Below are 113,832 nucleotides of genomic sequence, written 5' to 3' on the forward strand. Positions count from 1 at the left end.
CGCAAGGCGACCCGCATCGTGCTCGGCCACTCGCGGCAGACGCCGCGGCAGGACTGGTGGCGCGGCTCGATCGCGGACCGGCTGCTGGACCTCACGCGCAACATCGACCTGCTGTTCGTCGCCGACCGCTCCGACCGTGCGGGCGAGCGCATCCTGCCCGCCCGCAGCCCGGAGCCCGAGCCGCGCAGCCGTTACCGGCGGCTGACCGACCAAGAGCTCAAGGCCGAGATCGGCCAGCTGCGGCGCGGCAGCTTCAAGCTGTACATCGGGGCGGCGCCAGGCGTCGGCAAGACGTACGCGATGCTGCGGGAGGGCGCCGAGCTGCGGGAGAAGGGGGTCGATGTCGTCATCGGCCTGCTCGAGACGCATGGCCGGGCGGACACGCAGGCGCAGGTCGGAGCATTGGAGATCGTGCCGCGCCGTCAAGTCCGGTACCGTGGAACGCTGCTGGAGGAGATGGACGTGGACGCCATCCTGGAGCGGCGGCCGGAGGTCGCGCTCGTCGACGAGCTGGCCCACACGAACATCCCGGGCAGCGAGCGGCGCAAGCGCTTCGAGGACGTGCGGAGGCTGCTGGACGCCGGCATCTCGGTCATCTCCACGATGAACGTGCAGCATCTCGAGAGCCTCGGCGACGCGGTAGAGCAGATCGCCGGCGTCGTCGTGAGGGAGACGGTGCCCGACCGCATCCTGCGGCTCGCCGACGAGGTGCAGCTCGTCGACGTCGCGCCCAAGGCGCTGCAGGAGAGGATGCGGGCGGGCAAGATCTACGCGCGGGAAAAGGTCGAGGCGGCGCTCGGACAGTTTTTCAAGCTCGGCAATCTGATCGCGTTGCGCGAGCTCGCGCTGCGCGAGCTGGCCGACGACGTCGACGAGCGGCTGGAGTCGTGGGACCGCCGGGAATCGCTGCGCGGGCCATGGCGGCGGGAGGAGGTCATCTTCGTCGCCGTCACGGCCAGCCCGAGCGCGGAGCGGCTCATCCGCCGCGGCTTCCGGATCGCCTACCGGCTCAAGGCGGATTGGCATGTCGTCTTCGTGCATGGCCGCAGCCCGCTCGCGCCGGAGCTCGAAGGCCGGCTGGACGGACTGCGCCAGCTCGCGGAGCGGCTCGGAGGCAGCTTCCGGCTGCTGCGCCGGGAGGCTCGCCAGCCGGCGGCCGCGGCGCTGCTCGGGTGGGCGGCGGAGAAGAAAGCGACGCAGATCATCGTCGGCCAGCCGGCGAGAAGCGGCTTGCGGCCCTTTTTCGCCAATCGCTTCGTCCGCAGCGTGCTGCGGGAAGCGCGGCAGCTCGACGTGCTCGTCGTCGCCGACTACGAGGCGGATTCGGGGAAGCTGGCGAGGTCGTTCCGCGAAGAAGAGCCGTCCTGAGCTATCGGCCGGGCATCAGGCTGTGATACGATCGGAGGTGGACTTGCCGCGTGGAGCGGCAGAGAGATAGGAGTGGAGCCTCATGAACAAGCCCGCATGGAGCGAGGCGGAGATCGAACGCAGCTGCGGCAAGCTGTCGAGCCGCAAGGGCCGGCAGCTCGCCGAGCGGGGGCTGGTCGCGATTCGGAGCGGAAGCGCGGGCTCCGGCAGCGTTCAGGCGGAGGTCATGGGCCGGCCACCGGCGCAGGTCGTGCTGCGCTGGCGCAAAGGGAGCCTGCCGGAAGCGTCCTGCAGCTTTTGCCTGGACATCGGTTCCTACGGGCAGAGCTGCAAGCATGTCGCGGCCGTGCTCTATGCGCTGCGGAGCGGCGAGAAGGCCGCACCGGCCGAGAAGACGCCTGCGGCGGACGACGGCGCTTCCCGCCTGGGGCGGTCGGAGACCGACCGGGCGCTGGACAGCTTGAAGCAGGCGTTCCAGCGGCAGCCTCGTCCCGGCAGCGGGCTGTCCCGCCCGGCGCTGTTCGACGCCCGCTTGCCGCTTCCGCTGCGCTTCGACTTCGAGCCGCGAGCGAGGAAAGGCGAGGCGCTGCTGTGCGTCGGCCTGTCCGTGCGCCTGTCGGAGAGCTGGAGGCCGATCTACCGTCTGCGCAGCTTCCTGTCCCGAATCATGGAAGGTCGGCGGGCGACGATTACGCCTGCGGAGGCGTACGATCCGGAGCGGCACCGGTTCGAGGCGTCTTCGGCGGCGCTGCTGCGCGCCTTGGCGCGGATCGCCTCGACGGAAACGCTGTTCCGGGCAAGCGGCTCCGGCGCGCCCGGCGAGCGGGAGGATCGGCTCGATCTGCCCCCCGGCGACTGGGAGGAGATCGTCCGGCTCGCGGAGGCCTGTCCGGAAGCCCGGCTGCATGGCGGCGATCGTCCCGCGCCGTTCCGGCTCGACCGGAGCGAGTCGACGGGGCTGCGGTTCGAGCTGGAGACGGCCCCTCATGGCGGAGGCGTGCTGACGGCCAGCGGCCTCGACGCGCTGCTGGCCCTGCCTGCTTATGGCGCGGCGCTGGGCCATGGCCGGCTCTTCGCGCTCGGGCACGAGGGCTGTGCCCGGCTGGCCGCGCTGCAAGAGCTGTTCCGGCCGCTGCCGGACGGCCGCTTGGCGCTGACCCGGCCTCAGCTGGAGCAGCTGGCGAGGCATGTGCTGCCGGGACTTGGCCGGATGGCGGAGGTGAGCGTCAGTCCCCGGATGGCGCAGCGGATTGAGCGGCCGCCGCTGAAGGCCCGGCTGTACCTGGATCGGGTGAAGGACCGGCTCGTCGCGGATTTGGAATTCCGCTACGGGGACGTCGTGCTCCAGCCGCTGCAGGAGGGGGAGGAGCCTGCCCGGGGCCGCATCCTCGTGCGGGACCGGGAAAAGGAAGCGGACATCCTGGAGCTATTGAAGGAAGGCCGCATGACAATGGCCGAGCAAGGCTGCTTCCTGGCGGGCGAGGAGGAGGAATTCGCTTTCCTGTACGAGATTCTGCCCCGGCTCGAACCGCTCGTTCAGGTGTATGCGACGACGGCGGTCAAGACGCGGCTGCATCCCGATCCGCCGCCGCAGATCCGGGCGCAGCCGGACGAACGCACGGACTGGCTGGAGTTCCGCTTCGAGATGAACGGCATCCCGGAGTCGGAGATTCGCGCCGTGCTCCAGTCCCTGGAGGAAAAGCGTCCGTACCACCGCTTGCGCAGCGGCGCGCTGCTGCCGCTCCGGTCGGAGGCGTACCGACAGATGATCCGCTACATCAACGAGACCGGCTTCGCCTACGCCGAGCGGACCGCCTACGGCTACCGCGCTCCGGCAGCCGCAGGCATCTCGCTGCTCGAGGAGCTCTCCGGCAGCCCGCTCGTCGAGACGAGCGCCGAGGCGGGGCGGCTGCTGCAAGAGCTGCGTCAGCCCGATCGCAGCGGCGACCCGCTGCCGCAAGGACTGCAAGGCGAGCTGCGCGACTACCAGAAATCCGGCTATCGCTGGCTGAAGGCGCTGGCGCGCTACCGGTTCGGAGGCATCTTGGCCGACGAGATGGGTCTGGGCAAGACGGTGCAGGCGATCGCGTTCATGCTGTCGATCCGGGAGGAGATCCGGCGCACCGGCAGGCCGTCGCTCGTCGTCTGTCCTTCGTCGCTCGTCTACAACTGGGCGGCCGAGCTGGAGCGCTTCGCCCCGGAGCTCCGGCTGGCCGTGGCGGATGGGGCCAAGAAAGAGCGGCTTCGCAAGCTGGCGGGGGCGGGAGCGGGCGAGGCGGATGTGGTGATCGCCTCCTATCCGCTGCTGCGGCTGGACGCCGCGAGCTATGAGGCGCAGCCGTTCACGGCGCTGCTGCTCGACGAGGCCCAGACGATCAAGAACGAGTCGACGCAGACGGCGCGCGCCGTCTCGGCGCTGACGGCAGAGTACCGCTTCGCTCTCACGGGCACGCCGGTCGAGAACCATGCCGCGGACCTGTGGTCGATCTTCCATGCCGTTTTCCCCCGGCTGCTCGGCTCCAAGCGGCAGTTCGAGGAGATGCCCCGGGAGGAGCTGGCGGCCCGGACGAGGCCGTTCCTGCTGCGGCGGCTCAAGCGCGACGTCATCCGCGAGCTGCCGGACAAGATCGAGACGCTGCACAGCGCCGAGCTGCTGCCGGAGCAGAAGAAGCTGTACGCCGCCTATCTGGTGCAGCTGCAGCAGGAGACGCTGCGGCATATCGACAAGGACGAGCTGGAGCAGAACCGCATCCGCATCCTGGCGGGCATTACGAGGCTGAGGCAGATCTGCGACCATCCGGCGCTGTTCGTCGAAGGCTACGAGGGCGGGTCCGCTAAGCTGGAGCAGCTGGCGTCGCTCGTCCGCGACGCGCTCGAAGCCGGCCGGCGGCCGCTGATCTTCTCGCAGTTCACGTCCATGCTCGCCCTGATCCGGCGCCGGCTGGAACAGGAGGGGATGGACGTCTTCCAGCTTGACGGCTCGACGCCGAGCCGGGAGCGCGTGGAGCTGTGCCGGCGCTTCAATGAAGGCGAGCGGGACGTCTTCCTCCTGTCGTTGAAGGCCGGCGGCACCGGACTGAACCTGACCGGCGCGGATACGGTCATCCTGTACGACCTGTGGTGGAATCCGGCGGTCGAGCAGCAGGCGATGGACCGCGCGCACCGCATCGGGCAGCAGCGGGTCGTGCAGGTCATCCGGCTCGCGGCGAGGGGCACGATCGAGCAGAAGATGCATGAGCTGCAGAGCCGCAAGCTGAGGATGATGGAGGAGCTTGTCCGGCCTGCGGATGCCGAGGCCGATTCGCTGTCGGACCGGGAGCTGCTGGAGCTCATCAGCGTCGTGCCGCGTGCGGGAGGACGGGTGTGAACGTTTGGCCGTTCCTAAGGCGTCGAGCTTGCCGCTGGAGCGGCCTGGCTCGGTTACGGGCCGCGGCATGTCCGCGGCGGCAGGAAAAGCAGGGACGAAGCGGGCGCTGCGCCGGCTTCGTCCCTGCTTTTTTGGGGTCAGGTCATCTGATGGATCGCCCAGGTGGAGATGTTGGTGCCGGATCCGCCCAGATTGAGGTTGATCGTAAGGCCGTTGGCGACATAAAAGATGCCGATGACATCTCCCGCAGTCAACTGGTACTCGCCGGTCATCGTAACCGTCGCGGCCCCGAGGATAGCCCTCAGCGTGAGCAGCAGGGCGACGTTGACGTCCAGAATCGGAAAGAGCCCGGTTACGAGATCGGTCGTCGTCGGCGACGTGCGCCGGATGACGAAGGCAGGGTTGACTCCGGAGCCGAGCGAGACGCTGAGCGCCGCCGTCGTCGTATAGCTGATCGTCGCCTCGATGGAGTAGCGCCCGGTCGTGGGAACGGTATACGAGCCGGCGGCCGCATTAAAGCCCGTGCCCGTGTAAAAAGGCGAAGCGGTGCTCCATCCGGTGAGCTGCGTGCTGGTGGAAGTCGAGCTGGGCGTCCGCGTGGCGGAGAAGCCATTCGCCAGAATGTTGGGACCTGTAGCGCCAGTCGAACCGGTCGCTCCAGTTGCGCCCGTGACGCCGGTCGCGCCGGTCGTTCCGGTCACGCCTGTAATTCCCGTGGCCCCTGTAGCCCCGGTAGGTCCGGTGGGACCGGTCACGCCCGTGGGGCCTGTAACTCCGGTTGCGCCCGTGACGCCAGTCGTGCCGGTCGCTCCTGTAAAGCCTGTGGCACCTGTAGCTCCGGTGGGACTGGTCACGCCCGTGGAACCTGTAACTCCGGTCGTGCCCGTGGCCCCCGTAAACCCTGTCGGACCCGTCGTGCCGGTCGTTCCAGTTACGCCGGTGGCCCCTGTCGCTCCAGTCGCGCCGGTCACGCCCGTGGCGCCGGTAGGACCGGTCGCGCCAGTGGTCCCTGTAACTCCGGTTGCGCCTGTGATACCCGTCGTGCCGGTCGTTCCAGTTACGCCGGTGGCCCCTGTAGCGCCGGTCACGCCCGTGGCGCCGGTAGGTCCGGTGGGACCGGTCGCTCCAGTGGTCCCTGTAACTCCGGTTGCGCCTGTGAGGCCTGTGGCGCCGGTCGTTCCTGTAACGCCCGTCGTTCCAGTTGCGCCTGAAACACCTGTTGCGCCGGTCACGCCCGTGGCGCCGGTAGGTCCGGTAGAACCGGTCGCGCCAGTGGTCCCTGTAACGCCGGTTGCGCCTGTGAGGCCCGTAGCGCCGGTCGTTCCTGTAACGCCGGTCGTTCCTGTAACGCCCGTCGTTCCAGTTGCGCCTGAAACACCTGTTACGCCGGTCACGCCCGTGGCGCCGGTAGAACCAGTCTCACCGGTCGTTCCCGTCCCACCTGTAATGCCCGTTGCCCCGGTAGGTCCGGTGGGACCGGTCGCTCCTGTAACGCCCGTCGTTCCGGTTACACCGGTGATCCCTGTAGCGCCTGTAGCTCCGGTTGTGCCTGTAAGGCCCGTCACGCCCGTAAATCCTGTCGCTCCAGTCACGCCCGTGGAACCAGTCTCCCCGGTCGTTCCCGTGACGCCGGTAGCACCTGTAGCTCCGGTAGCGCCAGTGACACCCGTCGTTCCTGAAACGCCGGTGGCCCCTGTAGCACCAGTCACGCCCGTGGCACCGGTAGGACCAGTATCCCCGGTCGTTCCCGTGACGCCCGTAGTACCTGTAGCTCCGGTAGCCCCCGTGATACCCGTCGAGCCGGTCGTACCTGTGAGGCCCGTCGTTCCGGTTACGCCGGTGGCCCCTGTAGCGCCGGTCGTTCCCGTCAGGCCCGTAGCTCCGGTAGCACCAGTATCCCCAGTCGTTCCCGTCAGGCCCGTAGCTCCGGTAGTGCCAGTGACACCCGTCGTTCCTGTCACGCCCGTCGAACCTGTTGGACCCGTCACGCCCGTCGTTCCGGTTAAGCCGGTGACCCCTGTAGCGCCGGTAGCCCCTGTAGCTCCGGTTGTGCCTGTAAGGCCCGTCACGCCCGTAAATCCAGTCGCTCCAGTCACGCCCGTGGAACCAGTTTCGCCGGTCGTTCCCGTGACGCCCGTAGCACCTGTAGTTCCGGTAGCCCCCGTGATACCCGTCGTGCCTGTCGTTCCTGTGAGGCCTGTCGTTCCAGTTACGCCGGTGGCCCCTGTAGCGCCGGTCACGCCCGTGGCGCCGGTAGCACCAGTCTCGCCGGTCGCTCCTGTCAGTCCCGTAGTACCCGTAGCTCCGGTAGCGCCAGTGACACCCGTCGTTCCTGTCACGCCCGTCACGCCCGTCGTTCCGGTTACGCCGGTGACCCCTGTAGCGCCCGTAGCACCTGTAGCTCCGGTAGCACCAGTGACACCAGTCGTTCCTGAAACGCCGGTGGCCCCTGTAACACCAGTCACGCCCGTGGCACCGGTAGGACCAGTATCCCCGGTCGTTCCCGTGACGCCCGTAGCTCCGGTAGCGCCAGTGACACCAGTCGTTCCTGTCACGCCGGTCGCGCCTGTAGCTCCAGTAGCACCAGTTGTGCCTGTAAAGCCCGTCGAGCCGGTCGTTCCTGTAACGCCCGTCACGCCCGTGGAACCGGTAGCACCAGTCTCACCGGTCGTTCCCGTGATGCCCGTAGTTCCTGTAGCTCCGGTAGCCCCCGTGATACCCGTCGTGCCGGTCGTACCTGTTAGGCCCGTCGTTCCAGTTACGCCGCTAGCCCCTGTAGCGCCGGTCACGCCCGTCGTTCCGGTTACACCGGTGACCCCTGTAGCCCCCGTAGCTCCGGTTGTGCCTGTAAGGCCCGTGACGCCCGTAGCACCTGTAGCTCCGGTAGCCCCCGTGATACCCGTCGTGCCGGTCGTACCGGTGAGGCCCGTCGTTCCAGTTGCGCCAGTGGCCCCTGTAGCGCCGGTTACGCCCGTGGCGCCGGTAGCACCAGTTTCCCCGGTCGTTCCTGTCAGTCCCGTAGTACCCGTAGCTCCGGTTACGCCAGTGACACCAGTCGTTCCTGTAACGCCCGTCGTGCCGGTCGCTCCTGTAACGCCCGTCGTGCCGGTAACGCCGGTGACCCCTGTAGCGCCTGTAGCGCCAGTCTCACCGGTCGTTCCTGTCAGTCCCGTAGTCCCCGTAGCTCCGGTAGCGCCAGTGACACCCGTCGTTCCAGTAACGCCCGTCGCGCCCGTTGGACCTGTCACACCCGTCGTTCCAGTAACGCCAGTGACCCCTGTAGCGCCGGTCACGCCTGTGGCGCCAGTAGCGCCAGTATCCCCGGTGGTTCCCGTCACGCCCGTAGTACCCGTAGCTCCGGTAGCGCCAGTGACACCCGTCGTTCCTGTAACGCCCGTCGGGCCTGTGGGACCCGTCACGCCCGTCGTTCCGGTTACACCGGTGACCCCTGTAGCGCCTGTAGCCCCCGTAGCTCCGGTTGTGCCTGTAAGGCCTGTGACGCCCGTAGCACCTGTAACTCCGGTAGCCCCCGTGATACCCGTCGTGCCGGTCGTACCGGTGAGGCCCGTCGTTCCAGTTACGCCAGTGGCCCCTGTAGCGCCGGTTACGCCCGTGGCGCCGGTAGCACCAGTTTCCCCGGTCGTTCCTGTCAGTCCCGTAGTACCCGGAGCTCCGGTAGCGCCAGTGACACCAGTCGTTCCTGTAACGCCCGTCGTGCCGGTCGCTCCTGTAACGCCCGTCGTGCCGGTAACGCCGGTGACCCCTGTATCGCCCGTAGCGCCAGTCTCACCGGTCGTTCCTGTCAGTCCCGTAGTCCCCGCAGCTCCGGTAGCGCCAGTGACACCCGTCGTTCCAGTAACGCCCGTCGCGCCCGTTGGACCTGTCACACCCGTCGTTCCAGTAACGCCAGTGGCCCCTGTAGCGCCGGTCACGCCTGTGGCGCCAGTAGCGCCAGTATCCCCGGTGGTTCCCGTCACGCCCGTAGTACCCGTAGCTCCGATAGCGCCAGTGACACCCGTCGTTCCAGTAACGCCCGTCGCGCCCGTTGGACCTGTCACACCCGTCGTTCCAGTAACGCCAGTGGCCCCTGTAGCGCCGGTCACGCCTGTGGCGCCAGTAGCGCCAGTATCCCCGGTGGTTCCCGTCAGTCCCGTAGTACCCGTAGCTCCGGTAGCGCCAGTGACACCCGTCGTTCCTGTAACGCCCGTCGCGCCCGTTGGACCTGTCACGCCCGTGGCACCGGTAGGACCAGTATCCCCGGTCGTTCCCGTGACGCCCGTAGTACCTGTAACGCCAGTAGCGCCAGTGACACCAGTCGTGCCGGTCGCTCCTGTAACGCCCGTCGTTCCGGTTACGCCGGTGACCCCTGTAGCGCCGGTAGCGCCAGTAGCGCCAGTATCCCCGGTGGTTCCCGTCACACCCGTAGTACCTGTAATGCCAGTAGCGCCAGTGACACCAGTCGTGCCGGTCGTTCCTGTAAAGCCCGTTACGCCAGTAGAACCGGTCGTTCCCGTCACGCCAGTAGTACCTGTAATGCCGGTAGCACCTGTGATACCCGTCGCGCCGGTCGCTCCTGTAACGCCCGTTGATCCGGTTACGCCGGTGGCCCCTATAGCTCCAGTTACGCCTGTGATGCCCGTGGCCCCGGTAAGTCCGGTGGGACCCGTCGCGCCTGTGGCCCCGGTAGCACCAGTCTCCCCGGTTGTTCCCGTGACGCCCGTGGCCCCCGTAGCTCCGGTAGCGCCTGTGCTGCCAGTCGCGCCGGTCGTTCCCGTCCCGCCTGTAATACCTGTGGCTCCGGTAGGTCCGGTGGGCCCGGTCGCTCCAGTGTCACCTGTAACTCCGGTAGCGCCTGTGCTGCCCGTTGTGCCGGTCGTTCCTGTAACGCCCGTCACGCCCGTGGAACCGGTAGCACCAGTCTCCCCGGTCGTTCCTGTAACGCCGGTGGCCCCTGTGGAGCCGGTTGCTCCAGTCTCCCCGGTCGTTCCTGTAACGCCGGTGGCCCCTGTGGAGCCGGTTGCTCCAGTCTCCCCGGTCGTTCCCGTCCCGCCAGTGACTCCCGTAGGTCCAGTTGAGCCCGTATTGCCCGTCGTTCCGCTTACGCCTGTGGTACCTGTGGCTCCCGTCGCCCCTGTAGCCCCAGTAACTCCAGTTAAACCTGTGATGCCAGTGGACCCGGTAGGTCCGGTAGCACCAGTCTCCCCGGTCGTTCCCGTCAAGCCCGTAGTACCTGTAGCGCCGGTTGCGCCAGTGACACCAGTCGCGCCGGTTGTTCCTGTAACACCAGTCGCACCCGTAGATCCTGTCGTCCCCGTCACGCCTGTCGTTCCGGTTACGCCTGTAGCCCCTGTAGATCCTGTCGCGCCTGTATCCCCAGTAGCGCCCGTTGCGCCTGTAATGCCAGTTGCCCCGGTAAGTCCGTTGGGACCGGTCGCTCCAGTAGCCCCGGTAGCCCCCGAAGCACCGGTGGGACCTGTTGCGCCTGTTGCGCCGGTGAATCCAGCAGCTCCGGTCACTCCTGTGAATCCGGTGGCACCAGTCTCGCCGGTAATTCCTGTCACACCAGCGGCACCCGTAGCTCCCGTGACACCCGTGGCGCCCGTGAATCCTGTAGCTCCGGTTACTCCAGTGACGCCGGTAGCACCAGTCTCCCCGGTCGCTCCCGTCACGCCCGTGGCACCAGATGCGCCGGTCGGACCCGTAGAGCCTGTCGGTCCGGTTGCGCCCGTAGCTCCGGTGAACCCTGTTGCTCCGGTCACGCCCGGGGCACCTGCAGCTCCAGTATCGCCTGTCGCGCCGGTCACGCCGGTAGTACCTGTATCTCCGGTAGCACCCGTGACACCAGTTGTGCCGGTCGTTCCTGCAAGGCCCGTTGCGCCTGTAGCGCCTGTGAGACCCGTGACGCCCGTCGTTCCGGTAACGCCGGATGCACCTGTTGCTCCGGTCACGCCCGTGGAACCGGTAGCTCCAGTCTCACCGGTCGTTCCCGGGACGCCTGTAGTACCTGTAGCGCCGGTAGCCCCAGTGGCACCCGTCGAGCCGGTCGTTCCTGTAACGCCCGTACTGCCCGTGTCCCCGGTAGCCCCCGAAGCTCCGGCGGGACCTGTCGCGCCTGTGTCACCCGTAACTCCGGTTGCGCCCATGGCGCCAATCGAGCCGGTCGCACCCGTAAAGCCCGTTGCGCCCGTTGACCCTGTAGCTCCGGTCACACCTGTGACACCAATCTCACCGGTAATTCCTGTCACACCCGAGGCACCCGTAGCCCCGATTGCGCCCGTAATGCCAGTCGGACCCGTAGAGCCCGTTAGACCAGTTACGCCCGTGGCTCCAGTAGCACCTGTGGTACCGGCCATTCCCGTTACTCCCGTGTCCCCCGTAGAGCCCGTCGGTCCAGTTACGCCGGTGGCCCCTGTAGCTCCGGTCGTTCCCGTCGTTCCGGTTAAGCCTGTGGCACCCGTGAATCCTGTCGTCCCGGTTACGCCCGTGGTACCGGTAACTCCAGTCACTCCAGTTTCACCAGCTCCCGTAGCGCCCGTAGCGCCCGTCACGCCCGTAACACCTGTCAATCCCGTAGCGCCCGTAGCGCCTGTAGCGCCCGTCACGCCCGTAGCACCCGTCACGCCCGTATCGCCCGTAGCGCCCGTAGCTCCCGTCACGCCCGTAGCACCCGTCAATCCCGTAGCTCCCGTAGCGCCCGTCACGCCAGTAGCACCCGTCGCGCCCGTAGCGCCCGTAGCGCCCGTAGCACCCGTCAATCCCGTAGCGCCCGTAGCTCCCGTCACGCCCGTCGCGCCCGTCACGCCCGTAACTCCCGTCGCTCCAGTAGCGCCCGTAGCACCCGTCGCGCCCGTCGCACCCGTAGCACCCGTAGCACCCGTCACGCCCGAAGCGCCGGTTGGACCTGTAGCGCCCGTGGCGCCCGTAGCTCCTGTCGCGCCTGTGCTGCCCGGAGGAAATAACGGAACGATCAGCCCGAGCTCGTTGTGAATGAAGGCGCGCACCGCCCCGGGGTCAAAGGGCTTGGGGGAGACGTGGGGCTTCCGCCGACGCTTGGATTTGCCGCATCGGCTCGATCCGTTCGGCAGCGAAGCTTTCCGCCGCTTCGGCTTGGCGCATTTCTTCCGGCCCTCCGCTTCGATCAGCCGCTCCAGCTTTCGCGCCAGCGCTTTTCCCGACCAGCGCGGATGGGCCAGCGCGGCCGCGAACCGAAGCAGCCTGCGCACGGATCTTCTCGTATTCGGATGTTTTTTGTCTCGTCTTGAAGAAGCCATGCCCAGCCGCTCCTTTCCGCTGCCGAGCCAAAAGCTCAGTGGATGGGAATCGTTGTTGCCGGTATATGCAAAAAAGCGCGCAGAGGTGACAGGGCCAGGCATGGAGAGCGGCGATGGCGAATACGGTGGAGACAGGAGGGATGAGCTTGGTTACGATCAGCCTGTGCATGATTGTCAAGAACGAGGAGGCCGTCCTCGGACGGGCGCTGTCTTCGGTCCGGGAAGTCGTCGATGAGATCGTCGTTGCGGATACGGGCTCCTCCGACCGCACGAGAGAGATCGCGTCTTCGTTCGGAGCGAAAGTGGAGCCGTTCGAGTGGATCGACGATTTTGCCGCCGCGCGGAATTTTTCCTTTTCGCTCGCGACGATGGACTATATTCTGTGGCTGGACGCCGACGACTACGTCGAGCCGCAGGATGCGGAGCGGCTGCTGGAGCTGAAGCGGACGCTGAACCCTGATGTATGCCGAGTGACGATGCCCTATGTGCTGAGCCGAGGAGTGGACGGCGAGCCGCTGTCGAGCCTGCGTCGCAACCGGCTCGTGCGCAGGGACTGCGGCTTCCGCTGGATCGGGGCGGTGCATGAGTATCTCGAAGCATTCGGACCGCATCTCGACTCCGAGGCGGCCGTGCAGCATGACAAGGACAAGGCCTATACCGACCGCAACCTGCGGATTTACCGGCAGCGGCGGGAGCGGGGGGAGGCGTTCTCCGTGCGGGACCTGTATTACTTCGCGAACGAGCTCAAGGACCACGGCTTCCACGACGAGGCGGCCCTCCATTACGAAACGATGCTGCGGACCGGAGAAGGCTGGGTCGAGGACAATCTGCAGGCATGCGCGAAGCTGGCGGCATGCTACGAGGCGCTCGGACAGCCGGAGCTGCGTCTCCAGGCCGCCCTGCGCGCGCTCGCTTACGACAAGCCGCGTCCCGAAGGCTGCTGCTCGATCGGCAACGCCTTGTTGGACAGCGGCAGCTACGCCACCGCGGCTTATTGGTACGAACAGGCGCTGAAGGCGGAGTGGCCGGCGACGATGGGCTTGTCCGACCGGTCGGCCGGGACCTGGTACCCGCATCTGCAGCTATGCCTGTGCTACGACCGCCTCGGACTGTTCGCCAAGGCCCACGAGCACAACGAAGCCGCGTTGCGCCTGTATCCGGAGCACCCGAGCATGCTGCACAATCGGGCCTATTTTCAACAGGCGCATGGCTTGACGAGCGAGGATGGCGCAGGAGCGGAAGGAGAGGAAAGAGAGGAAACATAAGGTTAGAGGTTTCTCATTTATTTCTAACAAAGGGCGGCCGAGCCAAGCTGTCCTTGGTTTTCGTCTCTTCGTGGAAAAAATTAGGCCGATTCAATTCTGGTATGCTCTGGGTACAACTTTCACCCAAGGAGGAAGCATCCAGAATGAACAACAGTTGGGTAAGCCGAAACAAAATCAAGGTCGTGCTGAGCGCGGCAATCGCATTTGGAGCCGTCGGGGGAGCTTGGATTCCCGCTTCGCAAACCGCATCGGCAGCGGTGTCGTATTCTACGCAGATTACATACGGCGTCAACATGAGGGCGCAAGCCAGCGCGGACTCGGACAAGATCCGCATGCTGAAAAAGGGCGAGAAGGTGCACGTCGTCGGCCAGGCGAACGCCTACTGGCTGCATGTGCTGACCCCGAGAGGCGAGAGCGGCTACATCTCCTCCTCCGACCGCTATTCGACCTACTCCGCTCCAGGCGGAGCTACGGGCGGAACGGCGTCGCCGGGCGTCTCCTCCAAGCGCGACCAGGTCGTCTCGATCGCTCAGAGCTATAAGGGACGAGTCAGCTATAGCTACGGCACCCGCAACGAAGCCCGCCTCCTTTTCGACTGCTCGTCGTTCACGCAGTTCGTCTACGGCAAGGCCGGCGTCAGCCTGAAGTGGGGCACGAGCGTGCAGAAAAGCCAAGGCAAGGCCGTCAGCCGCGCCAACCTGCAGAAGGGCGATCTGATCTTCTTCGATACGATCGGCTCCAACAACGGCGCGATCAACCATGTCGGCATCTACATGGGGAACGGGCAGTTCATCCACAACACGCCTTCGGCGAAAGGGGTCGCGATCAACAGCCTGACGAGCGGCTGGTGGAAAGACCGCTACGTCTCCTCGCGCAGCGTGATCTAGGATCCGAACGAATCGGCGCATGCAAAAAGCAGCTCCTCGAACAGCCGGACGGCGGCAGTTCGGGGGAGCTGCTTTTTTTTCGCTGCTTGGTTGTTCCGAGGCTACGAGTCCGTCCATTTCCGGAACGACTTGTAGTGATCCTCCGTCACATAATAGAGCCCGTCGCTCGAGTAGACGACCCGCTTCGCATTGCGGCAGCCCGACGCATAGTCGGCATCCGCTTCCCTCCATACCCGGCCGGACTTGGCCGGCAGCAGGCCTTCGCGGTTCTGGAAGCGATCGCCGCCGATGCTCGCTCCGGGCAGCACGTCGGCGAGATTGCAGGACTTCGCGTCCCACCCTCGCTTGCGGGCTTCCGCCTTGGTCAGGAAATGCTCCGGCAGCTCGCCGTGCTCCTGCAGATGGCCGATGATGGCCGCGAAGCTGTTGGCCGAGCCGCCGGTGTCCGACCCGGCGCGGGAGCCGGAGCCGTCCTCTGTCTGGAGGGCGCAGCCCGCGGCGAACAGGAGCGTCAGCAGCAGCAGCAGGCAGGCGGAGCGGAACCAGCCGCGCCTCATTCTACGACCACCGTGAAGCCGTCCAGCTCCGTCTCGGCATCGCGCAGCAGCTGCAGGAGCGACTGCGCGCCATCCGGTCCAAGGCGGGCCTGGCTCTCCTCGAAGCCTCGCCACCGCAAGCGGAGCGGAGGCGCCGCATAGTCGCCGAGGCAGTCCCACAGGGCATCCAGGTTTCGTCCATAATAGTCGGGAAAGCCGAGCTGCTCGGCGAACCAATCGTGAATGTCGTCCCAATCGTGCAGCTTGCTTCCGTCCAGCAGCAGCTCTCTCATCCACATAGACCCCCTTGCAATCGCAAGGGACTTGCCGCTTCCGGCAAGCCCCTCTCTTTGTTTCAGTCTACCACTTCAGCTCCACTTTTTGAAGGTGACGTAATGGTCGCTTGTCGTGTAGTACAGGCCGTCGCTCGAATAGAGGACGCGGGAAGCGTTCCGGCATCCGGAGGTGTAATACGCGTCGGCTTCCTTCCACGTGCGGCCGCTCGCGGCGGGCAGCTTGCCCTCGCGGTTCTGGAACGTGTCGCCGCCGATGCTGTAGCCGGGAGCGACGGTCGCCAGATTGCACTGGCTCGATACCCAGCCGCGGCTCGTCGCCTGGCTTTTCGTCAGGAAGTTCGGGGGCAGCTTGCCGTTCGCCTTCAAATAAGAGATGATGCCGGCGAAGTCTGTCGGTCCGGATGCCGCGGCCGCGGCGGACGGGACGGATGTCAGCCCGAGGGGCTGTACGCTGCCGAGGACGAGCGCGAGGACGAGGGAGATGCTGGCGATGAGACGGACGACGCTTTTCATGACATTAGGCCTCCTGCCATCATTTGGATTGGATTTCGCTTCGATTATAGCAGCATGGCGGCTGGGACGGGCTATACCTTTTGTAAAGGACGAGGCGGGCGTTTTGTCGGAAGGGGCGGCGATTTTTATCTTTTTTTTATGGACGGCGGCCAAGCCGGGGGGAATCCTATGCGGTATAATGGGACGAATGGTTGAAAAGGAGGATGAAGCATGGCAGACGCAGCCGCGAAGCCGCGCTGGCTTCCCTACGCGGCGGTCGTCGCCGGCACCGCCGCGCTGACGGCCGTGCTGCGCTTGCCCGAGCTGCGGATGGATCCGGTCAACGCGGCGCTGATGTATTTGTTTCCCGTGCTGATCGCCGCGGTCTATGGAGGACGGGGGCCGGCCGTTGCGGCTGCGGGAGCCGGCATCCTGGCGTTCGACTTCTTCTTCGTGCCGCCGGTGCTGAGCTTTACGGTGGCGGATCTGCGCTACCTGATCTCGTTCGCCGTCTACGTCGCCGTGGCTTTGCTCACGTCCGAGCTGGCCGGCCGGCTTCAGCGGCAGGTGCGGCAAGCTGTCATGCAGCAGAAGCAGACGGCGATCCTGTACGACATCAGCCGGAGCATGAGCGACGTATCGGATCTCGAGTCGCTCGTCCGGTCGTTCCGCGCCGGCATCGGCAGCCTCACCGGCGAGGAGGCGGTGTTTTATTTGCCGGAATCAGACGGTCGTCTCGCCCGCTTCGGCGCGGAGCCGGCCGCCCCGGACGAGCAGGAGGCGGAGCTGCGGCGCATCGTCGACATCGCCGCCCGGCAGACGGCCGGAGAGGGCGCCAGCATCCGCATCCTCGACGGGAGGACGCTGCTGCTGCCGCTCACGGCGCAGGAGGAGCGCCTCGGCGTGCTCGTGCTGCGCGGCGATCCGCGGGAGCCTGGAGCATGGCCGGCGGACCGCGCCCGCTGCGAGGCGGTGGCCGGACTTGCGGCCGGCGCTCTGGCGCGCATCCGCAGGGGCGAAGAAGCGCGTCTGGCGCAAGTGACGGCCGAATCGGAGCGGCTGCGCGCCGCTCTGCTCGATTCGGTGTCGCATGAGCTGAGGACGCCGCTTGCGGAGATGATCGGCTCGAGCAGCGCTTTGCTGGAATCCGGACCGCTGTTCGGGGAGGCCGAGCGCCGCGAGCTGCTCGTCTCGATCCGCGGAGGGGCTTTGCGCATGGATCGGCTCGTCGCCAACCTGCTCGGCATGGTGCGGCTGGAGAGCGGGATGCTGCGGCTGCGTCAGGATTGGGTCGGCACGGACGAGCTGGTCGGCGCCGCGCTCCGCCAGCTCAAGGAGGCTCGGGGAAGCCGCTTGATCGAGCTGTGCCTCGGCGACCCGGCCCCCTTGCTGCGGGGAGATCCGGTGCTGCTGGAGCAGATGCTCGTCAATCTGATCGGCAACGCGATCAAGTATTCGCCGGACGGCAGCCGCGTGCAGATCGCCGCCGGAGAGAAGGACGGGGCGGTATGGATGTCCGTCCGCGACGAAGGCATCGGCATTCCTGCCGAGGACAGGGACCGCATTTTTCAGAAATTCTACCGCAGCTCCAATGCCGCCTCGGTGACCGGAACAGGGCTCGGCCTGTCGATCGCCAAGGCGGTCGCCGAGCTGCATGGCGGCTCGATCGCCGCCGGCGCGGCGGATGGCGGCGCGGGAGCCGTCATGACCGTCGAGCTGCCGCTCGGCATGGCGGACCGGGATAGGGGAGGAAGCGAATGACGAACCAATCAGGCGGAGCCCGCATCCTGCTGATCGAGGACGAGCCGCAGCTCCGCAAGCTGCTGCGGATGACGCTGCAAGCGCATGGCTACGACGTGCTGGAGAGCGCGGCGGGCGAGGACGGGCTGGCCCAGGCGGCGGCGCGGCATCCCGATCTCGTGCTGCTTGACCTTGGACTGCCGGACGTGGCGGGGCTGGACGTGCTGCAGCGGCTGCGGGAATGGTCGCATGTGCCGGTCGTCGTCTTGACGGCCAAGGACGGCGAGGAGGACAAGATCGAAGCGCTCGACGGCGGGGCGGACGACTACGTGACCAAGCCGTTCGGCATGGGCGAGCTGGTGGCGCGCATCCGCGTCGCGCTGCGGCATGCGGCGGGAGGCGCGGCTGCGGAGCCGGTGCTGCGGTTCGGGCGGCTGACGATCGATCTGGCGCAGCGGATGGTGGAGCTGTCGGGAGAGCGGGTCAAGCTGACTCCGACCGAATACGACCTGCTCAAGACGCTGGCCCGCCACGCGGGCAAGGTGATGACGCAGAAGCAGCTGCTCCGTCAAGTATGGGGGCCGGGCCATGTCGAGTCGGAAGGCCATTACTTGCGCGTCTATGTCGGGCATCTGCGCAAGAAGCTCGAGGACAATGCGGCCGACCCGCTCTACATCGCGACGGAGCCGGGCATCGGCTACCGCTTCTTGGCGGGCGAGCGGGAAGGCGAGTCTCCAGAATGAACGAAGGCGCATCGCGAAGCAGCATCCGGCTGCGGGCGATGCGCCTTTTCGGCTTCGCCGCACGAGTTTTCGGAAACTTTGACCATCTTCATCCTGAGTGGGACATCCAACGAGCTCGCAAAAAAAACGGGCCGGCCGCGCGGAAGAACGCGGTCCGACCCGATTCGAAACCTATATCGCCGCTGTAGCGGTCAGGACCAGCTCGGCGGGCGGATCAAGCTCCTCGTCCTGGCGCACGATGCGGGCGGCCGGCGACTCCGAAGGCGCGAAGGCCAGGCGGTAACGGCCGGGTCCTTCGCTATCCTCGCCCGGCATGAACGCTTCGAACTGCAGCGCGTACGATCCTGCGGGCAGTTCGGCCGTCAGCGTGGCGGACAGGATGCTGCCGACAGCGACGCCGCTGCCGTCCGCATGGAACGGCACGACGATGACGCGGACCGCGTCCGCCGCCGGCTCGGGCAGCCTTTCGCCGAGCTCCAGCTCCACGAGGCTGCGGACGTCGCCGAGCGCGCCGAACGAGACGCTTCCTTCTCGCCAGGCGAAGCCTTGCCCGACGTGATCGTCCGTCCAATCGGAGTAAGGCTGGCTCAGGCTGCGGTTGGACACGGCGAGCTGAGAGTACGATACGAGCAGTTCGGCAGAGCCTAATCGGGCTATGCGGCATCCCTCCTATGCGACCGGCTGAATGCCGGAAGCGGATAGCTCCAGTATAGCTGATCCTCCGGACGTGGAGAAGGCTCGTCAGCCGAGCACCGGAGAAACAGAGGCTCGTCCCAGCGAAGCGCCAAGATTCGAAACCGAAACGGTTCCGCCGCCGCTTATCCGTGCCGGGACAAAGGCGCCGAAGCGTCAGCTGGCGTACGACATGACGAACTTGATCCGCTTGCCGTTCGCGTACGGAGAAAGCTGGTTGCCGACCCAAGCCCCGGCTCCGCGGTTGTCGGAGGACGGCACGTAGCGCACGTCCGCGCCGGCGCCGCCTTCGGCGCACATCGCCATCGGCCACTCGTCGCGGTCATAGCCGCTCTTGGTCGGGATGCCCTTGAGCGACTCCTTGCGGTTCGCGTCCGCGCCGGCGCGGTCGATCGTGCAGATCGCCGAGTGCCCGGCCGCGATCGCGTCGCGGATATGGTCGCCGGTCAGCGGGTAGCGGTTGTACGGAAAATAGATGACGGCGTCATACCCGGCAGCGGCCTCGGTCCGGACGGAAGCCCCCGGAAACAGCACGGCCAGGAAGGCGAGCATCGCGACAAGCCCCCAGCCGATCTTGCGTTTCCACATCAAAAATCCCTCCTCGTCGAATTCGAATCGTCGCAGGCGGCTGGGGACTGAACATCGGCTTGACTGCGCATGAACGTTCGTCCAAGAGTATAGAGGGCGATAGACGGAATGTATATTTAACATTGTGTAAAAAAAGCAAGTGCGGAAGGAAGCTCCGCACGCGGCTATGACTTTCGGCCCATCCCTCGGAACGTGCGCTGCCGTATAATCGGAGCACAAGGAAATAGGACTTTTTTTCCAGCACAGGGGGATGAAGCTTGACGATCCTGTATCTGTTCATGTTTTTATCGTTGTGGACGCTCGGATTGACCTTTCTTGCCTTCAACTTCCGCCGCAATTTCTGGATCGCGCTGACGATGCTGTGCGGCGGGATGTCCAGCTGCGCCTTCTCCATCCATTTGACGATCCTGCCGCGCATCCAGCCGCTCGGCTGGCTGACGCCGGAGGCGGAGGCGTTCCTCTACCAGACAAGCGTTTTCATGATGACGGTCTATCTATACCTCTTCCCGGCGATCACCTCGCTCGGCGCGCTCTGGATGGGCGGCGTCGAGTCCCGTCGCTTGCGGCTGCTGATCGCGTCCGCGCTGCTGCTGCCCGCCGTCCTGAACCTGCTGCGCCATCTCGAGCAGGACCCGTGGAACGTCTTTGTCTTCGAGGAGCAGCGGCTGCTTGTCGGCTTCCACCTGGCCGTGGCCGTATTCTTCTTCTTTTTCGCCTATTGGCGGGACGGGAGCATGTACAGCCTGAACAACAAGAAGCGTGTCGCCTGGCTGTTCTCCATCGCGGTCGTCTGGGCCTACGTAACCGATTTCCTCGGCATGAAGCGGCTGGAGCTCCGCATGTGGGAGTTCCGGCTGGAGAGCAACAACCTGTGGCAGCTGAACGTCATCATGATCTTCAGCCTCGTCGGGGCGATACTGTACCAGCTCATCCGCAACGGCTTCCTCGGCATCAAGCTGCGCATCGAGCGCGATCGCCGCAGCTACTCCATGCGTACGATCACGATGGGGGTCTCGATCCTCAACCACTCCATTAAGAACGAGATCCAGAAGATCGACTACTTGATCGAGAAGGCCTCCGGCATGCTGAAGGAAGGGGACAAGGAGAGTTCGCTCCACTCGCTTCGGCAGATCGGCGGCGTCACGTCGCATCTGCTCTCGATGGTGGAGAGCATCCGGGAAAAGTCCGACGACATCGTCCTGCGCGAATCCGCCGTCGAAGTGAGGGAGATTCTCGAAAATGCTCTCGGTCCGATGCGGTCGCAGCTGGCGGCGCGCGGAACGCGGCTCGAGGCGAGCATCGAGGACGGAAAGCTGACGGGCGACCGCATGCATCTGCAGGAGACGGTGTCGAATCTGCTGCATAACGCTGCCGAAGCCGTCGCGGGCAAGGAGGGAATCATATCCGTGCGCGCGTTCTCGACGCGCAAGCGGTTCATCATCGAAGTGAGGGACAACGGAGCGGGCATCGACCCCGAACATGCGGCGCGCATCCTGGAACCGTTCTATTCGACCAAGAAAAACGCCTCCAACCACGGCCTGGGCCTGTCCTACTGCGCTCAGGTCGTCCAGAAGCACGGAGGGTCGATCGTATTCCCGCCCGTCGAGCCTGGCAGCGGCGCGATCGTCCAGCTGCAGCTGGCGGCGTCCCGATTCAAGGCGCATCCGCCGCCAAGTCCAGCCGTGGAGCCGCTCCGTCAGCCTTCGTCGTCGTCCGCCTCGCGCGAAGGCGGATGAAGCCGGAAAGGCAGCAGCTTGCTGCGGATGCTCTTGATCTGGGACTTGATCGTATGGGCGGACTTGTGCATCCGCTCGGAGATCTGCTGTCGGCTCAGCCCTTCCCGGCGCAGCTCGAACACCTCGCGTTCGGTCGCCGTCAGCTCCATCAGCTGCAGCTCGGTACGCATCGCGCCTGCCGCGTCGGCATGGATCTGGGCAGCGTTCCGGTGCGCCTCGCGGATCGCCCGGACGATATCCTTATAGCTCTGCTTGGTGATGTAGTTCACGGCGCCGAGCTGGAGCGATCGGAGGATGAGCCCGCTTTCCTTGAGCGACGTCAGCATGATGACCTTGACGTCGCGCTTGCCGACGATCGGCCACAGCTCCTGCACCGCCTCCAGTCCGTCCAGCTTGTTGCCCGACAGATTGATATCCATGAGCACGACATCCAAAGCCCTGTCAAGCGTTGCCGCTTGCAGGGCTTCTTCCTTGCTTCCGCACACGGCGGCGACCTCGATATCCGTTTCGGTGGCCAGATCGGCGCTGATGTTCTCCTGCCAGAACGGGTCGTCCTCCACCAGCATGACGCGTATGCGGCGCATGCGAACCGCCTCCTTGCGAGCATTTTCCATGCAGTATATCAAGTCCGTCCTACACTGAACAGGAGGAAATTCCATCATCCCTCGGCGCACATCCGTTCCGAGGCGGGGTGAAAAAAGTTCATCCTCCCCACCCGTGGCCCGGCGGTCCTATAATCCGAGCTGTGCCCGAAAGGAGGAGAGAGCGATCACGATCACAGCGGATATCGAGGCCATCTGCGCTTGGATCAGAGGAATCGAGCCGGACGCGGCGATCTGCCGGCACGAGCCTCCGCCCGAGCCGCAGGCCGGCGACTGGTCGGTGGCGTTGCTGGCGGAGGAGAGGCGCCTCGACATGGCGCATGCCTTCGCGGCGGAACGCAGCTATGCCGTCTCCTGCTGGCGCACGAGCGCCGGGGAGGCGGTGTTGGCGGTCGAGGCGCTGCTCGCCTCGCCGAAGCCGGCGGGCGGCGACGAAGCGACCGTCGTGCGCGGCCTGGCCTTGGCCAAGCTCGGGCCGGCGGAGAAGCTCGACAGCGGCCTGCATCGCTGCGGCTGCCAGCTGCAGGGCACCGTGCGCGAGCGGCTGGAGCTGCCTGCCGCTCCGAAAATGAGGAAGCTTCATCTGAAGGACAGCCGGCAAGGCTGAGCAGCACCGATCAAGCCAATTTAAGGAGAGGTGGAGACGAACATGGGCGGTACATGGGATACGGCGAGCCTGCCGGCGCGTCCGGGACTGTATATCAATTTCGTGAATGCGGCTGCGGCCGTCATCAAAGGAGGAGCCCGCGGCACGGTCGCGCTGCCGCTGCTGAAATACGGCATGGCCGCGAAGGAGAAGTTCTACACGATCGAAAAGCCGGCCGAGGCGGTCGAGCTGTTCGGCGAGGCGGATGCGGCGCCGGTGCTGCTCGTCCTGCAGGGAGGAGCCCGCGAAGTCCTCGTCTACACGATGACGCCTCCGACGGGAGAGGGCGACGCGCTCAAGGCTTCCCGGGCCAAAAGCTTCCTCTCGATGCGCGACCAGCTGGAGGCGAGGCCGTTCAACGTCTTCGTCTACCCGTCGGAGGTGGAGGCGTCGGAGGTCGATCTGACGCTGGCATGGATCCGCAGCAGCCGCAAGGACGGCAAGCACTTCCTCGCCGTATTCGGAGGCACGAGGGACGAGGACAAAGACCCGGCGCTCGGCAATGCCCGCAGCGTCAAGCTGAAGGACGACTATGCGGTCAATCTCATCACCGGCGCGGAAGCGGGCGGCAAGTCCTACTCCTCCGGCGAATACGCGCCGTATGTCGCCGGCCTGATCGCCGGCACCGGCATCAACAAGTCGATCACGTACGCCCAGGTGTCCGCGACCGACGCGCTGCGGCGGCTGAAGAACAGCGAGATCGGGGCGGCGCTCGAAAAAGGCTCGCTCGCGCTCGTCCATGACGGGGAGAAGGTCAAGATCGAGCAGGGGCTCGTCACGAGCGGAGCCAAGATCCGCACGATCCGGTCGCGCCAGGCGGTCGCGACAGACATTCCGAAGACGGCGGCGGACAGCTACATCGGCAAGCTCGACAACAACGCCGACGGCCAGGCGGCGCTCATTTCCGCCGTGAAGGCGTACCTCGAGCGGCTGGAGCTGGCCAGCGTGCTGACGAACATCGAGGCCGGACTCGATCCGGAGCGCAAGTCCGAGGGCGACAACGTCTACCTGCGCATCTCCTACACGGAGATCGACAGCATGGAGCGCATTTTCCTGACCATCGAGGTCTGAGGCAACCGAACCCAAGAGGAGGCATGATATCGAATGCTGGATCCGACACGCATCATCAACGGCGCCTACGGCTACGTGTACCACGACGGCAAGTGGCTGACGAACATCAAGTCCGCGGAAGCGAACGTGGAGATATCCAAGGAAGAAGTGAAGCGCGCCGGAACGCGCTGGACCGCGCACAAGGTGACCGGCCTTAGCGGCACCGGCACGATCAGCGGCTACAAGGTGACCTCCGAGTTCGCAGAGCGCATCGGCACGATCGCGGACGACAAGAAGGGCAGCTTCATCACCGAGCTGATCCTCAAGCTGGAGGACCCCGAGTCGTACGGCGCTTACCGCGTCCGCCTGAAGGGCGTGACGTTCGACAAGATTCCGCTGCTGAATTACGAGGTCGGCTCGCTCGTCGAGGAGGAGCTGCCGTTCAGCTTCACCGGCTATGAGCTCCTCGACAAGCTGACGCCGGATGAGGACTAAAAACCGCTGGAAACCGGCGACAACGGAGGGAGAGCACGAATGAGCGACAACCGCCAGACGGCCGTCCTGCATGCGCTGCTAAGCGCGGATACGAGGCCGCAGAAGGACATTCCGATGAAGAGGCTGGACGTGGACTTCACGATCCAGGCGCTCGACGGCAAGACGATCAGCCGTATCCAGGAGCAGTGCACGCACTTCGCGGGCAAAGGCGGCAAAAGGGAGAAGATCCTCGACGAGGAGCAGTTCGGCGCTCTCGTCATCCAGAAGTCATGCGTCGTGCCGGACTGGACCGCGCGCGAGCTGACGGACAAATACGGCACGCCGGCGGACGCGATCATGTCGCTGCTGCTGGCGGGCGAGATCGCGCGGCTCTCCTCCGAAATTCTGGAGATCAGCGGCTTCGGCAGCGATGAGGAAGAAGTAAAAAACTGATCCGGGCGGGCGGCGAGCCGTTCCTGCTCCATCTGATCTTCCAGCGGCACGGCATCCCGCCCGACGAGGTGTACAACAAGGAGGAGCGCTTCAAGCGTTTCATGTACGCCTCCATGATGCTGCAGCTGGAGGAAGAGGAGAAGGCGCGGAAGGCGAGCGAGAGGGCGGCCGCCCGCAGGTAGGATTTTGACGATCGAAAGGAGGGAGCGGGCGGAAATGAGCACAGGAGGCGCTGCGCCCGGACCGTCCCAACATGCCGCTCTGGAGAAGTTCTCGCAGCTGATGGAGAAGATCCGCCGGCAGATGGAGCAGCTGTCCAAGCTGGATCCGATGGGAGCGGCCGGGCGGAGCTTCGCGGAGAAGCAGAAGCAGGCCAAGGAATTCCTGGAACAGATGGGAAAAGTGCGGAAGGAGACATCCGATCAGCTCCGCGCGATCGCAAGGCAAGCCGCTTCAAGCTCGGCTAAAGCCGCTAACGCGGCAGGAAGCGCCGTGCGGGCGGCGGGAAGCGCAGCGGCGAAGGCCGCGGGCCATGCCGCCAGGACGGCTGGCGATGCCTCGCTGAAGGCAGCGAAGAGCGCCGCCAAGGGGAGCATCCGCTTCGCCTTCAGGGAAAGGTCGCTCGCGCCGCTGGCCGGCATGATGAGGTCCGGGTGGGGAGGCGCGAAGGCGCTGGGTGGCAAGGCCAAGAGCTGGGCCGGCCCAAAATGGATGGACTCGACGAAGCCGGTCCGGGAAGGATGGGGCAAGGCGAAGGAGGCTGTGTCGCAAGCGACGGCTCCGGCGAGAGCGTATCTGGCGGAGCATAGCCGTCCGATGCGCGAGCGCTGGGCAGGCTACAAAAATCGCGGCGTGACGGCGGTCAAGTCGTATGCGCAAGGGCTCCGCGAGAAGGGAAAAGGGGCCTACGGCAAGCTGGCCGAGCACGGTCCGGCGGCAGCGGCGATGGCCGGGAACGCGATCCTCGCAGCCGGAACGAGGTCGATCGAGGCGGCGGAGACGTTCGGCAAGGCGTCTGCGATCCTGCGGGCTTCTGCCGGCGTGCCGGGCGACCGGATGGGAGAGATGCTGGAGTCCTTCCGCAAGGTAGGGTCGCAGGTGCCTCAGAACCTGGATGAAGTGGCCAAGGCGATGGGCACGCTGCGAAGCAGGCTGCCGCTTGCGGGAGCCGGGCTGGAAAAGACGGCCAAGACGCTGCTGGACGCTTCCCGGCTGACCGGCGGCGACAGCGCCGGGATGGCCGAGTCGCTGGCCGCCGTCATGGAAGGCTGGGACATCAAGCTCGGCGACAGCTCCGGAACGCTCGACAAGTTTTTCGCTGCGAGCCGGACCGGCAACACCGACATGTCCGCCTTGATGAAGGGCGTAAGCGACTCGGCCGGCTCGTTCAAGGAAATGGAGCTCGGGCTCGAGGCTTCGACGGCGCTGATGGCCAAGTGGCAGAAGGCGGGCATCAGTCCGATCCAGGACGTCCTGAAGAAGGTCAAGGACGGCAAGATGCAGCTGCCCGAGGGCGGATTCGAGATCATCGCCTCGCAGATCCGGCAAGCGGAGTCCATCGCCGAGGCAGCGCAGCTGGCGATCGGCGTGTTCGGCCAGGAGGCAGGCATCGACCTGGCGCTGGCGCTGCGCGGCAGCACGGACGGCTTCAAGGGTATGCTCGGCTCCATGAGCGAGGCGAGCGGCAGCATCTCGGCGCAATCGCAGCAGCTGCAAAGCTTCGGCGACGGCTGGGGCGCGCTGCAGAACCGGATTACGATCGCGCTGGCGCCGCTTGGCGAGGCGCTGCTGCCGCTCGGCGAAGGAATCGTGACCGTCATGGAAGCATTCGCGCGCAACGCCGACATCGTCGGCATCACGGCGGCTACCATGGCCGGCATCCTGATTGCCGTCTTCGCCCCGTCGCTGCTCGCTTCCGCCGCGGCCGCCTGGGCGCTTGCGGCGCCGATCCTGGCGATCCTCGCTCCCGTGCTGCTCGTCGGGGCGGCGGTGGCGGGGCTGGCCTATCTGTTCAAGTACCACTTCGATGACATCAAGAAGTACTTCGACGACGTTGTCGGCGGAATCCTGGAGAAATGGCGCAAGGTCAAGAGCTTCCTCGGCCTCGGGGAGGACGCGACCGTGACCGTAGCGGCCGCGGGGCCAGGCGGCGCGGCCGCCCTGCCCGGCCATTACCACGGCCTCGGCTACGTGCCGTACGACGGCATGGTCGCGCGCCTGCACAAAGGCGAGCGCGTGCTGACCGCGCAGGAGAACCGCGAGCTGTCCGGAGGAGGCACTGCCGGACTGGCGGTAACGGTGACCGGCAATACGTTCCACGTCCGGCAGGAAAGCGACATCGACGGCATCGCCCGCGCGCTCGCGCGCGAAATCCGCGCTGCGGGAGGGCTGATGGGATGAGCGGCATGCAGTTCTGGCTGACGCCGGACGGCGGAGGCAAACGGCTGCGGCTGCCGGTCAACCCGGCGGTGCTGTCGGTGAAAATGGCGCAAGGCTATCAGGACATCTCGGTCGTCGCGCTCGGCGAGCGGACCGTGTTCGGCGAGGCGGGTCTCAGCGAGTTTGCGATCGCCTCGTTTTTCCCCCGCGACTATCATCCCGGCTACTGCGAGCACATGGAGCTCGAGCCGCCCTGGAGATGCGTCCAGCTCGTGGAGGGCTGGATGAGGACCCGCAAGCCGGTGACGCTCGACATCACCGGCACGGCGGTCGAGGGCGTGCCGGCGACGATCCGCTCGTTTTCCTACGAGGAGCGTGCCGGCAGTCCAGGAGACCTCTACTATGAGCTCGCGCTCAAGCAGTTCCGCCCGGTGCAGGCGGAGCCCGCCGCAGAGCAGCAGGAGCGCAGGAACGGAGCCCGCACGCCGCCGGCGACATATGTGGTCGCCCCCGGCGACAGCCTGTGGAAGATCGCCCAGCGGATCTGGGGCAATGGCGACCGCTGGCGGGAGCTGCATGCGGCCAACCAGGCCGCCATCGGCAAGGACCCGAACCGGCTGCAGGTCGGCCTCCAGCTGAAGGTGCCGACATGAGCTGGACGCTGACGCATGTGCGGCGAGAGGGGGGCGAAGTCGATCTGAGCGCGATGTGCGCGTCGATCCGCTGGTCGGGCGATGTCCAGCAGGCGGCGCGCAAGCTCGTCGTCGAGCTGGTCAATACCGCCGACGGCCGCGGCCGGCTGGCCCAGATCGACAAGGGCGGAGAGCTGCGGCTGGCAGGGGAGTCGGGCGGGGAGCTTTTTCGCGGCGTCGTGTTCGCGGACTCGATCGACTCCGGCGGCCGCATGTCGGTGACGGCGTACGACGAGAACATCTACCTCGCCAAAAACAAGGATTCCCGCCTGTTCCGCAGCATGACCGCGGACGGCATCATCCGCCAGCTATGCAGCGAGTTCGGCGTGTCCGTCGGCAAGCTTGCCTCGACCGGCTTCGTCATCCCGAAGCTCATCCAGCGCGACAAGACGCTGTACGAGATGATGGCGAAAGCGTTGGAGATGACGGAGGAGCAGAACGGACGCCGGTTCTCGATCGGCTCTCGGGAAGGCCGGCTCGAGCTGCGGGAGCGGGCGCACGAGTCCGTGTCCTGTCGCATCGAAGCGGGGCGGAACCTGCTGTCGGCGTCCTACTCGCAGTCGATGGAGGAGATGAAGACGCAGGTGAAGGTCATGGGCCTTGATCCACAGCGCAAGGAGCAGTCCGTCATCGTCCGCAGCGCCGAGCTCTCGGATCAGTTCGGCGTCATGCAGCATTTCGTCAAGCCGAACGCGGCGATGAGCCGCTCGATGATGCAGCAGCAGGCCGACGAGCTGCTGCGGCAGAAGGCGACGTTCGCCGACGAGGCGAGGATCGAGGCGCTCGGCATCGAGGAAGCGGTCTCGGGCGCGGTCGTCGAGGTCGAAGAGCGATTGAGCGGCATCGTCGGCCGTTATGCGATCACCGCCGACGAGCATTCGTACGAAAGCGGCGCGCACCGCATGTCCCTGTCGCTTTCGGCGATGGAGGAAGCGGACTGAGGCGCGCCGCAGAATGGACAGGAGGGATGCGGCATGGACAGAGGAGAAGGATCGGGAGCGAGCCAGCTTGTCCAGCTCATGCGGAACATAGGCTGGAACGCCGATACGACGATCGAGCTCGGAACCGTCGTCTCGGCGCCTCCCGAGCTGAAGATTCGGATCGACCATATGGAGCTGGTGCTGGAGAAGGATGATCTCGTCGTCGCCGAGCGGCTGACGAAGCATACGCGCAAGGTGGATATGAGTGCCTCCGAAAAGGCGAAGATGTCGGCGGCTGCAGGTGATGTCACGATGACCATCCTACCGCCGCCTCCTGCCGGGACGACGATCCAGACGACGATCCAAGGGCTGAGCCTTGACAACGGCAGCTGGAGCGTCGAATGCGCCGATTTGACTTATTGCAACGAGCTCAAGGCCGGCGAGCGCGTCATCGTCGCCGGCGTGCAGCAGGGCCAGCTGTACCTCGTCCTCGATCGGGCGGTGACGTACTGATGGCGCTGTCGCCGCTCAAGCCGAGAAGCTCGGCCGCGTCCGCCGCGCCTCCGGCGCCGCGCCCGTCCCGGACGTATGCGCTCGACTTCACGTCCGGCCAGCTGGAGAACCGGCTGATCGACGGGGAGGAGGCGCTGCGCCAGGCGATCGAGAAGGCGCTGCGCACGGCGCGCTTCCGCTACCTCGCCTGCGACTGGAGCTACGGCTCCGAGCTCGACCGCCTCATCGGCGAGGATCTGACGCCGGAGCTGATGAGAAGCGAGGTGCCGCGAGTCATCCGGGAAGCGCTGCTCGCGGACGACCGGTTGCTGGACGTGCGGGATTTTGTGCTGGACAGCCAGGGAGACCGGCTGAGCGCGCGTTTCGCGGTCGTCCACAAGGACGGACTATTGCAGCAGGAGGTGACGCTGCTTGTTTGAACAGCAGACGAAACAAGCGATTCTGGAGCGGATGCTGGCGGCCGTGCCGACGGAGCTCGACCGCCGGCCGGGGTCGGTCGTCCATGACATGCTGTCGCCGGCCGCGATCGAGCTGGCCCAGCTCTACGTCCGGCTGGATCAGGTGCTGGACTGGGGCTTCGCCGGGCCGGAGCAGCCGGGAGCCTATCTGGATCTGCGCGCGGGCGAGATGGGGCTCGCGCGCAAGCCCGGCACGAGAAGCGACGGCGAGCTGCTGTTCGCCGGAGCGGCGGGCACCCGCCTCCGCCAAGGGACGATCGCCTCGCTGCCGGACGGATCCGCTTCGTTCGCGACCCGCGAGGAGGCGGTCATCGGAGAGGGAAGGCAGGTTCTCGTCCGCGCGTCCGCCGCGTATCCGGGCGCGGCGGGCAATGCGCAGCCCGGCGCGGTCAGCCGCGTGCTGGGCGATCTGGCCGGCATCGTCGCTGTGACCAACCCGAAGGCGTTCGCCGGCGGCGCGGACGAGGAGAGCGACGCTTCGCTGCTCCAGCGGTATCATGACCGCGTCCGCACGCCGGCTACGAGCGGCAATGCCGGGCATTACCGCCAGTGGGCGCTGGAAGTGGAAGGCATCGGCGACGTCAAGGTGTTCGAGGTGTGGCAAGGAGGCGGCACGGTCAAGCTGTCCCTGCTCGGGCCGGACGGCACTCCGGCCAAGGCGGACAAGGTCGAGCTGGCGCGCGCGGCGATCGAAGCGCGGCGGCCGATCGGGGCCAAGGTGACGGTCGCTCCGGCGAGAGGAATCGAGATCAACGTCTCGGCGCGGCTGCGCTTCGTGCCAGGCGTGGAGCTCGAGCCGATCGTCGCCGAGTTCCGTCGGCGGCTGGCCGCCTATCTGGCCGGCCTCGCCTTCAAGAGGGATCGAGTGCCTTTCAACCGCATCGCCGGCATCCTGATCGGCATCGACGAGGTCGACGATTACGTCACCCTGGCCATGAACGGCGGCAGCGCCGACATCGGGCTGGAGGCGGACATGGTGCCGGTGGCGGGAAAGGTCGAGATCGAGTATGGCGCATAGGCTGGCGGAGCAGATGATGGGCATGCTGCCCAAGTATTACGAGGACGCGCTTGCCGCGATCGCGATCATCGAGCGCGAGGCGGCGGAGCTTGAGCTTGCCTCCGGGCAGCTGGACGAGGCGTTCCGCCAGTTTTTCCTCGAGACGGCGACATGGGGGCTGTCCCGCTGGGAAGAGGCATGCGGCGTCCCCGCGAGCGGCGGCAAGCCGTTCGACCAGCGTCGCTCGCTGATTAAGTCGCGGCTGCGGGGAGCCGGCACGGTGACGCTCGCCGTCATCCGCAGCGTCGTCGATTCGTTCGAGAACGGCGAGATTTCGGTCGAGGAAAAATTCAGCGACTGGAAGGTCGTCGTCACGTTCATCGGCAAGCGCGGCGTGCCGCCGAATCTGGCGGACGTGAAGACGGCGGTGCGCGAGATTCTGCCGGCTCATCTACAGCTGGAGTTCCAGTTCACCTACCTGCGATGGGAAGAGCTGGACGCCGCCATGCTGTCCTGGGACGCGCTGGAGAAGCTCGGCCTCGGCTGGGACGCGCTTGAACGTTGGAATCCTGCAGAAGGGAAGTGATCCGTCGTGGCGCAGCTGCCTAGCGGACTCAAGACATTCGAGGCCTCGGACACCGTCCGGAGATCGGCCCAGAATGAGAATATCGAAGTGCTGGACCGGTTCGTCGTCAAGACGAGCTCGTCCAACGTCGCCAAAAACAAGCGCGCCGCCGCGACGGCAGGCGTGCTGAACGGGTTGCCGACGGCCCCGTGGTCGTCCGCGGCGGCCGGAGACGGAGGCCGGTGGGCGCTGCCCGCGGGAGTCGTTTATCCGCAGTCGCTTACGGTCGATCTTGGCCTGCCCTACGCCAGGCTCGAAGGACTCAGCTTCGGCGGGTGGCCGGTCCAGAACGCCGCCTCGCTGCCGAAGGACTTCATCGTCGAGTCGAGCCCGAACGGGACCGATTGGGTCAAGGCGTACGACCATGCCGGCAAGCCGGCTTATGCGCCGCTGTCGTACCTGCCGCTGTCCGCGAGCACGGATTGCAGGTACGTCAGGCTGACGGTCAAGGCATCGGCGTCGGCCGACGGCTCGGCGTCCGTGTCGTGCCTGAGCGTGTTCAGCGCGAGCCACGGCAACCGGGATCTCGATCCGCTCGACGACGAGCGCTCCTGGGGCCTCAACGCGCGGCTGCAAGGACTCGTCGTCATGGGGGAGGGCGCCATTCAGGACGACGGGGCGGGCAAGGTGTCGCTCGACGGCACGCTGATCGTCATGAACCCCGCCTCGGGCAGCTATGTACGGGTGTCGCGGGGCTCGTTCACGCTCGGACCGTGGGACTATCTCTACGTCGATCTTCCTTATGGGACCGCAGGCGAAGTGCCGCCGCAGAAGGGAACGTACCTGGAGAATGGGCGTCCGTACGACCACAAGAACCGATTCGTGCTGGCGCAGCGCAACGGGGTCGGGCTCGTGCACTTCAATCTCGCGCCGTCCTCGCGGCTGGTCGGGACGAATACGCTCGTCCAGCGCTCGCAGACGAGCGCGAACGCGGACTATGCCGCCAGCGCCGCTTATGCGGCCAACGCGGACAAAGTGGATGGCATCCATTTTTCCGCTGCGGGAGGCAGGCTGCAATTCAACGACGGAACGGGGTGGAAGGGCGTGGGAATCAAGCAGGTGCTGCGGGGAGAGACGTCGATCGCAAATCCGAACGACTCGGTCAACGTGCCGATTCCGTGGATCGACCGCTCGAAAAGCTTTCTTCAGGTGACGTCATCCCTTTATCAAGGCAAGAACGATGCCGCGACATCCTCGGGCGTCTATGCCGTGCTGTTCAACGACCGCATCTATCTGTTCGCGGCAGGGCTGCCGGCCGCGCGGACGATCTTCATTTCCTGGGAGGTGATCGAGTTTGCCTAACTTTTACGCGCAAGTCGCTTCGGACGGCCGAGTCATCGGCCGCTGCGAGTATCCGCAGCCGGTCGAACACAGCGCGCTCGTGCCGGTGTCGGAGGAGCAGTACGGCCAGCCCGGCCTGCTGTTCGCCCGCTATAAGGGCGGCCAGCTGTCCGGCACGGCCTCGCTGCTGACGGCCGACAAAGGAGAGCTGTCCGCGGATGGCGTCGATGCCGTCCGCGTGCGTCTGCTCGTCGGGGACTGGATGTCGCGGCTGGACGAAAGCTTCAGCGGCCCGGTCCAGGTGACGGTGCAGGGCCAGTCGCAGGCGATCCAGGCTGTCAAGGGAGCCGCGACGTTCGCGGTGACGAGCCGCGAGCCCGGCCTGCTGCGGATCGCGACGCTGGGTTTGGACCGCAACGCGGAGCTTTATGTGAAGGCGGTGAAGCCCGGTGAGCGATGAAGCGAAGCGCAAGCTCGGAATAGCATCGGGAACGGAAGCCGGCGAGACGCCGGGCATCAACGGCCGGGAGGGAAGCGGCGCTTCTGGAGGGGGAGAAGTCGGCGGCGGACTGATGGAGATCCGCAGCTCGGGCGCGGAAAGCTGGGACTTGCAGCGCCTGCCGGCGGCGGACTCGCTGCCGGTCGGAGCGAGCTTCGCGGTCGCGCCCCGCCCCGAGCGGCTGAGGAGCGAGGAATGGACGGCGAGGGCGCTCGAGCGGGCAAACAAGCCGCCGTCGGAGGCTACCCTGCAGCTCGTCTTCGAGCTGCTGCAGGACGTGCTGCTCGGCCAGCAGCTGCTGGCCGAGCGGCTCGAGCGGCTGGCCGGTTCCGCCGAGGCCGCCCAGGCTGTCGGATCGATGTCCATTCCGTATTTCGGCCAGGGCTCGGTCCGGCTGCCGTCCACGGGCGGCGGACCGCCTGCAGGCGGCGGGAGCGCTTCGTCATGAGCGGCGGTACGGAAGGCTTGCCGCCGGCATTCCGCGAGCCGCTGTCGGCGGAGAGCGGTTCCGCATCGAGCGCGGCGGTGCGGCTCGTGCAGGAGAGGCTCGCCGCGCTCGGCTATGCGGGCATGAACGGGGCGCCGCTGAAGGCGGACGGCTGCTTCGGCCCGAACACGCTGCATGCGGTGAACCGGTTCAAGGAACGAAGCCGTCTCGGCAATACAGGCAGCGCTGCCGGCATCGTCGGGCGGCAGACGTGGGAGGCTCTGTTCTCGTCGTCGGCCGCGCGGGAGGAGCACAAGGCCCGTAGGCGGATCTACTACAGCCAGGAGGATCCGCGCTGGCGCCATGTGCCGTACACAGTCGGGGGCAAGGATACGATCGGCACCTCCGGCTGTGGTCCGACCTGCATGGCGATGGCGGTCGGGAGCCTGACGGACGCTCGTCCGCTGCCGACGGAGCTGGCGGCCTTTTCGATCCAGCGAGGGTACCGGACACGGGCTTCCGGCACGTCCTGGAGCTTTTTCCCGGCGGCGAGCCGCGAGTACGGCCTTACCTGCAAGGCGACGTCTTCCTTCGAAGAGGTGCGTGCGTCCATGCAGCGAGGCGGATTGGCCATCGCCTCCATGAAGCCCGGCCGATTCACGTCGGCAGGGCATTTCATCCTGTTGGTCGAGCCGGCGCGGACGGCGGCGGGAGAGCCGGGCTTTCTCGTCTTCGATCCCAATCCGGACAACCGGCTGTACCGCGGCGCGGTCGACGAGGGCGTGCGGGACGACGGCCGGGTGACGGCGCCGGATGCGCTGCTCCGGCTGGAAGCGAAGCAGGTTTGGATTTTGGCGTCGGATTCGGCCTTGTGACGCATTCTTCTTGACTATTTTGTTGAAAGGCGTGCGAGAGCAGGCGGATGTGGTTAATATAGGAGGTGGATTCAAACCGACAGACCGGGAGTGGACATCGAATCATGGATAACTTCGCAGCGCAGCGGAGCGGAGCGGAGGAGGAACGGACGCCGCGCCAGCCGGGCCGAGCCATGCTGGCCTCAGTCATCAGCCGCAGTCCCAACCCTCTCCTTCTCTTCGATTCCGGCTTCAGGATCATTATGGTCAACCCTGCTTTCCTCCGAGCGTTCGACTGTACGGCCGAGGAGCTCGCAGGCTTCGGAGCCGATGCGTTCGCGCGGCGCTGCTTTCCTGCGGACAGCGTCTGCAAGGCGGAGCTGGCCCGCATCCGGGATCGCGAGCCGATCGATTGCGAGGAGGAGCTGACGGTCGCCGGCGGCGAGCGCCGCACCTTCCGCGTCATCGGCTACGAGCTCGAAGGGGAAGCCGGCTCGGGCGGAGGGTATCTGCTCAGCCTCGAGGACGTCTCCGAGCGCAAGCGGTTCGAGCTTCAGCTGCAGGAATCGGTCGAGCGCTACACCTCGCTCAAGAAATACAATCATGACGCGGTCATATCGCTCGATCTGCAAGGGCGGGTCATCAACTTCAACCAGGAAGCCGCCAGGCTGCTGGGCAAGCCGGCGGAGGAGCTCGCCGGCAAGGATTTTTCGCCGTATCTGCTCGTCGAGGAATCCGGCGGCACTGCCGAGATCGGACCGATCCTCCGGCAGGCCAGCGAGGATACGGCGGCCGAGCGGAAATTTACCGGCATGAGGCACAGCGGCGGACGCATCACGGAAATTCTCGCCTCGATTGCTCCGATCATCATCAACGGGACGACCAAAGGCTATTATCTGATCGCCAAGGATATGAGCGTGCAGAAAAAGCTGCTTATCGACAAGGAAGCGGCCGAAGCGACGAATCGGGCCAAAAACGAGTTTTTATCGATGATGAGCCACGAGATCCGCAATCCGATGAACGGCATTCTCGGCCTGACGCGCATGATGCTCGACACGCCGCTGGAGGGAGAGGCTCGCCAGTATATCGAGCTGATCCGCAAGAGCAGCCATGCGCTGCTCCATATCGTCAACGACACGCTGGACTATACCCGATTGGAGTCGGAAGGGACCGAGCGCGCCGTGGAGCGGCCGTTTCGGCTCGACGAGCTGCTGGATGAGATCATCGCCATCCATATGCCGATCATCGTTCAAAAGGAACTTCGCCTCGAGACCTCGATCGCCAAGGACATGCCGGCGGAGCTGCTCGGAGATCGGGGCAAGCTCGGGCAGGTGCTGCTCAACCTGATCGGCAATGCCGTCAAGTTCACCGATCGCGGGGACATACGAGTCGCCTTCACCTTAAAGGAAGGGGCGGGGGCGTCCTTGCTCGTCGAGGGCGAGGTATCCGACACGGGCGTCGGAATTACGGAGTTCGAGCAGCAGCAGCTGTTCCACCCTTTCCGCCGCATCGGCGCCTACATGACCCGGACGGAGGAAGGCAGCGGCCTAGGCCTCGCCATATCCCGGCGGCTCGTCGAGCTTATGGGAGGAGCGATCGAGGTCGAGTCGACTCCGGGCCAGGGCTCGCGCTTCCGCTTCCGCTTCGCGGCGAAGGCCGTGGAGGCTCGGCCGTCGTCGGGACAAGCCGAGCCTTCGCCCGAATCGGACGGTCCGCTGCGCGTGCTCGTCGGCGAGGACAATGAGATCAACCAGCTCGTCATCCGCAAGATGCTCGAAAAGTCCGGGCATGCCGTCCGAGTCGTCTCCAACGGCGCCGAAGTGCTGGAGGCGCTGCAGGAGGAAGGACCGTACGATCTGCTGCTGCTCGACATCTTGATGCCGGTGCTCGGCGGCTTCGAGACGATGGCCGCGATGCAGAAGATGAAGCTGGAGCAGCCGCCGTATGTCGTGGCCGTGACGGCCAACGCGCTGCGCGGCGACCGGGAAGCCTGCCTGGAGGCGGGCATGGACGATTACCTCAGCAAGCCGATCCGGCGAGACAAGCTGGAGGAGGCGCTTGCGGCCTTCCGGATCTCGGCGAAGGCTCGGCCGTCGCGAAGCTGAGCGGCCGGTCGAGATCGCCGGGAAGCCGGCGCCTGCGGAGAGCTTGTCTCTGGGGCCGCTGCATGAAGTCCCGCATGACAAGAAAAACCCGGAAAGAACGGAGCCCGCTCCGTTCTTTCCGGGTTTTTAGGCATGCGGCCATGCAGCAATCGGCCTGCAGGCGTGAGATTCGCTGTCCTGCTGAGGGCACCGCGCGAATGCGGTGCCGGGGGCGTCTCGGGCCATGCGGCTGCGCAGCGAACGCCGCGCCGCCGCAGCTTTTGTCTGTCCACCCCGCCTGATGCCTGCTACACCCAGCCTTTCCTTAGAACGCCCAGTTGCCGGCGCGGAAGATCGGCTCCGCGCTGCCGTCCTCGGCGATGCCGTCGATGTTCATGTCGGCGGAGCCGATCATGAAGTCGACATGCGTGAGGCTCGTATTCAGGCCCCGCGCCGCGAGCTCTTCCTGGGAGAGCCCTTTGCCGCCCTCGATGTTGAAGGCGTACGCGCTGCCGAGCGCCAGATGGTTCGAGGCATTCTCGTCGAACAGCGTATTGTAGTAGAGGATGTTCGAGCGGGAGATCGGCGAGTCGTGCGGCACGAGCGCCACTTCGCCGATGCGGCGGGCGCCGGCATCCATTTCGAGCAGTCCCTCCAGCGTCTCCAGGCCGCGCTCGGCTTCCGCCTTGACGACGCTGCCGTTCTCGAACGTCAGCTTGAAGTTGTCGATGATGTTGCCGCCGTAGCTGAGCGGCTTGGTGCTCGAGACGTAGCCGTTCACGCCGTCCGCCTTGGCGGCGGTGAACACTTCCTCGGTCGGCAGGTTCGCGACGAACGGGATGCCGGCCTCGTTGATGCTGTCCGCCGCCACCCACAGATGGCCGTCGGGCAGCTCGATCGTCAGGTCGGTTCCCGGCGCGGTATAGTGCAGCTTCTTGTACTTGCGGGCGTTCAGATGCTGGGAGCGCGCGTTCAGGCTCGCGATATGCTCTTCCCACGCCGCCACCGGATCGTCGAGATCGCAGCGGACGGCTTTGAGGATCGAGGTCCACAGGCTTATGTACTGCTCTTCCTCAGTCGAGCCGGGGAACACTTTGGCTGCCCATGCCTTGGACGGGGCGGCGACGACGCACCAGCTGAACTTGTCGGACTGCGTCATCTGGCGGTAGGCCGCCATCGCTTTGCCGTACGTTTTCTGATGGTTGACGATCCGCTGCTTGTCGATGCCCTTCAGCAGGTCGGGATCGGAGGAGACGACGCTGATGGCGGCTCCGCCTTGCTCGCCGAGCTCCGTCATTTCGCCGGCGTACCATTTCGGCTCCTCGAGGAACGCCTCGTCGGGAGCGAGCTCGTAGCGGGTGCGGGCGATCGTATCGTCAGACCAGTTCACCTTGACGGAAAAGGCTCCTGCCTCGTAGGCTTTGCGGACAAGTGCGCGCACCAGGTCGGCCGAGTCGAGCGTCGCGTTGATGGCGAGCTTCTGTCCGGGCTGGATGCGAACTCCGACCCGGATGACGAGATCGGCGTAACGTTCGATTTGCTGCTGCAATTTGCTCAAGTGGTTCAGCCTCCATTCGCGTATGCGTCATGCAGTCCTATTGTACACGATCCCGTTCGAAAAAAGACAATCGCGTGCTATAGTGGAGAAAACGAGACCGTTGCGGAAAGGGGCGGAAGCGATGTTTCACCGCCGGCTGGAGGGCGGCTGCGAGCTGCGGGTGCTCGCGCCCGGCGACGCCAAGGCGCTGTACCGGACGCTGGAAAAAGACCGGCGCGAGCTGGAGTCGTGGCTGCCCTGGGTCGGGCAGATTCGCGGCTCCTCGGACATGAAGGATTACGTCCGCTTCGAATGCAAGCGCTACAAGGAAGGCAAGGCGATGTCCGCCGTGCTCCTGGACGGCGCTTCTGCGGCAGGCATGATCAGCTTTCAGGAGCTGGACTTCCGCCATCGCAAGGCGTCGCTCGGCTACTGGCTGGGCAGCGCCTGGCAAGGACGCGGCCTGATGATGCAGGCGGCAGCGGAAATGCTCGCCTTCGCATACGGGACGCTGGACCTCAACCGCGTCGAGATCCGCGCGCGCACGGACAACCGGCGCAGCCGAGCGGTCGCGGTGCGGCTCGGCTTCGCGCTCGAAGGCGTGCTGCGGGACGAAGAGCATGCGGACGGCATGTTCCGCGATCATGCCGTCTACGGCCTGCTGGCGCGAGACTGGGCGGACGGGAGAGCGAGCCTCGAGGCTCCAAGCGGCCCGCCTGTTTGATCCTGCGGTCCGTCAGGCCGCTGCGGCCCGCCGGCTTCCTGAAGCTGCCTGCCTCTCGCAGCGGCTCGACGCGGCAGGCCGTTGATCGGCAAGCCTCCAGCTCTTCCTCCCGGGTCTGCTATACTGGTAGAATCGAAGAGTCAACGAGAGGATCTGGAGGCGAGCAGACGTGTCGATGGAGTGGAGGCCGCTTGAAAAAGCGGAACAGCGGATTCCGGGTCCAGCGCCGCGGCGCAAGCGGCTGAAGCCGGTGGAGGCGCCCGGTCAGCGGGACGGCGCGTTCTGGCGCCGATCGATGGCCGGCGTCTGGACGGGCGGAGCGCTGCTGTGCGCGGCCTCCGCGCAGGGGCTGCCGCTCGGCTTCGGTCCCGCCTATGACTGGCTGGCGATGACGCTCGCCGGCACGGCCGCGCTCGGCATCTGCGCCTGGGCGCTCTCCTGGCTGATGAACTGGCTGCGGCTGCCGGTCCCCCGCCGGTTCGCGGGCGGCGTCCTGACGCTCGCGGCCGGCACGGCCGGCGCGCTGCTCGTCTCGGAGCTGCGCTGGACGGCGGCGCTGCCGCTCGCGGCCGCGTACGCGCTCGCGGCCGCCGCGGGCGGAGCCGCTTTTGCCGCCGCGCTGCCGAGGCTTCGTCTCCGCCGCCCTAGGCCGCTTGCCGCCACGCTCTCGTTCGCCGGCGCGCTGCTGCTCCTGCCGCTCCTGCTGTCGCTGCCCGCTCCGGGCTTCGGCGGCTCGGCGGACGATGCGGACGTGGCGGGGAGCGGGGGCGCGTTGGACATGCCGGGGCGATCCGGCGCCTACACCGTCTTGACTTATGGCAGCGGCACCGGCCGGCAGGCGGAGTTCGCGGAGGAGGCGGACATCCGCGCGTCCGCCGCAGACGCTTCGGCGCTGCTGCCTGACTGGGGCCGGCTCGAGGCATGGTATTGGGGCTTCGAGCCGGAGCGAATGCCGCTGAACGGCACGCTGTGGCTCCCGGACGGGGACGGGCCTTTCCCGCTCGCGCTCATCGTGCACGGCAACCATATCGCCCAGCAGCGCTCGGACGCAGGCTATGCCTATCTCGGAGAGATGCTGGCATCCAAAGGCTACGCCGCCGTCTCGGTCGACGAGAATTTTCTCAACTTTTCTCCCTGGACCGGCATTCCGGACGACGACATGAAGCTTCGGGCATGGCTGCTGCTGCGTCACCTCGAGGAGCTGCGGCGGTTGTCCGGCCAGCCGGAAGGTCCGCTCTCCGGCAAGCTCGACGCTTCCCGGACGCTGCTGATCGGGCATTCCCGCGGCGGACAAGCCGCGGCGATGGCGGCCGATGCAGGCAAGTGGTTCCCCGGCGACGCCGCTCTCGCGCGTTCGGTGGCCGGGGTCGCCGCGCTCGCTCCGACGGATACGGAGGAGGACGGGCGGCGCGCGGAGCTGGAGCACGCCAGCTATTTGACGCTGCATGGCTCGCGGGATGCGGATCTGACTGTCTTTTACGGGGAAAGGCAATATGGCCGCGTGCGGCTCGAGCCCGGCTCGGACCGCTTCAAGGCGGCCGTGTATGTCGAGGATGCGAACCACAGCCGCTTCAACGCGGACTGGGGCACGATGGACCATTCGCTGCCGGGAGGCCTGCTTCTGAGCCAGCGGGACATGCTGGCCGGAGAGCGCCAGCGCCAGCTCGCCGCGGCCTATGTCGGGGCGTTCGCGGACGCCGTGCTCGGCGGAGACCGCGCGGCGCGCGCTTGGCTGATGCCGGAGGCGCAAGCGGTCGGAGGAAGCGCCTCCGATTCGTTCGCCGGCATTCGGACGTTCCACCAATTTGCCGAAGCGGATGAGCGGCTCATGGCCGACTTCGAGCGGGAGGCTGCCCGGCAGGCGGGCTTCGGCGTGACCGCCGAGGCGGCGGCCGGCTCCGCCTTGAGCGCCGAGCCGCTGCTCGACCGCAATGGCGATCCGAAGGGAAGCCGGGGGGCCGTCGTCGCGTGGGGATCGCAGACGGATGGTGCCGGGCGGCTCGATGAGGACGGGAGGTCTGCGAGCGAAGCCGGCAGCTCTGAGTCCGCCATAGACGAGTCTGGCATCGCAAAAGAGCCCGGGGACGCCGCCGGCCCCGGAGTCGAAGATGCCCGGAGCGCCGCCGATCCGAACGGCAGCTGGCTGAGGCTCATCGGACTGCCGCGGCCGCCGGACTCCGCCGGGGGAGGACTGAGCTTTGCCGCGGCCAACCTCGGGGGCGGGCCTTGCTCCGAGCGGGCCGCCTGCCGGCCTGAGCCGCTGCAGCTGCAAGCGGTGCTGCGCGACCGGGCTGGCGTCGAAGCCGAAGTGGCGGTCGCGGATGGGATCGCAGCGGTGGAGCAGGAGCCGTTCCTGCGGCCGGCGTGGCTCGACGCATTCGTCAGCGATGGCAAATACGACCGTCCGGCCGAGCCGGCGCGGGTGACGATCCGCCTGCCGCTCGCCGCTTTTCGGCAGGCGGAGCCTAGGCTCGACACGGACTCGCTCGCGAGCCTGGAGCTGCGCTTCCGCTCGTCCGGCGGCGGGCCGGGGCGGATCCTGCTGGACGACTTCAGCTGGTATCCCGCTTCGTCGTCCGATTAGGGAGCCGACAGCACGGACCCGCCGAGCCGGCGCGATCATCGAATTCTCCCCCAGAATTCGTCATTTCGACGCTTGACGCTGTTCTCGCGTGCTAGCTATACTTTGGTAAGTGCCTGGATGGCCAGGCTGCTGGATTACGAGCCCCATGACCGAAAGGAAGGACGCCTCTTGAGCCAATCGAAAAGCAGCAAAAAGAAAAAGAACGTCTATGTGCCTCCGGCCAAGCAGAAGAAGGGCAACGGAGCTCTCATCTGGCTGACGATCGCCATCGCGTTCATCGCCGTCGTCATCATTCTCGGCATCAACAATTCGTCCAAGCCCCATGCCTTTGATTACAAAGAGCTTCCGCGCCTCGGCGCCGAGGACGCCAAGGTCAAGCTCGTCGAGTTCGGCGACTACAAATGTCCGAGCTGCAAGGTGTTTTCCGAGCAGATCAAGCCGCTGCTCGTCAAGGATTACATCGAGACCGGCAAGGCCGCGCTTTACTTCGCCAACTATGCCTTTCTCGGTCCGGATTCGGTGACGGCGGCCGTCGCGGCCCACTCCGTCTACCTGCAGGATCCCGAGCAGTTCTGGGCCTACAATGATGCGATCTATGCGAACCAGGGGGATGAAAACACCGTCTGGGCGACGCCCGAGCGGCTCGTGCAGATCGCCAAGGACGCCAAGCTCGACATCGATTTCGACAAGCTGCTGAGCGACATCAATGCCGGTGTCGGCTCCGACAAGGTCGCCGAGGAGAGCCGGCTCGCCGAGACGACGCTCAAGGTCGGCGGCACGCCTTCGCTCTTCGTGGATGGCGAGCAGCTCAAGTTCAACAATTATGACGACATCAAGAAGGCGATCGACGAAAAGCTCGGTTCGGATAAGTAAGCTTCAACCGGCTTGCTTCAGGACAGCGTGTCGGCAAGGGGAGAATAGTCTTTTGACGCTTGCCGATAGGTTGCCGGGGACAGCAATCCAATGGACAGCTCTCGAACGAGCAGGCTAAGGCCGCTTGACATGATGTTGTTGAGGACCAGATTGGGATTGCGGGATCGGGTCCGATGGACGAGAGGCGTCAGCGCTAGGAGAGCTGTTTCGGAATTATGGATGGGAGGGTGGCGGCTCATGGCCGAACCGAACGACGAGGCGAAGTTCGACAAGCAAGACGAGGAAGATGCCTACGGCTATGCCGAGGACGAGCCTGAAGGACTGTGGGAGCGCTACCGGTTCTATTGCGCCTGGGTCGTCGCGCTCGTCGCGACGCTCGGGAGCCTTTATCTGAGCGAGATCGCCGGATACATGCCATGCGACTTGTGCTGGTATCAGCGCATCTTCATGTATCCGCTGGCGGTGCTGCTCGGCATCGCGGCCTATCGGGGCGACAGGCAGATCGGCGTTTATGCGCTGCCGCTCGCTTGGATCGGCATCGGGATCTCCTTTTACCACAACCTGCTTCAATGGTTCCCGTCGCTGTCGGGCATCGTGCCGTGCAAGTCCGGCGTGCCGTGCAATCAGGATTACTTGAACTGGTTCGGCTTCATCACGATTCCGCTGATGGCGCTGACCGCCTTCGCCCTCATCCTGATCCTGCTCCATGTGAAGGGACGCCGCCGGTAGGCAGCAGCTTGCCGGATGCGAGTCGCTGAATGGCTAGAGGCAGGCATTTGAATCTCTTGCTTCAGCCTGATGCGTCGCCGCAGCTGCCCCGGCAGGCAGGGCGCCTCTATGTGCCGCTTGAGCTTCCTTGACTAGTGGTGCGATTTATGTTCCCAGCCTAATCAAGACCGCGGTCGTGAAGCACACGCCGCTTCAAGTCCATCCCGATCCGGGAGGGCTTGGAGCGGCTTTTTTTGATCTCTCTATCTAGTTAAAGGAGCAACTGAAACCATGCCAAACTTTCAAACCGTCTATGACGAATGGCTGCAAGCCGAGATTCGGAACGAGTCCGGACCGCGCCGCCGGGAGCTGCTGGAAAAAGGCCTCGGACACGGCACGGTCGCTTTCCTGCGGCAGATCTGGTTCCCCGCCATGCGCAGCTTGACTCATCTTCATCCGGAATGGGAAGTCCGGGACGCGTCGAATGGATACCGTTACATTGACCTGGCTTACCTGCCGGGCGGCGGCGCGAAAGGGGGCATCGAAATCCAGGGCTTCGGCCCTCATGCCCGCGACCTCGACGTGCGGCGCTTCAAAGACCTCAGCTGGAGGCACTCCATGCTGGCGATCGACGATTGGCTGTTCATTCCCGTCGCTTATCTGTCCATCGTGGAGGAGCCGAAGCGCTGCCAGCAGCTGGTGCTTTCCTTCGTGGGCAAGTTCGTCGCTGGGGAAGGCGCCGGCTCGCTTACGGCGATGGAGGCGGAGACGGTCCGCTACGCCAGGCGGATGTTTCGGCCTTTCACGCCATCCGAGCTGATGGTTCATCTGAACGTGAGCGCCACCTACGCCAGGCGGATCCTGCATCGCTTGGTCGAACTCGGGCGCCTGAAGCCGGTCGGAGGAAACAAGCGGTATCGATCCTATGCTCTTCCGGACTGGAATCCGCTGCCGTAACGAGTCCTTGAGTCCTCGAAATGGCCGGCGAATGGCGGCATGCTTGGAATTTGCCGAGCGAAATCCATCTGGCTTTCGTTGCTCCGTTCCGGTCATCGTTCCGTGCGGATAGAGCGGCAAGATCGGCTTGTCGTTGTCCGCGCGCAGCTTGCAGAGAAAGCCATGAGAATGGAAGCAGGGGGGAGTTCCAGGAGCACCGATTGTTTCAGCACATTCAGTACCCTCGTTTGCTCCGGCGCCACTGGTCGCTCAAACGCCATCGTTTGCAGTAGAGCCATCGTTTGCAGTAGAGCCATCGTTTGCAGTAGAGCCATCGTTTGCAGTAAGCCATCGTTTGCAGTAAGCCATCGTTTGCAGTAAGCCATCGTTTGCAGGAAGCCATCGTTTGCAGGAAGCCATCGTTTGCAGTAAGCCATCGTTTGCAGTAAGCCATCGTTTGCAGTAGGGACAGGATCCATCCTCTGAGTCGTGGAATCCTTTCTTCGCGGGCATCCTAGTTTAACGAAACTAGCATGCCTTATTTCGCCTTTTGAGGTCCATTTTGATTTCTAACGAAACAGAGAAGCGCTATTGCCCTGTTTCAGTGGGATTTCAAGGCCGTTCAAAGCGAATAAGCTCTGCTAGTTTCGTTAGATTTTTTTCGAGACTCTTTTTCCTCGGATAGCGTCTGTCCGTTTCGTTAGCGGTGTAGTAGGTTTGCGCGGTGCACTTGGAGGAACGCCCGATCCTAGTTCCGAGCAGTGAGACAGAGCGATCGAGCAGCCGGCATGTGGAGCGCATACCCAATAGCCTCGCTTAGCACGGTTAGCCTTCGTGCGCCGCGCCGCCAGCCGCCAGTCAAGCCCCGTCTCACGAGCTGCCGACGCGCCGTCTGCCGCCATGCCGAGCGCCGCCACACGAGCTGCCGCCGCGCCGCCAGCCGCCCGCCAAGCGCCGCCGCAAGAGCTGCCGCCGCGCCGCTCGCCGCCCGCCAAGCGCCGCCACACGAGCTGCGGACGCGCCGCCCGCCGTCATTCCAAGCGTCGCCGCACAAGCTGCCGCCGCCCGCCGCCCCTCCTCGCGGTCCATCCGAGATGTCCGAGTCCGACCGCCGCCCGAATCATGCGACAATTCGCCACCTCTGATTGACCCGCCAATGCGCCGGGTATATTCTTAGGGCAAGTGCTTCGTAAAAGCGTTTACATTCATCGCGATCCTACATATACGTTCATGCAGATTTTGAGGGCGTCCGGCCGTATCGTCCGCCTCCGGGACGAAGCGACGGCTTCGCCTGCGTCAACTAATCTATCATGGCGACGCGCAGGTTTGCTATAATGGAACTACTTTCAACCGAATGCCCCTGCCTTAGCGAGAATGATCCGGAGGTGTCCCCCATGCCTACACTCAAGCCCAAGCAGACCGTCCATGCCGATCCAGCTGTCCTAGACGATTCGTCCGCCGACAGGGATCAGCCCGCCATCATCGATCCGCCCGCCGAATCCAAGCCATCCGCCAAGCCGAAAAAATCCTCCAAGCCGAAGGCATCCGCCAAGGCCAAGCAAGACAAATCGCTCCTCAAGGACGTGTACTTGTTCAATCGCGGAGAGAACGACTTCGCCTACCGCACGTTCGGCGCGCACAGCAAGCTCGAGGACCGACGTCGAGGCGTGCGCTTCACCGTCTGGGCGCCGAACGCCCGCGAGGTCGGCGTGGCCGGCGACTTCAACGGCTGGAACGGCGAGCATCACCGCATGGAGCCGATCGATTCCACCGGCGTCTGGTCGCTGTTCATTCCCGGGCTCAAGGCCGGCGATCTGTACAAGTACGAGATCGTCGCCGCGGACGGCCGCAAGCTGCTCAAGGCCGATCCGTTCGCCTTCGCAAGCGAGCTGCGGCCGAATACCGCTTCGATCGTCGCCGATCTGTCCGGCTACAAGTGGAAGGACGACGAATGGCAGCAGCGGAAGCAGACGACGGCTCCGTACGATCAGCCGATGCTCGTTTACGAGATGCATCTGGGCACGTGGAAGATCAAGGCGCCGGAGGTGTTCCACAGCTACGACGAGATCGGCGGGGAGATCCTGGACTATGTCGTCCGCATGGGCTATACGCATATCGAGCTGATGCCGCTCGCCGAGCATCCGCTCGACAAGTCCTGGGGCTACCAGATCACCGGCTACTTCGCTCCGACGGCGCGCTACGGCTCAGCCAAAAGCCTCATGAAGTTCATCGACCGCTGCCACCGCAAGGGGATCGGCGTCATCCTCGACTGGGTGCCGGCCCATTTCGTCAAGGACGAGCAGGGGCTCCGCCAGTTCGACGGCACGCCGATCTACGAGAGCGCCGACCCGAGCCTCGCGGAGAAGCCGCTCTGGGGCACGAACGCCTTCGACTACGGGCGCACCGAGGTGCAGAGCTTCCTCGTCTCCAATGCCTTGTACTGGATGGACCTGTTCCATGTGGACGGCCTGCGCGTCGACGCGGTCGCGAGCATGCGCGACCTGACGATGGACAAGCCGCCGGAGCTGCAGGCGCGCAACAAATACGGGGGCACGCGCCATCTCGAGGCGGACGCTTTCCTCCAGAAGCTCAACAAGGCGGTGTTCCGCTACTTCCCGAATACGCTCATGATCGCCGAAGACAGCTCGCCCGAGCCGGGCGTCACGACCCCGGTCCACGACGGCGGGCTCGGGTTCAACTTCAAGTGGAGCATGGGCTGGATGAACGACATGCTCCGCTACATGCAGCTCGACCCGTCGCAGCGGCATCAGCGCCATGACTGGCTCACCTTCGCGATGATGTACCACTACACGGAGAACTTCATCCTCCCGCTGTCCCACGACGAGGTCGTGCACGGCAAGAAGTCGCTCCTGAACAAGATGCCGGGCAGCTACGAGGAGAAGTTCGCGAACCTGCGCCTGTTCTACGGATTCTGGATGGCGCATCCCGGCAAGAAGCTGCTGTTCATGGGAGGAGAATTCGGCCAGTTCGACGAATGGAAGGATAGCGAGTCGCTGGACTGGATGGTGCTGGAGCATGACTCCCATCGGTCGATGCAGCAGTATGTGCGCAAGCTGAACGGCCTGTACCGCAAGCTGCCGCAGCTGTGGGAGCAGGACTACGATCCGGCCGGCTTCGAATGGATCGACGTCAACAACGCCGAGCAGAGCATCGTCTCGTTCATCCGCAGGAGCAAGGACGGCAGCTACGCCGTCGCGGTCGCGAACTTCTCCAGCCGCCGCTACGAAGAGTACCGGGTCGGCGTGCCGGACAAGGGCAGGTTCAAGCTGCTCCTGCACAGCGACGACGCCCGGCTCGGCGGAGCCTCCGCAGAGCTTCCGACCTTCCTCTCCAGCCAGCCCGCTCCGATGCATGGCCGCGAGTACAGCCTCACCCTGCACTTGCCCCCGCTGTCCTTCCAGCTGCTTGAGCACCAGCCGAGGGGAACACACTGACACGAGGAGTTGGGACCATGGGCCAAAAAGAAATGATCGCCATGCTGCTAGCCGGGGGAGAAGGAAAGCGCCTCGGCGTCCTCACGAAGGATTTGGCCAAGCCGGCCGTCCATTTCGGAGGCAAATACCGGATCATCGACTTTACCCTGAGCAACTGCATGCACTCGGGCATCGACACCGTCGGCGTCCTGACCCAGTACCAGCCTCTCGTCCTGAACCGGTATTTGGGCATCGGCAGCCCTTGGGGCCTCGACCGCAGCGACGGCGGCATGGCCGTGCTCCCGCCCTATGTCAAGTCCAAAGGCGGCGACTGGTATAAAGGAACCGCCAACGCCATCTATCAGAACATGGGCTTCATCGACCGCTATGAACCGGAATACGTGCTCATCATCTCCGGCGACCACATCTACAAGATGGATTATGAAAAGATGCTGGAGCATCATAAATCGACCGGCGCGGACGTGACCGTCGCCGGCTTGAAAGTCGACATCAAGGAAGCGAGCCGCTTCGGCACGATGATTCTTGGCGAAGGCACCCGCATCGCCGACTTCGAAGAGAAGCCGAAGCATCCGGTGAGCGATGTCGTTTCGATGGGGGTCTACATCTTCAACTGGAAAGTGCTGCAGAAATATCTGATCCGCGACGAAGCCGACCGCAAGTCGTCGCATGACTTCGGCAAGGACATCATCCCGGCGATGCTCGAGGACGACATCAGCTTGCACATGTACCCGTTCAAGGGGTATTGGAAGGACGTCGGCACGATCGAGAGCCTGTGGGAAGCCCACATGGACCTGCTCGGCTGCGAGCCGCAGCTCGACCTCGGCGACGACGACTGGCGCATCTATTCGACCCGCCACAATCGTCCGGCCCATTATGTGTCTCCGGCCGCCTCGATTCGCGAGTCGATGATTACGGAAGGCTGCGTCGTCGAAGGCGAGGTATCCCGCTCGGTGCTGTTCAGCGGCGTCGAGATCGGCGAGGGGTGCCATATCTCCGAGTCCGTCGTCATGCCCGGCGCGATCATCGGCGCGGGCTGCAAGGTGTACCGCACGATCGTAGGCGAGAACGCCGTGCTCGAGGCGGGCGTCGTGCTCGGCTCGCCGGAAGGAACGGAGATCGGCGTCGTCGGCAGCGACGAGAAGATCGCCCGCAACCATTCGCTCCAGGAGGTGCAGCAGCCATGATCAACAAAGCGATGGGCGTCGTCAACCTGATCCACGAGACCGACGAGCTGGAAAGCCTGACCGCCACCCGCTGCCCGGCGACCGTGCCGTTCGGCGCTCGCTACCGGCTGATCGATTTCATCCTCTCCAGCATGGTGAATTCCGGCATCTCCAAGGTGGCGGTATTCGCTCATACGAAGTATCGCTCGCTCATGGACCATCTCGGCTCCGGCCGTCCATGGGACCTGCATACGCGCCAGAGCGGATTGTTCGTGCTGCCGCCGTCGTCCGATCAGATCCATGAGCTGAGCCGAGGCGACCTGTACCATTTTTACCAGCATCGGGACTACTTCCAGCGCTGCAAGCTCGAATACGTCGTCGTGACCCGGAGCCATATGGTGTGCAACGTCGACCTGGATGCCGTCATCGACTATCACGAGAGCCAGCAAGCCGACATTACGGTCATCTGCAAGCGGCAGGCCGACCTGCTCGGCGGCAAGACGCGCAAGGTGGAGCTCGGCGAAGGCGGACGGGTCAAGGGCATGCAGGACCACTTCGGCAACATGGATTCCGACGTGCATTCCATGGAAATCTACATCATGAAAAAGGACCTGCTCATGGATCTGGTGCAGACGTCGCTGGCCCAGGGGCAGGATCATCTCGTCCGGCATGCGATCCTGTCGCGGATCGACCGGCTGCGCATCTTCGGCTATTTGTACGAGGGCTATCTCGGCGTCGTCAATACGGTCGAGGCCTACTACCGGACCAGCATGGACCTGCTGCGTCCGGAGGCATGGCGCGAGCTGTTCTTCCAGCCGGGCCCGATCTTCACCAAGACCAAGGACGAGCCGCCGACCCGCTACCTCGAAGGGGCGAAGACCGGCAACTCGCTCATCGCCAACGGCTGCAAGATCGAGGGCACGGTCATCAACAGCGTCCTGTTCCGCGGCGTGCAGGTCGGCAAGGGCGCGGTCATCCGCAACAGCATCGTCATGCAGAACGGCGTCATCGGCGACGGCACGCAGCTCGACCGCGTCATTCTCGACAAGGAAAGCCACGTCGAGGCGCATCGCGATATCCGCGGCACGGAGGGGCTGCCCTTCCTGGCGGGCAAGAGAAAGACCATCTGATGGTCTTTTTCTCTGTTTGCTCCGATGAAGCCAACATCCGGCCGCGTTTCGGCCGATAACAACCGATAGATGAGCCTGATCGAAATTCCGGCGAGCCGCCGCGCACACAGACAGAGCGGACCGGCGGAGCCAATCTGGAGGGAACCTTACGCATGAATGTCCTATTCGCGACATCGGAAGCGGTGCCGCTCGCCAAGTCCGGCGGCCTCGCCGACGTCGCCGGAGCGCTGCCCAAGGCGCTGCGGCAGGCGGGCACGGAGGCGCGCGTCATCCTGCCCAAGTACGACACGATCCCTTGGACGCTGCTTCAGCGCTTCCGCAAGATCGACGAGTTCTCGGTGCAGCTCGGCTGGAGGACGCAGTACGTCGGCTTGCTGGAAGGCGAGGTGGACGGCGTCGTCTACTATCTGATCGACAACGAGTTCTATTTCCACCGCGGAGGCTTGTACGGCTACGGCGACGATCCCGAACGGTTCATCTTCTTCAGCATCGCCGTGCTGGAGGCGGTCCGGCGCATGGATATCGCCTGGGATGTCCTCCATTGCCATGACTGGCAGACCGCGCTCATTCCGTTCCTGCTCAAGCGCCGGTATTTCGCCGATGAGCGGCTCTCGTCCATCCGGACGATGTTCACCATCCACAACCTGCGGTATCAAGGCGTCTTCGGCAAGCAAGAGATGATGGACCTGATCGGCATGGGACCGGAAATCTTCGCTTGGGACGGTCTGGAGCATGACGGGGCGGCCAACTGCATGAAAGGCGGCTTGCTGTACGCCGACAAGCTGACGACCGTCAGCCCCACTTACGCCGAGGAGATCAAGACCGAGTACTACGGAGAAGGGCTGGACGGCATCCTGCGCGTGCGGGCCGGCGACCTGGCCGGCATCGTCAACGGCATCGATACGGAGCTGTTCGATCCGATGAACGACGAGGCGATCGCCGTCCCGTATCTGGACTCGCTGGCGCGCAAGCGCCAGAACAAGCTCGCGCTTCAAAAGGAGCTCGGCCTGCCCCAGCGAGAGGACGTGCCGGTCATCGGCATCGTCTCGCGCTTCGTCGAGCAGAAGGGCTTCGACCTGATCGACGGCGTGTTCGGCGAGCTGCTGGAGGAGGACGTGCAGCTGGCCGTGCTCGGCTCCGGCGAATGGGCCTATGAACAGATGTTCCGCTCGGCTTCCCATACGCGGTACGACAAGATCAGCCTCTGGGCCGGCTTCAACGACGGGCTCGCCCGCCGCATCTACGCCGGTTCGGACATGTATCTGATGCCGTCTCAGTTCGAGCCGTGCGGACTCAGCCAGCTGCTCGCGCTCCGCTACCGGAGCGTGCCGATCGTCCGCGAGACCGGCGGGCTCAAGGACACCGTCCAGCCTTACAACGAATATACTGGCGAAGGAAACGGATTCAGCTTCGCCAGCTACAACGCGCATGACATGCTGTTCACGATCCGCCGAGCGCTCCATTTCTACCGCGAGCCTGCCGCCTGGGAGGCGATCGTGCGCAATGGAGCCGGGGCCGACTATAGCTGGAACCGTTCCGCCCGATCCTACATCAGCCTGTACGAACAACTCGCGCCTGAGCGGAAGGAGAAGGATTCATGGCCCGTCACCTCGTAATCGGAAACGGCAAGATGCTGCTCAACCTGGATCAGAACTGCTACATCCGCGACATCTACTATCCGTACGTCGGCCAGCTCAACCACGTCGGCGGCCAGTATTGCCGCCTCGGCCTCTGGACCGAAGGCCAGTTCAGCTGGCTGGAGGACCCGGCGTGGTCGAAGGAGCTCGGCTATATCGAGGATTCCCTCGTCACCGACGTCACGGCGCGGCATGGCGGACTCGGCGTCGAGCTGCAGATGAACGACGGCATCCATCAGCGCGAATGCATCTACCTGAAGCGCGTCGTCATCCGCAACCACGCCGACCGGGAACGGGAATTCCGCCTGTTCTTCCATCAGGACCTCATGATCGACGGCACGGAAGTGGGCGATACCGCCGCCTACTATCCCGACAACCATACGCTGTTCCATTACAAGCGCTCGTCCTACTTCATGTTCAACGGCTTCTCCGACGAGGGCGGCATGTCCCAGTACTCTACGGGCATCAAGCGGTTCCACTCCGCCGAAGGCACTTGGCGCGACGCCGAAGACGGCGAGCTGATGGGCAACGCGATCGCCCAGGGCTCGGTCGACAGCACGATCGGCTTCCGAGCCGTCGTGCCGGCCGGCGGAGAGAAGACGGTCTACTACTGGATGTCGATCGGCAAGAGCCTCGAGGAGGTCAAGAAGCTCAACGACTACGTCCAGGACCAGCATCCGGAGAAGCTGCTGAGCCGCATCGTCGTCTACTGGAACCACTGGCTGGGCCGCGCGGAAAAGGATCTGGGCGACCTGCCTCCGGAAGTCGCCCGCATGTTCCGGCACAGCCTGCTGCTCGTGCGCACGCAGACGGACGAGCGCGGCGCGATCATCGCGGCCAACGACACGGACATCCTGCAGTACAACCGCGACCACTACAGCTACATGTGGCCGCGCGACGGAGCGCTCGTCGCCGACGCGATGTCGCTCGCAGGCTATCAGAGCGTCATCGCGCCGTTTTTCCACTTCTGCTCGGAGGCGCTGACGCCGGACGGCTACCTGAACCACAAGTTCAATCCGGACGGCACGGTCGGATCGAGCTGGCATCCGTATACGGTGCAGGGAACGAAGCGGCTGCCGATCCAGGAGGACGAGACGGCGCTCGTGCTGTTCGCGCTGTGGAGGGACTTCCAGCGGCATCAGGTGATCGAGCTTCCCCAGTCGCTGTACAGCAATCTGATCCGCAAGTCGGCCGCGTTCCTCAGCAGCTACATGGAGCATTCGCTCTCGCTGCCCAAGCCGAGCTACGACCTGTGGGAGGAGCGCTACGGCATCTGGACGTATACGGCGGCGTCGGTGTACGGCGGCCTGATGGCCGCGTCGTTCTTCACCGACTTGTTCGGCGACTACGAGCGCAGCGACCACTACAAGCGGACGGCCGAGGAGGTCAAGCAGGGCATCCTGACGCAGCTGTGGGACGAGGCGAGCGGCCGGTTCGCGCGCGGTCTCGTGCAAAAGGACGGCGGCTGGGTCAAGGACATGACGCTCGAGAGCAGCCTGTTCGCGGTGCTCGAGTTCGGCGTGCTGCCGGCGGACGACGAGCGCGTCGTGCGCACGATGACGGCCATCCGCGACGGCCTGGCCGTGCGCACCGACGTCGGCGGCATCGCCCGCTATACGAACGACTACTACTTCCAGCAGTCCGGCGAAATCGACCGCGTGCCGGGCAACCCGTGGATCATCTGCACGCTGTGGGTGGCGAACTTCGAGATCGACTCGGCGCGCTCGCTCGCCGATCTGGAGGCGCCGAAGCGGACGCTCGAGTGGGTCGTGCGGACGGCGCTCGAGAGCGGTGTCCTGCCGGAGCAGCTCAATCCGCATGACGGTACGCCGCTCTCCGTCGCTCCGCTCACCTGGTCGCATGCGACGTTCGTGCAGAGCGTCAGCAAATATGCGGCCAAATACAAGGAACTGCTTTGATGCAAACAGCCTTCGGCGCGCGCCGAAGGCTGTTTTTGGCTCGTTATTTGAAGTTAGATGAAAAAGGCGCGGGTGATGATGACCAGCAGGATGAAAAGGACGAGGATGACGCCCGTTGTCGTGCCGAGACCGCCGCAACCGTAAGCTCCGTAACCTGCTCCAACGCCTTCAACCGCATAACCCATCGCGATTCCTCCCATGGTTGATGAAATGACGCGAAGTCCGCGAACGGCCTGCCATGCGGGTTGCCGGACTTCACACCATCACTTTATGCGGCGGGCGGGCAGAGCGACCCCGGCAGATGTCCCGATGCGGAGGGAGCTTGAGACGGGATGGACGCCTTCAGGCGCCGGACGTCTCGGTCGATTGGATAAGCGCGGCCGCCTCGGGCGTAGGCTCCGTGCTGGCCGTGAGAGCGTAGGCGAACTGCCGGAAATGCTTGAGCCTCGACTCGAGATTGACCTCGACGGCGTTGCCCCCGAGCAGAACGGAGGCGGAGCTGTAGGCGATCACGTTCACGCAGCCGACCTGGATGGCCGGGCAAGGGTTGGAGCGGATCGTACGGACGTCCGCCGCCTCGGCGGATTCCTCCTCGACGAGGTTGAACGGCTTGACGAACAAGGAATAGCCGGCGAAGTCCACCTCGCCGCCGGCCCGATGGTCGAGCTGCCGCTGGACCGCCAGTCCGGTGACGCGGGCGTTGACGCTGCCGGTGTCGCCGAACTGGATGACCGAGGCGAGGCCGATGCTGATGAGCTCGGCGGAGCCGATGTACGACGTGCGGATCGAAGCGTCGGAATCGATCATCCGCCGACCACGTTGACCGGACCGGTCGGATTCAGAAAGCTGTTCTCGCCGAACGGAATCGGCCCTCCAGGCGTGACTTCGGGCTGGACCGCTTCGCCGGTGCCGGCGATCGGCACGACCGCCTGGCCGCCTTCGCTTTGGATGACTCCGGCTTCGGGTGCGGCGGCTTGCGGCTCCGGCAGCGGGGCGAACGGGCCGATGATGACGGCCTCCGGCGGCGTGTCGAAGATGGAATACAGCGTGATGGAATCCGTATCGCCGATCTGCAGCATGGAGGCGGCGGCGACCCCGGTCAATTCAAGCGAGCCGACCGACAGCACATGGTTCGTGATGCTCACGTTCATCGCCAAGTCGAATCAATCCTTTCTGCGCTGCGGCGCCATGCGCGCCAGCTGGATGACATACTGCTCGAGTGCGGTCTGGGCATCGCGGACCGTGCGCTGGACCGTGCGCTGGAGCTGCTCCTTCCGCAGCGGCTCGCCGCTCGCGGCCTGCATGGCGCTGCGCGAGGCAAGCTCCTCGTTCAGATACAGGCGGATGCGGTCGGGGAGCTGCCGCCGCACGTCCTCGATGACCATCTGCCGATGGGAGGGATCGAGCTCCAGCCGGTGGAGGCGGGCCGCCTCCTCCAGCATGCCGTGCGCCGTCTCGCTCAGCCAGTGGTGGACGGCGCCCCGGACATCGGTGAAGCCGGGCAAGGCGGCGGACGGCGGGACCTGGCCGGCGCCGGCCGGCGGGACGGCCGCGCTGCCGGTCGGCGGCTGCCCGGCAAAGTTGTTGAGCGCGGGCGCGGTGAAGGCGCCCGGCCCCGGCTGGAGGCCGCCTGGCGCGCCGGGCGCGCCGGGCGCGCCGAATCCCGGGGAACCGGGGATGACGCCAGGCGGAACCGCGGCTCCAGGAGGCGCCACGCCCGTCGTTCCCGACGCTCCGGCGTTCGGGGCTGCGGGAGGACCCGAGAAGCCGGGCGGCGCGGCCGCGCCCGGCGCCAGCGTCTGGCCGGGCGCCGGAGGCGGCGCGGCGCCGGGCGCCTGGCTGCCGACCAGATTCGGAGCGAGTCCGGTGCCGGGTGCGTTGCCGAAGCTCGGCGGCGCGGGCGACTGCTGCGATCCGGCAGCTCCCGCGCCGCCAGGCACGGACGCGGCGGAGCTGCCGGCCGGCGTCGTCGCGATTCCGGTCCCGGCGCCGGCTTTGGCCGCATTGGCGGCCAGCTGCTGGGCGATGCCGGGAGCGGCGGACTGCGGGATCGGCAGCGGGTACACCTTCGCCCCTCCGTTCACCTGCGGAGGCAGCGACATTTGGCCGAACTCCTGCATTTGCGACTCGGACGGCGCGGTCATGCCGATGTTGAGCGTGCCGTCGAGCTGCTCCACCTTCAGCTGGTCGAAGTTGTACTCCAGCTTTTCGATCGTATAAGAGGGCTTCGACTCGAGCTCCTGCAGCCTTCCGGCCAGCTGCTGGATCGAAGCGGCCAGCTGCCCGTTCAGCTGCTGCTGGACGGACCACCCGGCGGCCAGCGCCTGCAGGCAGCGCTGCAAGCAGGCCGGATCGAGCAGGTTGCCGGCGCAAGGGAAGTCGGCTGCAGCGGCCTCGGCGGCGCTATCCGGTGTCTGGTCGGGCACGAACGGAAAGGGCGGCGCCGTAAAAGGCCAGCCCTCGTAATGCTGCCACTTTTGCACCCAGTACGGATCGACGGCCGCGATCGCCTTGGGGATCGACTCTTCGTTGAAGCCGCCGAGCGCGCTCGGATCAAGCCCGGGAATGCCGGAGCCGGCCGGCCAAGCTCCTGGCGGCTGGCCGGCAGGGGAACCGGCGCCGAGCGGAAAAGGACCGGCGGGCGGCGGCTGTCCCGGCCCAGCGATACCTCCCGCAGCGAGAGCCGGCGGGACGAAGCCGCCGGCTCCTCCGGCTGGCGGCGCTCCCATGGGCCACTCGCCCGGCATGGCCGTCGTGCCGCCCGGTCCGGAAAAGACGACCGCTCCGGGAATATTGAACGTATTGCTCCCCGAGATGGCGGGCGAGGCAGGCGTAGCCGCAGTGATGTCCGGGCCGATGACCAGTCCCGGAGCAGCAGATTGGGACAGCGGCGGAAAAACAGGCGCAGCGGCGCTGCCCGGCACGAAACCGGGCGGAGCGGCCGCTGGCGGGGGAAAGCCGGGAGCGCCGAACGGGCCGGCTCCCGGAGACGGCGAGAACGGGGGCGCCGCAGGCCATCCGGCGAATGCGCTCTGGCCTGGCCCGGCCCCCGGCTGAAGGCCCCATGCCGGGCCGGGGGCGGCCGCTCCCGGATAGGCCGGCCAGGGGCCGGAGGCATGCGAGCCGATCCCGTAGGGGGGCCAGGCGGCGCCGGGAGCGCCGGCTCCCATCATGCCGGGAAAGGCGCCGCCCAGCCCAGGCCATGCCATGCTTTTGCCGAGCAGCTTGGGCATGATTCCACCTCCGAGGCCGTTCATGCCGCCCGTTCCGGTCAGCATGCCGAGCAGAGGAGAGTTCAGGAAGGAGCGATTCGGAGGAGCGTCGGGCGCTTCGCTGCGGGGAGACCCGCCGGAGGCGGAAGTGTCCTTTGGTTCTATCCGGGCCTGCACCTCCTTGAGGAATCAGCTTGGATTGGGGAGAGGAACGAAGTTGAGCGCGTTGGCGCCTTCTTCCGCGGCGGTGAGCGCTTCGGCCGGCTTGTCGAAGCCGCCCGAGTTGTACAGCTGCGAGACCGGACGGATCGAGCCTGCGCTGCCGATCTGCAGCACCGAGCTGTTGGCGACGCTGTCGACCCGCAGCTGATGGATCGTGATCGATTGATGCACGGTCAGGTTCATATGATGTTCGCTCCGGACGCGACTTCATTTTGCGAGTTGTCCTGCAGGTCCGGATCGAGCGTGTTCGTCGCGCTCAAGCCGTTGTTGGCATTGGTGAGGCCGCCGGTAAGGAACGAGCCGGAGCCGGCGTAGGTCTTGGACGTGCTCGAAGGAGAAATCTGCACGGTATCCCCGAATTGCACGACGCCGCTGGAGCCGATGCTGACGATGTTGACGAAGCCTACCGCTGCTGGCATGGGATTCACCTCGAATCGGAAAGATAGGCGAGCCGCAGCCTCGCCCGGGCTGCCGCCTATACCCCCACTATATGCGGCATTCGCCCAAATGTTCCAAAACCCGGGCCGTCCCATCGAAAGCTGTCACGGCACGGCGTCCTGCCGCATAGCGTAGGCAGGAAGGAGGCGGATGCCCGTGGGCGAGAAATTCGAGCGGCTGCAGGACTGGCTGTCCAGGCAGCAGCTCCCGAGAGGATTTGAGATGATGAAGGATCCGGAATGGGTGGCCCGATTCGTCAAGGGCATGATGGAAAGCGCGATGAGCGGCAACCCGAGCGCAGGGTTGTCGGGCCTTCAGGATTCGGCGGCGGCGGATCCGGAAGGGCGGGAGAAGGAGTTCCAGGCGGCGATTTCCTCCATTGAAGCCCAGTGGAGCGAAAGCCGCGATTACCTCGTGCTCAAGCTGCCGATGAACGGCGATCCGGATTGGGATACGCTGCGCGTGATGGCCAAGGAGGAGCGTCTCAAGCTCGAAGGGCTGCCCGGCCGCAAGCCGCAGGTGCTGAAGCTCCCGTCGCCGATCCTGCCGCGTTCGACGCGGGCGGTGCTCAAGGGAGGCATGCTGCGCATCCGGATGAAAAAGAAGCCGGCGAGCCGCTACATCGACATTTCGGTCGAAGAGGGGCAGGAGTGAGCTCGCGCTCCTGCCCGCTCCGAGGAAAGCGATCCGCTTCGCGGAAAGGCTCGCAAAGCGGGTTGCGTTCGGCAAACGCTTCCTTTATGATGCTAGAAGGAGATTTTTTTACATAAGGGAGTGTCGTAGGTGACAGCCGTAGATGTCAGCAACGTTCCGGCGGGATTGTTCGTGCTCGGAGCCGTTTTCATTCTGCTTATTTTTTCCCTGCTCAGCCTCGGCGTGCTCAAGATGTTCCAGCAGCAACGCCGCAACGGTGGGCTGTACTTCGCTGGCAGCGTCGTCAGCGCCGTCGTCTTTTATGTGCTGCTTGATCTATGGTACGTCTAGCCTTTCGCTGATGGAGCCTCCCGCGCGCCGGGCAGGCTCCTCCTTTTATTTCAATCGAATCGAGGTCATGGACTGATGTGGCAAGTTCTTTGGTTCTTTTTTAATCTGGCGTTCGTCGCCCTGCTGATCTGGACGATGTTCATGCATCGCGCCTATGCCGACGCGCTCCGTCGCGGGGACGCTCCGGACAGGCTGCGCCTGCTGAGGCGGCGCAGGCTGCTGACGGCATGCGTGGCGGCTGGGCTGTTCGTCGCGGCTTCCGCCTCTTTCCTGACGAATATGCGGGTGAACGGATAGCGATCGAAGGCGATTTGATGGCGAATTGGTGACGGTTCCCGAGCCGTTCGCAACTTTCGGGCGGCAAAGGCGTTTATGCTATCGACATAGGGAAGGCACGGCATCCGGTGCCGTCCGACAACAAAGGAGTCGAAGCATGAAACCGATCAAGTGGCTGCTCGTCGTTACTCTCATTCTCGTTCCGCTGCTGGGCGGAGCCTCTGCGGACCCCGCTGCCGCGCGCGCCGCGTCCAACGTGCTCGTCCTCACCAAGAACAGCAAGAAGATGGTGCTGAACGGCACGCTCCATATCGGCGCTCAGCCGCTGACGATCAAAAACGGCGTGTCCTACGCCTCGTTCGCCTCGATGGCGGCCCGTTACGGCTATGCCGTCTCTTACGACGCCAAGACGAAGGAGTCCGTCGCCCGGACGCCGTCCGGCGAAATCCGGTTCCGCATGAACACGAAGATCGTGAACGCGAACGGACAGAGCCTGACCGGTCAGGCGGCCGCCTTTTCGCTGAACGGCTCGATGATGGTGCCGATCCGCACGTGGGCGCTCGCGACAGGAAGCCGCGTCTCGGCCGCCGGCGTCAACGTGACGCTCGCCTGGGAGGCCAAGCCGAGCGCCGCGTTCAGCATCGCGCCGGCCAAAATTTATACGGGCGAGCCGGTCACGTACATCGACCGCTTCAGCTCGCCGGACGGAGCCCCGCTCGTCAACGAGGAATGGACCGGCCGGCAGGAGATGTTCCTTGATCCGGGGACCTATACGATCACCCGCACCGTCCAGGACGCGACCGGCGCCTGGAGCGATCCGTACTCGCTGACGATCGAGGTGCATGCGCCGAACCAGCCTCCGGTGGCGGACTTCCGCACCGACAAGGACGTCTATCGCCAGGGCGAGCGCATCGAGTATGCGAACCTCAGCACGGACGACAGCACGAAGAATCTCAAGGAATACTGGATCGGCAAGCAGGACGTGTACTTCGAGCCTGGCGAGAAGACGATCACGCTTGAGGTGACCGACGAGGAAGGCTATGCCTCCAGCGTGACGAAGACGATCCGGATCTCGGACGAAGTGCTCTACACGCGAGAGGAGTACGGCAAGCTGTTCACCGCGATCGGCGACATGTTCCCGGTCGACGGCAAGTCGGTGCTGAGCATCCCGACGCTGTCGTACGATTTCCACTCCGAGCCGTCCAAGATGATCCGCAGCAACAGCCCGGAGCTGTGGACGACCGAGGGCATCGCTTACGACGACCAGTTCCAGGGCGACATCCGGCTGCTGTTCCACAACAAGAACATGACCGGCTCTCCGGTGCGCATGTACCTGATCGCGACGAATGAGGGCTACCGGACGGCGACGTTCGGCGTCAAGAACTTCGGAGCGGGCGGACCGGACCAGTACGAGGACAACACCGGCAAGATGTCGACCGTCCGCTATCTCGATTCGCTGCTGACCCCTCCGGCGGTCAAGTACACGACCGTCAAGCCGGGCCAGTCGGTCAAGGTGCTGACAGACATCTCGACGCTCATCAAGCCGAACCTGATCTACTCGGCGTATGCGGACGTCACGTCGGACCAGACGCTGCGCTTCCGCGTCGTCGTCGTCAAGGACGGCAAGGATCCGATCAAGGAGCTGAGCCGCATCCAGCTGATGCCGGCCGACGGCAAGCATACGCGCGGCTCGTTCAACAACGCGACGCGGGAGATCGACATCCCGGGCATGCTCGGCGCCAAGGCGGAGCGCATCGTGCTCGGCGACAACAAGCTGGATCCGTATCTGGACGGCTACGACAACACGGACGGCTCGCTCCAGCTCAACCGCGGCAATTTCGGCGTGCTGTACAAGATGAACATCCAGCTCGCTCCGCGCACGCTTGTCGCGCTCAATCCGCGCGGCGGCCTGTATACGGGCGCCTTCATCGTCAACGGCAGCCTCGTGCCGGTGCCGCGCAGCGGCTGGCTGCGCTCGCAGGACGAGGCGATGGTGCTCTACCGCTCGGGCAACTACCGCGAGACGCTGAACTTGACGTACTTGATCGCGTCCGGCAGCAACCTGCCGATCACGATGATCTTCCAGTCTCTGCCGACGGAGAAGAGCTAGCCGTCTTTCGGTTGGCGCGCATGATGACGAAAGAGCCTGTGCTTCAAGGTCGGTTGACCTTGGACGCAGGCTTTTTGCTTTGCGCGAGCCTAGCGGAGACGCAAGGCTGCGGGACAAGCAATGGCTGCGCCAGCCGAGCCGGAGATGCAAGCCTGCGGGACAAGCAATCGCTATGTGAGCCGAGCCGGAGAAGCAAGGCTGTGGGACAAGCAATCGCTGCGCGAGCCGAGCCGGAGACGCAAGGCTGCGGGACAAGCTATCGCTGCGCGAGCCGAGCCTTTCTCCGATTCCACTGGAAGCCGGATGCCCCGATTTCCCGACCTCCTATGCGGAGGCCATCCGTCTTCCAAGAGGACCGCTGCCGCTTCTTCGAAAGGCATCGGCTCGCTCCGCTTCGCCTTGTCGCTGCCCTTCTCCATCCCCTTTTTTATTTAAAGGGGTGGACCGTCTCCCGTATAACGGGGAGACGGCAGGCATGCTTTCTCTCCAGCATCTTAATCTCGACGGAGAGATAGAATCAGAGCCGCCGTCTCGACTCTCATGGCATAAATACTAGCTCGAAAAAGGTCAGCCGAACATACAGTTGCGCGGAAAAACCGAGTAACTCTAGAGTGAGGACGTCAGAGTGAGGGGAGTTGCGCGGAAAAACCGAGTAACTCTGGTGTGTGGGCGTGAGAAAGAGGGAGTTGCGCGGAAAAACCGAGTACTCTGGTGGAAGGACGTGAGAGAGCGGGAATTGGGCGGAAAAACCGAGTAACCTGGTGTGTGGCGTGAGAGAAAGGAAGCTGCGCGGAAAAACCGAGTAACTCTGGTGTGTGGGCGTCAGAGTGAAGGGAGTTGCGCGGAAAAACCGAGTATCTCTAGTGTGTGGGCGTCAGAGTGAGGGGAGTTAGGCGGAAAAACCGAGTAACTCTGGTGTGTGGGCGTGAGAAAGAGGGAGTTGCGCGGAAAAACCGAGTAACTCTGGTGGGAGGACAGTGAGAGAGCGGGAATTGGGCGGAAAAACCGAGTAACTCTGGGTGTGGGCGTGAGAGAAAGGAAGCTGCGCGGAAAAACCGAGTAACTCTGGTGCGCGGACGTCAGAGTGAGAGGAAATGCACGGAAAAACCGAGTAACTCTGGTGTGTGGGCGTGAGAGAGAGGGAGTTGCGCGGAAAAACCGAGTAACTCTAGTGTGTGGGCGTCACAGTGAGGAATTGCAACGATAGCCCGAGTAACTCTAGTGCGCGGACGTGAGAGCGAGGAGTGGCGTAGTATGGGGAGTCAGAGCGAGGGAGTTGCGGGGCCAGAAGAAAGCATGGACGTTCCTAACAAAAAGAGACGGGTTTACGCCTAGGGAGCGTAGACCCGTCTCTTTTCAATTGGGTTGATAACTGCTCTGCAAGCCTTCGGCTCCTTAGCCCGACTGCAAAAAGCTTTGTTCACCGAAGCGGCCCGCGAAGAGGTCCATCTTGCTGGCACCGCATCTGCCGCGAAGCGCAGCAACTGGATGGAACCCGAAGCGAAGCGGGGCGGGGAACTCGTGGAGAAGCGTCAGCGGTTCCCTTGGAGGCCGGATTCCACCCCTGTCGGGGATTGGCATCAAAGGAATCTGGACTCCAGGGAGATCGGAACGAGTCACCGCCACGCGAAGAACTGCGGGTCCAGCCTTTCATTTGCAGCTCCTCGCCACGCGAAGAACTGCGGTCCAGCCTTTCGGTTGCAGCTCCTCGCCACGCGAAGAACTGCGGTCCAGCCTTTCGGTTGCAGCTTCTCGCCACGTGAAGAACTAAGGGTCCAGCCTTTCGGTTGCAGCTTCTCGCCACGCGAAGCCATGCGGTTGCAGCCCCCGCCGTGCCGATCGGTTCCGTACCGACGACGCCAACGCGGTCACGATTCGGCTCCGGCTAGCAGCCCCGTCAGCCTTGCTCCTCGGCCGGGCCGCCGGCGAAGTCCGGCACGGAGACGCTTACCTCGGCACGCTGCTCGGCCGAGCGGAGCACGCCGTCGATGATCGCCTGCTGGATGAGGATCTGCTCGCCGGGAATCGGCGCTCCGCGTCCTTCCCGGATCGCGTCGACGAAGTCGCGGACCTTTTCGCGGAACAGGTCGATCGCATGCTCGACGAGCGGCACCTGCGTCATCGTCTGGCCGCCCATGAAGTCATGGAACATCTGAATGCTGCCGACCTTGCCGTCCCAGACGCCGGACCAGTTGCCCTGGCCGAACGGCGTGATCTTGAGTCCCGCATCCGTGCCGAGGAAGTTGGTCGTGCCGAGCGAGTCGAGGTGCATCGCCCAGCTGATCTTGAAATGCAGCGTCAAATCGCCCTCGAAGCGGATGAGCGCCGTGCCGAAGTCCTCGACGTCGAAGCGGTCCGCCTCCGGATGATAGATCGGGTTGCGGCCGAAATGGTTGAACGTGCTTGCCGAAACGGTCAGCGGCTTCGGATAGTCGAGGGCATTCAGCGCCAGGTCGAGCGAATAGCAGCCGATGTCCGCCATCGCGCCGGCGCCGGCCAGCTCTTTGCGGATGAACGTGCCGCCCGGCATGCCGCGGCGGCGTCCTCCGCCGGTCTCGACGTAATACACCTTGCCGAGCTTGCCGGAACGGACGATGTCCTGGATCAGCTTCATGTTGGGGTCGTAGCGCGGCTGAAAGCCGATCGTCAGCATGCGGCCGCTACGTCGCGAAGCCCGGACCATATCGAGGCCCTCGTCGAGAGTGACCGACATCGGCTTCTCCAGCAGCACATGCTTGCCCGCCTGCAGGGAGTCGACGGTCGGCTGGCGATGGGCCGAGTTCGGCGTGCAGATGCTGACGCCGTCGAGATCGAGCTGCAGCAGCTCGCGGTAATCGTCGTAAGCCAGCGTGCCGCTCAGGCCGTGGCGCTCGACGAATTCGGCGGCCTTGCCGGGAATGGCGTCGGCCACCGCTGCGATCTCCACGCCGGGAATGGTCTTGTAGGCGGCCGCATGCATGCCGGCGATGCCGCCGCTGCCGATGATGCCGACGCGGATGAGGTTCGTGTTCATGTCGAAATCTTCGCCTCCTCATGGAAATGCCGCCAGCCGGGATGGCTGCGGGAATGCTCGCGGTAGCGGCTCGGCGTCATGCCGAAGCGGCGGCGGAACACGTAATGCAGGTAATTGCCGCTTTGAAATCCGGTGTCGGCCGCGATTCGCTCGATCGAAACGCTCTCCTCGGCAAGCGAAGCGCAGACCCGCTCCAGCCGGCAGCGCTCGACGTACTCGCTGAACGAGGTGCCGCCCTGCTCCTTCATGATGCGCTGCAGCTGGCGGCTGCTGACATGGATGCGCTCGGCGACTTCCTTGAGCGTGATCGGGCGCGCGTAGTTGTCGCGGATGAACTGCGTCACCCGCTGATAGCGGTAGCTGGCCATGTCCCGTTCGGGCTGCCGCACGGCGGGCTGGCTGTCGAGCGCGGCGCGGGAAGCGCGGAGCAGGATCTGGATGACGGCCTGCTTGATCGTCGTCGCCCAGCCCGGAGCGCCTTCGGCGACGGCCTGGTAGGCCGCGAGGAACCAGGGCATCGCCTTGCAGCGATCCGCCATCGGCGCCGCTCCGAGCCGGTCGAGCGCCTCGACGCAGTTGCGGGCTTCCTCCGCCTCCCAAGGCTCCTCGCCCTCGGGCGCGGAGCTCTCCGCCGGCAGGATGTCGATATGCAGGCACAGCTCCTGCATGCCGCCGCCGGGCCCGGCGAGCTGCTGATGGGCGACTCCCGGACCAGTCAGGTAGAACATGCCTTCGGCGAAGCCATGCTCGCCGTCCTCCAGCGCCAGCACACCGCTGCCGCCGGCGATGAAATGGAACTCGTACTCGGAGTGCTTGTGGAAGCGGATGAGATGATGATCCGGAAACGATGCGAGATGGAAATGAAGCACGCGCAGCCGGTACCCGCCCCAGCGGAAGCTCAGCTCCAGCCGGTCGAGGCTGTCCTGCTTTTCCAGCATGACGGCATACGGCTTGGCCAGCGTCCTCATCTCAGGGCGGGCAGCTCGGCGATCGCGACGCGGCGTCCTTCGGCCGCCGAACGGTTCGCTGCGTCCATGAGCCGCGTCAAATCAGCGGCCAGCGCGATATTCTCCTCGGCTTCCGTGCCGTTCTGGATATGCGCGACCCACTGGCTGAACGCGTTCGGCAGGCGCTCCGGCAGCGGAAGCTCGCTCCAGCCGTCGCCTTCGAGCTTCGTGCTGCGGACGAGCAGCCGCTCGTCCGGCGTGCCGAACAGGAGCGAGCCTTCCGTCCCGAACAGCTCGATCTGGAACGGCGAATGGCGGCTCGCGAAGCCGGCTTCGACGACGCCGACCGCGCCGTCCGGCCAGGCCAGCAGGGCGACCGCGTTGTCCTCGACCCGGCGGCCGGTCACATGACCGTAGACGGCCGAGACGCTCTCGGGCATCGAGCCTGCGAACAGGCGGGTCAGATACATCGGATGGCAGCCGAGGTCGATCAGCGCGCCTCCGGCAGTCTCCTCCGGCGCATAAAAATGCTCCGGCAGCCAGTTCGCGAGCGAGCCGTCATGGGCGAGCCGCACCCGGATCTCGGTGAGACGGCCGAGCAGGCCGCGTTGGAGCGCGTCGCGGATCGCCGCCGTCGAAGGTTCGTTCAGACGGGGCAGCGAGACGGTCAGCTTCACGCCCGCCTTGCGCACGGCGGCGAGGATCTCGTTCAGCTCCGCCGTCGTCGGCGCGACGACTTTTTCGGTGAAGATATGCTTGCCGGCCTCGGCGGCTTTGACCATGATGTCGCGGTGCATCGTCGTCGGCGCGTCGACGATGACGCCGTCGATGTCGGAAGAGGCAAGCAGCGCGTCGAGGTCGGCTTGGAAAGGCACGCCGAGCTTAGCCGCGGCTTCTTCTCCTCGGGATGGAATTTCGTCCCACACGGCAACGATCTCCGTATCGGGATGCTCCTGGGCGTAGCCGGTATATTCCCAGGCATGCACATGCCAGTAGCTGAGCTTGGCTAGACGGATTTTCATCGGGTTTCACGTTCTCCTCTCCAGATGGGCAAGACTATGAGAATACGACATGAATCCAAGTTATCATAGTAGAAACCGTCTTCATAGTGCGCGAATCGGACATTGAAGCTTCGATATCGCGCCAGTCGGTCAAGTTGCAAACAGATGTCCGCTGCGGCACAATAGATAGGAAGAGAAGACACGCAAGGGGAGGGGGAGAAGCAGAGTGGGGATGAAGCGCGTCGTTCAGGCGCCGGTCCATGTCTATCGCAAGGTCATCTCGCCGCTCAAGCCGCCGACCTGCCGCTTTTATCCGACCTGCTCGGCCTACGCGCTGGAGGCGATCGAGAAGCATGGCGCGGGCAAGGGCTCCTGGCTGGCGGCGAGGCGCATCCTGCGCTGCCATCCGTTCCACCCGGGAGGCTTCGATCCGGTGCCGTAGCTTCCTTGACAGGCCTGCGCGCCATTCGGTATCATTACCGTACCATAGTCGCATTTCCAATGATGGGAAGAGTAGTTCCGCATCCTCCGCTCTCAGAGAGCCGGGCTCGACGGTGCAAGCCGGCCGGAGGATCGGGATGAAGATGGCCCCGGAGGAATCCGCTCCGATCGCTTCGCCTTCATGGCGGACGCGTCAGGCGCAGACGTCAGGCCGACGTTACCGGCTTACGCCGTCTCCGGCTCGGAGGCGGCGCACGAAGCCTTCCCCGCAGCCGGCATCCGGCGGCCCCGCGGCGAAGGGAATTTGGGTGGTACCACGAAGCGCTCCCGCTCTCGTCCCATGGCGGACGGGGGCTTTTTGTTTTTTTCAAACGACAATCCGGAGGGATTCCCATGTCCAGCGAGACCAAATCGTTCTATATCACCACTCCGATCTACTATCCGAGCGGCAAGCTGCATATCGGCCACGCCTACTGCACGCTGGCCGGCGACGCGATGGCGCGCTACAAGCGCGCGCGCGGCTACGACGTCTGGTACCTGACCGGCACCGACGAGCACGGGCAGAAGATCGAGCGCTCCGCCAAGGAGGAGGGCCTCACGCCGATCCAGTTCCTCGACCGCAACGTTTCCGAGATCCAGAAGCTGTGGGCCAAGCTGGAGATCAGCCACGACGACTTCATCCGCACGACGGAGGGGCGCCACAAGCTGTCCGCGCAGAAGATCTTCAAGCAGCTGCTGGACCAAGGCGACATCTACAAGGGGACGTACGAGGGCTGGTATTGCACGCCGTGCGAGTCGTTCTTCACGGAGCGCCAGCTCGCGGGCGGCAACTGTCCCGACTGCGGCCGTGCCGTGGAGCTCGTCAAGGAGGAGAGCTACTTCTTCCGCATGAGCAAGTACGCCGACCGGCTGCTGCGCTACTACGAGGAGCATCCGGACTTCATCCAGCCGGAATCGCGCAAGAACGAGATGATCAACAACTTCATCAAGCCGGGCCTGGAAGACCTGGCCGTATCGCGCACGACGTTCGACTGGGGCATCCCGGTGCCGAACGATCCGGAGCATGTCATCTACGTCTGGATCGACGCGCTGTCCAACTACATCACCGCGCTCGGCTACGGCTCGGACGACGAGTCCGCCTACCGCAAGTTCTGGCCGGCGGACGTGCATCTCGTCGGCAAGGAGATCGTGCGCTTCCATACGATCTATTGGCCGATCATGCTGATGGCGCTTGACCTGCCGCTGCCCAAGAAGGTGTTCGGCCACGGCTGGTGGCTCGTCAAGGAAGGCAAGATGTCCAAGTCCAAAGGCAACGTCATCGATCCGGTCGTGCTGCTCGACCGCTACAGGCTGGACGCGCTCCGCTACTTCCTGCTGCGCGAGGTGCCGTTCGGCTCGGACGGCACGTTCACGCCGGAAGGCTTCGTCGAGCGGCTGAACTTCGATCTCGCCAACGATCTCGGCAACCTGCTGAACCGGACCGTCGCGATGATCGACAAGTACTTCGGCGGCGAGATTCCGGCCTACGCCGGCAAGGTCATGCCGTTTGACGAAGCCCTGGAAAAGCAGGCTTCCGATTCCGTCGCCGCCGTCGAGGAGGCGATGGAGAACATGCAGTTCTCCGTGGCGCTGTCGGCGATCTGGCAGCTCGTGAGCCGCACGAACAAGTACATCGACGAGACCCAGCCATGGGTGCTCGCCAAAGACGAGGCGCGCCGCGCGGAGCTTGCCTCCTCGATGCATCATCTGGCCGAGTCGCTGCGCATCGTCTCCGTGCTGCTGACGCCGTTCATGACCCGCGCGCCGAGGGAGATCCGCGCCCAGCTCGGCGTTGAGGAAGGCCCGCTCGCCGCATGGGAGAGCGCGCGCGAGTTCGGCTCCCTGCCGGGCGGCACGCGCGTCGCCAAGGGCAGTCCGCTGTTCCCTCGCCTCGATGCCGAGGAGGAGATCGCCTACATCGTGAGCGCGATTTCCGGCGGCTCCAAGCCGGCCGAAGCGCCGGCGGCCGAGACCGGGGCGACGGCGGCCGCGCTGCCCGCATCGGCCGAGCAGGAGGCAGATCCGGAGCTCAAGGAGGAGATCGGCATCGACGACTTCGCCAAGGTGGAGCTTCGCGTGGCGCAGGTCATCGCCGCCGAGCCGGTGCCGAAGGCCGACAAGCTGCTCAAGCTGCAGCTCGATCTCGGCTTCGAGCAGCGCCAGGTCGTCTCCGGCATCGCCAAGTTCTACAAGCCGGAGGAGCTTGTCGGACGCAAGGTCATCTGCGTGACCAACCTCAAGCCCGTCAAGCTGAGAGGAGAGCTGTCGCGCGGCATGATTCTGGCCGCCTCCCAAGGCGACCAGCTGACGCTGGCGACCGTACCTGATTCGATGCCGAACGGCGCGGTCGTCAAGTAGGACCGGAAGCAAGGCACGGCTTTCATTCGCATCACCGAAAGGGGAATCGTCCGAGCCATGTCCAGCATCAATATCGGCCTGGCGTTCATCGGCGGGATCGCTTCGTTCATCTCGCCGTGCTGCCTGCCACTCTATCCTTCCTATCTATCCTATATTACGGGCATCTCGGTCGCCGATCTGAAAAGCGAAAAGCCGGGAGCGGAAGTACGGCGGCGGACGATGAGCCACACGCTGTTCTTCATCCTCGGCTTCTCGGTCGTCTACTACACGCTCGGCTACAGCACGAACAAGTTCGCGGAGCTGTTCTCCGACTATCAGGATCTGATCCGCATGCTGTCGGCGATCCTCATCATGCTGATGGGACTGTTCCTGCTCGGCTTGTTCCAGCCGCGGGCACTCATGCGCGATTTCAAGCTGCCGGTCAAGCGCGGTTCGGGGTATTTCGGCTCGTTCATCTTCGGCATCGGCTTCTCGGCGGGGTGGTCGCCGTGCATCGGTCCGATCCTGGCGGGCATCCTGGCGCTCGCCGCGTCCGATCCCGGCACCTGGTTCAGCCTGACGACCGCTTATGCGCTCGGGTTCGCCATTCCGTTTTTCCTGCTGGCGTTCTTCATCGGCTCCGCGCGCTGGATCCTCAAGTATTCCTCTCTGATGATGAAGATCGGCGGAGGCCTGATGCTGGTCATGGGGGTGCTGCTGTTCACCGACCGCATGTACGTCATTACGGTCTATCTCAACAGCATCACGCCGGACTGGCTCAAGTTCTAGCACAAGACTCCATCAGGTGAAGTAATCGATCGTCGCCTGAGGGAAGCGGTCAAAGATGCGCTCCGAGATGAACATCCGGAGCGCATCGGCCTGTTCATCGGGATAGACGTACTTGCCTTGTCCCCAGCGGCCCCATTTGTACTTGCGCTTCTCGATGTCCATTTCAAGCTTCGTTTTCGGGTAGCGCTTTTCGATCGTGTTCTTCGCGGTTTTTGTGAACCGGTGCTGGATCAGCTCGAACGTCAGGTCGGGCAGGCCGGAGGGCAGCGCCTTGGCCAGATTGTCGAGCAGCTCGGCATAGCCCTCCTCCCAGCCGTCATGCCAGATGATCGGCGCGACGAGGAAGCCGATCGGGTATCCGGCGCGCGCGACCTTGCCGGCGGCCTCGATCCGCTGCTCGAAGCTCGAGGTCGCCGGCTCGAAGTTCTTGATGACATACCGGGCATTCACGCTGAAGCGGATCCTCGTATGGCCGTTGTGGCGCAGCCCCAGCAGCGAGTCGACATGATGGAACTTGGTGACGAAGCGCAGCCGTCCAAGCTCTTGATCCGCCATGAACTCGATCAGCTCGGCGAGCGAGCCGCTGATCGGCTCGAGACCGACCGGATCGGAGGTGCACGCCGCTTCGAAGCGGGTCACCTGCGGAGCCCGCTCCGCGATGTAGCCCCGCGCCGCATCCATGATCTCGTCCGTGTTCACGTAGACGCGCACGTAGGGCTTGGCGCCAAGCGTCGTCTGCAGGTAGCAATAATGGCAATGCGCCATGCAGCCGGTGGCGATCGGAATGGCATACTCGGCCGATGGCTTCGACGTGTCGAACTTCAGCGTCTTGCGCAACCCGACGACAAGGGTGCGCTTGGCGATCCGGTATTTCTCCAGCTCGGATTCGCCGGGCAGATCGGTGATGCGGTTGTGCGAGGTCGTCATGCGGACGGGCAATCCTTGCTTGACTGCCCACTCATGGATCCGCTTGCCTTTCGGATAGCTCAGCGCATCCGGCTCGAAGTAGACGAGCTCCGGAACGAACGATTCGAGCTTGGCGCGAGGTCTTTCCATCGTAGTGCTCAAGGGCGGCGGCCTCCTCGATCGGATATGGGGTTGAGCAGGGGAAATCAAGCTTAGTTTAGCCGCCTCGAGGCACGGGCAATCCGGTACATTCAGGAGGGAGCCAAGTTGCGGGGGCGAATCCTTACGTTGTATGATACTAAGGAGCAAGGCAGTCACCCTGCGCAGGTGTACGGCCGGTTAGGGGGGTTCGCATGCCTACACCGAGCATGGAGGATTATTTGGAACGGATCTACAAGCTGATCGAGGAGAAGGGATACGCCCGCGTCTCCGACATCGCGGAGGGGCTGGAGGTCCATCCGTCGTCCGTCACCAAAATGATCCAGAAGCTGGACAAGGACCAATATCTCATCTATGAGAAATATCGGGGACTCGTATTGACCAGCAAAGGCAAAAAAATGGGCAAGCGCCTCGTCGAGCGGCATCACCTGCTCGAGGAGTTCCTGGAGCTGATCGGCGTGCAGGAGGAGAACATCTATCGCGACGTCGAAGGAATCGAGCATCATCTAAGCTGGGACTCGATCACCTGCATCGAGACGCTCGTCGAATATTTTTGCCGGGACCGTGCCCGGCTCGACTCGCTGCGCGCGCTGCGCGGCGAGCTCGAAGCGGAAAGCTGAGCGCGGCAGGCGCTAAGGCCCTATGGAACGCCGCGTCAACTTTCGGAAGCGGCAAGAGCGGATGGAACGGCTGCGTGGAGGCCGTCTCCGCACCCTCATCAAAAAAAGAAGCGCCCCAGGGGGCGCTTCTTTTTTTGATCTTCGAGCTTCCGTATCAGTGATATCAGTGATACTTGGGCATGCCGTCTTCGTCCTTGCCGCCTTCGATGACGCGGAACGGAGAAGCTTTGCGCGAGCGCGGCTTGGCCGTCGATGCCTGGCGAGGCCTTCCTGCGGAAGGAGCGGAAGCCGCTCGGCCGGGCTTCACGCGCGGGCGGGCGGCTCGGCCTGCCCGGCCCGCTGGGCTCATGCGGTACAGTCCGAAGATCAGCGCCAGCACGACGAGGGGCAGCAGGGCGGTGAAATTGCGGCTCAACACCATTTGAACGAGGCCGACGAGGGCCAAAAAGGCCAGCACGGCCATCCAGATCGTCGCTGTTCTACGCTTCACGTTCATCCCGCCTTTCGCAATTGGATGGGTATTATACGGCCGCGCCTGCCGGCTGCGGAGCGTTCACTTCCTGCTCGAGCTCGCGCATCCGCTTGAAGGAAGCGATCGAGACCGCTACCTGATCGTCGGTCGGCTCCTTGGTCGTCAGCAGCTGCAGCCACAGGCCGGGATAGCCGAGATAGCGGAGCACCGGCACGTCGCGCAGCGAGTTGGTGAACCGGAGCACTTCATAGGAGACGCCGAGCACGACCGGGAGCAGCAGCAGCCGGATGTAGACCCGCTCCCATAGCGTATCCCAAGTGAAGAAAGAATAGACGATGACGCCGACGAGCACGGAGAAAATGATGAAGCTGCTGCCGCAGCGGTAGTGGAGCCGCGTCCGGCGCTGCACGTTCTCGACGGTGAGCTCGTCCCCGTGCTCGTAGGCGGTGATGACCTTGTGCTCGGCGCCGTGGTACTGGAACAGCCGCTTGATCATGGGCGTGAGCGAGAGCAGATACAGGTAGGCGAGCAGGAACAGGATCTTGATCGCTCCCTCAAGCAGGTTGTGGATGACGATGTTCCCGAACCGGCCTTGGAAAAGCAGGTCCTCGACGATCGCCGGCACCGCCGTGAACACGACCTTGCCGACGATGAAGCTGATGACGCCGGCTACGGCGACGCCGAACACCATGGCCAGGCTCCAGCCTTCCTTCTTTTCGGGCTCGGGCTTGGCCCCATCGGCAGCGGAGGCCTCGTCCTTCTCCTCGTTGTCCTCGGCGTAGGCTTCCAACGAGAAGTTCAAATGCTGCGAGCCTCTCGCGCTCGATTCCAGGATGCCGATGACGCCGCGCACGAACGGCACTTTCTTGAGCGGCTGGTACCAAGGCTTCTTGCGGCTGGCTGGCACTTCATAGTAGGCGATCTCGTCGTTCTTGCGCCGGACGGCGGTGACGTTGACGTTGCGACCGCCGAACATGACGCCTTCGACCACGGCTTGTCCGCCGTAGATGGATGTAGTTGGTTCTGGCAACGAAGCTCACCTTCCTCTGGGTCTCGGGCGGCTGCGTCAGCCGCCTCGTTGTCATGCCTCTATTGTACTTGATGGCACCAGCCATTGCCAGAGCACGAACGCGCTTGCGGCCGCTGTAATCCTGGAGGGAATGGCGCATACTACCTGGGAAAAAAGTCAACAAGGGGGAATCATCCGCATGAGCGCATCCGCCGCTTCCCGCGAAGCCAGGCCGTCAACCCGCCGCTCCGGCCGCCGGGTCACGAATCCGTGGGCCTACTGCGCCTCGCTCGGCTTTTGGGCAGGGCTGTTCTGGGGGACGATCCGCTGGCTGCTGTACACGTTCAAATTCACGACCGTGCTTCCGGCCTTCCTCGTCGACCCGTTCTTCCGCCGCTCGTTCCTCGTCACCGGATGGGGACATGCGCTCGGAATCGCGTCGTTCATCGCGTTCTCGATCTTCGCCGCCTATCTATACAAGCTGCTGCTCGGGCGCTTCCGCGGTCCGTGGGCGGGTCTGGTCTACGGCCTGCTCTGGTGGACGCTGCTGTTCCTCGCCTTCGGCCCGCTGGTCGGCATGACGGATCCCGTCACGCGGATCGGCTGGAACACCATTTTCACCGAAATCAGCCTGTCCATCGTCTGGGGCCTGTTCATCGGCTATTCCATCGCGTTCGAATTCACCGACGAGGCTTCCCGGGAGCCTCGCAAGGAGGACTGAGGCCTTCTCAACGGCTGCGAGGTTGTGGTAGAATGGCAAGTAGCCCTTTTTTCAACCTCTGGGCATGGGAGGCGCGGGATGGTCCGAATTCTCGTATTGAATGGCCCGAACCTCAATCGGCTTGGCGTTCGGGAGCCGGGCATCTATGGCTCGGCGACCTTGCTGGACATTGAATCGATGCTGCGCGGCATCGCCGAGTCCGAGGGCGCGGAGCTCGAGTTCCGTCAGTCCAACCACGAAGGCGTGCTGATCGATTGGATCCACGAGGCGCACGGATCGGCCGACGGCATCCTCCTCAATCCCGGCGCGCTCACCCACTACAGCTATGCGCTGCGGGACGCGCTGGGCTCGGTGCCGGTGCCGGCGGTGGAGATCCATCTGTCGAACATCCACCAGCGGGAAGCGTTCCGGCATGTCTCGGTGACGGCCGCCGCTGCGATCGGGCAGATCGCGGGCTTCGGTCCGGCGAGCTACTCGCTCGGGCTGAGGGCGCTGCTCGACCATCTGAGAACCGGAGCACAGTAGGCTGGAAGAGCGTTCAATAGCTTGAAGGAGGTGGCCGGGACATGAGGCAACGGTTGGACAAGCTTCGCGAGAAGCTGGAAAATCAAGGGTTGGAGTCGCTTCTTATCGGCAGCGCATTCAATCGGCAGTACATAAGCGGGTTCACGGGATCGGCCGGCTGGGTGCTCGTCACCGCGGACAGGGCCTGGTTCCTGACCGACTTCCGGTATACGGAGCAGGCGGCGGCGCAGGTCCACGGCTTCGAGCTCGTCGAGCACGGCCCGGATCCGCTCGCTTCGATCGGAGACCTGCTGCGCGAGGCCGGCGTGTCGAAGCTCGGCTTCGAGGAGAACCACACGACCTACGGCCAGTACGCCAAATGGGGCAAGACGCTGCAGGGCATCGAGCTCGTCCCTGCGCCGGGACTCGTCGAGGAGCTGCGGATGGTCAAGGACGAGGCGGAGCTGGCGGTCATGCAAGAAGCCGCCGACCTAGCCGATCGCGCCTTCTCCTACATCCAGGGGCTGATCCGTCCGGGGATGAAGGAGTCCGACATCGCGCTCGAGCTCGAGGTGTTCCTGCGCTCCGGCGGCGCGGCCTCCTCCTGCTTCGACACGATCGTCGCCTCCGGCGAGCGCTCCGCGCTGCCTCATGGCGTGGCGAGCGACCGCGTCATCGGGAGCGGCGAGTTCGTCAAGCTGGACTTCGGCGCCCTCTACCACGGGTATTGCTCCGACATCACCCGAACGGTGGCCGTCGGACAGGTATCGGACAAGCACCGCGAGATCTACGACATCGTGCTCGAGGCGCAGCTGCATGCGCTGGAGCATATCCGCCCCGGCATGACCGGCAAGCAGGCGGACGCGCTGGCGCGGGACGTCATCGCCAAGCACGGCTACGGCGAACGGTTCGGCCACAGCCTCGGCCATGGCCTCGGCATGGAGGTGCATGAGCAGCCTTCGCTGTCCGCCCGCAGCGAGATGGTGCTCGTGCCGGGCATGGTCGTGACGGTCGAGCCGGGCATCTACATTCCGGGCTTCGGCGGCGTGCGGATCGAGGACGACATCGTCCTGACGGAGGACGGCATCCGCATCCTGACCTCGTCGACCAAGCAGCTCATCACGCTTTAAAACCCATCTTAGGAGGAATCCCCCGTGATTTCAGTGAACGATTTCAAGACCGGCCTTACGATCGAAGTAGATACCGACATCTTCACCGTCATCGAGTTCCAGCATGTCAAGCCTGGCAAAGGCGCGGCGTTCGTCCGCACCAAGCTGAAGAACCTGCGCAACGGCAACATCGTGGAGAAGACGTTCCGCGCCGGCGAGACGCTTGGCCGCGCCCACGTCGAGAACCGCGAGGTGCAGTACCTGTACAACAGCGGCTCCGAATATACGTTCATGGACAACGAGTCCTTCGACCAGTTCAACCTCGACAAGAAGCAGCTGGAGTGGGAGATCAACTTCCTCAAGGAAAACATGAATGTCAACATCGCCAGCTACAAGGGCGAGATCATCGGCATCACGATGCCGAACAGCGTCGAGCTCAAGGTCACCGAGACCGAGCCGGGCGTCAAAGGCAACACGGCTCAAGGCGCGACGAAAAACGCGACGCTCGAGACCGGCTACACCGTCCAGGTGCCGCTCTTCATCAACGAAGGCGACGTGCTGCTGATCGACACGCGCGAAGGCCGCTACATCTCCCGCGCCTAGACGATTGTCCGACCGTGCCGCTCCGCCTAGCGGAGATCGGCTCCGGGATTTTTCAGGCCGTCCGGCTTTCCGGACGGCTTTTTTTGCCTGTTCAGGTGGGGTGGACGCAAACCTATGGTATATTTTTAAGCGGCAACAGGGACGGGCCTATCTCTTTCGGGCCGGGAGCGCGGTCAGATCCGGTCGTCGCTGCCCTCGGTCGAGCGTGGAGTGAAACATCTACTCTGCAATGCGGGAATGTGCTATAATCGGTACTTGATTGCAACAGCTATAGGTGGGGAGTGAGACAGCGGTGTCGTTGATCGTAATGAAGTTCGGCGGCAGTTCGGTCGGCACGACGGAACGCATGCAGCGGGTAGCACAACGGATCGTGGAGAATAGGGATGCGGGCCATCAGGTCGTCGTGGTCGTATCGGCGATGGGAGATACGACGGACGATCTGATCGACCAGTCCAAACGGCTGAATTCGAATCCGCCGGCTCGGGAGATGGACATGCTGCTGACGACGGGAGAGCAGATTTCGGTCGCTCTGCTGTCGATGACCATACATGCGATGGGCCGCCAGGCCGTATCGATGACAGGGTGGCAAGCGGGCATCCGCACGGAGCCCCTGCACGGCAAGGCGCGCATCACGGACATCCGTCCGGACCGCATCCACGAGGCGCTTGAAGCTGGCGGCGTCGTCATCGTCGCGGGCTTCCAGGGCATGACGGAGCAAGGGGAGATCACGACGCTTGGACGCGGCGGATCGGATACGACGGCAGTGGCGCTCGCGGCGGCGATCAAGGCGGACGTGTGCGAGATTTTTACGGATGTCGACGGCATCTACTCGACCGATCCGCGCGTCGTCAAAAATGCGCGCAAGCTGCCGGAAATCTCGTACGACGAGATGCTGGAGCTGGCGCATCTGGGCGCGGCCGTGCTTCATCCGCGCGCGGTCGAATATGCCAAGCACAACAACGTCAAGCTGGTCGTGCGCTCCAGCTTCACGCATAACGAAGGCACGACGGTCAAGGAGGAAGCGGTCATGGAACAAGGAATCGTAGTACGCGGAATCGCATTCGACAAGGATGTCGCCCGCATCAGCATATTGGGCGTCGAGGACGTGCCGGGCGTGCTTGCCGGCGTGTTCGGCGCGCTGGCCGACGGCGGCATCGATGTCGACATGATCGTGCAGAGCGGCGTGCTGGACGGCAAGGCCGACTTCAGCTTCACCGTAGCCGGCGGCGACGCCGAGCAGGCGGTATCGATCATTGCCGGCATCCGCGCCGAGGTTCCTTACCGCGAGACGACCTCCGAGACCGGTCTGGTCAAGGTCTCGATCGTGGGGGCGGGCATGGTGAGCAACCCGGGCGTCGCCGCCCGCATGTTCCGCGCCATCTCCGATCTTGGCGTCAGCATCAAGATGGTCAGCACGTCGGAGATCAAGACGTCCTGCGTCATCGCGGCGGAGCCGCTGCAGGAAGTCGTGCGCGCCCTGCATACGACGTACGGCCTCGACACGGCGGAGCAAGTATTCGTCGGCGGGCCTTCGGAACGCCGTTAGATCAATGAAATGATTCGAATAGGTTATCGATTCGTCCAGCCCCTTCTTCACGGGGCTGGACTTTTTTTTGTCCTGAGGACCGGATCGGCTTTGACGACGCGTCAGACGAGCTGCCGGCTGCCGGCGCTTCAGCTTCCTCTTCTCTCAGCGTGCCCGCGCAGCAAAAACCAGGCTGACTGCCATGCTGAAGGACGGGCCATATTTCCGCCATCCGGCTCATAGACTTGACCAAGCCGTTTTCAGAAATCGGCATGCCGGAAGGGAGAAAGGTTCTATGTTGAATAAAGCGGTTGCGGCGATGGCTTCCTTGCGCCTCGTCTCGGGTTCGATCGAGATCATGGCGGCTCTGCTCATGCTGCGGCTCAATCAAGTAGACAAGGCGCTCGCGGTCAATTCCGCGCTGGCGCTCGTCGGACCGATCGTGCTGCTGACCACGACGGCGATCGGCCTCATCGGCCTGTCCGACAAGCTGTCTCCGTCGCGGATGCTATGGATCGGAACGGGCGTCGCCTGCCTACTGATCGGGGTGCTCAAAAAATAGAGGCGCCGCTAGATTCGGAGGCATAATGCGGACAGGCGGGCATACATTTAATCATGCAGAAGGAGCCAAGCCCGGCTTGGACCCGGACAAACACAGGGGAGGTGAACCGCATGCTGAGCGCAATCGGACACTTGCTGCCGCCGGAGCTGAAGGAACGCATCGCGACGCTGCCGGAATCGGTGCTGGACCAGCTGGAGGAAGTGCGCATCCGGGAAGGAAGGCCGCTTGAGCTTGTCGCCGGCGGCCGGTCCGGCTTCCTTGGCCGGGGCGGCGGATGGACGGAGCTGCCGCCGGAAGCGTACCGGCCCGATGCGGCGTGCTGCCGCAAGCTGCTCGGCCAGCTGACGAACCACTCTCTCTATGCGATGGAGGAGGAGCTCCGCAAGGGCTACATCACGGTGGCGGGCGGTCATCGGATCGGCCTGGCGGGCCGGACGGTGCTGGAAGCCGGCGAGGTGAAGGCGATCCGCGACATCGGCGCGTTCAACCTGAGGATCGCCAGGGAAACGGTCGGATCGGCCGAGCCGCTGGCCGAAAGCTTGGCGGACGCCGCTCGCCGCTCGCTCCATTCGACGCTGCTGATCGGGCCTCCGCGCACCGGCAAGACGACGCTGCTGCGCGATCTGGTGCGGATGGCCAGCGCGGGCAGCTGGCCGGGAGCAGGCTTGGCGGGCTGGCCGGGCAGGCGGGTCGCCGTCGTGGACGAGCGCTCCGAGATCGCGGCCTCGGTCAAGGGCATCCCCTCCTTCGACGTCGGGCCGCGCACCGATGTGATGGATGCCTGTCCCAAAGCCCAAGGCATGATGATGATGCTCCGCTCGATGTCGCCGGAAATCATCGCTGCGGACGAGATCGGCCGCCCGGAAGACGCGGCGGCGCTGCGCGAGGCGGCGCATGCCGGCGTGGCGGTGCTGGCCACGGCGCATGCCTCGAGCTTGGAGGAGGCCAGAGGAAGGCCGATCCTGAGGGAGCTGCTGGACGAAGGAGCGTTCGCCCGTGTCGTCGCCCTCAGCCGTGACCGCGCCGGATTCCGCATGAGGACGCACCGCATGCCGGCAGGCGGCGCCGCCTCCGAACCTCGCGGTCCGGCCGTCCACGCGGTCCCGCTGCTGAGAGGAGCGCCGACCGCCCGGGAGCCGACGGCCATGGCGGACGGAGGAGGGCGGCGCGGTGATTAAGGCGGCGGGCGTGGTGCTGGTGCTGATCGCCGGCACGCTGATCGGGTTCATGCAGGCGGCGCGGTTCGCCCGCCGTCCGAAGCAGCTGCGCGAGCTCGCCCACGGCTTGCAGCGGCTCGAGACGGAGATCGGCTACGGGTACACGCCGCTGCCTGAAGCGCTGAGCCGTGTCGCGGCGCAGACGAGCGAGCCGGTCGCCTCGATGCTGCTGGCTCCGGCCGATGCGATCATGAGCGGAAGCGGCGATGACTTCCAGGCGGGATGGGAAGCGTCGATCCGGGCTTACGGGCCGAGAACGGCGCTGAAGGCGCCGGAGCTGGCTTCTCTCCGCCGGCTCGGCTCGATCCTCGGCATGAGCGACCGGGAAGACCAGCTCAAGCACCTGAAGCTCGCGCAGCAGCAGCTGCTCGCCGAGGAAAGCGGCGCCCGGGACGACCAGGCGCGATACGAGAAGCTGTCCCGCGCGCTCGGCATTCTTCTCGCCGCGCTGGTCGTCATACTGATCGTTTAGGGGTGCCGATGACATGACAATGGATATAAGCGCCATCTTCCAGATCGCCGGCATCGGCATCATCGTAGCCATGATCCACACGGTGCTGAAGCAGATGGGCAAGGAAGACATGGCGCACTGGGTTACGCTGATCGGATTCGTCGTCGTGCTCTTCATGGTCGTGCGCATGCTGAACGACCTGTTCCAGGAGATCAAGACGATCTTCCTGTTCCAGTAGCGGCGGCGGGACGGGGGACGCTTATGGAAATGGTACAGATTGCAGGCATCGGCCTGCTCGCCGCGATCCTGGTGCTTGTCCTCAAGGAGCAGAAGCCGCTATTCGCGTTCCTGCTCGCGATGTTCGCCGGCATCTTCATCTTCCTGCTCATGATCGGCCGCATCGAGGCGGTCATCGGCACGATGCAGGGGCTGGCGGAGCGCTCGGGCATCCCTTCGGTCTATCTCAAGACGATTCTGAAAATGATCGGCATCGCCTACATCGCGGAGTTCTCCGCTCAGATCATCCGGGATGCCGGAGCGGAGGGCGTAGCGTCCAAGGTCGAGTTCGCCGGCAAGGTGCTGATCCTCGTGCTCGCGGTGCCGATCATCAACGTCATCGTCGAAACGGTTGTCGGCCTGCTGCCGGCCGGGGGGTGAGGAGCATGAGGCTCAAGCTGGCGCTGCTATGGATGCTGATCGCGGCATGGGGGCTCGGCTTCGCTCCAGCCGCTTCCGCGCAGCCGCCGGACGGCGGCTCCGAAAGCGGATCGGCCGCCGGCATCACGGAAGAGCTGGCGCGGCAGCAGGCGGAGAGCTACGGCACGGATGCGGTCGAATCGTACTGGAACGATCTCGTGCAGCAGTACGGCGGCTATTTTCCGGAAGGGACGATGCCGAGCTTCGTCGAGATGATCGCGCCGGGCGGGGAAGGGCTGAAGGCGTCGGACGTGCTCAAGGGGCTGCTCGCGATGCTGACGCATGAGGTGCTCTACAACGGCAAGCTGCTCGTCTCGATCGTGCTGCTGGCGGTGTTCAGCTCGATCCTGCAGACGCTGCAATCGGCGTTCGAGAAGCAGACGGTCAGCCAAGTCGCTTACGCGGTCGCCTACATGGTGCTGATCGTGCTCGCGGTGAACAGCTTCCACGTCGCGATCGGCTACGCCAGGGACGCGATCGAGATGATGATCCAGTTCATGATGGCGATGGTGCCGCTGCTCATGACGCTGATCGCCAGCTCCGGCGGCATCGCCACCGTGACGCTGCTCCACCCGGTCATCATCTTCATGGTCCATCTCGTCGGCACGCTCATCTACACGGTCGTCTTTCCGCTCCTGTTCTTCTCGGCCGTCCTCCACATCGCCAGCGCGATGTCGGACCGCTTCAAGGTGACGCAGCTGGCGAACATGCTGCGCACGATCGGCGCGGGGCTGCTCGGGGTCATGCTCACGGTCTTTCTCGGCGTCATTTCGATCCAGGGAGCGACCGGCTCGATGACCGATGGGGTGACGCTGCGGACGGCCAAGTTCATCAGCGGCAGCTTCGTCCCGGTCGTCGGCAAGACGTTCTCCGATGCGGCCGACACTGTCATCTCCGCGTCGATGCTGGCCAAAAACGCGGTCGGGCTCGCCGGCGTCATCATCCTGCTGTTCATCAGCGCCTTCCCGGCCATCAAGATTCTCGTGCTCGCCGTCATCTACAACGTCTGCGGAGCGGTGCTGCAGCCGCTCGGGTCCAGCCCGATCACGACCTGCCTGAGCACGATCGGCAAGACGATGCTGTACGTGTTCGGCGCGCTGGCCGCCGTCAGCCTCATGTTCTTCCTTGCCGTCACGATCCTGCTGACCGCCGGCAATGCCGCGATCATGATGAGGTGAAGCGCCAGCGGCGATAGGAGAGGAGGAGAGCCGGCATGCTGGACTGGCTGAGCTCTTGGCTCAAAGACGTCGTTGCGGTCGTCCTGCTGGCCGCGCTCGTCGACCTGCTGCTGCCGAATCAGCGGATGCAGCGATATGCACGGCTCGTCACCGGCCTGATCGTGCTGCTCGTCATCCTGACGCCGCTGCTTCGCCTCGTGCAAGGCGACTTCCAAGCCCGGCTGGAGACCGGCTACCGCGAATGGAACCGGGAGCTGGAGCGCTCCCAGGTGAAGATGCCCTCGCTGGACGAGATCCTGAGGCAAGCCGAGATCGCGGCCGGGCGCTCCGGCGAGCAGGCGGTGGCGCTGGCCCGCACGCAGCTCGAGACCGGCATCCGCGAAGCCGTCGAAAGGGATGCCGGCGCGGAGGTGAGGGAGGTTTCGGCTGCGGTCGACTGGGACGGACAGGGAGGCGGGGAGATTCGGAGCGTGACCGTGCTGCTGGCGGCTGCGCCGGACGGGGGAGCTCAGCCTGTGGATGAGGGGGCGGCAGACGCCGCCGCAGGGAGCGATTCGATCGAGCCGGTCGTGCCGGTGGATCCGGTCGACATCCGATTGAAGGAGCCGGAGGCGCAGGAAGCGATGGCCGGCCTGGAGGAGGCTGCGGCGAGAAAGGCGGACGCGCGGCTGGAGGGTCGGATTCGCCGGATCGTGGCCGAAGGCTGGCCGATCACGCCGGACCAGGTAAGCGTAGAGCTGGAGCCGGCAGGCGGCAGCTGAGAGGAGGGGAGGCCTTTTGGCCAGATGGTGGGAGAAGCTGCAGCAGGCGGCCGCTGGCGGAGCCGAAGGGCCGAGCCGAATCAAGTCGCTGCGCTGGCTGCTCGTGCTCGGAGGGGTCGGCGTGCTGCTCATCCTGGCGGGCAACGTCCTGAATTTCCGGGATGTCGGCATCAGCCCGAGCGGGCAGGCCGCGCTGCCTCCGGCAGCGGAGGATCAGGCGGCGCTCGGCGGCCGCGTGCAGTCTCCAGGCACGGACTTCGGCGGCATCGAAGCGCCGCTGGAGGCGCGGCTCAAGGATATTTTGGAAAAGATCGTCGGCGTCGGGGAGGTCGACGTGCTCGTCACGGTAGACTCGACCGAGGAGAACGTCTGGGGCAAGGACGACAATACGTCCCAGCAGGTGACGGATGAAACCGATAAATCAGGCGGCAAGAGGCATGTGACGCAGATGACGAGCAGCGGCAAGATCGTCATGTACGAGGTGTCGGGCGAGCAGAAGCCGGTCGTCACCAAAATCGTCAAGCCGAAAGTGCGGGGGGTGCTCGTCGTCGCGAAGGGGGCGGAGAACGCCACCGTGCGGAGGATCATCGCCGAGGCCGTCGAACGCGGCATGGACGTGCCGCTCTCGGCGATCTCGATCGTGCCCCGCAAGACGGGATAGAGACCCTACTGACGGCAAGCGCATGGTGTGTAAGCGGGTCAAGCGGTAAACCAATTCAAGGAGGGATATGAACGATGAATTCGAAACGTCAAACGATCTGGCTGGTCTCCATGCTGAGCCTGATGGTCGTGCTGTCCGCCTACTACCTGTTCACCGAGGATGCCGGCACGAAAGGGCTGGCCGACACGGCCCAGACGCAGGCAGGCGCTGCGGAAGTGTCTCAGACGGACGGCATTGAAGTGCAGCAGGTGACGGGCGGAGGCTCGCTGGACGCGGAGGCGGCGGCGGAAGCCGCAGAAGCCGCAGAAGCTGCCGAAGCGGGACAGCCGGGCGGGGACGCTGCTGCGGGCAGCGGCGAAAAAGCGCAAGCAGGAGAGGAAGCGGCCGCCGAGCCGGGCAAGGACGCGGCGGCGCAGGACAAGGAGACGGCGGCGGACGGCGGCCTGTCGCCGGAGGACCAGGCGGTGCTGCAGCAGTATGAGTCGAGCGGCTCCGCGAGCCAGTTCACGGAGCTCGGCCTCCGCTCGCAGGAGCGGGTCAACGCGGAGTACGACAAGATCATGCAGAAGATTTCCGATGTGAAAAGCGACAGCGAATCGTCCGCCAAGGCCGTTACGGAGCTGGAGAGCTTCGAGGAGCGCCAGGCCAAGCTGACGGAGCTGCGCGGCCAGCTGGAGAAGGAGTTCAAAAACGTCGTCATCGACGAGAACGGCGATGCGGTCAAGGTCGTCGTCCAGAGCCAGAAGCTGGAGCGCAGCCAAGCGGCCGCGATCATCTCCACGGTCAGCTCGTCGCTCCAAGTGAGCGCCGGCGACGTGCTCGTGCAGTACTTGCCGTAATCGGCCAAAGGGGCTTCCGGACGTGCCGGAAGCCCCTTTTTTGCATCCAGCCAAGAGCAGGACGGCAGGAAAGGCGGCCGTTCGGCGCCGAGTTTGCCGGAATGACTCGTCCTAGGAAGGGGCATGTGCTATAATACACTACGTCATGGCCGCGGATTCGCTGCAAGCGTCTCCAGCCGTGTCCGCGCTTGGGCAAGAGGACGCCTTTCAAGCTGCAACCGTCGAAGGAGTGAATCGCATTGTTCAAACTTAATGAAATCAAAGAGCTGATCAAGCTGATCGACCAGACTTCCGTGCACGAGTTCGAGATCGAGAACGAAGGGACGAAGCTTGCGATCCGCAAGCCGGGCAAGGCCGAAACCGTCTTCGTGCAAAGTGCGCCGGCGATTCCTACATATACGGCTCCGGCAGCCGAGCCTGCGGCAGCCGCCGCGGCAGCAGCCGCTCCAGCCGCCCCCGCCGCTCCGGCCGCGCCGAAGGAGAACCTGCATCAGATCGTCTCCCCGATGGTCGGAACGTTTTATGCCGCGTCAACGCCGGACACCCCGCCGTATGTCGCGCCGGGCAGCAAGGTGACGGAAAAGAGCGTCGTCTGCATCCTCGAGGCGATGAAGCTGATGAACGAGCTCGAGGCCGAGATCCGCGGCGAGATCGTGGAAGTGCTCGTGCAGAACGGCCAGCTGGTGGAGTACGGCCAGCCGCTGTTCACGGTCCGTCCCGAATAAGCATGCTGCGTGAGGAGGAGACAAGCGCGTTGAAATTCCAAAAAATCCTGATCGCCAACCGCGGCGAGATCGCCGTGCGGATCATCCGGGCATGCCGCGAGCTCGGCATCTCGACCGTCGCCGTTTATTCCGAGGCGGATCGCGACTCGCTGCATGTCCGTCTGGCCGACGAGGCCTATTGCATCGGGCCCACGCTGTCCAAGGACAGCTACCTGAACCTGACGAACATCATGAGCGTCGCGACGCTCACCGAATGCGACGCCATCCATCCGGGCTACGGCTTCCTCGCCGAGAACGCCGATTTCGCCGAAATCTGCGAGTCCTGCAACATTACCTTCATCGGCCCTTCGCCGTCGGCGATCAGCCGCATGGGCGACAAGGCGATGGCGAAGCAGACGATGAAGGATGCCCGCGTGCCCGTCATTCCCGGCTCGGACGGCATCGTCGAGGATATGGACGAAGCCGTGCGCATCGCCAGAGGCATCGGCTACCCGGTCATCATCAAGGCGACGGCCGGAGGCGGAGGCAAAGGCATCCGCATCGCCGAATCGGAGGAAGCGCTCGTGCAGCAGATCTCGACGGCGCAGCAGGAAGCCCAAAAGGCGTTCGGCAACGCCGGCGTCTATCTGGAAAAGTACTTGACGGGCATGAAGCATGTCGAGATCCAGATCATGGCCGACCGGCACGGCAATGCCGTGCATCTGTTCGAGCGGGACTGCTCCGTGCAGCGCCGCCGCCAGAAGCTGGTCGAGGAAGCGCCTTGCCCGGTGCTGAGCCCCGAGCTGCGCGAGCGGATGGGCCAGGCTGCGGTGCGCGCCGCGCTGGCCGTCGAGTACTGCGGAGCCGGCACGCTGGAGTTCCTGCTCGGCCCGGACGGCCAGTTCTACTTCATGGAGATGAACACCCGGATCCAGGTGGAGCATCCGGTGACCGAGATGATTACCGGCGTCGATCTCATCAAGGAGATGATCTCGGTCTGCGAGGGCAATCCGCTGTCCTTCCGCCAGGAAGAGCTGGAGATCGACGGCGTATCGATCGAATGCCGCATCAACGCGGAGGACTCCGAGCGGAACTTCATGCCTTCCCCCGGCAAGATCGGCTTTTACCTGCCGCCGGGCGGCGTCGGCGTGCGCGTCGACAGCTCGGCCTACCCGGGCTATACGATCTCGCCCCACTACGACTCCATGATCGCCAAGCTGATCGTATGGGCGCCGACTCGCGCCGAAGCCGTGAACCGCATGAAGCGCGCCTTGTCCGAGTTCGCGATCGAGGGCATCAAGACGACGATTCCGTTCCACCTCAAGCTGCTGGAGCATCCGATTTTCCTGGGCGGCCGCTTCGACATCAAGTTTCTCGAGGAGCATGATGTGAACAAGCCTTACGGCGACGAATCCGTGACGGGCTGATCCGTTTGTCATAAAACTCGCCCAATGTTATAGTATAGAAATATGAAATCGGATGAGCCCCCGGCGCGCATCGGGGGACACCTACTTAGCACGGAGGTGCGCCTAAGGATGAGCATCATGGCAGCAGACTACGAAAAGACAGACATCGGCACGATCCAGATCGCTCCTGAGGTCATCGAGGTCATCGCGGGACTCGCGACGATCGAGGTCGACGGCGTGGCGGGAATGAGCGGCGGGCTGGCCGGCGGAATCGCCGAGCTGCTTGGCCGCAAGAATCTTTCCAAGGGCGTGAAGGTCGAGGTCGGTCACCGCGAAGCGGCGGTCGACGTGTCCATCATCGTCGAATACGGCAATCCGATTCCGGAGATCGCCGCCGAGATCCAGCGCAACGTCAAGAAGTCGATCGAGATGATGACCGGCTTGATCGTCGTCGAAGTAAACGTACATATCCATGACGTCTACTTCAAAGCCGGCGAGCGTCCCGAAGAAGAGGACGCGGCGCTGCGAGTCAAATAAGCCACACACCATCACCCCCTTGTGATTGGGCAGCCGCTCGGCGCAAGGGGGTTTATTCCGCTTTATGGGAGGTCAACTCGTCTTGAGCCGAATCGTGGACAGACTGCTCTTGTTTTTGTATAGCCTAGCCGCAGGCATCATCTCCATCCTCGTCATCGTCGTCAGCGCGGGCGGGATTCGCCGCGAGGATGCGGACTCGTTCCTAGCCGAGTGGTATGACACCGGCAGCGCGGTCCAACTGGCCATGCTCATCGGCGCCGTCGTGCTGCTGCTGCTCAGCCTGCGGATGTTCTATGTCGCCGTTCGGGTCAGGGGCGTGTCTTCGTCATCGATCGACCAGCGCAACGATTTCGGCGACATCCGCATTTCGATGGATACGGTCGAGAGCCTCGTGCTCAAGGCGGCCGGCCGCCAGCGCGGCGTCAAGGATCTGAAGACCCGCATTTCGACGGCCGAGGCAGGCCTGGACATCGCCGTTCGCGCGGTCGTGGACGGCGAGACGTCGATCCCGCAGCTGACGGAGGAGATTCAGCGCGCGGTCAAGGATCATGTGGAAGAGATTACGGGCATTCCCGTCGCGGCCGTGTCGGTGTTCGTCGCCAACGTCATTTCTTCCCCTTCCTTCAAGAGCCGCGTAGAATAGGAGGCCTGCAGCGATGTGGAGAGATTGGTGGGACGGATACGGCGGCCGGATCGTCGGCGTCGGGACGGCGCTGTTTCTGGCGATCGTCTTCCTCGTATCCGGTTTTTGGGACATGCTCTTCGTCGGCCTGCTCCTTTGGATCGGCTACGCGGCCGGCCAGCGCAAGGATGCCGGGGGCGAGCCGCTCGTGCCGTGGCGGCGGATCGCTGCCTGGGTCGAGCAGCGTTTTGGACGCTATCGCTGACTCTGTGGTCTCCTCCGTACTTCGGACCTGCCGCGCCTCGCGCGGCGTTTCGGAGCAGGGAGGAGATCATAGGTTTTTTTTACGACTAAATAAAGCTTGAGCAGGAGGCATTATGAAACGAAGGTTGGCGCGTGAAATTGCGGTACAAAGCCTGTACCAAATGGAGATGAACGAGGTGTCGGCGGACGAGGCGGTCGCTATGCTGCTCGCCGAAGCGCGGGAGGAGAACGAAGCCGGGGCAGGCAAGCTGGAAGCCGGCGAGACGGGAGAGTTCGCCAAGGAGCTCGTGCACGGGGTGCTGGAGCGCAAGTCGGCCATCGACGAGATGGTCCAGAACTATTTGACCGGCTGGCAGGTGGACCGTCTGTCCAAGGTGGACCATCAAGTGCTGCGTCTCGCCTGCTACGAGCTCGTGTTCCGCACCGACGTTCCGCCCAAAGCGGTCGTGAACGAGGCGATCGAGCTGTCCAAGCGCTTCGGCACGGACGAGTCGGGCAAGTTCGTCAACGGGGTGCTCGGCCGACTCATCGCCGAGCTGGACAAGCTCAAGACCAACTGACGTCAGCTCTAGATTCGAGGGGAGAGATCGGGATGAGCGCAAAGGTGATCGAAGGCAAGCGCATCGCGCAGGAAATTCGGGAAGAAATCCGGCAGGAGACGGAGCGGCTGAAGGAGCGGGGCATCGTGCCCGGCCTGGCGGTCGTGCTCGTCGGCGGGGATCCGGCATCGGCCGTGTATGTCGGCAACAAGGAAAAGACATGCAAGGAGATGGGCTTCCACTCCGAAGTCCACCGCTTGCCGGAGGAGACGACGCAGGAGCAGCTGCTGGCGGTCGTCGCCGATCTGAATCGCAACGACGCGGTACATGGCATTCTCGTGCAGCTCCCGCTGCCGAAGCACATCGCGGAAAAAGCCGTCATCGATGCGATCGCCGTGGAGAAGGACGTCGACGGCTTCAGCCCCCAAAGCACCGGAAACCTCGTCATCGGCGACGAAAGCCTGCTGCCCTGCACGCCCGCCGGCATCATCGAGCTGATCCGGCGCGCGGGCGTCGATCCTGCCGGCAAGCATGCCGTCGTCATCGGTCGCAGCAACATCGTCGGCAAGCCTGTCGCCATGCTGCTGCTCCGAGAGAACGCCACGGTCACCATTTGCCACTCCCGCACCGAGAACATGGAAGCGATCGCTTCCCAGGCGGACATCCTGGTCGTCGCCATCGGCAAGCCCAAGGCGATCGGACGTAGATACGTCAAGCCGGGGGCGATCGTCATCGATGTCGGCGTCAATCGGCTCGAGAGCGGCAAGCTCGCCGGCGACGTCGATTACGACGAATGCCTGGACGTGGCCGGCGCGATCACGCCGGTGCCAGGCGGCGTCGGGCCGATGACGATCGCGATGCTGATGCAGAACACGCTCAAGGCGGCGAAACGGAAAGCGGGCGTGTAGCCCGTGACGGATACGCCGAGGATCTATTCGGTCAAGGAGCTGACCCGATACATCAAGATGAAGCTGGAGGGGGACCGCCTGCTCGGAGACGTATGGATCCGGGGCGAGATATCCAACTTCACGCATCATTCAAGCGGCCATATGTACTTTACGATCAAGGACAAGGACAGCCGCATCAAATGCATCATGTTCGCCAGCCACAACCAGAGGCTGCCTTTTCGGCCGCGCGAGGGCACGAAAGTGATCGCGCGCGGCAGCATATCCGTCTACGAAAGGGACGGAAACTATCAGTTCTACTGCACGGCGATGCAGCCGGACGGGCTCGGCAGCCTTTATCTCGCCTACGAGCAGCTGAAAGCCAGGCTGGAGGCGGAGGGGCTGTTCGCGGAGTCCCGCAAGCGTCCGCTGCCTCGCTACCCGGCGGTCGTCGGCGTCGTCACGTCGCCGACCGGCGCGGCGGTGCGCGACATCATCACGACGCTCCAGCGGCGGTATCCGGCGGCGGCGATCCTCGTCTATCCGGCCGTCGTGCAGGGGCCGGGAGCGGCGCCGTCGATCGTCAAGGGCATCGAGGCGATGAACCGCCACGGCCGAGCGGACGTTCTCATCGTCGGCCGGGGGGGCGGATCGCTGGAGGAGCTGTGGGCGTTCAACGAGGAAACGGTGGCTCGCGCCATTGCGGCATCCGACATTCCGGTCATCTCGGCCGTCGGCCATGAGACCGATTTTACGATCGCCGATTTCGCCGCCGACCGAAGAGCCGCGACGCCGACCGCGGCCGCAGAGCTCGCCGCTCCTCATGTCGGGGAGCTCGGCCAATCGCTCCAGCGGCTGGAGCAGCGGCTCGGGGCCGCGATGGACCGCGCGCTGGACAGCCGCAGGCAGCGCTTGCTGCGAGCGCGCCGCTCTCCTTATTTTGTCCATCCGAGACGCTACTTGCTGGATCAGTCGCAGCGGCTGGACCGCTTGACGCAGCGGCTCGAGGACCATGCCCGGCGCTTGCCGGAGCGCTCCGGACAGCGCCTGGAGCGGTTGGAGCGGCGGCTGCAAGGCCAATCGCCGTCCAGCCGGGCTGCGCTCGCCGGGAGAGACCTCAGGCAGCTTGACGAGCGGCTGGCCAAGGCGGTCCGGGGCATCGTCAAGGATGCGCGGCAGCGGACCGCATCCTCCGTGCTGCAGCTCGATGCGCTCAGTCCGCTCAAGGTGATGGCGCGCGGCTACAGCCTCGTATACGAACAAAGCAACGACAAGCTGGTCCGTTCCGTAAAAGACCTGGAGCTGGGAGACCTGGTCCAGGTGCGGTTCCCGGACGGACGCGCCGAATGCCAGGTATGGGCGATCAAGGAGGGTGAGCAAGAATGAGCGACAGCAAGCAGAAACAGGAGCAGGCGCTTAGCTTCGAGCAAGCGATGGAAAAGCTGGAAGGCATCGTCGCGCGTCTAGAGAACGGGGATGTCCCGCTCGAGACGGCAATCGAGCTGTTCCAGGAGGGCATGGAGCTTTCCCGCCTGTGCGGCGGCAAGCTCGAGCTGGTCGAGCGCCGCATCGAGGCGCTGCTGGAGCGCGGACCGGGCTTCGCGACCGAGCCGTTCGACGCGGTGCCCGACGATCGGGGAGACGCCCGATGAGCGGACAGCCGATGCTGGCGACTTATTTGGCCGAGAACGCCGCCCTCATCGAAGCGGAGCTGAAGCGGTCGCTTCCGGAAGTCTGGGCCGTGCCGCCGCGGCTGCGCGAATCGATGGACTACTCCCTGTCTGCGGGAGGCAAGCGTCTGCGTCCCGTGCTCGTGCTCGCCGCAGCCGAAGCGGCCCGAGGCGGCGAGTCGGACCGGGAAGCGGCGCTGCGCGTCGCCTGCGCCGTGGAGATGATCCATACCTACTCGCTCATCCATGACGATCTGCCGGCGATGGACAACGATGATTTCCGCCGCGGCAAGCCGACGAACCATCGGGTTTTCGGGGAAGCGATGGCCATTCTCGCGGGGGACGGGCTGCTCACGCATGCGTTCCACATGGCCGCCTCCGCGCGCCGCTACGGCGCGGACGCGGGAGTCGTCCTCGACATCGTCGAGGACCTGTCGCGGTTGTCCGGTCCTGCCGGCATGGTCGGCGGCCAGGCGGCCGACATGCAGGGCGAGCAAGGAGCGACGGCGCTGCCCGAGCTGCAATATATCCATGAGCACAAGACGAGCGATCTCATTATATTTTCGGTCACCGCCGGCGTTCGGCTCGGCGGAGCGCGCGCGGAGCAGCTTGCCCGTCTGGAGCAGTTCGGCCGCAAGCTCGGCCTCGCATTTCAGATTCAGGACGACATTCTCGATCTGATCGGAGACGAGAGCAAGCTCGGCAAGAAGACGAACAGCGACACGGCCGCAGGCAAGGTGACCTATCCGTACCTGGTCGGGATGGAGGAGAGCCGCAGGCTGCTGGCGCAGTTCACCGACGATGCGAAGCAGGCGCTGCTGGAGGCGAGGCTGCCCAAGCCGGAGCGCCTCGTGGAGCTGGCCGATTACTTGATGAACCGGGACCGCTGAGGCGCCATGAGGTTTCATGTCGCTTCATATGGTATAATGGTGGATAATGTGTATTGACGGGACGGCGGCCTGACGGCCCGCCGCTCACGAAAGCGAGGAACCTAACGTGCTGCTCGACAAACTTAACGGACCTCAAGATCTGAAAGGCTTGTCCGTGCCGGAGCTGGAACAGCTCGCCGGCGAGATCCGGGAGTTCCTGATCCAGAAGCTCTCTGTGACCGGCGGACATCTGGCGCCGAATCTCGGCGTCGTGGAGCTGACGCTGGCGCTGCACTATTTGTTTGACAGCCCGACGGATAAATTCATCTTTGATGTCGGCCACCAATCCTACGTGCACAAGATTTTGACGGGCCGCAAAGACCGCTTCGACACGCTGCGCCAGCAGGGCGGCCTATGCGGATTCATCAAGCGTGCCGAAAGCGACCATGACGTCTGGGAAGCCGGCCACAGCAGCACGTCGCTGTCGGCGGCGATGGGCATGGCGCTGGCACGTGATTTCAAAGGCGAGTCCAACAAAGTCGTCGCCGTCATCGGCGACGGCGCCTTGACCGGGGGCATGGCGCTGGAGGCGCTGAACCACATCGGCCACGAGAAGCGGGACATGATCGTCATCCTGAACGACAACGAGATGTCGATCGCTCCGAATGTCGGCGCGATGCATCAGTATCTCGGCCGCATCCGCACCGACCGCCATTACCAGAAGGCCAAGGAGGATCTCCAGTCGCTGCTGCAGAAAGTGCCGGCGATCGGCGGCAAGCTGGCCAAGACCGCGGAGAGGTTCAAGGACAGCCTGAAGTATCTGCTCGTGAGCGGCATCCTGTTCGAGCAGTTCGGCTTGCACTACATCGGGCCGGTGGACGGCCACGATCTCGACGGGCTGCTCGAGACGCTGCAGCAAGCGTCGAACGTGCAAGGGCCGGTGCTCGTGCATGTGGTCACGGTCAAGGGCAAGGGCTACAAGCCGGCGGAGGCCGACTCGTTCAAATGGCATGGCGCCTCCCCGTACAAGATCGAATCCGGACAGATGCTCAAAGCGGTCGGACCTCCGATGTATACGGACGTATTCGGCGATGCGCTGATCGAGCTGGCCGAGCGCGACGAGCGGATCGTCGCCGTCACGCCGGCGATGCCGGCCGGCTCCGGCCTGATGAAGTTCGCCGCGCGCTATCCCGGACGGATGATCGACGTCGGCATCGCGGAGCAGCATGCCGCGACGATGTCCGCCGCGCTCGCGATGGACGGCATGAAGCCGGTGTACGCCGTCTACTCGACCTTCCTCCAGCGTGCCTACGACCAGGTCGTGCACGACATCTGCCGGCATAACGCCAACGTCATCTTCGCCATCGACCGGGCCGGCTTCGTCGGCCCGGACGGCGAGACGCATCATGGCGTGTTCGACATTCCGTATCTGCGTCATATTCCGAACATCGTCCTGATGATGCCCAAGGACGAGAACGAGCTTCGCAACATGATGCAGACGGCCGTCGACTACAACGACGGGCCGATCGCGGTGCGATATCCGCGCATCAGCGGCAGGGGAGTCGAGCTCGATTCTGCGATGACGCCGATTCCGATCGGGACGTGGGAAGTCGTACGGCCGGGAGATACGGCAGCCGTCCTGGCGGTCGGTCCGATGGTCGAGGTCGCCGAACAGGCGGCCGATCTGCTTCGCCGAGACGGACTGTCGCTGCGGGTCGTCAACGCCCGCTTCATCAAGCCGCTTGACGGAGCGATGCTGGATTCGCTGGCCGACGAAGGGATTCCGCTCCTCGTCATGGAAGAAGGAGCGGTCATGGGCGGCTTCGGCAGCGCCGTGCAGGAGCACTTCGCCTTGACCGGCCGCGCCGGAACCCGCGTCAGTCTGATCGGCATCCCGGATGAGTTCATCGAGCATGCCTCCATTCAGGAGCAGCGGGAGGCGAGCGGACTGACCGCGCAGCGTCTGGCCGCCGAAGTGCTTGCCATGCAGCCTATGCGCAAGCGCGCCACCAACCAGCATTCATGAACCCTTGTATGGCCTGCGGCGATCCGGCTGCAGGCCATTCTACGGTTATAAGGAGCGAACCGGAAGTGACGACCAAAGAACGAATCGACGTATTGCTCGTGGAGCTCGGCTATTACCCCAGCCGAGAAAAGGCGAAAGCCGCGCTCATGGCCGGCCTCGTGCTCGTGGACAACGAGCCGGTGGACAAGAGCGGGACGAAGGTGAAGCGCGGCTCCGAGATCAAGGTCAAGGGGAGCCTTCATCCGTATGTCAGCCGGGGCGGTCTCAAGCTGGAAAAGGCGATCCGCGAGTTCGGCCTCGCGATGGACGGGCGGGTCATGCTCGACATCGGGGCTTCGACGGGGGGCTTCACCGATTGCGCGCTCCAGCACGGAGCCGCCTACGTGTACGCCATCGACGTCGGCTACAACCAGCTCGACTGGTCGCTGCGCCAGCATCCGCAGGTAAAGGTGATGGAACGGGTGAATTTCCGATACATCCGTCCGGAGGAGCTGGAAGGGCCGGCGCCGGACTGCGCCTCGATCGACGTCAGCTTCATCTCGCTGAAGCTGATTTTGCCGGCCCTCGCTCCGCTGCTGCCGGCAGGGAGCGATGTCGCAGCCCTCATCAAGCCTCAGTTCGAGGCAGGCCGGGAAAAAGTCGGCAAGTCCGGCATCGTGCGCGATCCGGTCGTCCATCTCGAGGTGCTGCGGACGGTTTGCGCCGATGCGGCCGAGGCCGGATTCAAGCTGCAGGCACTCACGTTCTCGCCGATTACGGGAGGAGAAGGGAACATCGAATTCCTGGCCCATCTGGTGCGCAGCGACGACGCTCAGGCGCCGGACGGAGGAATTCTCGAGGAGATTGTTGCTGCGGCGGCAGCCCATTTCCATTCCCCCAAATAATTCCGAAATCCTCTTTACAAGCAAACGCATGTTCTGCTATTCTAAATGCAGCAAACAAATGTTCGGGCTTCCTTTCGGTTACGCCGGAAGGAAATAGGCCGCCGAAAAGCGAATGTTTCCTTCACCATGAAGCGGGAGGGATCGCTTGGACCGGCTGGTGATGGTAGTCTCGGCGCTGTTGATCGGGTATTGGGCTTACCGGGCTTTCTACAACTGGCTTCATGAGCCGAAGGGGCTGAAGCGGCTCGTGCTCGGCCGAGGAGAGATATTGGCCCCGGATGATCCGCACGTGCTGTTTCTCGAATCGCACGGGTACGAGGTCATCTCCGGCAAGCATCGCGTTCCGCTTGTCGTCGACCTGGACGGCAAGGAAATGTCGAGCCGGCTGTATGTGGACTATGTCGCCGTCCGTAACGGAGACATGTATGCGGTCAAGCTGATGCGGGAGCGCCAGCCGCTGGATTGGACAGGCAGCGGCCTGCGGGATCGGCTGCTCGTTTTCCACCTCCTGCTTCCGGAGCTGGAGGGCATACTGCTGATCGACACCGAGGACAATAAGATACGGACCGTAAAATTCGAATTGAACGAAGAGCCGAAAATGAAGGAGGCCTGATTATGAAAGGATTGCGCCATGTCAAGATCCGCGAAATCATCGGGCGGCACGTCATCGAGACGCAGGACGAGCTCGTGGACGCGCTGCGCACAGCCGGGCTGCAGGTAACTCAAGCGACCGTGTCGCGCGACATCAAGGAGCTGCAGCTCATCAAGATTCCGTCCGAGGACGGCCGCTACAAATATTCCCTGCCGCAAGAGCAGCGGTTCATCCCGGTGAACAAGCTCAAGCGCGCCATGCTGGACAATTTCCTGCATGTCGACCAGGCGGAAAACCTCGTCGTCATGAAATGCCTGCCTGGCACTGCCAACGCCATCGCCTCGCTCGTCGACGGCATGGAATGGCCGGAAATCATGGGCACGATCAGCGGGGACGATACCTTGCTCCTCATCTGCCGCAAGAAGGAGCACGGCAGCAAGATCGTCGAGCAGCTGCTCGCCATGATGAATTAGTTCCCCCATCCAATTCGGATCAAAGGAGTGTTTTTATGCTTCGCGAACTGTCCATTCGAAATCTTGCCGTCATCGAGGAAGTGACCGTCGGATTCCACGAAGGCTTTCATGTGCTGACGGGAGAGACCGGCGCCGGCAAGTCGATTCTGATCGATGCGCTCATCCTGCTTATCGGCGGGAGAGGATCTTCCGACATGGTCCGTTACGGATGCGACAAAGCGGAGATGGAGGCCTCCTTTGATCTTGGACCGGCCCATCCGGTCTGGCACGTGCTGCAGCGCCTTGGGCTGAAAGGCAGCTCCGAGGATCTGCTGACGATCCGGAGGGAGCTGTCGGCTCAAGGTAAAAGCTCGTGCCGGATCAACGGCTCCATCGCCAATCTGACGATGCTGCGGGAAATCGGCGAATGCCTCGTGAACGTGCACGGCCAGCACGAGCATCAGTCGCTGCTGCGGACCGAGCAGCACTTGGAATGGCTCGACCTGTTCGCCGGCGAGCAGGTCGAGGAGCTGAAGCGGACCTACCAGGCAGCGTTTTTCCGCTACGGAGAGCTGCGCTCTTCGTTAAAATCGCTCTTAGAGGGCAGCCGACAGAACATGCAGATGCTCGACCTGTACAAGTTCCAGCTGGAGGAGATCCGTTCCGCAGCGCTGCGCAAGGAGGAATGGGAGCAGCTACATCAAGAGAAGGAGACGCTGGCGCATGCCGATAAGATCATGACGCATGTGGCCGGCGCCTACGGGCTGCTGCATGACAGCGGCGCACTGGAATCGATGGCGTCCGCCATCGCCAAGCTGGAAGAGATTGCTCCGCATCAGCCTTCCGTTTTGGAGCCGCTCGTGGAGCAGCTCAAGAGCGCCTATTACCAAACCGAGGATACCGTCCACCAGCTGCGCGGCTGCCAGGAGGATATCCAGAGCGATCCCCAGCGTTTGGCGGCGATCGAGGATCGAATTACGCTGTTGAACGGGCTTCGCCGCAAGTACGGCGATACCTTGCCCGATATTATGGCCTATTACAAAAAAATCAGACATGAAGCAAGCCTGATCGAAAATCGGGACGATCATATCCGGGAGCTTAAATCCTCGCTCAAGGAAGCCTATGCCGAAGCGGCAGAGCTGGCAGAGCGGCTTTCAGCAAGACGCAAGCAAGCCGGAGAGCTTTTATCCGCCTCGGTGGAGAGGCAGCTCAAGGATTTAGGCATGGAACGCACGCAGTTTAGAGCGCATGTAGATGCCCAGTCCTCTGAGGAGGCCTACAAGCTGACGCTTCATGGCATCGATGAAGCCGGCTTCCTGCTCGCCCCGAATCCAGGCGAACCGCTCAAGCCGCTCAGCAAGATTGCCTCTGGCGGAGAGATGTCGCGCATCATGCTCGCGCTCAAGAGCATTTTCGCCGAGATCGATCAAGTTCCCGTGCTTATTTTCGATGAGGTCGATACGGGCGTCAGCGGACGGGCAGCTCAAGCCATAGCCGAAAAAATGTCGCAATTATCTGGCAAATGCCAGGTGTTCTCCATCACGCATCTGCCGCAAGTGGCTTGCATGGCCGATTACCATTATGAGATCAGCAAGCACGTGGTCCATGAGCGGACCTCCACCTCGGTGAAGGAGCTGAGCGATCGGGAGCGCATCGAAGAGCTGGCACGGATGCTCGGCGGCGTCGAGGTGACGGACAAGACAAGGCATCATGCACAGGAAATGCTTGTGCTGGCAGATCGCCAAAAAGGAGCCTGAGTCAGGCTTTCAGGGAAGGTTTTGATGGACATAAATCGGGGGGGCGGGGGTACCTTATAGGTACGCAAATGGCGAGACCAATCGTCAAGCGATGGAACTACAGGGAGCGTGAGATCATGAACGCCAACCAGCGCAAGCGGTGGTTCGGATTAGTTCTCGTATTCTTCGTTTGCATGATCGGCATCTCCAGTCCGTTCCAAAACTATGCCTCCTTCCCGAATGAACTGCGTTTATTCTCCGGGCAAATGAAACGGCTGGATTATCATATGCCTGTCCATGCGGACATGACGGTGGATTCCTCCATCCTTCATGTCAACGGCAAAGCGGAGCATCGCCAGTTGCTGGATTTGAAAAAGTCGATATCCCTTGAACCTCGTCAAACGGGCCAGGCTGTCTTGTCTTTGAAGCTGTTTGGCAAAATTCCTTTCAAGACCGTCCATGTCGATGTCGTCCCGGACCTGAAAGTAATTCCTGGCGGACAAACCATCGGAGTCAAGGTCAAGTCCGCAGGCGTTCTTGTCGTCGGCCATCATCTCGTCGGAGAAAAGAACGAGGCTAAAGTTTCGCCGGGCGAGCAGGCCGGCCTTCGTCTTGGCGACTTGATCGTCGAGATCGACGGCCGCAACGTCCGGGAGGTCAAAGAAATCGCTCGCTATACCGAGGAAGCCGGTTCCCGCAACCGACCGCTGAAGTTGACGGTCAAGCGTTCCGGCAAGCTGTTGAGCGTCAAGCTCAAGCCTTCTTACGACAAAGAAGACAAGGCGTGGAGAATCGGACTCTATATTCGTGATTCCGCTGCAGGGGTTGGGACCTTGACGTTTTATGCGCCAGACCAAGGCGTATACGGGGCGTTGGGTCATGTCATTACGGATTTGGATACGGGCACGGCGATCGAAGTCGGTGACGGACAGATTCTTGAATCGAACGTAACGTCCATCAACAAAAGCCAGAACGGCGAACCCGGCGAGAAACGAGCAACCTTCGTCAACGAAAGTCATGTGCTTGGCAATATTCAGCGGAATACGCCTTTCGGGATATTCGGCAAGATGGAGCAAAAGCCGGGCCACGGCTATCAGGCTGAGGCGGTTCCAGTCGCCTTCTCCGAAGAAGTTCATGAAGGACCCGCAGAAATATTGACCGTACTGAGCGGACAAAAAGTGGAGCGATTCAAGGTCGAAATCAGCCATGTCAGCAAGCAGAAGCAGCCTGCCACAAAAGGGATGGTCATCAAAGTAACGGACCCTAAGCTGCTGGAACGTACCGGGGGCATCGTGCAAGGCATGTCGGGCAGTCCGATCTTGCAGGACGGCAAGCTGATCGGAGCAGTGACGCATGTGTTCGTCAACGATCCCTCTTCAGGTTATGGCTGCTTCATCGAGTGGATGCTGCATGATGCCGGCATTATCCTTCGTACGGCGAACAAAGATCTCAAGGCAGCTTGATGCCTTGAGGTCTTTGTTGATTTTTATCGAATTTTAGCGGATAAGATCAGGTTATGAAGTAAAATAATTATTATACCGAAACGATGATCAAAAAGAAAGAAAAATAATATTCGACAGAAGGAAATCCTTTAGGGGTGTCGAAACGATACAACAAGCAAAAAACAGACTATCCCATCGTGATGAAGGAGGACCAACCTTGCCAAAGATTGAGGTACTGCTGGCCGATGATAACCGTGAATTTACGAATCTGCTGTCCGAATATATAAGCGAACAGGATGATATGGAAGTTACGGGCATCGCATACAACGGCGAAGAAGTGCTGCGTCTGCTGAAAGAGACGGACCGCGTTCCCGACGTGCTTATCCTGGATATCATCATGCCTCATCTCGACGGACTTGGCGTGCTGGAGCGGCTGCGCGAAAGCGGCCTTAATCCGATGCCGAAAATCATCATGCTGACCGCTTTCGGTCAAGAAAACATCACGCAAAAAGCCGTCCAGCTCGGGGCTTCGTATTATATTCTTAAACCGTTCGACATGGAGATGCTGGCCAATCGCGTCCGTCAGCTCGTCGGAAATCAGGCACTGGTCGCGACCTCCGCTTCGGGAGCATTTTCCTCGAGCTCATCCTTCATCAAGTCCAACGTCGTGCCGCTTGCCAAAGGCAAAAATCTCGACGCGAACATCACGAGCATCATCCATGAGATCGGCGTACCCGCCCATATCAAAGGCTACCAATACTTGCGCGAGGCGATTACGATGGTGTACAACAACATCGAGATTCTCGGCGCCATCACCAAAACGCTGTATCCCGCGATTGCCGAAAAGTTCAAGACGACGCCTTCCCGCGTCGAGCGCGCCATCCGTCATGCCATCGAGGTCGCCTGGACTCGCGGCAACATCGACAGCATCAGCCATCTGTTCGGCTATACGATCAACATCAGCAAGTCCAAGCCGACTAATTCCGAGTTCATCGCGATGGTCGCCGACAAGCTGCGGATCGAGCATAAGGTAAGCTGATGATGCGGCAATCCAATTCCTAGAAAAAAAGACCGTTGGGCCGATGGCCGCAACGGTCTTCTTTATCGGATTACTTTTTGGAGCGGGATTTGACGGATTTTTTGGCAGGCTTCTTGCGGGAGATCGTGGAACGGCCATACCCTTCGTGGTCATGACCTTGTTCGGATACGGACTCGACTCCGCCTACGTTCTCATCGCGGCAAACATATTTGTACACGTCGCAGCGGACCGGAACGCAGTGATGCCGCGTTACGATCTCGATCGGGTGGACCACCGTGACTTGCTGAGGATGGTACACGTCGCGATAGACGGTCTGTACGGGATCAACGACGGTTTGAGGCGAACAATGCGAATGACGACAGGACATTTGGAAAAGCTCCTTTCCTTCGTGAGATACTATAGGGTACGAGTCCGAAGGGAGGATTGCTTGTGCCAATGCCATGGCAGGCTAAACGTTGGGTCTAGGACGCTTCTTCTTGAAGCGGGGCGCGACGTAGTTGTGCTTGCGGTCGCGGAAGAAAATCCAGCCGCCGATAAAGCCGATGCCGACCGCGAACAAGATGAAGCCGACGATGAACGTCAGCCAGCTGAACTTTGGAATGACGGCGTCGTTGCCGAATGCGGCAAAATAGTCGAACGTGGCCGTTTTCATCTGGATAAAGCCATAACAGGCGATGAGGCCTGGAATGACCAGAATAAGAATGGCAACGAACCGGGAAAAGATTACTTTCATGTCGTTCTCTCCTTCATCCAGCCTGATTGCGCAAAAATAAAGGCTAAGGTGCAGGAATAGCCTATTTTCATCATACTTCAACAAACGCCGGCTTGTCCATGCGGTGTTCTTCTCCGGCGAAAAGGAGTAAAATAGGTTCTCGGAGGAGAAGGGGGAAGCTGTCGCCTTCGCCTAGACATGAATGATGCGGCAATGTTCCGCATGTATGGAAGGGATCGATCGCATGCCAATTCAAGTGGACGTCGCCGTGCTGGGCGGCGGGCCCGGAGGGTATACCGCCGCCATCCGAGCCGCGCAAGAAGGAAAAAAAGTCGCGATTGTGGAGCAAGGCAAGCTGGGCGGCACCTGCTTGCATCTAGGATGCATTCCGAGCAAGGCGCTGCTGCGCAGCGCGGAGGTCTATGCTTCCCTGCTCCATGCGGATACATATGGAATCAAACTCAGTCGCGAAGCGGTAAAGGTTGATTTTACCGCTGTCCAGGAACGCAAGGAGGGCGTCGTCGAGCAGCTTCATCGCGGGCTCCGGCAGCTCATGAAAAAGCACGGGATCGAGGTGATTCAAGGCCGGGGAAGAATCATCGGCCCGTCGATCTTCTCGCCTAAAAGCGGCTCGCTTGCGGTGGAGCTGGAGGACGGAGAAATGGAATCCGTCGTGTCCCGCCATCTGATCGTCGCCACCGGCTCCCGGCCGAGGCAGCTCCCTGGACTGGAAGCGGACGGCGAGACGGTGCTCACAAGCGATGACGCCTTGCGCATGGAGACGCTGCCTTCGTCGATGCTGATCGCCGGCGGCGGCGTCATCGGTATCGAGTGGGCTTCGATGCTGAGCGACTTCGGCGTGCGCGTCACGCTCGTGGAAGCCGCTTCGAGAGTGCTCCCGGGTGAGGACCCGGACGTATCGGCTGCCATCGCCAAGGCGCTCTCGGCGCGCGGCGTCCGCATCTTGACCGGGGCCATGCTGCAGCAGGAGTCGCTGAGCAAGGACAGCGGCGGAATCAGCGTGGCCGTCCGGCAAGGCGAGACGGAAGAGCGGCTGCAGGCCGACCGGCTCCTCGTCTCGGTCGGCCGCATCGCCAACATCGAAGGCATCGGGCTGGAGAACACGGATATCGCCGTGCAGGACGGATGGATCAAGGTGAAGCCGACGCTCCAGACCGCAGAGCCGCATATTTACGCGATCGGCGACGTGACCGGCGGCGTGCAGCTTGCCCACGCCGCCGCTCATGAAGGCATCGCCGCCGTCGAGCATCTGCTCGGACTCATGCCCCATCCGGCGGCGCCGCATCGCATTCCGCGCTGCGTGTACAGCCGTCCCGAGACGGCGAGCGTCGGTTACACGGAGGAGCAGGCGCGCGCCGCGGGCCATGACCCGATGACGGCCAAGATTCCGTTCGCTGCCATCGCCAAAGCGATCGTGCACGGGGATTCGGAAGGATTCGTCAAGGTCGTCGCCGATCGCGGCACGCAGGATCTGCTCGGCGTGCATATGGTCGGCGCCCATGTGACGGAGCTGATCGCCGAGGCGTCGCTGGCGCAATTTCTGGACGCGGTGCCGTGGGAGGTCGGAGCGAGCTTCCATCCGCATCCGAGCTTGTCGGAGGCGCTCGGCGAAGCGATGCTGGCGACGCTCGGGAAATCGGTCCATTTCTAACCGAGGAGAGAAACGGAGGAAAGAGGGCAATCGGCCGGAGGACGGCAAAGGTTCCCTTTTTCCTCCTTCGGGGTTATAATACTGCTATCAAGTATTAGTACCAGGTAACAAGACTGGAGATGAAGGAGGTTCCTCCATGAGCCGTCAACAGGTGGATTCGCGTCATCGCGAGCTGGGCTTGTCCGACGAGGAAGCGGTCGGGATGTACAAGATGATGAGAAGCGCGAGGATGTTCGACGAAAGGGTGCTGCTGCTGCAGCGCGCCGGCAAGATCAACTTCCACGTGTCCGGCATCGGCCAGGAGGCGGCGCAGGTGGCGGCCGCATGGGCGCTCGATCGGGACGAGGATTATTTCCTCCCTTATTATCGCGACTACGGCTTCGTGCTGACGGTCGGCATGACGCTGCGCGAGCTGATGCTGTCGGTATTCGCCAAGGCGGAGGACCCGACGAGCGGCGGCCGCCAGATGCCGGGCCACTTCGGACATAAGAAGCTCCGCATCGTCACCGGCTCCTCTCCCGTGACGACGCAGGTGCCGCACGCGGTCGGCATCGCGCTCGCCGCCAAGCTGAAAGGGCGCAAGCTCGTGAGCTTCGTGACGTTCGGAGAGGGCTCGAGCAATCAGGGCGACTTCCATGAGGGCTGCAACTTCGCGGGCGTCCACAAGCTGCCGGTCATCCTCATGTGCGAGAACAACCAGTATGCGATCTCCGTGCCGGTCCACAAGCAGCTGGGCGGACGTGTCGCGGATCGCGCGCTCGGATACGGCTTCGAGGGTCTCCGCGTGGACGGCAACGATGCGCTGGCGGTGTATGCGGCAGTCAAGGATGCCCGCGAGCGGGCGCTGTCCGGCGGCGGACCGACGCTCATCGAGGCGATGATGTACCGGCTGTCGCCGCATTCCACATCGGACAACGACCTGGCGTACCGGACCAAGGAAGAGGTCGAGGAAAACCGGGGCCGCGACGGAGTGGCGGCGTTCCGCCGCTACCTGGAGGAAGCCGGGATCTGGAGCGCGGAGCAGGAAGACGAGCTGGCCGCGGCGATCCGGCGGGAGATGGACGAGGCGACCCGCTACGCGGACGAGGCTCCGTTCCCGACGCCGGAGAGCACGCTGTGGCATGTGTATGAAGGCGATGCGCCGCAAGGAGGACGTTAAGATGCCGGTCATGGACTATATCGAGGCGATCCGCCTCGCGATGAAGGAAGAGATGGAGCGCGATCCGGACGTATTCGTGCTCGGCGAGGATGTCGGCGTCAAGGGCGGCGTCTTCACGACGACCAAAGGGCTGCAGGAGCAGTTCGGCGAGGCGCGGGTGATGGATACGCCGCTGTCCGAATCGGCGATCGCCGGCGTGGCGATCGGCGCGGCGATGTACGGCATGAAGCCGATCGCCGAGATGCAGTACTCCGACTTCATGTTTCCCGCGACGAACCAGATCATCAGCGAGGCGGCGAAAATCCGCTACCGCTCCAACAACGACTGGAGCTGTCCCGTCGTCATCCGAGCGCCGATCGGAGGCGGCATTTTCGGAGGCCTTTACCATTCGCAATGTCCGGAGTCGGTGTTTTTCGGCACGCCGGGACTCAAGATCGTCGCGCCGTATTCGCCGGCGGACGCCAAGGGGCTGCTGACGGCGGCGATCCGCGATCCCGATCCGGTCCTTTTCTTCGAAAATAAAAAATGCTACCGGCTCGTCACCGGTCCGGTGCCGGAAGGCGAGCACGTGGTGGAAATCGGCAAGTCGAACGTGCTGCGCGAAGGCGACGACATCACGGTCATCAGCTACAGCCTGCCGCTGCATTTCGCGATGCAGGCGGCGGAGGAGCTGCAGGAGGAGGGCATCAGCGCCCACATCCTCGATCTGCGGACGCTGCAGCCGCTCGACAAGGAAGGCATCCTGGCGGCCGCTCGCCGGACGGGCAAGGTGCTCATCATCCATGAGGACAACAAGACGGGCGGCATCGGAGCCGAGGTGTCGGCGATCATCGCCGAGGAAATGCTGTACGAGCTCGATGCGCCGATTCGCCGGCTCTGCGGTCCGGACGTGCCGGCCATGCCGATCAACCCGCCGGGGGAGAAGTTCTTCATGCTGAACAAGGACAAGGTGCTGGCCGCGATGAGAGAGCTCGCGCTGTACTGATCGGCGGGTCCCGTCCGCCAGCATACTGAGATTCGGAAGGCCGTGACCGGCCTTCCGGCAAGGAGCGAATTCCGATGAAAGCAGCAACGATCCACGAAATCGCCATGCCGCAGCTGGCCGAGTCGGTCGTGAGCGCGACGATCGAGCGCTGGCTGAAGCAGCCCGGCGACAACGTAAGCATGTACGAGCCCTTATGCGAAATCATTACCGATAAAGTCGGAGCCGAAATTCCGTCGACGATCGAAGGCACGCTGGTCAAGCTGCTTGTCGGCGCGGGAGAGACGGTCGAGGTCGGCACGCCGATCTGCCTGATCGAATCCATCGCGCCTGCGGCGGAGCCCGCAGCGACGGCGGAGCCGCCTGCCGCGAGGGCCGATCATGCCGGTGCGCCCGCGGCGGCAGCTTCGGCTCCGGGCCGTCCTGCGGCCGCCGAAAGCATGCGCGGCCGCTATTCCCCGGCCGTGCTCCAGCTGTCCGCCGAGCATGGCATCGATCCATCGGCCGTGCAGGGCACGGGAGCGGGAGGCCGGGTGACGCGCAAGGATATCCTCGCGCATGCCGCTTCGGGAGCCAAGCCGGCAACCGCTCAGCCGCTGCCGGTCCAGCCGGCTGCGCAAGGCGCGCAGGCGGCGAGCTCCGCTTCGGCGGCCGTACCGCCGCAGCTCGATGCGGGCGACCGGATCGTCGAGGCGAGAGGACCGGTGCGCTCCTCCGGCCTGCATCTGACCGAGACGCCGCGCATTCCATCGGTCGAGATCGAGGGCCAGGCGATCCCGGGCAGGGGAGAGACATTCATCGACGTCACCCCGGTCCGCAACACGATCGCCTCGCGCATGCGCCAGAGCGTGACGGAAATTCCGCATGGCTGGATGATGATCGAGGTCGACGTGACCAACCTCGTCGTTCTCCGCAGCAAGCTCAAGGACGACTTCAAGAAGCGCGAAGGCACGAATCTGACGTACTTGGCCTTTTTCATCAAGGCGGTCGTCAATGCGATCAAGGACTTCCCGATCATCAACTCGGTCTGGGCGGTCGACAAGATCATCGTCAAGCGCGACATCAACATCTCGCTGTCGGTCGGCACCGAGGATTCCGTCGTCACGCCGGTCATCAAAAACGCCGACCAGAAAAACATCGCCGGCCTGGCGCATGAGATCGAGATGCTCGCCCGCAAGACGCGCGAAGGCAAGCTGAAGCTGGACGACGTGCAGGGCGGGACGTTCACCGTCAACAATACCGGCTCGTTCGGAGCGATCCTGACGCAGCCGATCATCAACTACCCGCAGGCGGCGATCATCACGTTCGAGTCGATCGTGAAGCGTCCGGTCGTCATCAACGACATGCTGGCCGTGCGCTCGATGGCCAACATCTGCCTGTCGCTCGACCACCGCATCCTGGACGGCGTCATCTGCGGTCGGTTCCTGCAGCGCGTCAAGGAGAACCTGGAGAGCTTCAGTTCGGAAACGCATCTTTATTAAGCCGCACGACACCTACGACAACGACAACAGGAGCAGGAGGAACCGGATGGACGCGAACCATGAAGCGCGGCCGCTTGCCGCGCGCTATATCGACTTCATCGACTACGGAGAGGCCTGGGAGCTGCAAAAGGAATACGTGGGGGAGATCGACCGGGAGGAGCGCGTGGAAACGCTGCTCCTTCTTCAGCATCCGCCGACCTATACGCTCGGCACGGACCGGCATCCGGAGCATCTGCTGCTGGCGCCGGAGGAGCTGAAGGCCCGCGGCATCTCGGTGTACGAGATCGACCGCGGAGGAGACATCACCTATCACGGGCCGGGACAGCTCGTCGGCTACCCGCTGATACGGCTCGACGCCAAAGGACTGGATCTGCACGGCTTCCTGCGCGAGCTGGAGCAGGTGCTGATCGACTGGCTCGCCGGCTACGGCATCGAGGGAGGACGCAAGCCGGAGTATACCGGCGTCTGGGTCGGAGACAAGAAGATCGCCGCGATCGGCATCAAGTTCAACCGCTCCCGGACGCGGCGCGGCTTCGTGACGAGTCATGGCTTTGCCCTGAACCTCAAGGCGGGCATCGGCGAGGAAGGCTTCGCCGGCATCGTGCCGTGCGGCATCCAGCAGTTCGGCGTCACTTCGTTCGAGGATCTGACCGGACAAGCGATGAAGCCGGAACAGGCGGCGCGGGAGCTGCTTCCGCACTTCATGCGGCGGTTCGGCTTCCGGCCGGGCTGAACGAAAAAAAGAACGGGACTCGCGGCGCGGCGCGCCGGGAAGTCCCGTCCTTTCTTAAAACAGCAGTCCGATGCTCGATACGACGGTCGTCACCAACAACGTAATCAGCACGACGTAGATGACGATCTTGATGGCTCGTCCTTGAGGATTCAATGCAATCGACTCCTTCCGAAGGTCGCCTGCGGCTTCGGCGAGGCGAGTCAGCTTCACCCCTCTATTGTACCGAAAACCTTCGCAAGATGCCAAGCCTTCATGGCGGCTTCCGAGGAGAAAAAACCAAAAGCAGCGGTCTGCCTACGGGCGGGGCCGGAAAGGCGGAGAAAGCGATGATCCAGCGGGAAAGGCTGATCGAGGAATTCATGGAGCTGGTGCGAGTCGACAGCGAGACCGGCCACGAGGCGGCTATCAGCGGCGTGCTGAAGGCGAAGTTCGGGGGCCTTGGATTGACGCTCGAGGAAGACGATGCGGCGCAGGCGACCGGCCACGGCGCGAACAATTTGTTTTTCACCTTGCCGGCAGCGGAAGGCGTCGTCGCGCCGACGATCTTCTTTACCTCGCATATGGATACGGTCCGTCCGGGAAACGGCATCCAGCCTCGGCTCGACGCCGACGGCTACCTGCGCAGCGACGGCACGACGATCCTCGGCAGCGACGACAAAGCCGGGCTGGCGGCGATGCTCGAGGCGCTGCGCTCGCTCAAGGAGACGGGAGCCCGTCATGGCGAGGTGCAATTCGTACTGACGGTCGGCGAGGAGTCGGGACTCGCGGGAGCGCGTGCGCTCGACCGCTCGAAGCTCCGCGCCGATTACGGCTACGCGCTTGATTCCAACGGAGAGGTGGGCGGCATCGCGACGTCCGCTCCGGGGCAGGCGAAGATCCGGATCGAGGTGACGGGCCGGAGCGCGCACGCCGGCGTCAATCCAGAGGACGGCATCAGCGCGATCCAGGTCGCTTCCAAGGCGATCGCGCGCATGCCGCTCGGCCGCATCGACCATGAGACGACGGCCAACATCGGCCGCTTCGAGGGTGGCGGCGCCACCAACGTCGTCTGCGACTCGGCGCTGCTGCTGGCCGAGGCGCGCAGCGCCGACCGCGCCAAGCTGGAGCGGCAGATCGAAGCGATGCGCGAGGCGGCGGAGTCGGCGGCCGCGGACTTCGGCGCGGCCGCGAAGCTAGAGGCCACGCACCTGTATCCGTCCTACAAGCATGGGGACGAGTCCGCAGTCGTTCGATCGGCTGCCCAAGCGATCCGTTCGATCGGATTGACGCCGCGCACGTTCCATTCCGGCGGCGGCAGCGACGCCAATGTGTTCAACGGCCTCGGCGTGCCGACGGTCAACCTGGCGATCGGCTACGAGCATATCCATACGACCAAGGAGCAGATCAAGGCCGACGACCTCATCCGCACCGCCGAGCTGGTGAAGGCCATCATCGAGCAGGCGGCGGGCGCCTGAGACAGGCCGGCGGCGGGAGGGCGGCTCTTGCCCTGCTCCTGCGGTCGGCAAGCCGATGCGGCCAGTCGACCGGGCGGGCAGCGCCCCCCGATTCTAGCGGGGCGCTTTAACCGAGGCAGCGGCATCCGACCGCAGCGGCGCGCCCGCACCCGCCTCGCGCGCGAGCTTGCGCAGCGCATGGCGCACTTCCCATGCCTTGCCGACCAGCCGCAATTCTTTTTCACCGATATACATTTTCATGACGGCATCCCGCCTTCCATCGTTATGCCTACACGATATGCAGGAAGCGGACGGGCTATGCCACCAAGGAGGAATCGCGCATGAGCGAGCAGCCGAAGCCGGACGGACGTCCGGGGGCGGAAGTGACGCTGTCCAGCGAGACGAAATATGCCGGCAAGATCATCACGCTGCAGGTCGATCAGGTGCGCCTGCCGAGCGGGGCGACCGCCTCGCGCGAGATCGTGCGCCATCCCGGAGCGGCGGCGGTCATCTGCATCGCGGACGGCAAGCTGCTGACGGTCGGACAGTACCGCAAGCCGATGGACAAGTACCAGGTCGAGATTCCAGCGGGCAAGCTTGATCCCGGAGAGGATCCGGCCGTCTGCGCGGCGCGCGAGCTGAAGGAGGAGACGGGCGTGAGCGCGTCGAGCGTGAGGCTGGTCGACGCCTTTTATACGTCGCCCGGCTTCGCGGACGAAAAGCTGTATCTGTATGTAGCGGAAGGGCTGGAGCACGGGGACAGCTCCCCGGACGAAGACGAGGACCTTCATGTCGAGGCGCTGACGATGGAGCAGGCGCTCTCCTACATCGAGCAAGGCATCATCGGCGACGCCAAGACGCTGATGGCGGTCTATTTGTGGAAGCTGTCGGAGCTGACCGGACGGATCGGCATCCGAGGGTGAGCTCGGCGCTCCGTCTTTCGACCCCAACGCCGCGATCATGAACCGGAGCCGGAGCGCATAGGCTAGCATGCGGACAAGACGGCGGACGGGGAGGGACGGTCGATGCGGGCATGGGTCAGAGGCAGGTCGAAGGAGGAAAGGCTGCTGTTCGCCATCGCGGCATCCCTCTGCGCGGCGGGCATCGTTTGCGGAGCGCTGCTCGCCGGCGGACTCGGCGAAGAGCAGCGGAGCCTGCTGGCCGCCGACATGAGCCGGTTTCTGCAGCGGCTCGTCTCGGAAGGCGCTCCGCCAGACGCTTCGTCGTTCTGGGTCGTCTGCTGGCTGCACGGACGATGGCTGCTGCTGATCGTCCTGCTCGGCGTTTCCGTCATCGGCTTGCCGCTGCTCGCCGCGCTTGATTTCTTCAAAGGCGTGCTCATCGGCTTCGCCGTCGCGACGCTTGCGGTCCAGCACGGAGGCCGGGGCGTCGCCTTCTCCTTCGTCGCCGTCGCGCCGTCCAACCTGCTCGCGCTGCCGGCCTATCTTGCCGCAAGCGCAGCGGCGGCGTCGTTCGCGCTGCATCTGGTCCGCTTCCGGCTGATGCGCCGCCAAGGTCCGCTTCTGCCGGCCGCGGCGGCTCTGGCAGTGACGGCTGCGGCTTCGACGCTGCTGCTCGCGGCCGCATCAGCGGCGGAGGCATGGCTGTCTCCGCCGCTGATGGCATGGGCCGCGCAGTGGCTCGTCCCGGGCTGAATCATTGACTTCCCGTTCCTCTAGCAACTATAATAGAGTCATAAGTGCCGGCGGCTAGCCGGTTTTCTTGTGGCAGGGGGGAAGTCATGGAAGCCCGGATCGATTCCATTAAGCAGCAGCTCCAGTCGCAGGGCTACAAGTTGACCCCGCAGCGCGAAGCAACCGTGCGCGTCCTCCTGGAGAACGAGGACGATCACCTGAGCGCCGAGGACGTGTTCATGCTCGTCAAGGACAAGGCTCCCGAGATCGGCTTGGCCACCGTGTACCGCACGCTGGAGCTGCTCAGCGAGCTGCATGTCGTGGAGAAGATGAACTTCGGCGACGGAGTCGCCCGCTACGACCTGAGGACGGACAACAGCAAGCATCATCACCACCATCTGATCTGCGTGCAATGCGGATCGATGGAGGAGATCAAGGATGACTGGCTCGGACCGCTCGAAGAACGGCTGGAGGCCGAATACGGCTTTGCCGTCCTGGATCACCGCCTTGATTTTCAAGGCATCTGCAGGCGCTGCAGAGAAACCAACGATTCCAAGAAGCCCTGACAGCTCCGATTTCATCGCTCCCGCAAGCAGCGGGCGATGAAGGTCGGAGCTGTTTGATCGTTCAGCGGAATTTCGCCTGATGGCGGCCCGGCATCGGGCGGACTCCGGGATAGAACACCGATCCGATCCGCCGCAGCTGCAGCAGGCCGGAGCCCTGCGCGCGCTTGGAAGCTCCGGGCACCGGCTTCGCCCACCTCCTCAGCACCGGCGAGACCGCCGCCGCAGGCAGGCCGGGGTTGGCGGACAGCAGCAGCGCCGCGCCGCCGGCCACATGAGGGGCGCTCATGCTCGTGCCGGAGTCGGTCTCATAGCCTCCGTCCAGCCAGCAGGAGCAGATTTCGTCGCCGGGCGCGGTCAGGTCGATACCTTTGCCGCGGCTGCTGAACGAAGCGATGCGGCCGCGGCGGTTGGAGGCGGCGACGGCGATCGTCTCGGGATATGAGGCCGGCACGTCGAGGCCGCCGCTGTAGACGCCCGCATTGCCTGCGGCGGCGACCAGCACGAGGCCGGCCCTGCGGGCTCGGCGCACGACCCGCCGCAGCGCGGCGCTGCGCGTGCCGGGAGGCAGGCCAAGGCTCATGTTGACGACATCCATGCGATTGTCGATGCACCACTCGATCGCGTCGAGGATGCTGGTCAGGCTGCCGAAGCCGTCGGCGTCAAGCGCCTTGACCGCGTACAGCGAGGCTCCGGGCGCGACGCCGAGCGGGCCGCCGCCGCTGCCGCGGCCCGCTGCGATGCCGGCGACATGCGTGCCATGGCCGTTGTCGTCGCGGTAGGACCTGCCGCCGCTCACGTTCACGCCCCCGGCAACGCGCAGATCGGGATGCGGTCCGACGCCGGTATCGATGACCGCGAGTCGGATGCCGCTGCCTAGCGTCCGCCTCCAGACCGGCGGCGCCTCGACGCGGCGGATATTCCAGGGCAGCTTGCCGCAAGGGCGGCTGCGCCTGCGTTTGCCGCTCCGGCGGGTGCGGCCGTCTCTGACGCTTGCGCCAAGCGCGCGCACGACGGCATCCTTTTCGAGGCTGCGAAGCTCCGGATGGCGGAGCAGCTCCTGCCAGGAGACGCGCCGGTCCAGGCGCAGGCAGAGGATGCGGCTCGATTTCCAGGTCCGCAGCGGCCTGATGCCGCCGCGGGCGAGCTCCCGGACCGCCTCGTCGTAGGCTTTGCGGCTCTTCAGCACGACGATGCGCCTTGTCGCATGCCGTCCCGGCCGACTGCAGGCGCAGGCGCGCAGGCAGCTTCCAATCGAATTTTTCTTCACGATCTTTCCCTCCCTCCGTTAACGTATGGAGACGGAGGCAGAGAGGAGCGGGCGCTTCGCCCTGCCGCGCGGACCGGACATACTCCGCTCGTCCGCCGCATAGGCTGGAGAGAGCATTCGAAGGAGGGGCGGCCATGATCGTTTCCTTGCGCAGATGGGTGTCGAGGCTTGTATTCGCGCTGCTGTTCGCCTGCCTGACGGCGGCCGTCTACGAAGGCTTCCGCCTCGCGGACAGCTGGGTTCGGCCGCTCGATCCGTACGCGCCTCCCCGTGGACAGGCGCTCAAGGTGTTCGAGCCCCATGAAGCGCCGCCTGAAGGCGGCACGATCGCCGATCGGCTGCGCTGGTTTTATTACAACGGGGAGTAGGGGCCAGCTAGCGGTCCGAGGCGCTCACGCCATGAGGTCCGGACGATTCGTCCGGGCCGTTTGCGCATGCGTTTGCCGAACGTGTCCGCAGCGACTATACTTTGAGCGAGGGGGGACGATAGCATGGAGCTGAGCCAATGCCTCTACGCCTGGCTGGACGAGCTGGAGAACGGGCGCCGCGTGGCGCCGGCGACCTACGACGCCTACAAGCGCGACCTTGAGCATGCGATCGCTTGGCTCGACCGCCAGGGCATCGGAGCGATCGCCGCCGTCACCCGCCACCATCTGGCCAAGTATTTGCAGGCATGCCGGGACGACGGAGCGCGCAGCGCGACGGTCAGCCGCCGGCTGGCCTCGCTGCGCTCGTTCTACCGGTTCTTGACCCGCGTCGGCTATACCGACCGCGACCCCTCGATGCACGTGGAGCTGCCGCGTCATGAGCTGGCGCGGCCCGTCGCCCTGACGCTCGAACAGGTGGAGCAGCTCATGAACGCCCCCGCGACGGACAGTCCGGCCGGCCTTCGCGACAAGGCGATGCTGGAGCTGCTGTACGGCTCCGGCATCCGCGTGTCCGAGCTGCTGGCGATGAGAGCGGACGATCCTCAGCCCGGGCTCGGCTACGTCCGGGTGTGCTCCCCCCGCAAAAAAGAGCGGATCGTGCCGCTCGGGCAGATCGCGGCGGGATGGATCGGCCTCTATTTGAGAGAGGGGCGCCCCGCGCTGCTCGAGCAGCGGATCGGCGGCGCTCCGGCCCGCATGGGCGCGGCGGAGCCGGACGAGCTGTTCCTGAACGTCTCCGGCGAGCCGCTGTCGCGGCAAGGCTTTTGGAAGACGATCAAGAAGCATGCCCGCAGCTCCGGCATCGAGGACGGCGGAGCGATCACGCCGCATACGCTGCGCACGTCGTTCGCCGCCCATATGCTGGAGCGGGGAGCCGACCTGCGCGCCGTGCAGGAGATGATGGGCCACGAAGGCATCGTCTCCACGGAGCGCTACGCGCTCGGAGACCGGCCGCGGGTCAAGGACGTATATGAGAAATCCCATCCGCGGGCGGGCTTCGGCACGCGCGTCCTGGAGCCGGATTCCGATTAACGATCAAGCAAGCCAACGACGAGAGGAAGAACGAGCATGAGCATCCAACAGCAAGCGAGCCACATTCAAGAAGCAGTCGACTATATCGCGTCCCGCAGTCCGGTCATGCCCCAAATCGGCCTGATTATGGGCTCGGGACTCGGCATCCTGGCCGATCTGATCGAGGAAGCCGTCACCATTTCGTACGAAAGCATCCCGCATTTCCCGGTATCGACGGTTGAAGGCCATGCCGGAGAGCTGCTCGTCGGCAAGCTGGGCGGCGTTCCGGTCATTCTGATGAAAGGCCGGTTCCACATGTACGAAGGATACGGAGCGGAGCTGACCGCATTTCCCGTGCGCGTCATGAAAGCGCTCGGAGCGGACAAGCTCGTCGTCACCAACGCGGCCGGCGGCATCAACACCGGGTACTCCGCCGGCGACCTGATGCTGCTGTCCGACCATATCAACTTCACGGGCCGCAACCCGCTCATGGGGCCGAACGACAGCGCCGTCGGCGTCCGGTTCCCGGACATGTCGGAAGCGTACAGCCGCCGTCTGCGCGCGCTCGCCAAGGAGATCGCCGCCGAGCAGGGCTTCGAGCTGCGCGAAGGCGTCTATCTCGCCGTGCTCGGGCCGTCCTACGAGACGCCGGCCGAGATCCGCATGATGCGGACGCTCGGAGCGGACGCGGTCGGCATGTCGACCGTGACGGAGGTGATCGCGGCGCGCCACTGCGGCCTCGAGGTCGTCGGCATCTCCTGCATCACGAACATGGCTTCGGGCATTCTGGATCAGCCCTTGTCGCATGAAGAAGTCATCGAGACGACAGAACGCGTCAAATCCCGCTTCCTGAATCTGGTGCAGACGCTCGTTTCGAGGCTCTAGGCCTATGTCGGAAGGCTGAAATGAGTCTTTCGGCTCGACGCGTTCTGACAGTCTTTTCTCTCTCTCCGTAGTATGATGGCCGTGATTCTAGAGGAAAGATGGAGAGGAATGGAATGATCGAGAACGTTCAGCTGCACCAGCAGATCGAGAGGCTGCGGGGACAAATGGTCGAGACGGCTTCGCTGAAAAATACGTTGCTGCACGGCGAGGTGCTGCAGATCAGCCAGACCTTGGATCTGCTCATCGTCCAGATCCAGGAAGAAAGGCTCACCCGACTCCGCAAATGACCGCCCCGGACGAAAGAGCCGGAGCTTTTCGCCAAGCAGGCTTCGCCTGCCGCAGGCAATGACGCGCATCGACGCCTCTTTGCCTCGGCCGGCGCAGCCTGCTTTTTTTGCTGCGTCCGCAGCCGGCTTCCGCCTCTTGGGAATATCCTCCATCGGATCGGGCAAGAATGGAAATCAGAAGAATGCCGTCCTGCACGAGCAGGCGGCCGACGATCCATTTCGAGGAGGGTACTTCTGTTGAAACGACTTACGGCTTTGCTTGCCGCTGCCATCGCGCTCACCCCGCTGGCGGCGGCCGCTCCCGCCAGCGCGGGCTCGACCATCCCCCATGACAGGCCTGCTTATGCGGCCGTGCAGCCGGACTCCGCCTCCGCGCCATCGCTTCTGCCGGACGCCTTGCAGGCGGACAGCGCGGCCGGAGCGCCCGCCGCATCCAGCGATCTCGCTCCTTCGGCGCGATCGGCGATCGTGATGGACGCGGACAGCGGCACCGTCATCTACGAGAAAAACAGCCATGACAAGCTGCCTCCGGCGAGCATCACGAAGATCATGACGATGCTGCTGATCGTCGAAGCGATCCAGGACGGAAAGCTCAAGCTGGCGGACAAGGTGTCGACGAGCGAATACGCCGCCTCGATGGGCGGCTCGCAGATTTTCCTGGAGCCCGGCGAGGAGATGACGGTCGACGACATGCTCAAGGGCATCGCGATGGCATCGGGCAACGACGCCTCGGTCGCGATGGCGGAGAAGATCGGCGGCACGGAAGCCGAGTTCGTCTCGATGATGAACGAAAAAGCGGCGCAGCTCGGCTTGACGGACACTCACTTCGCCAATCCGAACGGTCTCCCGGCGGCGGACCACTATACGTCGGCCCATGACATCGCCGTCATGTCGCGCGAGCTGCTGAAGCACAGCCTCATCACGAAGTACACCGGACAGTACCAGGACTACCTGCGCAAGGACAGCGAGAAGCCGTTCTGGCTCGTGAATACGAACAAGCTCGTACGCTTCTACTCCGGCGCCGACGGCCTCAAGACCGGCTATACGAGTGAGGCGAAATACTGCCTGTCCGCGACGGCGAAGCGCGACGGCATGCGGGTCGTGGCCGTCGTCATGGGCGAGCCGAACACGAAGACGCGCAACGCGGAGGTGTCGAGCCTGCTCGACTACTCGTTCGCGCAGTACGCCAACTATCCGATCCTCAAGAAGGGCGACAGCATGGGCACGCTTTCGATCGAGAAAGGCGTGCAGGGCAAGCTGCCGGTCACGGCGCAGCACAACTACAGCATCCTGCTGAAAAAAGGCGCGGCGGCCAAGGATATCCGGTACGAGATCAAGTGGAACGCGAGCATCAAGGCTCCCGTCAAGATCGGCGATCCCGTCGGCAAGCTGATCGTCTATCAAGGCGACCAGGTGATGAAGGACTTCCCGCTGGAAATGCCGGTGTCGGTCGAGAAGGCCGGCTGGTGGAAGCTGTTCAAGCGCTCGACGGGCAGCCTCTTCTCCTGACAC

At 64.1% G+C, this 113,832-nt stretch carries 109 protein-coding genes (1 of these 109 cut by a window edge); 86 read left to right on the top strand and 23 right to left on the bottom strand.

From position 1 onward, the window contains the following. Positions 1-1,368: the 3' portion of a universal stress protein gene (locus HGI30_RS09255; RefSeq protein ID WP_168907297.1), read on the top strand. The gene continues 987 nt to the left of window position 1, outside the view; 1,368 of the gene's 2,355 nt are visible here — the last part of the coding sequence; its start codon lies beyond the left edge, outside the window; its stop codon occupies positions 1,366-1,368. 82 nt (positions 1,369-1,450) lie between these two features. Further along, positions 1,451-4,735, top strand: a complete 3,285-nt coding sequence (locus HGI30_RS09260) for a DEAD/DEAH box helicase (protein ID WP_168907298.1) — start codon at positions 1,451-1,453, stop codon at positions 4,733-4,735. Positions 4,736-4,872: 137 nt separating this feature from the next. Here HGI30_RS09260 and HGI30_RS09265 read toward each other — a convergent pair whose 3' ends face one another. Further along, positions 4,873-10,878, bottom strand: coding sequence for a hypothetical protein (locus HGI30_RS09265; RefSeq protein ID WP_456238629.1), 6,006 nt, complete (start codon positions 10,876-10,878; stop codon positions 4,873-4,875). A 1,268-nt stretch (positions 10,879-12,146) separates the two neighbouring features. Here HGI30_RS09265 and HGI30_RS09270 point away from each other — a divergent pair. Together HGI30_RS09270 and HGI30_RS09275 are read left to right on the top strand one after the other, a co-directional pair. Further along, positions 12,147-13,271 (top strand): glycosyltransferase, encoded by a 1,125-nt coding sequence (locus HGI30_RS09270; protein WP_235680371.1) that lies wholly within the window; start codon positions 12,147-12,149, stop codon positions 13,269-13,271. 143 nt (positions 13,272-13,414) lie between these two features. Next, positions 13,415-14,158: a C40 family peptidase gene (locus tag HGI30_RS09275; RefSeq protein WP_168907299.1), complete on the top strand. Its 744-nt coding sequence runs from the start codon at positions 13,415-13,417 to the stop codon at positions 14,156-14,158. Positions 14,159-14,259: 101 nt separating this feature from the next. On the opposite strand, the gene HGI30_RS09280 is transcribed toward HGI30_RS09275, so the two are convergent. The 3 genes from HGI30_RS09280 to HGI30_RS09290 all read right to left on the bottom strand — a co-directional run bounded on the left by HGI30_RS09280 (position 14,260) and on the right by HGI30_RS09290 (position 15,503). Then, positions 14,260-14,715 (bottom strand): ribonuclease domain-containing protein, encoded by a 456-nt coding sequence (locus HGI30_RS09280; protein ID WP_168907300.1) that lies wholly within the window; start codon positions 14,713-14,715, stop codon positions 14,260-14,262. Continuing rightward, positions 14,712-14,987 (bottom strand): barstar family protein, encoded by a 276-nt coding sequence (locus HGI30_RS09285; protein WP_168907301.1) that lies wholly within the window; start codon positions 14,985-14,987, stop codon positions 14,712-14,714. The genes HGI30_RS09280 and HGI30_RS09285 overlap by 4 nt, the downstream gene beginning before the upstream one ends. A gap of 75 nt (positions 14,988-15,062) precedes the next feature. Beyond that, complete coding sequence (locus tag HGI30_RS09290; RefSeq protein WP_168907302.1) at positions 15,063-15,503, bottom strand: ribonuclease domain-containing protein; 441 nt, start codon at positions 15,501-15,503, stop codon at positions 15,063-15,065. 210 nt (positions 15,504-15,713) lie between these two features. On the opposite strand from HGI30_RS09290, the gene HGI30_RS09295 reads away from it, so the two are divergent. Together HGI30_RS09295 and HGI30_RS09300 are read left to right on the top strand one after the other, a co-directional pair. Then, positions 15,714-17,243 (top strand): ATP-binding protein, encoded by a 1,530-nt coding sequence (locus tag HGI30_RS09295; RefSeq protein ID WP_168907303.1) that lies wholly within the window; start codon positions 15,714-15,716, stop codon positions 17,241-17,243. Then, the gene (locus tag HGI30_RS09300) at positions 17,240-17,965 is read left to right on the top strand and encodes a response regulator (protein ID WP_168907304.1); all 726 of its coding nucleotides are present in this window, start codon (positions 17,240-17,242) and stop codon (positions 17,963-17,965) included. The genes HGI30_RS09295 and HGI30_RS09300 overlap by 4 nt, the downstream gene beginning before the upstream one ends. A 171-nt stretch (positions 17,966-18,136) precedes the next feature. Here HGI30_RS09300 and comJ read toward each other — a convergent pair whose 3' ends face one another. Further along, positions 18,137-18,622 (bottom strand): competence protein ComJ, encoded by a 486-nt coding sequence (gene comJ / locus HGI30_RS09305; RefSeq protein ID WP_328805283.1) that lies wholly within the window; start codon positions 18,620-18,622, stop codon positions 18,137-18,139. A 192-nt stretch (positions 18,623-18,814) separates the two neighbouring features. Beyond that, a complete protein-coding gene (locus tag HGI30_RS09310) occupies positions 18,815-19,246 on the bottom strand; it encodes a NucA/NucB deoxyribonuclease domain-containing protein (RefSeq protein WP_407945018.1) in 432 nt (143 codons plus the stop codon). A gap of 257 nt (positions 19,247-19,503) precedes the next feature. Between HGI30_RS09310 and HGI30_RS09315 the strand changes: the two genes are divergently transcribed. Next, a complete protein-coding gene (locus HGI30_RS09315; RefSeq protein ID WP_168907306.1) occupies positions 19,504-20,982 on the top strand; it encodes a sensor histidine kinase in 1,479 nt (492 codons plus the stop codon). Here the strand turns inward: HGI30_RS09315 and HGI30_RS09320 are convergent. Beyond that, positions 20,943-21,566: a response regulator transcription factor gene (locus HGI30_RS09320; protein ID WP_168907307.1), complete on the bottom strand. Its 624-nt coding sequence runs from the start codon at positions 21,564-21,566 to the stop codon at positions 20,943-20,945. The two genes, HGI30_RS09315 and HGI30_RS09320, sit on opposite strands and share 40 nt — an antisense overlap. Positions 21,567-21,897: 331 nt before the next feature. Here HGI30_RS09320 and HGI30_RS09325 point away from each other — a divergent pair, with 331 nt between their 5' ends. The 16 genes from HGI30_RS09325 to HGI30_RS09400 all read left to right on the top strand — a co-directional run bounded on the left by HGI30_RS09325 (position 21,898) and on the right by HGI30_RS09400 (position 35,957). Continuing rightward, positions 21,898-22,191 carry a hypothetical protein gene (locus HGI30_RS09325; RefSeq protein WP_168907308.1) on the top strand — a complete coding sequence of 98 codons (294 nt, stop codon included), beginning with the start codon at positions 21,898-21,900 and terminating at the stop codon, positions 22,189-22,191. 42 nt (positions 22,192-22,233) lie between these two features. Next, the gene (locus HGI30_RS09330) at positions 22,234-23,301 is read left to right on the top strand and encodes a phage tail sheath subtilisin-like domain-containing protein (RefSeq protein WP_168907309.1); all 1,068 of its coding nucleotides are present in this window, start codon (positions 22,234-22,236) and stop codon (positions 23,299-23,301) included. Between the two features lie 33 nt (positions 23,302-23,334). Beyond that, on the top strand, positions 23,335-23,775 hold the full coding sequence (locus tag HGI30_RS09335) for a phage tail tube protein (protein WP_168907310.1): 441 nt from the start codon (positions 23,335-23,337) through the stop codon (positions 23,773-23,775). A 39-nt stretch (positions 23,776-23,814) separates the two neighbouring features. Beyond that, complete coding sequence (locus tag HGI30_RS09340; protein ID WP_168907311.1) at positions 23,815-24,207, top strand: phage tail assembly chaperone; 393 nt, start codon at positions 23,815-23,817, stop codon at positions 24,205-24,207. Positions 24,208-24,423: 216 nt separating this feature from the next. Beyond that, entirely contained in the window at positions 24,424-26,607 is a 2,184-nt protein-coding gene (locus HGI30_RS09345; RefSeq protein WP_168907312.1) for a phage tail tape measure protein, read from the top strand. Next, positions 26,604-27,239, top strand: a complete 636-nt coding sequence (locus HGI30_RS09350; RefSeq protein ID WP_168907313.1) for a LysM peptidoglycan-binding domain-containing protein — start codon at positions 26,604-26,606, stop codon at positions 27,237-27,239. Before HGI30_RS09345 ends, HGI30_RS09350 begins: the two co-directional genes overlap by 4 nt. Further along, positions 27,236-28,219, top strand: a complete 984-nt coding sequence (locus HGI30_RS09355; RefSeq protein WP_168907314.1) for an XkdQ/YqbQ family protein — start codon at positions 27,236-27,238, stop codon at positions 28,217-28,219. Before HGI30_RS09350 ends, HGI30_RS09355 begins: the two co-directional genes overlap by 4 nt. Before the next feature lie 33 nt (positions 28,220-28,252). After that, positions 28,253-28,711 (top strand): DUF2577 domain-containing protein, encoded by a 459-nt coding sequence (locus tag HGI30_RS09360; RefSeq protein WP_168907315.1) that lies wholly within the window; start codon positions 28,253-28,255, stop codon positions 28,709-28,711. Continuing rightward, entirely contained in the window at positions 28,711-29,130 is a 420-nt protein-coding gene (locus HGI30_RS09365) for a DUF2634 domain-containing protein (protein WP_168907316.1), read from the top strand. Before HGI30_RS09360 ends, HGI30_RS09365 begins: the two co-directional genes overlap by 1 nt. Then, the gene (locus HGI30_RS09370) at positions 29,123-30,187 is read left to right on the top strand and encodes a baseplate J/gp47 family protein (protein WP_168907317.1); all 1,065 of its coding nucleotides are present in this window, start codon (positions 29,123-29,125) and stop codon (positions 30,185-30,187) included. Before HGI30_RS09365 ends, HGI30_RS09370 begins: the two co-directional genes overlap by 8 nt. Beyond that, a complete protein-coding gene (locus HGI30_RS09375; protein ID WP_168907318.1) occupies positions 30,177-30,752 on the top strand; it encodes a putative phage tail protein in 576 nt (191 codons plus the stop codon). Before HGI30_RS09370 ends, HGI30_RS09375 begins: the two co-directional genes overlap by 11 nt. 6 nt (positions 30,753-30,758) lie before the next feature. Continuing rightward, positions 30,759-32,093, top strand: a complete 1,335-nt coding sequence (locus HGI30_RS09380) for a discoidin domain-containing protein (protein WP_168907319.1) — start codon at positions 30,759-30,761, stop codon at positions 32,091-32,093. Next, on the top strand, positions 32,086-32,532 hold the full coding sequence (locus HGI30_RS09385) for a hypothetical protein (RefSeq protein ID WP_168907320.1): 447 nt from the start codon (positions 32,086-32,088) through the stop codon (positions 32,530-32,532). The genes HGI30_RS09380 and HGI30_RS09385 overlap by 8 nt, the downstream gene beginning before the upstream one ends. After that, the gene (locus HGI30_RS09390) at positions 32,522-33,019 is read left to right on the top strand and encodes a hypothetical protein (protein WP_168907321.1); all 498 of its coding nucleotides are present in this window, start codon (positions 32,522-32,524) and stop codon (positions 33,017-33,019) included. Before HGI30_RS09385 ends, HGI30_RS09390 begins: the two co-directional genes overlap by 11 nt. Then, entirely contained in the window at positions 33,016-33,873 is an 858-nt protein-coding gene (locus HGI30_RS09395) for a peptidoglycan-binding protein (RefSeq protein ID WP_168907322.1), read from the top strand. Before HGI30_RS09390 ends, HGI30_RS09395 begins: the two co-directional genes overlap by 4 nt. 104 nt (positions 33,874-33,977) lie before the next feature. Further along, positions 33,978-35,957, top strand: coding sequence for a PAS domain-containing hybrid sensor histidine kinase/response regulator (locus HGI30_RS09400; protein ID WP_168907323.1), 1,980 nt, complete (start codon positions 33,978-33,980; stop codon positions 35,955-35,957). A gap of 304 nt (positions 35,958-36,261) precedes the next feature. Here HGI30_RS09400 and HGI30_RS09405 read toward each other — a convergent pair whose 3' ends face one another. Next, the gene (locus HGI30_RS09405) at positions 36,262-37,494 is read right to left on the bottom strand and encodes an aminopeptidase (protein ID WP_168907324.1); all 1,233 of its coding nucleotides are present in this window, start codon (positions 37,492-37,494) and stop codon (positions 36,262-36,264) included. 121 nt (positions 37,495-37,615) lie between these two features. On the opposite strand from HGI30_RS09405, the gene HGI30_RS09410 reads away from it, so the two are divergent. The 10 genes from HGI30_RS09410 (at position 37,616) to HGI30_RS09455 (ending at position 52,602) form a co-directional block, all read left to right on the top strand. Further along, positions 37,616-38,197, top strand: a complete 582-nt coding sequence (locus HGI30_RS09410; RefSeq protein ID WP_168907325.1) for a GNAT family N-acetyltransferase — start codon at positions 37,616-37,618, stop codon at positions 38,195-38,197. A 169-nt stretch (positions 38,198-38,366) separates the two neighbouring features. Next, a complete protein-coding gene (locus HGI30_RS09415) occupies positions 38,367-40,781 on the top strand; it encodes an alpha/beta hydrolase (RefSeq protein ID WP_168907326.1) in 2,415 nt (804 codons plus the stop codon). A 168-nt stretch (positions 40,782-40,949) separates the two neighbouring features. Beyond that, positions 40,950-41,654, top strand: coding sequence for a DsbA family protein (locus HGI30_RS09420; RefSeq protein WP_235680372.1), 705 nt, complete (start codon positions 40,950-40,952; stop codon positions 41,652-41,654). 237 nt (positions 41,655-41,891) lie between these two features. Further along, positions 41,892-42,383 (top strand): disulfide oxidoreductase, encoded by a 492-nt coding sequence (locus tag HGI30_RS09425; RefSeq protein ID WP_168907328.1) that lies wholly within the window; start codon positions 41,892-41,894, stop codon positions 42,381-42,383. 270 nt (positions 42,384-42,653) lie between these two features. Beyond that, entirely contained in the window at positions 42,654-43,319 is a 666-nt protein-coding gene (locus HGI30_RS09430) for a transcriptional regulator (protein ID WP_168907329.1), read from the top strand. Positions 43,320-44,692: 1,373 nt separating this feature from the next. Then, positions 44,693-46,753, top strand: a complete 2,061-nt coding sequence (gene glgB / locus HGI30_RS09435; RefSeq protein ID WP_168907330.1) for a 1,4-alpha-glucan branching protein GlgB — start codon at positions 44,693-44,695, stop codon at positions 46,751-46,753. Between the two features lie 17 nt (positions 46,754-46,770). Further along, positions 46,771-47,937 carry a glucose-1-phosphate adenylyltransferase gene (locus HGI30_RS09440; protein ID WP_168907331.1) on the top strand — a complete coding sequence of 389 codons (1,167 nt, stop codon included), beginning with the start codon at positions 46,771-46,773 and terminating at the stop codon, positions 47,935-47,937. Further along, positions 47,934-49,046 carry a glucose-1-phosphate adenylyltransferase subunit GlgD gene (gene glgD / locus HGI30_RS09445; RefSeq protein ID WP_168907332.1) on the top strand — a complete coding sequence of 371 codons (1,113 nt, stop codon included), beginning with the start codon at positions 47,934-47,936 and terminating at the stop codon, positions 49,044-49,046. Before HGI30_RS09440 ends, glgD begins: the two co-directional genes overlap by 4 nt. A gap of 152 nt (positions 49,047-49,198) precedes the next feature. Then, positions 49,199-50,662, top strand: a complete 1,464-nt coding sequence (gene glgA, locus HGI30_RS09450; protein WP_168907333.1) for a glycogen synthase GlgA — start codon at positions 49,199-49,201, stop codon at positions 50,660-50,662. Then, on the top strand, positions 50,644-52,602 hold the full coding sequence (locus tag HGI30_RS09455) for a glycoside hydrolase family 15 protein (RefSeq protein WP_168907334.1): 1,959 nt from the start codon (positions 50,644-50,646) through the stop codon (positions 52,600-52,602). Before glgA ends, HGI30_RS09455 begins: the two co-directional genes overlap by 19 nt. Positions 52,603-52,655: 53 nt before the next feature. On the opposite strand, the gene HGI30_RS09460 is transcribed toward HGI30_RS09455, so the two are convergent. From HGI30_RS09460 to HGI30_RS09485, 6 genes are all read right to left on the bottom strand, one after another. Continuing rightward, the gene (locus HGI30_RS09460; protein WP_168907335.1) at positions 52,656-52,787 is read right to left on the bottom strand and encodes a sporulation protein YjcZ; all 132 of its coding nucleotides are present in this window, start codon (positions 52,785-52,787) and stop codon (positions 52,656-52,658) included. A gap of 157 nt (positions 52,788-52,944) precedes the next feature. Then, positions 52,945-53,409: a spore germination protein GerPE gene (locus tag HGI30_RS09465; RefSeq protein ID WP_168907336.1), complete on the bottom strand. Its 465-nt coding sequence runs from the start codon at positions 53,407-53,409 to the stop codon at positions 52,945-52,947. Then, complete coding sequence (locus HGI30_RS23560) at positions 53,406-53,759, bottom strand: hypothetical protein (protein WP_328805262.1); 354 nt, start codon at positions 53,757-53,759, stop codon at positions 53,406-53,408. Before HGI30_RS23560 ends, HGI30_RS09465 begins: the two co-directional genes overlap by 4 nt. A 6-nt stretch (positions 53,760-53,765) precedes the next feature. Further along, a complete protein-coding gene (gene gerPC / locus HGI30_RS23635; RefSeq protein ID WP_168907337.1) occupies positions 53,766-55,835 on the bottom strand; it encodes a spore germination protein GerPC in 2,070 nt (689 codons plus the stop codon). 168 nt (positions 55,836-56,003) lie between these two features. After that, positions 56,004-56,219 (bottom strand): spore germination protein GerPB, encoded by a 216-nt coding sequence (locus HGI30_RS09480; RefSeq protein WP_168907338.1) that lies wholly within the window; start codon positions 56,217-56,219, stop codon positions 56,004-56,006. Beyond that, a complete protein-coding gene (locus HGI30_RS09485; protein ID WP_168907339.1) occupies positions 56,216-56,455 on the bottom strand; it encodes a spore germination protein in 240 nt (79 codons plus the stop codon). The genes HGI30_RS09480 and HGI30_RS09485 overlap by 4 nt, the downstream gene beginning before the upstream one ends. 175 nt (positions 56,456-56,630) lie before the next feature. Between HGI30_RS09485 and HGI30_RS09490 the strand changes: the two genes are divergently transcribed. The 4 genes from HGI30_RS09490 (at position 56,631) to HGI30_RS09505 (ending at position 59,844) form a co-directional block, all read left to right on the top strand. Continuing rightward, on the top strand, positions 56,631-57,128 hold the full coding sequence (locus tag HGI30_RS09490; RefSeq protein WP_168907340.1) for an Hsp20/alpha crystallin family protein: 498 nt from the start codon (positions 56,631-56,633) through the stop codon (positions 57,126-57,128). A gap of 129 nt (positions 57,129-57,257) precedes the next feature. Then, positions 57,258-57,458: a hypothetical protein gene (locus HGI30_RS09495; protein ID WP_168907341.1), complete on the top strand. Its 201-nt coding sequence runs from the start codon at positions 57,258-57,260 to the stop codon at positions 57,456-57,458. Positions 57,459-57,533: 75 nt separating this feature from the next. After that, entirely contained in the window at positions 57,534-57,755 is a 222-nt protein-coding gene (locus HGI30_RS09500) for a hypothetical protein (protein WP_168907342.1), read from the top strand. A gap of 136 nt (positions 57,756-57,891) precedes the next feature. Beyond that, on the top strand, positions 57,892-59,844 hold the full coding sequence (locus HGI30_RS09505; RefSeq protein WP_168907343.1) for a stalk domain-containing protein: 1,953 nt from the start codon (positions 57,892-57,894) through the stop codon (positions 59,842-59,844). A gap of 1,897 nt (positions 59,845-61,741) precedes the next feature. On the opposite strand, the gene HGI30_RS09510 is transcribed toward HGI30_RS09505, so the two are convergent. From HGI30_RS09510 to HGI30_RS09520, 3 genes are read right to left on the bottom strand one after another with little or no spacing between them, the layout of a single operon-like run. Then, positions 61,742-62,857 (bottom strand): Gfo/Idh/MocA family protein, encoded by a 1,116-nt coding sequence (locus HGI30_RS09510; RefSeq protein ID WP_168907344.1) that lies wholly within the window; start codon positions 62,855-62,857, stop codon positions 61,742-61,744. Next, entirely contained in the window at positions 62,854-63,825 is a 972-nt protein-coding gene (locus HGI30_RS09515; RefSeq protein ID WP_168907345.1) for a helix-turn-helix domain-containing protein, read from the bottom strand. Before HGI30_RS09515 ends, HGI30_RS09510 begins: the two co-directional genes overlap by 4 nt. Next, positions 63,822-64,826 carry a Gfo/Idh/MocA family protein gene (locus HGI30_RS09520; protein ID WP_168907346.1) on the bottom strand — a complete coding sequence of 335 codons (1,005 nt, stop codon included), beginning with the start codon at positions 64,824-64,826 and terminating at the stop codon, positions 63,822-63,824. The genes HGI30_RS09515 and HGI30_RS09520 overlap by 4 nt, the downstream gene beginning before the upstream one ends. Before the next feature lie 211 nt (positions 64,827-65,037). Between HGI30_RS09520 and yidD the strand changes: the two genes are divergently transcribed. The 3 genes from yidD to HGI30_RS09535 all read left to right on the top strand — a co-directional run bounded on the left by yidD (position 65,038) and on the right by HGI30_RS09535 (position 68,411). Beyond that, positions 65,038-65,247, top strand: a complete 210-nt coding sequence (gene yidD, locus HGI30_RS09525) for a membrane protein insertion efficiency factor YidD (RefSeq protein WP_168909808.1) — start codon at positions 65,038-65,040, stop codon at positions 65,245-65,247. 392 nt (positions 65,248-65,639) lie between these two features. Then, the gene (metG, locus tag HGI30_RS09530; RefSeq protein ID WP_168907347.1) at positions 65,640-67,643 is read left to right on the top strand and encodes a methionine--tRNA ligase; all 2,004 of its coding nucleotides are present in this window, start codon (positions 65,640-65,642) and stop codon (positions 67,641-67,643) included. A 57-nt stretch (positions 67,644-67,700) separates the two neighbouring features. After that, entirely contained in the window at positions 67,701-68,411 is a 711-nt protein-coding gene (locus tag HGI30_RS09535) for a cytochrome c biogenesis CcdA family protein (protein ID WP_168907348.1), read from the top strand. Between the two features lie 12 nt (positions 68,412-68,423). Here the strand turns inward: HGI30_RS09535 and splB are convergent, their stop codons facing one another. Beyond that, the gene (splB, locus tag HGI30_RS09540) at positions 68,424-69,467 is read right to left on the bottom strand and encodes a spore photoproduct lyase (protein ID WP_168909809.1); all 1,044 of its coding nucleotides are present in this window, start codon (positions 69,465-69,467) and stop codon (positions 68,424-68,426) included. A gap of 203 nt (positions 69,468-69,670) precedes the next feature. Here splB and mntR point away from each other — a divergent pair, with 203 nt between their 5' ends. Beyond that, complete coding sequence (mntR, locus tag HGI30_RS09545; protein ID WP_168907349.1) at positions 69,671-70,096, top strand: transcriptional regulator MntR; 426 nt, start codon at positions 69,671-69,673, stop codon at positions 70,094-70,096. A gap of 163 nt (positions 70,097-70,259) precedes the next feature. Here the strand turns inward: mntR and HGI30_RS09550 are convergent, their stop codons facing one another. Together HGI30_RS09550 and HGI30_RS09555 are read right to left on the bottom strand one after the other, a co-directional pair. Then, positions 70,260-70,586, bottom strand: a complete 327-nt coding sequence (locus HGI30_RS09550) for a hypothetical protein (protein WP_168907350.1) — start codon at positions 70,584-70,586, stop codon at positions 70,260-70,262. A 31-nt stretch (positions 70,587-70,617) separates the two neighbouring features. Next, complete coding sequence (locus HGI30_RS09555; protein WP_168907351.1) at positions 70,618-71,598, bottom strand: DUF1385 domain-containing protein; 981 nt, start codon at positions 71,596-71,598, stop codon at positions 70,618-70,620. 178 nt (positions 71,599-71,776) lie between these two features. On the opposite strand from HGI30_RS09555, the gene HGI30_RS09560 reads away from it, so the two are divergent. The 31 genes from HGI30_RS09560 to spo0A all read left to right on the top strand — a co-directional run bounded on the left by HGI30_RS09560 (position 71,777) and on the right by spo0A (position 98,070). Beyond that, positions 71,777-72,298 carry a YqhR family membrane protein gene (locus tag HGI30_RS09560; RefSeq protein ID WP_168907352.1) on the top strand — a complete coding sequence of 174 codons (522 nt, stop codon included), beginning with the start codon at positions 71,777-71,779 and terminating at the stop codon, positions 72,296-72,298. A gap of 78 nt (positions 72,299-72,376) precedes the next feature. Further along, the gene (gene aroQ / locus HGI30_RS09565; RefSeq protein WP_168907353.1) at positions 72,377-72,823 is read left to right on the top strand and encodes a type II 3-dehydroquinate dehydratase; all 447 of its coding nucleotides are present in this window, start codon (positions 72,377-72,379) and stop codon (positions 72,821-72,823) included. Positions 72,824-72,864: 41 nt separating this feature from the next. Beyond that, positions 72,865-73,932, top strand: coding sequence for a M24 family metallopeptidase (locus tag HGI30_RS09570; protein ID WP_168907354.1), 1,068 nt, complete (start codon positions 72,865-72,867; stop codon positions 73,930-73,932). Positions 73,933-73,956: 24 nt separating this feature from the next. Then, complete coding sequence (efp, locus tag HGI30_RS09575; protein ID WP_168907355.1) at positions 73,957-74,514, top strand: elongation factor P; 558 nt, start codon at positions 73,957-73,959, stop codon at positions 74,512-74,514. Between the two features lie 292 nt (positions 74,515-74,806). Beyond that, on the top strand, positions 74,807-76,060 hold the full coding sequence (locus HGI30_RS09580) for an aspartate kinase (RefSeq protein WP_168907356.1): 1,254 nt from the start codon (positions 74,807-74,809) through the stop codon (positions 76,058-76,060). Between the two features lie 274 nt (positions 76,061-76,334). Further along, positions 76,335-76,601, top strand: a complete 267-nt coding sequence (locus tag HGI30_RS09585; protein WP_028599866.1) for a YqhV family protein — start codon at positions 76,335-76,337, stop codon at positions 76,599-76,601. A 110-nt stretch (positions 76,602-76,711) separates the two neighbouring features. Beyond that, entirely contained in the window at positions 76,712-77,779 is a 1,068-nt protein-coding gene (spoIIIAA, locus tag HGI30_RS09590) for a stage III sporulation protein AA (protein WP_168907357.1), read from the top strand. Continuing rightward, positions 77,772-78,290: a stage III sporulation protein SpoIIIAB gene (gene spoIIIAB, locus HGI30_RS09595; protein ID WP_168907358.1), complete on the top strand. Its 519-nt coding sequence runs from the start codon at positions 77,772-77,774 to the stop codon at positions 78,288-78,290. Before spoIIIAA ends, spoIIIAB begins: the two co-directional genes overlap by 8 nt. Positions 78,291-78,303: 13 nt before the next feature. After that, a complete protein-coding gene (gene spoIIIAC, locus HGI30_RS09600) occupies positions 78,304-78,507 on the top strand; it encodes a stage III sporulation protein AC (RefSeq protein WP_028599864.1) in 204 nt (67 codons plus the stop codon). 23 nt (positions 78,508-78,530) lie between these two features. After that, entirely contained in the window at positions 78,531-78,926 is a 396-nt protein-coding gene (gene spoIIIAD, locus HGI30_RS09605; RefSeq protein ID WP_168907359.1) for a stage III sporulation protein AD, read from the top strand. Positions 78,927-78,931: 5 nt separating this feature from the next. After that, entirely contained in the window at positions 78,932-80,143 is a 1,212-nt protein-coding gene (gene spoIIIAE, locus HGI30_RS09610; RefSeq protein ID WP_168907360.1) for a stage III sporulation protein AE, read from the top strand. Positions 80,144-80,178: 35 nt separating this feature from the next. After that, a complete protein-coding gene (spoIIIAF, locus tag HGI30_RS09615; RefSeq protein WP_168907361.1) occupies positions 80,179-80,904 on the top strand; it encodes a stage III sporulation protein AF in 726 nt (241 codons plus the stop codon). 16 nt (positions 80,905-80,920) lie between these two features. After that, the gene (gene spoIIIAG, locus HGI30_RS09620; RefSeq protein ID WP_168907362.1) at positions 80,921-81,565 is read left to right on the top strand and encodes a stage III sporulation protein AG; all 645 of its coding nucleotides are present in this window, start codon (positions 80,921-80,923) and stop codon (positions 81,563-81,565) included. Positions 81,566-81,639: 74 nt separating this feature from the next. Beyond that, positions 81,640-82,404: a SpoIIIAH-like family protein gene (locus HGI30_RS09625; RefSeq protein ID WP_168907363.1), complete on the top strand. Its 765-nt coding sequence runs from the start codon at positions 81,640-81,642 to the stop codon at positions 82,402-82,404. 239 nt (positions 82,405-82,643) lie between these two features. Continuing rightward, a complete protein-coding gene (gene accB / locus HGI30_RS09630; protein ID WP_168907364.1) occupies positions 82,644-83,129 on the top strand; it encodes an acetyl-CoA carboxylase biotin carboxyl carrier protein in 486 nt (161 codons plus the stop codon). 29 nt (positions 83,130-83,158) lie between these two features. Continuing rightward, positions 83,159-84,535 carry an acetyl-CoA carboxylase biotin carboxylase subunit gene (gene accC, locus HGI30_RS09635; RefSeq protein ID WP_168907365.1) on the top strand — a complete coding sequence of 459 codons (1,377 nt, stop codon included), beginning with the start codon at positions 83,159-83,161 and terminating at the stop codon, positions 84,533-84,535. Between the two features lie 108 nt (positions 84,536-84,643). Then, positions 84,644-85,051: an Asp23/Gls24 family envelope stress response protein gene (locus HGI30_RS09640; protein ID WP_168907366.1), complete on the top strand. Its 408-nt coding sequence runs from the start codon at positions 84,644-84,646 to the stop codon at positions 85,049-85,051. 82 nt (positions 85,052-85,133) lie between these two features. Next, the gene (gene amaP, locus HGI30_RS09645; protein ID WP_168907367.1) at positions 85,134-85,694 is read left to right on the top strand and encodes an alkaline shock response membrane anchor protein AmaP; all 561 of its coding nucleotides are present in this window, start codon (positions 85,134-85,136) and stop codon (positions 85,692-85,694) included. A gap of 13 nt (positions 85,695-85,707) precedes the next feature. Next, entirely contained in the window at positions 85,708-85,938 is a 231-nt protein-coding gene (locus HGI30_RS09650; RefSeq protein ID WP_168907368.1) for a DUF2273 domain-containing protein, read from the top strand. A 112-nt stretch (positions 85,939-86,050) separates the two neighbouring features. After that, positions 86,051-86,497 (top strand): transcription antitermination factor NusB, encoded by a 447-nt coding sequence (gene nusB, locus HGI30_RS09655; protein WP_168907369.1) that lies wholly within the window; start codon positions 86,051-86,053, stop codon positions 86,495-86,497. A gap of 32 nt (positions 86,498-86,529) precedes the next feature. After that, positions 86,530-87,384, top strand: a complete 855-nt coding sequence (folD, locus tag HGI30_RS09660; RefSeq protein ID WP_168907370.1) for a bifunctional methylenetetrahydrofolate dehydrogenase/methenyltetrahydrofolate cyclohydrolase FolD — start codon at positions 86,530-86,532, stop codon at positions 87,382-87,384. Between the two features lie 57 nt (positions 87,385-87,441). After that, complete coding sequence (gene xseA, locus HGI30_RS09665; RefSeq protein ID WP_407945034.1) at positions 87,442-88,746, top strand: exodeoxyribonuclease VII large subunit; 1,305 nt, start codon at positions 87,442-87,444, stop codon at positions 88,744-88,746. Continuing rightward, positions 88,743-89,012: an exodeoxyribonuclease VII small subunit gene (gene xseB, locus HGI30_RS09670; RefSeq protein WP_168907372.1), complete on the top strand. Its 270-nt coding sequence runs from the start codon at positions 88,743-88,745 to the stop codon at positions 89,010-89,012. The genes xseA and xseB overlap by 4 nt, the downstream gene beginning before the upstream one ends. After that, positions 89,009-89,920: a polyprenyl synthetase family protein gene (locus HGI30_RS09675; protein WP_168907373.1), complete on the top strand. Its 912-nt coding sequence runs from the start codon at positions 89,009-89,011 to the stop codon at positions 89,918-89,920. Before xseB ends, HGI30_RS09675 begins: the two co-directional genes overlap by 4 nt. 106 nt (positions 89,921-90,026) lie before the next feature. Continuing rightward, positions 90,027-91,925 (top strand): 1-deoxy-D-xylulose-5-phosphate synthase, encoded by a 1,899-nt coding sequence (gene dxs / locus HGI30_RS09680; protein WP_168907374.1) that lies wholly within the window; start codon positions 90,027-90,029, stop codon positions 91,923-91,925. 8 nt (positions 91,926-91,933) lie between these two features. Then, positions 91,934-92,809 carry a TlyA family RNA methyltransferase gene (locus HGI30_RS09685; protein WP_168909810.1) on the top strand — a complete coding sequence of 292 codons (876 nt, stop codon included), beginning with the start codon at positions 91,934-91,936 and terminating at the stop codon, positions 92,807-92,809. Between the two features lie 145 nt (positions 92,810-92,954). Next, positions 92,955-93,422, top strand: coding sequence for a hypothetical protein (locus tag HGI30_RS09690; protein ID WP_235680373.1), 468 nt, complete (start codon positions 92,955-92,957; stop codon positions 93,420-93,422). 2 nt (positions 93,423-93,424) lie between these two features. Then, entirely contained in the window at positions 93,425-93,874 is a 450-nt protein-coding gene (gene ahrC / locus HGI30_RS09695) for a transcriptional regulator AhrC/ArgR (protein ID WP_168907375.1), read from the top strand. A 35-nt stretch (positions 93,875-93,909) separates the two neighbouring features. Then, positions 93,910-95,610, top strand: a complete 1,701-nt coding sequence (recN, locus tag HGI30_RS09700) for a DNA repair protein RecN (protein WP_168909812.1) — start codon at positions 93,910-93,912, stop codon at positions 95,608-95,610. 116 nt (positions 95,611-95,726) lie between these two features. After that, the gene (gene spoIVB / locus HGI30_RS09705; protein ID WP_168907376.1) at positions 95,727-97,052 is read left to right on the top strand and encodes a SpoIVB peptidase; all 1,326 of its coding nucleotides are present in this window, start codon (positions 95,727-95,729) and stop codon (positions 97,050-97,052) included. Positions 97,053-97,248: 196 nt separating this feature from the next. After that, on the top strand, positions 97,249-98,070 hold the full coding sequence (gene spo0A, locus HGI30_RS09710) for a sporulation transcription factor Spo0A (RefSeq protein WP_168907377.1): 822 nt from the start codon (positions 97,249-97,251) through the stop codon (positions 98,068-98,070). A 448-nt stretch (positions 98,071-98,518) separates the two neighbouring features. Here the strand turns inward: spo0A and HGI30_RS09715 are convergent, their stop codons facing one another. Beyond that, positions 98,519-98,803, bottom strand: a complete 285-nt coding sequence (locus HGI30_RS09715; protein ID WP_168907378.1) for a DUF2627 domain-containing protein — start codon at positions 98,801-98,803, stop codon at positions 98,519-98,521. Positions 98,804-99,026: 223 nt separating this feature from the next. Here HGI30_RS09715 and lpdA point away from each other — a divergent pair, with 223 nt between their 5' ends. From lpdA to HGI30_RS09745, 6 genes are all read left to right on the top strand, one after another. Next, positions 99,027-100,454, top strand: a complete 1,428-nt coding sequence (lpdA, locus tag HGI30_RS09720; protein ID WP_168907379.1) for a dihydrolipoyl dehydrogenase — start codon at positions 99,027-99,029, stop codon at positions 100,452-100,454. Between the two features lie 136 nt (positions 100,455-100,590). Further along, positions 100,591-101,613, top strand: a complete 1,023-nt coding sequence (locus tag HGI30_RS09725; RefSeq protein WP_168907380.1) for a thiamine pyrophosphate-dependent dehydrogenase E1 component subunit alpha — start codon at positions 100,591-100,593, stop codon at positions 101,611-101,613. Between the two features lies 1 nt (position 101,614). Beyond that, positions 101,615-102,598: an alpha-ketoacid dehydrogenase subunit beta gene (locus tag HGI30_RS09730; RefSeq protein WP_168907381.1), complete on the top strand. Its 984-nt coding sequence runs from the start codon at positions 101,615-101,617 to the stop codon at positions 102,596-102,598. A gap of 74 nt (positions 102,599-102,672) precedes the next feature. After that, positions 102,673-104,076 carry a dihydrolipoamide acetyltransferase family protein gene (locus HGI30_RS09735; RefSeq protein ID WP_168907382.1) on the top strand — a complete coding sequence of 468 codons (1,404 nt, stop codon included), beginning with the start codon at positions 102,673-102,675 and terminating at the stop codon, positions 104,074-104,076. Between the two features lie 46 nt (positions 104,077-104,122). Further along, positions 104,123-104,809, top strand: a complete 687-nt coding sequence (gene lipB, locus HGI30_RS09740) for a lipoyl(octanoyl) transferase LipB (RefSeq protein WP_168907383.1) — start codon at positions 104,123-104,125, stop codon at positions 104,807-104,809. A 326-nt stretch (positions 104,810-105,135) separates the two neighbouring features. Then, positions 105,136-106,263 carry a M20/M25/M40 family metallo-hydrolase gene (locus HGI30_RS09745; protein ID WP_168907384.1) on the top strand — a complete coding sequence of 376 codons (1,128 nt, stop codon included), beginning with the start codon at positions 105,136-105,138 and terminating at the stop codon, positions 106,261-106,263. Between the two features lie 93 nt (positions 106,264-106,356). Here HGI30_RS09745 and mciZ read toward each other — a convergent pair whose 3' ends face one another. Beyond that, positions 106,357-106,503: a Z-ring formation inhibitor MciZ gene (gene mciZ / locus HGI30_RS09750; protein ID WP_168907385.1), complete on the bottom strand. Its 147-nt coding sequence runs from the start codon at positions 106,501-106,503 to the stop codon at positions 106,357-106,359. Positions 106,504-106,583: 80 nt separating this feature from the next. Here mciZ and HGI30_RS09755 point away from each other — a divergent pair, with 80 nt between their 5' ends. From HGI30_RS09755 to fur, 3 genes are all read left to right on the top strand, one after another. Further along, positions 106,584-107,165 (top strand): NUDIX hydrolase, encoded by a 582-nt coding sequence (locus tag HGI30_RS09755; RefSeq protein WP_168907386.1) that lies wholly within the window; start codon positions 106,584-106,586, stop codon positions 107,163-107,165. Positions 107,166-107,267: 102 nt separating this feature from the next. Beyond that, positions 107,268-107,897 carry a stage II sporulation protein M gene (spoIIM, locus tag HGI30_RS09760; RefSeq protein WP_168907387.1) on the top strand — a complete coding sequence of 210 codons (630 nt, stop codon included), beginning with the start codon at positions 107,268-107,270 and terminating at the stop codon, positions 107,895-107,897. An 86-nt stretch (positions 107,898-107,983) separates the two neighbouring features. After that, positions 107,984-108,442: a ferric iron uptake transcriptional regulator gene (gene fur, locus HGI30_RS09765; protein WP_028599833.1), complete on the top strand. Its 459-nt coding sequence runs from the start codon at positions 107,984-107,986 to the stop codon at positions 108,440-108,442. A 61-nt stretch (positions 108,443-108,503) separates the two neighbouring features. Here the strand turns inward: fur and HGI30_RS09770 are convergent, their stop codons facing one another. After that, positions 108,504-109,709, bottom strand: coding sequence for a S8 family peptidase (locus HGI30_RS09770; RefSeq protein ID WP_168907388.1), 1,206 nt, complete (start codon positions 109,707-109,709; stop codon positions 108,504-108,506). Between the two features lie 134 nt (positions 109,710-109,843). Here HGI30_RS09770 and HGI30_RS09775 point away from each other — a divergent pair, with 134 nt between their 5' ends. The 5 genes from HGI30_RS09775 (at position 109,844) to HGI30_RS09795 (ending at position 113,829) form a co-directional block, all read left to right on the top strand. Continuing rightward, positions 109,844-110,077, top strand: coding sequence for a DUF4227 family protein (locus HGI30_RS09775; protein WP_168907389.1), 234 nt, complete (start codon positions 109,844-109,846; stop codon positions 110,075-110,077). Between the two features lie 123 nt (positions 110,078-110,200). Further along, complete coding sequence (locus HGI30_RS09780) at positions 110,201-111,169, top strand: tyrosine recombinase (protein ID WP_168907390.1); 969 nt, start codon at positions 110,201-110,203, stop codon at positions 111,167-111,169. Between the two features lie 36 nt (positions 111,170-111,205). Beyond that, a complete protein-coding gene (locus HGI30_RS09785; RefSeq protein WP_168907391.1) occupies positions 111,206-112,033 on the top strand; it encodes a purine-nucleoside phosphorylase in 828 nt (275 codons plus the stop codon). 113 nt (positions 112,034-112,146) lie between these two features. Next, positions 112,147-112,320, top strand: a complete 174-nt coding sequence (locus HGI30_RS09790) for an aspartyl-phosphate phosphatase Spo0E family protein (RefSeq protein WP_168907392.1) — start codon at positions 112,147-112,149, stop codon at positions 112,318-112,320. A gap of 384 nt (positions 112,321-112,704) precedes the next feature. Further along, a complete protein-coding gene (locus tag HGI30_RS09795; RefSeq protein WP_407945035.1) occupies positions 112,705-113,829 on the top strand; it encodes a D-alanyl-D-alanine carboxypeptidase family protein in 1,125 nt (374 codons plus the stop codon). Positions 113,830-113,832 lie beyond the last annotated feature (3 nt).

This window comes from Paenibacillus albicereus, assembly GCF_012676905.1.
Taxonomy (GTDB): Bacteria; Bacillota; Bacilli; order Paenibacillales; family Paenibacillaceae; genus Paenibacillus_O; species Paenibacillus_O albicereus.

Excerpts from the sequence above, each read along its gene's own strand:
- HGI30_RS09570 (WP_168907354.1), top strand. The coding sequence starts at position 72,865 with ATGAGGCAACGGTTGGACAAGCTTCGCGAGAAGCTGGAAAATCAAGGG.
- HGI30_RS09365 (WP_168907316.1), top strand. The coding sequence starts at position 28,711 with ATGGCGCTGTCGCCGCTCAAGCCGAGAAGCTCGGCCGCGTCCGCCGCG.
- glgD (WP_168907332.1), top strand. The coding sequence starts at position 47,934 with ATGATCAACAAAGCGATGGGCGTCGTCAACCTGATCCACGAGACCGAC.
- glgA (WP_168907333.1), top strand. The coding sequence starts at position 49,199 with ATGAATGTCCTATTCGCGACATCGGAAGCGGTGCCGCTCGCCAAGTCC.
- ahrC (WP_168907375.1), top strand. The coding sequence starts at position 93,425 with ATGAAAGGATTGCGCCATGTCAAGATCCGCGAAATCATCGGGCGGCAC.
- HGI30_RS09515 (WP_168907345.1), bottom strand. The coding sequence starts at position 63,825 with ATGAGGACGCTGGCCAAGCCGTATGCCGTCATGCTGGAAAAGCAGGAC.
- HGI30_RS09320 (WP_168907307.1), bottom strand. The coding sequence starts at position 21,566 with ATGCGCCGCATACGCGTCATGCTGGTGGAGGACGACCCGTTCTGGCAG.
- HGI30_RS09535 (WP_168907348.1), top strand. The coding sequence starts at position 67,701 with ATGTCCAGCATCAATATCGGCCTGGCGTTCATCGGCGGGATCGCTTCG.
- HGI30_RS09440 (WP_168907331.1), top strand. The coding sequence starts at position 46,771 with ATGGGCCAAAAAGAAATGATCGCCATGCTGCTAGCCGGGGGAGAAGGA.
- HGI30_RS09465 (WP_168907336.1), bottom strand. The coding sequence starts at position 53,409 with ATGATCGATTCCGACGCTTCGATCCGCACGTCGTACATCGGCTCCGCC.
- yidD (WP_168909808.1), top strand. The coding sequence starts at position 65,038 with ATGAAGCGCGTCGTTCAGGCGCCGGTCCATGTCTATCGCAAGGTCATC.
- HGI30_RS09425 (WP_168907328.1), top strand. The coding sequence starts at position 41,892 with ATGGCCGAACCGAACGACGAGGCGAAGTTCGACAAGCAAGACGAGGAA.
- HGI30_RS09780 (WP_168907390.1), top strand. The coding sequence starts at position 110,201 with ATGGAGCTGAGCCAATGCCTCTACGCCTGGCTGGACGAGCTGGAGAAC.
- HGI30_RS09355 (WP_168907314.1), top strand. The coding sequence starts at position 27,236 with ATGAGCTGGACGCTGACGCATGTGCGGCGAGAGGGGGGCGAAGTCGAT.
- HGI30_RS09330 (WP_168907309.1), top strand. The coding sequence starts at position 22,234 with ATGGGCGGTACATGGGATACGGCGAGCCTGCCGGCGCGTCCGGGACTG.
- HGI30_RS09345 (WP_168907312.1), top strand. The coding sequence starts at position 24,424 with ATGAGCACAGGAGGCGCTGCGCCCGGACCGTCCCAACATGCCGCTCTG.
- spoIIM (WP_168907387.1), top strand. The coding sequence starts at position 107,268 with ATGCGGGCATGGGTCAGAGGCAGGTCGAAGGAGGAAAGGCTGCTGTTC.
- HGI30_RS09755 (WP_168907386.1), top strand. The coding sequence starts at position 106,584 with ATGAGCGAGCAGCCGAAGCCGGACGGACGTCCGGGGGCGGAAGTGACG.
- HGI30_RS09775 (WP_168907389.1), top strand. The coding sequence starts at position 109,844 with ATGATCGTTTCCTTGCGCAGATGGGTGTCGAGGCTTGTATTCGCGCTG.
- HGI30_RS09430 (WP_168907329.1), top strand. The coding sequence starts at position 42,654 with ATGCCAAACTTTCAAACCGTCTATGACGAATGGCTGCAAGCCGAGATT.
- HGI30_RS09625 (WP_168907363.1), top strand. The coding sequence starts at position 81,640 with ATGAATTCGAAACGTCAAACGATCTGGCTGGTCTCCATGCTGAGCCTG.
- HGI30_RS09280 (WP_168907300.1), bottom strand. The coding sequence starts at position 14,715 with ATGAGGCGCGGCTGGTTCCGCTCCGCCTGCCTGCTGCTGCTGCTGACG.
- HGI30_RS09335 (WP_168907310.1), top strand. The coding sequence starts at position 23,335 with ATGCTGGATCCGACACGCATCATCAACGGCGCCTACGGCTACGTGTAC.
- nusB (WP_168907369.1), top strand. The coding sequence starts at position 86,051 with ATGAAACGAAGGTTGGCGCGTGAAATTGCGGTACAAAGCCTGTACCAA.
- HGI30_RS09350 (WP_168907313.1), top strand. The coding sequence starts at position 26,604 with ATGAGCGGCATGCAGTTCTGGCTGACGCCGGACGGCGGAGGCAAACGG.
- HGI30_RS09735 (WP_168907382.1), top strand. The coding sequence starts at position 102,673 with ATGAAAGCAGCAACGATCCACGAAATCGCCATGCCGCAGCTGGCCGAG.
- HGI30_RS09290 (WP_168907302.1), bottom strand. The coding sequence starts at position 15,503 with ATGAAAAGCGTCGTCCGTCTCATCGCCAGCATCTCCCTCGTCCTCGCG.
- metG (WP_168907347.1), top strand. The coding sequence starts at position 65,640 with ATGTCCAGCGAGACCAAATCGTTCTATATCACCACTCCGATCTACTAT.
- lipB (WP_168907383.1), top strand. The coding sequence starts at position 104,123 with ATGGACGCGAACCATGAAGCGCGGCCGCTTGCCGCGCGCTATATCGAC.
- HGI30_RS09410 (WP_168907325.1), top strand. The coding sequence starts at position 37,616 with ATGTTTCACCGCCGGCTGGAGGGCGGCTGCGAGCTGCGGGTGCTCGCG.
- HGI30_RS09640 (WP_168907366.1), top strand. The coding sequence starts at position 84,644 with ATGAGCATCATGGCAGCAGACTACGAAAAGACAGACATCGGCACGATC.
- HGI30_RS09480 (WP_168907338.1), bottom strand. The coding sequence starts at position 56,219 with ATGAACCTGACCGTGCATCAATCGATCACGATCCATCAGCTGCGGGTC.
- HGI30_RS09560 (WP_168907352.1), top strand. The coding sequence starts at position 71,777 with ATGAGCGCATCCGCCGCTTCCCGCGAAGCCAGGCCGTCAACCCGCCGC.
- HGI30_RS09730 (WP_168907381.1), top strand. The coding sequence starts at position 101,615 with ATGCCGGTCATGGACTATATCGAGGCGATCCGCCTCGCGATGAAGGAA.
- HGI30_RS09340 (WP_168907311.1), top strand. The coding sequence starts at position 23,815 with ATGAGCGACAACCGCCAGACGGCCGTCCTGCATGCGCTGCTAAGCGCG.
- lpdA (WP_168907379.1), top strand. The coding sequence starts at position 99,027 with ATGCCAATTCAAGTGGACGTCGCCGTGCTGGGCGGCGGGCCCGGAGGG.
- HGI30_RS09675 (WP_168907373.1), top strand. The coding sequence starts at position 89,009 with ATGAGCGGACAGCCGATGCTGGCGACTTATTTGGCCGAGAACGCCGCC.
- HGI30_RS09485 (WP_168907339.1), bottom strand. The coding sequence starts at position 56,455 with ATGCCAGCAGCGGTAGGCTTCGTCAACATCGTCAGCATCGGCTCCAGC.
- HGI30_RS09270 (WP_235680371.1), top strand. The coding sequence starts at position 12,147 with ATGAGCTTGGTTACGATCAGCCTGTGCATGATTGTCAAGAACGAGGAG.
- fur (WP_028599833.1), top strand. The coding sequence starts at position 107,984 with ATGGAAGCCCGGATCGATTCCATTAAGCAGCAGCTCCAGTCGCAGGGC.
- HGI30_RS09455 (WP_168907334.1), top strand. The coding sequence starts at position 50,644 with ATGGCCCGTCACCTCGTAATCGGAAACGGCAAGATGCTGCTCAACCTG.
- HGI30_RS09520 (WP_168907346.1), bottom strand. The coding sequence starts at position 64,826 with ATGAAAATCCGTCTAGCCAAGCTCAGCTACTGGCATGTGCATGCCTGG.
- HGI30_RS09275 (WP_168907299.1), top strand. The coding sequence starts at position 13,415 with ATGAACAACAGTTGGGTAAGCCGAAACAAAATCAAGGTCGTGCTGAGC.
- HGI30_RS09585 (WP_028599866.1), top strand. The coding sequence starts at position 76,335 with ATGTTGAATAAAGCGGTTGCGGCGATGGCTTCCTTGCGCCTCGTCTCG.
- HGI30_RS09400 (WP_168907323.1), top strand. The coding sequence starts at position 33,978 with ATGGATAACTTCGCAGCGCAGCGGAGCGGAGCGGAGGAGGAACGGACG.
- spoIIIAA (WP_168907357.1), top strand. The coding sequence starts at position 76,712 with ATGCTGAGCGCAATCGGACACTTGCTGCCGCCGGAGCTGAAGGAACGC.
- HGI30_RS09310 (WP_407945018.1), bottom strand. The coding sequence starts at position 19,246 with ATGTGGAAACGCAAGATCGGCTGGGGGCTTGTCGCGATGCTCGCCTTC.
- HGI30_RS09395 (WP_168907322.1), top strand. The coding sequence starts at position 33,016 with ATGAGCGGCGGTACGGAAGGCTTGCCGCCGGCATTCCGCGAGCCGCTG.
- HGI30_RS09510 (WP_168907344.1), bottom strand. The coding sequence starts at position 62,857 with ATGAACACGAACCTCATCCGCGTCGGCATCATCGGCAGCGGCGGCATC.
- HGI30_RS09505 (WP_168907343.1), top strand. The coding sequence starts at position 57,892 with ATGAAACCGATCAAGTGGCTGCTCGTCGTTACTCTCATTCTCGTTCCG.
- HGI30_RS09360 (WP_168907315.1), top strand. The coding sequence starts at position 28,253 with ATGGACAGAGGAGAAGGATCGGGAGCGAGCCAGCTTGTCCAGCTCATG.
- HGI30_RS09265 (WP_456238629.1), bottom strand. The coding sequence starts at position 10,878 with ATGGGCGCAACCGGAGTTACGGGTGACACAGGCGCGACAGGTCCCGCC.
- HGI30_RS09785 (WP_168907391.1), top strand. The coding sequence starts at position 111,206 with ATGAGCATCCAACAGCAAGCGAGCCACATTCAAGAAGCAGTCGACTAT.
- aroQ (WP_168907353.1), top strand. The coding sequence starts at position 72,377 with ATGGTCCGAATTCTCGTATTGAATGGCCCGAACCTCAATCGGCTTGGC.
- HGI30_RS09460 (WP_168907335.1), bottom strand. The coding sequence starts at position 52,787 with ATGGGTTATGCGGTTGAAGGCGTTGGAGCAGGTTACGGAGCTTACGGT.
- spoIIIAD (WP_168907359.1), top strand. The coding sequence starts at position 78,531 with ATGGAAATGGTACAGATTGCAGGCATCGGCCTGCTCGCCGCGATCCTG.
- gerPC (WP_168907337.1), bottom strand. The coding sequence starts at position 55,835 with ATGCCCAAGCTGCTCGGCAAAAGCATGGCATGGCCTGGGCTGGGCGGC.
- HGI30_RS09285 (WP_168907301.1), bottom strand. The coding sequence starts at position 14,987 with ATGAGAGAGCTGCTGCTGGACGGAAGCAAGCTGCACGATTGGGACGAC.
- HGI30_RS09685 (WP_168909810.1), top strand. The coding sequence starts at position 91,934 with ATGGCCTGCGGCGATCCGGCTGCAGGCCATTCTACGGTTATAAGGAGC.
- mciZ (WP_168907385.1), bottom strand. The coding sequence starts at position 106,503 with ATGAAAATGTATATCGGTGAAAAAGAATTGCGGCTGGTCGGCAAGGCA.
- HGI30_RS09650 (WP_168907368.1), top strand. The coding sequence starts at position 85,708 with ATGTGGAGAGATTGGTGGGACGGATACGGCGGCCGGATCGTCGGCGTC.
- HGI30_RS09325 (WP_168907308.1), top strand. The coding sequence starts at position 21,898 with ATGGCGCATGCCTTCGCGGCGGAACGCAGCTATGCCGTCTCCTGCTGG.
- spoIVB (WP_168907376.1), top strand. The coding sequence starts at position 95,727 with ATGAACGCCAACCAGCGCAAGCGGTGGTTCGGATTAGTTCTCGTATTC.
- HGI30_RS09745 (WP_168907384.1), top strand. The coding sequence starts at position 105,136 with ATGATCCAGCGGGAAAGGCTGATCGAGGAATTCATGGAGCTGGTGCGA.
- HGI30_RS09260 (WP_168907298.1), top strand. The coding sequence starts at position 1,451 with ATGAACAAGCCCGCATGGAGCGAGGCGGAGATCGAACGCAGCTGCGGC.
- HGI30_RS09375 (WP_168907318.1), top strand. The coding sequence starts at position 30,177 with ATGGCGCATAGGCTGGCGGAGCAGATGATGGGCATGCTGCCCAAGTAT.
- HGI30_RS09715 (WP_168907378.1), bottom strand. The coding sequence starts at position 98,803 with ATGAAAGTAATCTTTTCCCGGTTCGTTGCCATTCTTATTCTGGTCATT.
- recN (WP_168909812.1), top strand. The coding sequence starts at position 93,910 with ATGCTTCGCGAACTGTCCATTCGAAATCTTGCCGTCATCGAGGAAGTG.
- HGI30_RS09300 (WP_168907304.1), top strand. The coding sequence starts at position 17,240 with ATGACGAACCAATCAGGCGGAGCCCGCATCCTGCTGATCGAGGACGAG.
- xseA (WP_407945034.1), top strand. The coding sequence starts at position 87,442 with ATGAAGCTGGAGGGGGACCGCCTGCTCGGAGACGTATGGATCCGGGGC.
- HGI30_RS09295 (WP_168907303.1), top strand. The coding sequence starts at position 15,714 with ATGGCAGACGCAGCCGCGAAGCCGCGCTGGCTTCCCTACGCGGCGGTC.
- spoIIIAE (WP_168907360.1), top strand. The coding sequence starts at position 78,932 with ATGAGGCTCAAGCTGGCGCTGCTATGGATGCTGATCGCGGCATGGGGG.
- spoIIIAF (WP_168907361.1), top strand. The coding sequence starts at position 80,179 with ATGCTGGACTGGCTGAGCTCTTGGCTCAAAGACGTCGTTGCGGTCGTC.
- glgB (WP_168907330.1), top strand. The coding sequence starts at position 44,693 with ATGCCTACACTCAAGCCCAAGCAGACCGTCCATGCCGATCCAGCTGTC.
- HGI30_RS09790 (WP_168907392.1), top strand. The coding sequence starts at position 112,147 with ATGATCGAGAACGTTCAGCTGCACCAGCAGATCGAGAGGCTGCGGGGA.
- mntR (WP_168907349.1), top strand. The coding sequence starts at position 69,671 with ATGCCTACACCGAGCATGGAGGATTATTTGGAACGGATCTACAAGCTG.
- spoIIIAC (WP_028599864.1), top strand. The coding sequence starts at position 78,304 with ATGACAATGGATATAAGCGCCATCTTCCAGATCGCCGGCATCGGCATC.
- folD (WP_168907370.1), top strand. The coding sequence starts at position 86,530 with ATGAGCGCAAAGGTGATCGAAGGCAAGCGCATCGCGCAGGAAATTCGG.
- splB (WP_168909809.1), bottom strand. The coding sequence starts at position 69,467 with ATGGAAAGACCTCGCGCCAAGCTCGAATCGTTCGTTCCGGAGCTCGTC.
- xseB (WP_168907372.1), top strand. The coding sequence starts at position 88,743 with ATGAGCGACAGCAAGCAGAAACAGGAGCAGGCGCTTAGCTTCGAGCAA.
- HGI30_RS09500 (WP_168907342.1), top strand. The coding sequence starts at position 57,534 with ATGTGGCAAGTTCTTTGGTTCTTTTTTAATCTGGCGTTCGTCGCCCTG.
- HGI30_RS09725 (WP_168907380.1), top strand. The coding sequence starts at position 100,591 with ATGAGCCGTCAACAGGTGGATTCGCGTCATCGCGAGCTGGGCTTGTCC.